101 protein-coding genes and 4 pseudogenes (2 of these 105 cut by a window edge) are annotated in these 113,655 nt (G+C 67.7%); 60 read left to right on the forward strand and 45 right to left on the reverse strand.

Annotated features, from left to right (window positions below):
* The 6 genes from AC3A84_RS08195 to AC3A84_RS08220 all read left to right on the forward strand — a co-directional run.
* Positions 1–1,005: the 3' portion of an FtsX-like permease family protein gene (locus AC3A84_RS08195; RefSeq protein WP_487969106.1), read on the forward strand. Its footprint begins 234 nt before the window's first position; the window shows 1,005 of its 1,239 coding nt (coding positions 235–1,239); its start codon lies off the left edge, out of view; the stop codon is at positions 1,003–1,005.
* 65 nt (positions 1,006–1,070) lie between these two features.
* Complete coding sequence (locus AC3A84_RS08200) at positions 1,071–1,322, forward strand: hypothetical protein (RefSeq protein WP_487969107.1); 252 nt, start codon at positions 1,071–1,073, stop codon at positions 1,320–1,322.
* A 56-nt stretch (positions 1,323–1,378) separates the two neighbouring features.
* Positions 1,379–1,954: a DUF3299 domain-containing protein gene (locus AC3A84_RS08205; RefSeq protein WP_487969108.1), complete on the forward strand. Its 576-nt coding sequence runs from the start codon at positions 1,379–1,381 to the stop codon at positions 1,952–1,954.
* 39 nt (positions 1,955–1,993) lie between these two features.
* Positions 1,994–2,410 (forward strand): hypothetical protein, encoded by a 417-nt coding sequence (locus AC3A84_RS08210; protein WP_487969109.1) that lies wholly within the window; start codon positions 1,994–1,996, stop codon positions 2,408–2,410.
* A gap of 200 nt (positions 2,411–2,610) precedes the next feature.
* Complete coding sequence (locus AC3A84_RS08215) at positions 2,611–4,746, forward strand: TonB-dependent receptor (protein WP_487969110.1); 2,136 nt, start codon at positions 2,611–2,613, stop codon at positions 4,744–4,746.
* Between the two features lie 224 nt (positions 4,747–4,970).
* Entirely contained in the window at positions 4,971–5,924 is a 954-nt protein-coding gene (locus AC3A84_RS08220) for an AEC family transporter (protein ID WP_487969111.1), read from the forward strand.
* Between the two features lie 24 nt (positions 5,925–5,948).
* On the opposite strand, the gene pdxH is transcribed toward AC3A84_RS08220, so the two are convergent.
* The 3 genes from pdxH to AC3A84_RS08235 all read right to left on the reverse strand — a co-directional run bounded on the left by pdxH (position 5,949) and on the right by AC3A84_RS08235 (position 7,913).
* Positions 5,949–6,632, reverse strand: a complete 684-nt coding sequence (gene pdxH, locus AC3A84_RS08225; protein WP_487969112.1) for a pyridoxamine 5'-phosphate oxidase — start codon at positions 6,630–6,632, stop codon at positions 5,949–5,951.
* Between the two features lie 58 nt (positions 6,633–6,690).
* Positions 6,691–7,218 carry a superoxide dismutase family protein gene (locus AC3A84_RS08230; protein WP_487969113.1) on the reverse strand — a complete coding sequence of 176 codons (528 nt, stop codon included), beginning with the start codon at positions 7,216–7,218 and terminating at the stop codon, positions 6,691–6,693.
* A gap of 83 nt (positions 7,219–7,301) precedes the next feature.
* Positions 7,302–7,913, reverse strand: coding sequence for a gamma-glutamylcyclotransferase (locus AC3A84_RS08235; RefSeq protein WP_487969114.1), 612 nt, complete (start codon positions 7,911–7,913; stop codon positions 7,302–7,304).
* A gap of 60 nt (positions 7,914–7,973) precedes the next feature.
* On the opposite strand from AC3A84_RS08235, the gene AC3A84_RS08240 reads away from it, so the two are divergent.
* Positions 7,974–8,498, forward strand: a complete 525-nt coding sequence (locus tag AC3A84_RS08240) for an OmpA family protein (RefSeq protein ID WP_487969115.1) — start codon at positions 7,974–7,976, stop codon at positions 8,496–8,498.
* A 235-nt stretch (positions 8,499–8,733) separates the two neighbouring features.
* On the opposite strand, the gene gntR is transcribed toward AC3A84_RS08240, so the two are convergent.
* Positions 8,734–9,765, reverse strand: a complete 1,032-nt coding sequence (gene gntR / locus AC3A84_RS08245; RefSeq protein ID WP_487969116.1) for an HTH-type transcriptional regulator GntR — start codon at positions 9,763–9,765, stop codon at positions 8,734–8,736.
* 174 nt (positions 9,766–9,939) lie between these two features.
* On the opposite strand from gntR, the gene AC3A84_RS08250 reads away from it, so the two are divergent.
* The 6 genes from AC3A84_RS08250 to AC3A84_RS08275 all read left to right on the forward strand — a co-directional run bounded on the left by AC3A84_RS08250 (position 9,940) and on the right by AC3A84_RS08275 (position 15,266).
* Positions 9,940–10,488: a gluconokinase gene (locus AC3A84_RS08250; protein WP_487969117.1), complete on the forward strand. Its 549-nt coding sequence runs from the start codon at positions 9,940–9,942 to the stop codon at positions 10,486–10,488.
* Positions 10,489–10,547: 59 nt separating this feature from the next.
* Positions 10,548–11,870 (forward strand): MFS transporter, encoded by a 1,323-nt coding sequence (locus AC3A84_RS08255; protein WP_487969118.1) that lies wholly within the window; start codon positions 10,548–10,550, stop codon positions 11,868–11,870.
* Positions 11,871–11,972: 102 nt separating this feature from the next.
* Positions 11,973–13,796 (forward strand): phosphogluconate dehydratase, encoded by a 1,824-nt coding sequence (gene edd, locus AC3A84_RS08260; RefSeq protein WP_487969119.1) that lies wholly within the window; start codon positions 11,973–11,975, stop codon positions 13,794–13,796.
* Positions 13,793–14,446, forward strand: a complete 654-nt coding sequence (eda, locus tag AC3A84_RS08265; protein WP_487969320.1) for a bifunctional 4-hydroxy-2-oxoglutarate aldolase/2-dehydro-3-deoxy-phosphogluconate aldolase — start codon at positions 13,793–13,795, stop codon at positions 14,444–14,446. Before edd ends, eda begins: the two co-directional genes overlap by 4 nt.
* Positions 14,447–14,531: 85 nt before the next feature.
* Entirely contained in the window at positions 14,532–14,744 is a 213-nt protein-coding gene (locus tag AC3A84_RS08270; protein WP_092939414.1) for a hypothetical protein, read from the forward strand.
* 12 nt (positions 14,745–14,756) lie between these two features.
* Positions 14,757–15,266 (forward strand): N-acetyltransferase family protein, encoded by a 510-nt coding sequence (locus AC3A84_RS08275; protein ID WP_487969120.1) that lies wholly within the window; start codon positions 14,757–14,759, stop codon positions 15,264–15,266.
* Positions 15,267–15,357: 91 nt separating this feature from the next.
* Here the strand turns inward: AC3A84_RS08275 and gloA are convergent, their stop codons facing one another.
* On the reverse strand, positions 15,358–15,774 hold the full coding sequence (gloA, locus tag AC3A84_RS08280; RefSeq protein WP_343590355.1) for a lactoylglutathione lyase: 417 nt from the start codon (positions 15,772–15,774) through the stop codon (positions 15,358–15,360).
* A gap of 277 nt (positions 15,775–16,051) precedes the next feature.
* On the opposite strand from gloA, the gene AC3A84_RS08285 reads away from it, so the two are divergent.
* Both AC3A84_RS08285 and AC3A84_RS08290 read left to right on the forward strand, forming a co-directional pair.
* Complete coding sequence (locus tag AC3A84_RS08285) at positions 16,052–16,261, forward strand: hypothetical protein (RefSeq protein ID WP_487969121.1); 210 nt, start codon at positions 16,052–16,054, stop codon at positions 16,259–16,261.
* Between the two features lie 250 nt (positions 16,262–16,511).
* Positions 16,512–17,519 (forward strand): Bug family tripartite tricarboxylate transporter substrate binding protein, encoded by a 1,008-nt coding sequence (locus tag AC3A84_RS08290; protein ID WP_487969322.1) that lies wholly within the window; start codon positions 16,512–16,514, stop codon positions 17,517–17,519.
* A 51-nt stretch (positions 17,520–17,570) separates the two neighbouring features.
* Here the strand turns inward: AC3A84_RS08290 and AC3A84_RS08295 are convergent, their stop codons facing one another.
* From AC3A84_RS08295 to scpA, 9 genes are all read right to left on the reverse strand, one after another.
* Positions 17,571–17,831, reverse strand: a complete 261-nt coding sequence (locus AC3A84_RS08295) for a hypothetical protein (protein WP_487969122.1) — start codon at positions 17,829–17,831, stop codon at positions 17,571–17,573.
* Between the two features lie 132 nt (positions 17,832–17,963).
* On the reverse strand, positions 17,964–19,028 hold the full coding sequence (bioB, locus tag AC3A84_RS08300) for a biotin synthase BioB (RefSeq protein WP_487969123.1): 1,065 nt from the start codon (positions 19,026–19,028) through the stop codon (positions 17,964–17,966).
* A gap of 323 nt (positions 19,029–19,351) precedes the next feature.
* The gene (locus tag AC3A84_RS08305) at positions 19,352–19,840 is read right to left on the reverse strand and encodes a VOC family protein (protein ID WP_487969124.1); all 489 of its coding nucleotides are present in this window, start codon (positions 19,838–19,840) and stop codon (positions 19,352–19,354) included.
* A gap of 71 nt (positions 19,841–19,911) precedes the next feature.
* Complete coding sequence (locus AC3A84_RS08310) at positions 19,912–20,715, reverse strand: YdcF family protein (protein ID WP_487969324.1); 804 nt, start codon at positions 20,713–20,715, stop codon at positions 19,912–19,914.
* 14 nt (positions 20,716–20,729) lie between these two features.
* Positions 20,730–22,778 (reverse strand): acetyl-CoA carboxylase biotin carboxylase subunit, encoded by a 2,049-nt coding sequence (locus AC3A84_RS08315; protein ID WP_487969125.1) that lies wholly within the window; start codon positions 22,776–22,778, stop codon positions 20,730–20,732.
* 35 nt (positions 22,779–22,813) lie between these two features.
* Complete coding sequence (locus tag AC3A84_RS08320; protein WP_487969126.1) at positions 22,814–23,410, reverse strand: DUF6630 family protein; 597 nt, start codon at positions 23,408–23,410, stop codon at positions 22,814–22,816.
* Positions 23,411–23,424: 14 nt separating this feature from the next.
* Positions 23,425–24,957, reverse strand: a complete 1,533-nt coding sequence (locus tag AC3A84_RS08325; protein ID WP_092939423.1) for an acyl-CoA carboxylase subunit beta — start codon at positions 24,955–24,957, stop codon at positions 23,425–23,427.
* 25 nt (positions 24,958–24,982) lie between these two features.
* Entirely contained in the window at positions 24,983–26,041 is a 1,059-nt protein-coding gene (meaB, locus tag AC3A84_RS08330; RefSeq protein WP_487969127.1) for a methylmalonyl Co-A mutase-associated GTPase MeaB, read from the reverse strand.
* A complete protein-coding gene (gene scpA / locus AC3A84_RS08335) occupies positions 26,038–28,200 on the reverse strand; it encodes a methylmalonyl-CoA mutase (RefSeq protein ID WP_487969128.1) in 2,163 nt (720 codons plus the stop codon). Before scpA ends, meaB begins: the two co-directional genes overlap by 4 nt.
* A gap of 183 nt (positions 28,201–28,383) precedes the next feature.
* Between scpA and AC3A84_RS08340 the strand changes: the two genes are divergently transcribed.
* From AC3A84_RS08340 to rsxB, 5 genes are all read left to right on the forward strand, one after another.
* Entirely contained in the window at positions 28,384–29,019 is a 636-nt protein-coding gene (locus tag AC3A84_RS08340) for a GntR family transcriptional regulator (protein WP_487969130.1), read from the forward strand.
* Between the two features lie 192 nt (positions 29,020–29,211).
* Entirely contained in the window at positions 29,212–30,252 is a 1,041-nt protein-coding gene (gene dusA / locus AC3A84_RS08345) for a tRNA dihydrouridine(20/20a) synthase DusA (protein WP_487969132.1), read from the forward strand.
* Between the two features lie 142 nt (positions 30,253–30,394).
* Positions 30,395–31,498 carry a GTP pyrophosphokinase gene (locus AC3A84_RS08350; protein ID WP_487969133.1) on the forward strand — a complete coding sequence of 368 codons (1,104 nt, stop codon included), beginning with the start codon at positions 30,395–30,397 and terminating at the stop codon, positions 31,496–31,498.
* Between the two features lie 144 nt (positions 31,499–31,642).
* A complete protein-coding gene (locus tag AC3A84_RS08355; protein WP_487969134.1) occupies positions 31,643–33,019 on the forward strand; it encodes a polyhydroxyalkanoate depolymerase in 1,377 nt (458 codons plus the stop codon).
* Positions 33,016–33,711: an electron transport complex subunit RsxB gene (gene rsxB / locus AC3A84_RS08360; RefSeq protein WP_487969135.1), complete on the forward strand. Its 696-nt coding sequence runs from the start codon at positions 33,016–33,018 to the stop codon at positions 33,709–33,711. The genes AC3A84_RS08355 and rsxB overlap by 4 nt, the downstream gene beginning before the upstream one ends.
* A gap of 38 nt (positions 33,712–33,749) precedes the next feature.
* On the opposite strand, the gene AC3A84_RS08365 is transcribed toward rsxB, so the two are convergent.
* Positions 33,750–35,255, reverse strand: coding sequence for a methyl-accepting chemotaxis protein (locus AC3A84_RS08365; protein WP_487969136.1), 1,506 nt, complete (start codon positions 35,253–35,255; stop codon positions 33,750–33,752).
* Positions 35,256–35,510: 255 nt separating this feature from the next.
* On the opposite strand from AC3A84_RS08365, the gene dapC reads away from it, so the two are divergent.
* From dapC to abc-f, 6 genes are all read left to right on the forward strand, one after another.
* Positions 35,511–36,713, forward strand: a complete 1,203-nt coding sequence (gene dapC / locus AC3A84_RS08370; RefSeq protein WP_487969137.1) for a succinyldiaminopimelate transaminase — start codon at positions 35,511–35,513, stop codon at positions 36,711–36,713.
* Between the two features lie 85 nt (positions 36,714–36,798).
* A complete protein-coding gene (gene dapD / locus AC3A84_RS08375; protein WP_487969138.1) occupies positions 36,799–37,623 on the forward strand; it encodes a 2,3,4,5-tetrahydropyridine-2,6-dicarboxylate N-succinyltransferase in 825 nt (274 codons plus the stop codon).
* A gap of 67 nt (positions 37,624–37,690) precedes the next feature.
* Positions 37,691–38,848 carry a PilT/PilU family type 4a pilus ATPase gene (locus tag AC3A84_RS08380; protein WP_487969139.1) on the forward strand — a complete coding sequence of 386 codons (1,158 nt, stop codon included), beginning with the start codon at positions 37,691–37,693 and terminating at the stop codon, positions 38,846–38,848.
* A 105-nt stretch (positions 38,849–38,953) separates the two neighbouring features.
* Entirely contained in the window at positions 38,954–40,129 is a 1,176-nt protein-coding gene (dapE, locus tag AC3A84_RS08385; RefSeq protein ID WP_487969140.1) for a succinyl-diaminopimelate desuccinylase, read from the forward strand.
* Positions 40,126–41,058, forward strand: a complete 933-nt coding sequence (gene prmB / locus AC3A84_RS08390) for a 50S ribosomal protein L3 N(5)-glutamine methyltransferase (RefSeq protein ID WP_487969141.1) — start codon at positions 40,126–40,128, stop codon at positions 41,056–41,058. The genes dapE and prmB overlap by 4 nt, the downstream gene beginning before the upstream one ends.
* Before the next feature lie 237 nt (positions 41,059–41,295).
* Positions 41,296–43,350, forward strand: coding sequence for a ribosomal protection-like ABC-F family protein (abc-f, locus tag AC3A84_RS08395; protein WP_487969142.1), 2,055 nt, complete (start codon positions 41,296–41,298; stop codon positions 43,348–43,350).
* 523 nt (positions 43,351–43,873) lie between these two features.
* Here abc-f and phbB read toward each other — a convergent pair.
* The 3 genes from phbB to phaC all read right to left on the reverse strand — a co-directional run bounded on the left by phbB (position 43,874) and on the right by phaC (position 47,908).
* Positions 43,874–44,611: an acetoacetyl-CoA reductase gene (phbB, locus tag AC3A84_RS08400; protein ID WP_487969143.1), complete on the reverse strand. Its 738-nt coding sequence runs from the start codon at positions 44,609–44,611 to the stop codon at positions 43,874–43,876.
* A gap of 236 nt (positions 44,612–44,847) precedes the next feature.
* The gene (locus AC3A84_RS08405) at positions 44,848–46,026 is read right to left on the reverse strand and encodes an acetyl-CoA C-acetyltransferase (protein WP_487969144.1); all 1,179 of its coding nucleotides are present in this window, start codon (positions 46,024–46,026) and stop codon (positions 44,848–44,850) included.
* A 172-nt stretch (positions 46,027–46,198) separates the two neighbouring features.
* Positions 46,199–47,908, reverse strand: coding sequence for a class I poly(R)-hydroxyalkanoic acid synthase (gene phaC, locus AC3A84_RS08410; RefSeq protein ID WP_487969145.1), 1,710 nt, complete (start codon positions 47,906–47,908; stop codon positions 46,199–46,201).
* Positions 47,909–48,085: 177 nt separating this feature from the next.
* Between phaC and AC3A84_RS08415 the strand changes: the two genes are divergently transcribed.
* Positions 48,086–48,451, forward strand: a complete 366-nt coding sequence (locus AC3A84_RS08415) for a hypothetical protein (RefSeq protein WP_487969146.1) — start codon at positions 48,086–48,088, stop codon at positions 48,449–48,451.
* Here the strand turns inward: AC3A84_RS08415 and pgeF are convergent.
* Together pgeF and maiA are read right to left on the reverse strand one after the other, a co-directional pair.
* A pseudogene (pgeF, locus tag AC3A84_RS08420) lies at positions 48,347–49,168 on the reverse strand (peptidoglycan editing factor PgeF); the annotation flags it as partial. The gene AC3A84_RS08415 and the pseudogene pgeF sit on opposite strands and share 105 nt — an antisense overlap.
* Positions 49,165–49,833, reverse strand: a complete 669-nt coding sequence (gene maiA / locus AC3A84_RS08425; protein WP_487969147.1) for a maleylacetoacetate isomerase — start codon at positions 49,831–49,833, stop codon at positions 49,165–49,167. The gene maiA and the pseudogene pgeF, both read right to left, overlap by 4 nt.
* Before the next feature lie 176 nt (positions 49,834–50,009).
* On the opposite strand from maiA, the gene AC3A84_RS08430 reads away from it, so the two are divergent.
* The 3 genes from AC3A84_RS08430 to AC3A84_RS08440 all read left to right on the forward strand — a co-directional run bounded on the left by AC3A84_RS08430 (position 50,010) and on the right by AC3A84_RS08440 (position 52,767).
* Complete coding sequence (locus AC3A84_RS08430; RefSeq protein WP_487969148.1) at positions 50,010–50,708, forward strand: fumarylacetoacetate hydrolase family protein; 699 nt, start codon at positions 50,010–50,012, stop codon at positions 50,706–50,708.
* A gap of 89 nt (positions 50,709–50,797) precedes the next feature.
* Positions 50,798–51,346, forward strand: a complete 549-nt coding sequence (locus AC3A84_RS08435; protein ID WP_487969149.1) for an NUDIX hydrolase — start codon at positions 50,798–50,800, stop codon at positions 51,344–51,346.
* 89 nt (positions 51,347–51,435) lie between these two features.
* On the forward strand, positions 51,436–52,767 hold the full coding sequence (locus AC3A84_RS08440) for a leucine-rich repeat-containing protein kinase family protein (RefSeq protein WP_487969150.1): 1,332 nt from the start codon (positions 51,436–51,438) through the stop codon (positions 52,765–52,767).
* 123 nt (positions 52,768–52,890) lie between these two features.
* On the opposite strand, the gene AC3A84_RS08445 is transcribed toward AC3A84_RS08440, so the two are convergent.
* The 7 genes and pseudogenes from AC3A84_RS08445 to AC3A84_RS08475 form a co-directional block, all read right to left on the reverse strand.
* Positions 52,891–53,691: a transporter substrate-binding domain-containing protein gene (locus AC3A84_RS08445; protein ID WP_487969151.1), complete on the reverse strand. Its 801-nt coding sequence runs from the start codon at positions 53,689–53,691 to the stop codon at positions 52,891–52,893.
* Between the two features lie 59 nt (positions 53,692–53,750).
* Positions 53,751–56,426, reverse strand: coding sequence for a penicillin-binding protein 1A (locus tag AC3A84_RS08450; RefSeq protein ID WP_487969152.1), 2,676 nt, complete (start codon positions 56,424–56,426; stop codon positions 53,751–53,753).
* Positions 56,427–56,686: 260 nt separating this feature from the next.
* Positions 56,687–57,406 (reverse strand): SDR family NAD(P)-dependent oxidoreductase, encoded by a 720-nt coding sequence (locus AC3A84_RS08455; RefSeq protein ID WP_487969153.1) that lies wholly within the window; start codon positions 57,404–57,406, stop codon positions 56,687–56,689.
* Positions 57,407–57,422: 16 nt separating this feature from the next.
* Positions 57,423–58,979: a cryptochrome/photolyase family protein gene (locus tag AC3A84_RS08460; protein ID WP_487969154.1), complete on the reverse strand. Its 1,557-nt coding sequence runs from the start codon at positions 58,977–58,979 to the stop codon at positions 57,423–57,425.
* Positions 58,976–60,280 (reverse strand): DASH family cryptochrome, encoded by a 1,305-nt coding sequence (locus tag AC3A84_RS08465; RefSeq protein ID WP_487969155.1) that lies wholly within the window; start codon positions 60,278–60,280, stop codon positions 58,976–58,978. Before AC3A84_RS08465 ends, AC3A84_RS08460 begins: the two co-directional genes overlap by 4 nt.
* Positions 60,281–60,678: 398 nt before the next feature.
* Complete coding sequence (locus tag AC3A84_RS08470) at positions 60,679–61,530, reverse strand: AraC family transcriptional regulator (RefSeq protein WP_487969156.1); 852 nt, start codon at positions 61,528–61,530, stop codon at positions 60,679–60,681.
* Between the two features lie 166 nt (positions 61,531–61,696).
* A pseudogene (locus AC3A84_RS08475) lies at positions 61,697–62,320 on the reverse strand (transposase).
* Positions 62,321–62,486: 166 nt separating this feature from the next.
* On the opposite strand from AC3A84_RS08475, the gene AC3A84_RS08480 reads away from it, so the two are divergent.
* The 3 genes from AC3A84_RS08480 to AC3A84_RS08490 all read left to right on the forward strand — a co-directional run bounded on the left by AC3A84_RS08480 (position 62,487) and on the right by AC3A84_RS08490 (position 65,716).
* Positions 62,487–64,799, forward strand: coding sequence for a TonB-dependent siderophore receptor (locus AC3A84_RS08480; RefSeq protein ID WP_487969157.1), 2,313 nt, complete (start codon positions 62,487–62,489; stop codon positions 64,797–64,799).
* A 124-nt stretch (positions 64,800–64,923) separates the two neighbouring features.
* Entirely contained in the window at positions 64,924–65,328 is a 405-nt protein-coding gene (locus AC3A84_RS08485; protein WP_487969158.1) for a hypothetical protein, read from the forward strand.
* Positions 65,315–65,716 (forward strand): hypothetical protein, encoded by a 402-nt coding sequence (locus AC3A84_RS08490; RefSeq protein ID WP_487969159.1) that lies wholly within the window; start codon positions 65,315–65,317, stop codon positions 65,714–65,716. The genes AC3A84_RS08485 and AC3A84_RS08490 overlap by 14 nt, the downstream gene beginning before the upstream one ends.
* Positions 65,717–65,862: 146 nt before the next feature.
* On the opposite strand, the pseudogene AC3A84_RS08495 reads toward AC3A84_RS08490, so the two are convergent.
* The 9 genes and pseudogenes from AC3A84_RS08495 to AC3A84_RS08535 form a co-directional block, all read right to left on the reverse strand.
* Positions 65,863–66,039: pseudogene (locus AC3A84_RS08495) on the reverse strand (transposase); the annotation flags it as partial.
* Between the two features lie 147 nt (positions 66,040–66,186).
* Positions 66,187–68,382, reverse strand: a complete 2,196-nt coding sequence (ligA, locus tag AC3A84_RS08500; protein WP_487969160.1) for an NAD-dependent DNA ligase LigA — start codon at positions 68,380–68,382, stop codon at positions 66,187–66,189.
* Positions 68,383–68,538: 156 nt separating this feature from the next.
* A complete protein-coding gene (locus tag AC3A84_RS08505; RefSeq protein ID WP_487969161.1) occupies positions 68,539–69,654 on the reverse strand; it encodes a cell division protein FtsZ in 1,116 nt (371 codons plus the stop codon).
* Positions 69,655–69,686: 32 nt separating this feature from the next.
* Positions 69,687–73,229, reverse strand: a complete 3,543-nt coding sequence (gene smc, locus AC3A84_RS08510) for a chromosome segregation protein SMC (RefSeq protein WP_487969162.1) — start codon at positions 73,227–73,229, stop codon at positions 69,687–69,689.
* 196 nt (positions 73,230–73,425) lie between these two features.
* The gene (locus tag AC3A84_RS08515; protein WP_487969163.1) at positions 73,426–73,749 is read right to left on the reverse strand and encodes a YnfA family protein; all 324 of its coding nucleotides are present in this window, start codon (positions 73,747–73,749) and stop codon (positions 73,426–73,428) included.
* A 22-nt stretch (positions 73,750–73,771) separates the two neighbouring features.
* Positions 73,772–76,930, reverse strand: a complete 3,159-nt coding sequence (locus AC3A84_RS08520) for a bifunctional diguanylate cyclase/phosphodiesterase (RefSeq protein ID WP_487969164.1) — start codon at positions 76,928–76,930, stop codon at positions 73,772–73,774.
* A gap of 166 nt (positions 76,931–77,096) precedes the next feature.
* Positions 77,097–77,435: a DUF3325 domain-containing protein gene (locus tag AC3A84_RS08525; RefSeq protein WP_487969165.1), complete on the reverse strand. Its 339-nt coding sequence runs from the start codon at positions 77,433–77,435 to the stop codon at positions 77,097–77,099.
* The gene (locus AC3A84_RS08530; protein ID WP_487969166.1) at positions 77,428–79,110 is read right to left on the reverse strand and encodes a PepSY-associated TM helix domain-containing protein; all 1,683 of its coding nucleotides are present in this window, start codon (positions 79,108–79,110) and stop codon (positions 77,428–77,430) included. The genes AC3A84_RS08525 and AC3A84_RS08530 overlap by 8 nt, the downstream gene beginning before the upstream one ends.
* A gap of 22 nt (positions 79,111–79,132) precedes the next feature.
* On the reverse strand, positions 79,133–79,429 hold the full coding sequence (locus AC3A84_RS08535; RefSeq protein WP_487969167.1) for an iron uptake protein: 297 nt from the start codon (positions 79,427–79,429) through the stop codon (positions 79,133–79,135).
* Positions 79,430–79,582: 153 nt separating this feature from the next.
* On the opposite strand from AC3A84_RS08535, the gene AC3A84_RS08540 reads away from it, so the two are divergent.
* The 10 genes from AC3A84_RS08540 (at position 79,583) to AC3A84_RS08585 (ending at position 88,995) form a co-directional block, all read left to right on the forward strand.
* Positions 79,583–80,053, forward strand: a complete 471-nt coding sequence (locus AC3A84_RS08540; RefSeq protein WP_487969326.1) for a CopD family protein — start codon at positions 79,583–79,585, stop codon at positions 80,051–80,053.
* Positions 80,054–80,132: 79 nt separating this feature from the next.
* Positions 80,133–80,807: a hypothetical protein gene (locus AC3A84_RS08545; RefSeq protein ID WP_487969168.1), complete on the forward strand. Its 675-nt coding sequence runs from the start codon at positions 80,133–80,135 to the stop codon at positions 80,805–80,807.
* A gap of 138 nt (positions 80,808–80,945) precedes the next feature.
* Positions 80,946–82,793 (forward strand): ABC transporter ATP-binding protein, encoded by a 1,848-nt coding sequence (locus AC3A84_RS08550; RefSeq protein WP_487969328.1) that lies wholly within the window; start codon positions 80,946–80,948, stop codon positions 82,791–82,793.
* Between the two features lie 150 nt (positions 82,794–82,943).
* On the forward strand, positions 82,944–83,102 hold the full coding sequence (locus AC3A84_RS08555) for a DUF3309 family protein (RefSeq protein WP_092939462.1): 159 nt from the start codon (positions 82,944–82,946) through the stop codon (positions 83,100–83,102).
* Positions 83,103–83,369: 267 nt separating this feature from the next.
* Complete coding sequence (locus tag AC3A84_RS08560; RefSeq protein WP_487969169.1) at positions 83,370–84,236, forward strand: STAS domain-containing protein; 867 nt, start codon at positions 83,370–83,372, stop codon at positions 84,234–84,236.
* 12 nt (positions 84,237–84,248) lie between these two features.
* A complete protein-coding gene (locus tag AC3A84_RS08565; protein WP_486157936.1) occupies positions 84,249–84,623 on the forward strand; it encodes an STAS domain-containing protein in 375 nt (124 codons plus the stop codon).
* On the forward strand, positions 84,610–85,017 hold the full coding sequence (locus tag AC3A84_RS08570; protein WP_487969170.1) for an anti-sigma regulatory factor: 408 nt from the start codon (positions 84,610–84,612) through the stop codon (positions 85,015–85,017). The genes AC3A84_RS08565 and AC3A84_RS08570 overlap by 14 nt, the downstream gene beginning before the upstream one ends.
* Positions 85,008–86,021, forward strand: coding sequence for an ATP-binding protein (locus AC3A84_RS08575; protein ID WP_487969171.1), 1,014 nt, complete (start codon positions 85,008–85,010; stop codon positions 86,019–86,021). Before AC3A84_RS08570 ends, AC3A84_RS08575 begins: the two co-directional genes overlap by 10 nt.
* Positions 86,018–87,019 carry a sensor histidine kinase gene (locus tag AC3A84_RS08580; RefSeq protein WP_487969172.1) on the forward strand — a complete coding sequence of 334 codons (1,002 nt, stop codon included), beginning with the start codon at positions 86,018–86,020 and terminating at the stop codon, positions 87,017–87,019. The genes AC3A84_RS08575 and AC3A84_RS08580 overlap by 4 nt, the downstream gene beginning before the upstream one ends.
* Positions 87,020–87,030: 11 nt before the next feature.
* Positions 87,031–88,995, forward strand: a complete 1,965-nt coding sequence (locus AC3A84_RS08585) for a hybrid sensor histidine kinase/response regulator (RefSeq protein ID WP_487969173.1) — start codon at positions 87,031–87,033, stop codon at positions 88,993–88,995.
* Positions 88,996–89,112: 117 nt separating this feature from the next.
* On the opposite strand, the gene cycA is transcribed toward AC3A84_RS08585, so the two are convergent.
* Both cycA and AC3A84_RS08595 read right to left on the reverse strand, forming a co-directional pair.
* Positions 89,113–90,516, reverse strand: a complete 1,404-nt coding sequence (gene cycA, locus AC3A84_RS08590) for a D-serine/D-alanine/glycine transporter (RefSeq protein ID WP_487969174.1) — start codon at positions 90,514–90,516, stop codon at positions 89,113–89,115.
* A gap of 249 nt (positions 90,517–90,765) precedes the next feature.
* Positions 90,766–91,665: a LysR family transcriptional regulator gene (locus tag AC3A84_RS08595; protein WP_487969175.1), complete on the reverse strand. Its 900-nt coding sequence runs from the start codon at positions 91,663–91,665 to the stop codon at positions 90,766–90,768.
* 162 nt (positions 91,666–91,827) lie between these two features.
* On the opposite strand from AC3A84_RS08595, the gene AC3A84_RS08600 reads away from it, so the two are divergent.
* From AC3A84_RS08600 to AC3A84_RS08630, 7 genes are all read left to right on the forward strand, one after another.
* The gene (locus AC3A84_RS08600) at positions 91,828–93,351 is read left to right on the forward strand and encodes a CoA-acylating methylmalonate-semialdehyde dehydrogenase (RefSeq protein ID WP_487969176.1); all 1,524 of its coding nucleotides are present in this window, start codon (positions 91,828–91,830) and stop codon (positions 93,349–93,351) included.
* 163 nt (positions 93,352–93,514) lie between these two features.
* Positions 93,515–93,940: a lysozyme inhibitor LprI family protein gene (locus tag AC3A84_RS08605; protein ID WP_487969177.1), complete on the forward strand. Its 426-nt coding sequence runs from the start codon at positions 93,515–93,517 to the stop codon at positions 93,938–93,940.
* 52 nt (positions 93,941–93,992) lie between these two features.
* Positions 93,993–95,159, forward strand: coding sequence for an acyl-CoA dehydrogenase family protein (locus AC3A84_RS08610; protein WP_487969178.1), 1,167 nt, complete (start codon positions 93,993–93,995; stop codon positions 95,157–95,159).
* Positions 95,160–95,234: 75 nt separating this feature from the next.
* Complete coding sequence (locus AC3A84_RS08615) at positions 95,235–95,693, forward strand: TfoX/Sxy family protein (protein ID WP_487969179.1); 459 nt, start codon at positions 95,235–95,237, stop codon at positions 95,691–95,693.
* 111 nt (positions 95,694–95,804) lie between these two features.
* Positions 95,805–96,710: a 3-hydroxyisobutyrate dehydrogenase gene (gene mmsB / locus AC3A84_RS08620; RefSeq protein ID WP_487969180.1), complete on the forward strand. Its 906-nt coding sequence runs from the start codon at positions 95,805–95,807 to the stop codon at positions 96,708–96,710.
* Between the two features lie 182 nt (positions 96,711–96,892).
* Positions 96,893–97,549, forward strand: a complete 657-nt coding sequence (locus AC3A84_RS08625) for a chromate transporter (protein ID WP_487969181.1) — start codon at positions 96,893–96,895, stop codon at positions 97,547–97,549.
* The gene (locus tag AC3A84_RS08630) at positions 97,546–98,142 is read left to right on the forward strand and encodes a chromate transporter (RefSeq protein ID WP_487969182.1); all 597 of its coding nucleotides are present in this window, start codon (positions 97,546–97,548) and stop codon (positions 98,140–98,142) included. The genes AC3A84_RS08625 and AC3A84_RS08630 overlap by 4 nt, the downstream gene beginning before the upstream one ends.
* Before the next feature lie 169 nt (positions 98,143–98,311).
* Here AC3A84_RS08630 and rlmB read toward each other — a convergent pair whose 3' ends face one another.
* Positions 98,312–99,061, reverse strand: coding sequence for a 23S rRNA (guanosine(2251)-2'-O)-methyltransferase RlmB (gene rlmB / locus AC3A84_RS08635; RefSeq protein ID WP_092939478.1), 750 nt, complete (start codon positions 99,059–99,061; stop codon positions 98,312–98,314).
* Positions 99,062–99,176: 115 nt separating this feature from the next.
* On the reverse strand, positions 99,177–99,890 hold the full coding sequence (locus tag AC3A84_RS08640; RefSeq protein WP_487969183.1) for an ABC transporter ATP-binding protein: 714 nt from the start codon (positions 99,888–99,890) through the stop codon (positions 99,177–99,179).
* Between the two features lie 18 nt (positions 99,891–99,908).
* On the opposite strand from AC3A84_RS08640, the gene AC3A84_RS08645 reads away from it, so the two are divergent.
* On the forward strand, positions 99,909–100,586 hold the full coding sequence (locus AC3A84_RS08645) for an arylesterase (protein WP_487969184.1): 678 nt from the start codon (positions 99,909–99,911) through the stop codon (positions 100,584–100,586).
* Between the two features lie 144 nt (positions 100,587–100,730).
* On the opposite strand, the gene AC3A84_RS08650 is transcribed toward AC3A84_RS08645, so the two are convergent.
* The 3 genes from AC3A84_RS08650 to AC3A84_RS08660 all read right to left on the reverse strand — a co-directional run bounded on the left by AC3A84_RS08650 (position 100,731) and on the right by AC3A84_RS08660 (position 102,791).
* On the reverse strand, positions 100,731–100,925 hold the full coding sequence (locus AC3A84_RS08650) for a hypothetical protein (RefSeq protein WP_487969185.1): 195 nt from the start codon (positions 100,923–100,925) through the stop codon (positions 100,731–100,733).
* A gap of 71 nt (positions 100,926–100,996) precedes the next feature.
* Positions 100,997–102,259: a PLP-dependent transferase gene (locus AC3A84_RS08655; RefSeq protein WP_487969186.1), complete on the reverse strand. Its 1,263-nt coding sequence runs from the start codon at positions 102,257–102,259 to the stop codon at positions 100,997–100,999.
* A gap of 64 nt (positions 102,260–102,323) precedes the next feature.
* Positions 102,324–102,791: a BON domain-containing protein gene (locus AC3A84_RS08660; protein WP_487969187.1), complete on the reverse strand. Its 468-nt coding sequence runs from the start codon at positions 102,789–102,791 to the stop codon at positions 102,324–102,326.
* Positions 102,792–102,947: 156 nt separating this feature from the next.
* Between AC3A84_RS08660 and AC3A84_RS08665 the strand changes: the two genes are divergently transcribed.
* From AC3A84_RS08665 to AC3A84_RS08680, 4 genes are all read left to right on the forward strand, one after another.
* Positions 102,948–104,645 carry a SulP family inorganic anion transporter gene (locus AC3A84_RS08665; protein ID WP_487969188.1) on the forward strand — a complete coding sequence of 566 codons (1,698 nt, stop codon included), beginning with the start codon at positions 102,948–102,950 and terminating at the stop codon, positions 104,643–104,645.
* A 133-nt stretch (positions 104,646–104,778) separates the two neighbouring features.
* A complete protein-coding gene (locus AC3A84_RS08670; RefSeq protein WP_487969330.1) occupies positions 104,779–105,480 on the forward strand; it encodes a GGDEF domain-containing protein in 702 nt (233 codons plus the stop codon).
* A 10-nt stretch (positions 105,481–105,490) separates the two neighbouring features.
* Positions 105,491–106,339: a MinD/ParA family protein gene (locus AC3A84_RS08675; RefSeq protein WP_487969189.1), complete on the forward strand. Its 849-nt coding sequence runs from the start codon at positions 105,491–105,493 to the stop codon at positions 106,337–106,339.
* Between the two features lie 148 nt (positions 106,340–106,487).
* Positions 106,488–107,246 carry a sulfurtransferase gene (locus tag AC3A84_RS08680; protein ID WP_487969190.1) on the forward strand — a complete coding sequence of 253 codons (759 nt, stop codon included), beginning with the start codon at positions 106,488–106,490 and terminating at the stop codon, positions 107,244–107,246.
* 51 nt (positions 107,247–107,297) lie between these two features.
* Here AC3A84_RS08680 and AC3A84_RS08685 read toward each other — a convergent pair whose 3' ends face one another.
* Entirely contained in the window at positions 107,298–108,209 is a 912-nt protein-coding gene (locus AC3A84_RS08685; RefSeq protein ID WP_487969191.1) for a pirin family protein, read from the reverse strand.
* A gap of 13 nt (positions 108,210–108,222) precedes the next feature.
* Positions 108,223–108,777 (reverse strand): flavodoxin family protein, encoded by a 555-nt coding sequence (locus AC3A84_RS08690; protein ID WP_487969192.1) that lies wholly within the window; start codon positions 108,775–108,777, stop codon positions 108,223–108,225.
* 206 nt (positions 108,778–108,983) lie between these two features.
* Here AC3A84_RS08690 and AC3A84_RS08695 point away from each other — a divergent pair.
* The 5 genes and pseudogenes from AC3A84_RS08695 to AC3A84_RS08715 form a co-directional block, all read left to right on the forward strand.
* Positions 108,984–109,921: pseudogene (locus AC3A84_RS08695) on the forward strand (LysR family transcriptional regulator).
* Positions 109,922–110,089: 168 nt separating this feature from the next.
* Positions 110,090–111,214 (forward strand): NAD(P)/FAD-dependent oxidoreductase, encoded by a 1,125-nt coding sequence (locus tag AC3A84_RS08700; RefSeq protein WP_487969193.1) that lies wholly within the window; start codon positions 110,090–110,092, stop codon positions 111,212–111,214.
* A 106-nt stretch (positions 111,215–111,320) separates the two neighbouring features.
* The gene (gene gluQRS, locus AC3A84_RS08705; RefSeq protein WP_487969194.1) at positions 111,321–112,340 is read left to right on the forward strand and encodes a tRNA glutamyl-Q(34) synthetase GluQRS; all 1,020 of its coding nucleotides are present in this window, start codon (positions 111,321–111,323) and stop codon (positions 112,338–112,340) included.
* A 17-nt stretch (positions 112,341–112,357) separates the two neighbouring features.
* Positions 112,358–113,113, forward strand: a complete 756-nt coding sequence (trmB, locus tag AC3A84_RS08710) for a tRNA (guanosine(46)-N7)-methyltransferase TrmB (RefSeq protein ID WP_487969332.1) — start codon at positions 112,358–112,360, stop codon at positions 113,111–113,113.
* A 28-nt stretch (positions 113,114–113,141) separates the two neighbouring features.
* On the forward strand, positions 113,142–113,655 hold the start of the coding sequence (locus AC3A84_RS08715) for a GGDEF domain-containing protein (RefSeq protein ID WP_487969195.1). 515 nt of this gene lie beyond the right edge of the window; 514 of the gene's 1,029 nt are visible here — the first part of the coding sequence; the start codon lies at positions 113,142–113,144; its stop codon lies beyond the right edge, outside the window.

A 113,655-nucleotide genomic window follows, 5' to 3' on the forward strand; every position in this document is an offset into this window, starting at 1 on the left:
GACGTGCCGCCGGGCAACATCGCCCTGGTCGATTTCCAGAAACTGCGGAGCAATCCGCTGGTGGCGCAGGCCATCCCCTTGAGCCTGGGCGACAGCTTCCGCGGTTACCGCATCGTAGGCACCACACCCGAATACCCTGCGCACTACGGTGCCACGCTGGCCCAGGGCACGCTGTGGCAGGGGCCCCTGCAAGCCGTGCTGGGCGCGGGCGTGGCCCAGGCGATGGTGGAGGAGGGCGACGCGCAGCAGGGGGCGCTCATCGGCCTGCGTTTCGTGGGCACGCACGGGCTGGGCAGTGGCGGACACGAGCATGGTGACCATCCTTACACGGTGGCCGGCGTGATGGCGCCGTGCAACTGCGTGCTGGATCGGCTGGTGCTCACCTCCCTCGAATCCGTCTGGCAGGTGCATGAGCACGCCCAGGCCGATGACCCCGAGGATCTGGCCGAACTGCGCGAAGAACGCGAAGTCACGCTGGCCCTGGTGCGCTACCGCAGCCCGCTGGCCGCCGTAACCCTGCCGCGCGCGATCAATTCCGGCACGCCCATGCAGGCCGCAGCGCCTGCCGTGGAAATCACCCGGCTGGTGCGCCTGCTGGGCGTGGGCGCCGACGTGCTGCGCGCCCTGGGCGCAGTTCTGCTCGGCGTGGCGGCGCTCAGCGTGTTCATGGCGCTCTGGAATGCGGTGCGCGAACGCCGTGCCGACATGGCCCTGCTGCGCCTGCTGGGCGCACCGCCCCGGCGCTTGGCAGGCCTGCTGCTGGCCGAAGCCCTGTGGCTGGCGCTGCTGGCCTCGGCCATCGGGTTGGCTCTGGGCCACGGGCTGGCGGCGCTCGCTGGACAGATGCTGCGCGCGCAGGGCTCTCTGCCCGTCAGTGGCGCGCTGTGGCTACCCCAGGAGTGGGCCGTGCCCGCGCTGGCCTGCGCCGTGGCCTGCCTGGCGGCACTACTGCCCGTGGTGCGCGCCTACCAGACCGACGTGGCCGACTTGCTGGCCCAGCCTTGATGCATCACCTGGTCGATCACCCGCTGTCCCAACCGTTTTCCGGCAACTTCACAGAAAGGCATTCCATGAAGCGTTTTTTCTCCACCCTGGCCCTCGTTCCCTTGCTGAGCCTCGTCGTGATCTCCGGCGTGCAAGCCCACAGCGCCGATGAAGACAAGGCCGACGCCGAGCGCCATCGCGCCATGGCCGCAGCCCATGAAGCCGCAGCCAAGTGCCTGGAGTCCGGCAAGGGGCATGAGCAATGTATGAAAGAGCTGCAGACAGCCTGCAAAGGCCTGGCCATCGGCAAGTTCTGCGGCATGAAGCACCAGCACTGACCCCCTTGTTTTTTTACGAAGACCGTCATCAAGACGGACTAGCATCGCGCCCCTTCATGCGTTCCACCCGCTTCTTCGACATTACCCGCACGGCCTGCCTGCCCGCTGCGGCGCTGGCCTGCGCGCTCTGGGCGACACCGTGGGCGGCCGTGGCACAGCCAGCGGCGGCCGGAACGGCCGTGCTGTCCTCGCCGCTCGGGGGGGGCGCGGTGCCGGGCGGGCAGGGGGCGGGCTTTCACAGCCCGCAAAGCCCGATCAAGCCGCTACCGCAGCGCAGCGACGTGGTCCCCTGGTCCAGCCTGACCGACCTGACCAAGAAAACCCTGCGCACCCGCATCGAGCCCGTGTTCACCGATGCGCAGAAGGCCATGAACGGCACGGTGCGCCGCGTGCAGGGCTTCATGGTGCCCATGGACACCAAGCCTGGGCAGAAGCACTTCCTGCTGACCTCGGTACCGCTGACCTGTCCCTTCTGCATTCCCGGCGGCCCCGAAAGCATGATCGAGGTGAAGGCGCGCACGCCGGTGCGCTATTCGCTCGAGCCCGTCGTCGTCGAGGGCCGCTTCCAGACACTGCAGGACGACCAGTACGGTCTTTTCTATCGCATGGTCGATGCGAAGCAGGTGGACTGAGTCAGTCCTGCGCCTGCCGTCACCCATCGAGCCGCCCGCATGTCCAAGCGCCTTCCCCTTCACGCCCACGCCGCCCTCTGGTGGCTGGCGATGTGCCTGGTGCTGGTGCCCGCTTTGGGCCATATGCACCAAATGCTGCATGGGCCGGCATTCCGCGCAGCGGTGGGCGCCACGGCCCTGCCAGGCCCTGATGACGCGGGCCTTGCCAGTCTCCCCAGCGAGGGGAGCCTGGACCACGCCCACGGCACGGTGGCGCGCCTCTTCGGCGGCCACTCCGGCAAGTCGTGCGATCTGCTGGACCCGCTGCTCTTCGGCGCATTCCTGTTGCCGGCGCCGCTGCTCTTGCCTGCGCAGGGCTTCGCCCCCCAGCCGGAGGCCCGATCCTTCCAGTCAGCCGGCATCAAGACACAACGCGCCTTCCTGGCGCGCGCACCGCCCGTGAGCGAACTCGCCTGAAAGCGCAGCGGCCCGCCTGGCGGGCTGCGCATTGCGCTCGCGGCAGCTCTTCCTTTCCTTCCGTTTTCGTTCTCCCGCTGGCCGCGCGCAGGCTGGGCGCCCCCTGTTGCTTACGCCGCGGGGGCGACTGCCTCGCGGCGGCTCATCGGGATTGCGTTGAACGTGCGCGTGCGTCGGTCTTCTTTCTTTTTGCTTTTCCCATGAACTCCTCCCAATCCACCCCCTCGGGCTCCTCGCGCCACTTCCAGGCCCTGCATCCGCTCACCTGCGCCGTGCTGCTGCTGGTGGCCTGCCAGGCCCGTGCACAGACGGCACCCGCCGGCGCCCCGGCGGCCCGGCTATCCGAAGTGACGGTCACCGGCAACCCGCTGGGCTCCGACACGGTGGTGACGCCCGCCGCCCAGCTGTCGGGCGATGACCTCACGCTGCGCACCCAATCCACCCTGGGCCAGACGCTGGACGGCCTGCCCGGCGTGAGCAGCACCTATTTCGGCCCCAACGCCAGCCGGCCCATCATCCGCGGCCTGGACGGCGACCGCATCCGCGTGCTGCAGAACAGCGGCGCCACGCTGGATGCCTCGGCCCTGAGCTTCGACCACGCCGTGCCCGCCGAGGCGCTGAGCACCGAGTGCATCGAAGTGCTGCGCGGCCCGGCTGCGCTGCTCTATGGCGGCAGCGCGGTGGGCGGCGTGGTGAACGTGATCGACAACCGCATCCCGCGTGAGCCGCTCAACGGCGTCAACGGCAAGGTCGAGGCCTCGGGCGCTACCGGCAACGGCGAGCGCGCCGGCGCCGCGATGTTGGAAGGGGGCAATGACCGTTTCGCCGTGCATGCCGACGTGTTCGACCGCAACACCGACGACGTGCGCGTGCCCAAGGACCTGGACTGCACCAAGCCCGGCTCGCCCGCCCAGGCGCGCCGCATCTGCAACTCCGCCAGCCACACGCGCGGCGGTGCCGTGGGCGGCACGGCCTTCTTCGACCGCGGCTACCTGGGCCTGTCGGCCAGCACCTACCGCAGCGACTACGGCACGGTGGCCGAGGACGACGTGACCATCGGCATGCGCTCCAACCGCTACGCGCTGGACGGCCTCTGGCGCTTCGACGGGGGGCCGCTGCAGAGCGTGCGCGTACAGGCCAGCCACACCAACTACCGCCACACCGAATTCGAAGGCGGCGCACCGGGCACCACCTTCCGCAACGCGGGCAACGACCTGCGCATCGAGGCGCGGCATGCCCCCATCGGCCCGCTGCAAGGCGTGGTCGGCCTGCAGACCGAAGCCTCGCGCTTCTCCGCCGTGGGCGAGGAAGCCTTCGCGCCGCGCAGCCGCAGCCGCAGTACCGCGCTCTTCGTGCACGAAGAGCTGGGCACGAACTGGGGCAAGATGACCTTCGGCGCCCGCACCGAGCGCGACACGGTCGAATCCTTCGGCATCGACGGCATGGACCGCTTCGCCACCGGCAAGCACGACTTCAACCCCTACAGCGCCGCCGTGGGCGCCCTGGTGAACCTCACGCCGGCCTGGCAACTGACCTCCAACCTCTCCTATACGCAGCGCGCGCCCAAGGACTACGAGCTGTTCGCCAACGGCCCGCACGTGGCCACGGCGGCGTGGGAGACTGGCAACCCCAACCTGGGCCTGGAGAAATCCACCAGCCTGGATCTGGGCGCAGCCTGGAAGAGCGGCCCGCACCGCTTCGCCGTGACTGGCTTCGTAAGCCAGTTCTCCAACTACATCGGCCTCGCGCCCACGGGGGTGTCGCGCGACGAGGATGGCAATGCCGTGCCGGTCGGCACCGCCGACTCACTGCCCGAGTACCTCTACCAGGGCATGCGCGCCCGCTTCTACGGCCTGGAAGCCAGCGGCAACGTGCGCCTGGTGGGCGACAGCGGCCTGATCGCGCCGGCATCCCGCCTGTTGGGGGGCGGCTCCACGCTGGACCTGCAGATGCGCGGCGACCTCGTGCGCGCCAGCAATCGCGACACGGGCCAGCCGCTGCCGCGCATTTCGCCGCTGCGCCTGGGCAGCACGCTGCTGTGGGCGAGCGGCCCGTGGCGTGCTGGCCTGGGCTTTGACTTCTTGGCCGCCCAGAACCGCGTGCCCGACGACGGCACACGCGCCACCAGCGCCTACACGCTGTGGAACGCCTCGCTGGGCTATCGCACGCAATGGCAGTTCGGCGCGACCCGCAGCAGCGTGCTCTGGTATGCACGCCTGGACAACATCACCGACAAGCTGGCCTACACCCCCACCTCCATCCTGACGACCACGGCCTACCCGAAGGCGCCCCTGCCGGGCCGCAGCCTGAAGGTGGGCGTGAAGGTGGACTTCTGATGTGAAACACGGGCGGGCTCGCCATGCCCGCCCGGCCGCACCGGCCGTTCCTAGCGGGCCGCCAAAGCCCCCGTTGAGTCGACACAGAGGTGCTCTGCATGCGCCTGCAAGGGCAGGGCGTGCTACGGGCCTCCGGCTCCCGCCGGTGGCCCGGGGCGGCGGATAATCGCCCACCTGTCCGCCACGCCTGTGCTGCGGGTTTCGCCTTCCGCCCGCTTCCGCCTTTGAACTCCCCCGTCTTCTCCTCCCTCATCCCGGTGCTGCTGGGCATCGGCGTCGGCTTCGGCGCAGCCCGCATCGGCTGGGTGCGCGCCGCAGCCATCAAGGACCTGTCGAACATCGTGTTCCTGGTGCTCACGCCGGCGCTGCTGTTTCGCACCATGGCCGGCGTGCGTGTGCAGGACCTGGACTTCCAGCCGGTGGGCCTGTATTTCCTCGCCAGCGGCCTGCTGTTTGTGGGCACCATGGCCTTCTGCGGCTTTTCCACGCGGGCGGCGGCGCGGGGCCTGGCCCACATGTTCAGCAACACGCTGATGATCGGCGTGCCGCTGATCGGGCTGCTCTACGGCCAGGCCGGACTGGTCACGCTGCTGACGCTGATCTCGCTGCATTCGCTGATCCTGCTGACCGGCGCCACCATCGTCTTCGAACTGGCCGAGGCGCGCGAGCAGCAACGTGCCGGCTTGGCGGCGCCGCGCCCCATGGCGTGGACGGTACTGCTGGCGGTGAAGAACGGCATCATCCACCCGGTGCCGCTGCCCATCCTGGCGGGCCTGTTGCTGGCGCAGACCGGCCTGCACTTGCCCGAGGTGGTGGACAGGCCCCTGCAGGTGTTGGGCTCCGCGCTCGGTCCCATCGCGCTGCTGCTGGTCGGCATCACGCTGGCCTACAGCCGCATCGGGGCGCACTGGCGCGCAGCACTGGGCATTGCGCTGGTCAAGAACCTGGTGCACCCGATGCTGGTCTTCGCGCTGGCCTGGGCGCTGGGCTTGAGCGGCACATCGGTGGCCGTGATGTTCGCGGTGGCGACCCTGCCGGTGGGGGCCAACGTGTTCCTCTTCACCCAGCGCTACGGCGTGATGCAGGACGAGGTCTCCTCCAGCATCGCCATATCCACCGGGCTTGCGCTGCTTACGCTGCCGCTGGTACTGGCGGCCACGCGCTGGCTGCCGCACTGAGCAGCAGCAGGCAAATCGGCAAGGTCAGGGCGCCAGGCGTTCGCGCACCCATGCGCCGGCTTCGAGGCGATAGTGCAGCCGGTCGTGCAGCCGGCTCTTGCGACCCTGCCAGAACTCCCATTGCTCGGGCTTGAGGCGGTAGCCGCCCCAGTGCGGCGGCCGCGGCGGATTGAGCAAAAACTGGGCGCCGTAGCGCGCCGCATTAGCGACCAGCACGCCGCGGCCGGAAATCACCTGGCTCTGCGGGCTGGCCCAGGCGCCGATGCGCGAATCCAGCGGCCGGCTGGCGAAATAGGCATCGCTTTCCTCGTCGCTCACCTTTTCCACCGTGCCTTCGATGCGGACCACGCGTTCAAGCTCCACCCAGTGGAACTGCAGCGCGGCGAAGGGGTTGCCCGCCAGCTGGCGGCCCTTGCGGCTGTCGTAATTGGTGTACCAGACGATGCCGCGCTCATCGTAGCCCTTGATGAGCACCACGCGGGTACTGGGGCGCAGGTCCGCGCCCACAGTGGCCAAGGTCATGGCATTGGGCTCGGGAATCTGGGAGGCCACCGCCTCGTTCAGCCACTGGTCGAACTGGTGCAGCGGATCGGTGTGGGAGGCGTCTTCGCTGAGCTCGGCGCGCTCGTAGCTCTTGCGCAGGTCGGCGACGGCGGACGACAGCGGAGCAGGGGAGGGGGAAGAAGAGGAGGGAGGGCTGGCAGTCATGCGGGGATTGTGCCCGCATGACCCCTGCCCGGGCGCGCCCCGATGGCGCGCGGCAGGCTTACTTGGCAGCCTGGATCACGGCGCAAGCGAGGCGCGCGCCGGAATTGCCCGTGGGCTGGGTCACGTAGTCGTCGGCATTGGCATGCACGATGAGGCCTCGGCCGACGATGTCGGTCACGCCGCTGCCCACGGTGAAGCTGCGCGTCTCGAACGAGAAACGTGCCACACCGTTCGCGTCGGCCACCAGGCTGGGCAGGTCGCCCGTGTGGTGGTCGCCATGGCCGAAGTGGCCGTGCGGCTTACCCGTGGGGTTGAAGTGGCCGCCGGCGCTGTTGCCGTCGCCGCTGGAGCAGTCGCCCTTTTCATGGACGTGGAAGCCATGCTCCGTACCGGGCTTGAGGCCGCGCACCTCGCCCGTCACGCGGACCAGGTCGCCCTGCTGCACGAAGCGCACGTCGCCCGTGGTCTGATTGCCACGCGTCGGCTGAAGCTGCGCAGTGGCTGCGGGGCTCGCGGCCATGCTGGCGCAGCCGGCGAGGGCTGCGGCGCCGAGGCCGAGCAGGAAGAGGCGGGAAGTCGATCGCATGGAATGGCTCCTGGGTGTGATGTGCGACGCGCATCATCCACCATCAATGAGGCCGCGCCACGTCGGACGGAGCCGATGGGTGCTCAGTCGGGACGTTGGTCGCCCCCCGGACGCGGCGCCAGCGCCAGCAGGCGGCCCAGCGCCTGGTCGTCGATGCCCAGGCGCTGCAGCTCGTCGTAAGTGGCCCGGGCGTAGTCGAGCGTCGTGCCGTAGATGCCGGCCGCCTCGCTGAAGATGCGCCGGTATTCGGCATCGGGCAGCACGCCCGCATGGCTGGGGCTGCGGCGCGAGAGGGTGAAGGCCAGCGCACGCACGGGACCCTGCGGCGTCTGGCAGGTGACCCAGCGCGGGTCATAGACGCCCAGCACCATCTCGCGCTGCCAGAGCGGCGGCATGATTTGCGGCACGAGCTTGCGTTCGATGCGGTAGGCCATGCCCTGGCAGCTGCCGCCCGAGAGCATGCCGAAGACCAGGCCCGGGCATTCCGGCGTACCCCGGTTCACGCGGCTCCACATCTTCAGTGCCCGGTGCCAGCCATGCACCTTGGCCGCGCGCCGTTCGGCGTACTCGAAGTCGGGGCGCCAGATCAGGGAGCCGTAGCCGAAAATCCAGAGGTCCGTGGCGCCCCCCCACTCGGCCAGCGTCGCATCGAGCATCGGAGCGGGATCGCGCACGGGGGCGGCTGTCGAAGGCATGGGGAGACTCTACAATTTGCGGGTTTTGTCCAACCCATCATTATTTACGGAGTTTTCAGCATGTCCTTCAGCAGTTCCGACGACGATAGCCAGCAACGTTTCGCCCTTGGGCTCGTGTTCGTGCTGATCGCCCTGGTGGTGAGCTCCGTGGTCGGCGTCACCGTGTACAAGCAGCGCAGCCAGGCCCGTGCGGAACCCGCCGCCGTGGTGGAAGAGCCTGCTGGCACCCCGGTCGTGGCGGTGAACGACGAAGTCGCCCGCGTGGTGGTCGATGGCGCCGTGGTGCGCTTTTACTTCGCCACGGGCAGCGCCGCCGTGGCGCCCGAAGCCCAGGCCGCCTTGGCCGACATCGCGCGCGCCGTATCCAACGGGCGCTCGGTCATCGTGTCCGGCTTCCATGACGCAACCGGCGACGCCGCCACCAACGAAGAACTGGCCAAGCAACGCGCCCTGGCCGTGCGCGACGCAATGGTGGCCGCCGGCGTGCCCCAAGAGAAGATCGAGCTGCGCAAGCCCCAAGTCACCCAGGCCGATGGCAACAACGCTGAAGCCCGCCGTGTTGAAGTGACGCTGGCGCCGGTCTGATCCGCTCTGGCGGCCAAAGCCACTGCGCCGCCTTGGCAGGCCCGAATGAAAGCCCGGTTCGCCGGGCTTTTTTTGTGGGCGGCCGCAACCCGAGGTTCGACATAGAAAACCGCAAGTTGCGCTGCGCGCTTAGCGGATGGCACAGCGGGGGCAGCCATTGCCCCAGAAGTTCGATGTCAGAGCGACGGCGGTGGAGCCTGCAGCACAAGACCCCAAGGGCGCAAGACGACGGAACTCAGGTGCTTTCGCGCACCACCAGCTCATAGCTCAGCTCGACACAGTCCGGCCCCGGGGCCCCGCCGCGCATGCGGCGCAGCAGCATGGCGGCGCCTTCACGGCCGACTTCGGCGCGGGGCGTGCGCACGGTCGTCAGCGGCGGCACCATTTGGTCGCTGCCCGCCAGGTCGTTGAAGCCGGCCACCGCGATCTGTCCCGGCACCGCCACGCCCAGCCGGCTGGCGGCCAGCAGGCCGCCCTGGGCGATGTCATCGTTGCAAAAGAAGATGGCGTCCACGTCGGGCAGGCGGTGCAGCACGTCCTCGAACAGCCGCGCGCCCAGGGCGATGGACGAGCTCTCGGGGCTCAGCACCTCCAGCGCCGGGTCATGCAGGCCCGCTTCGCGCAAGGTGCGGCGATAGCCTTCGGCGCGCTGCAGCGTGCGCGGGTCCAGCTGCGCCGCGCAGAAGGCGATGCGGCGCCGACCGCGCTCCAGCAGGTGGCGGGTGATGGCCGCGCCCGCATCGGTCTGGGAAAAACCCACGCAGGCCACGCCGGGCTCGCCGCTGGTTTCCATCAGATGCACGCAGGGCACGCCGCTGCGCGCGATGAGCTGGCGGGCCGCCTCGCTGCGGTCGAAGCCGGTGACGAGCAGGCCCGCCGGGCGATGTGGCAGGTAGGTGCGCAGCAGGAGCTCCTCTTCGGCTGCGTCGTAATGGGTCACGCCGATCAGCGGCTGAAAACCTTGGGGGAACAGCGTGCGGTGCACGGCTTCGAGCAGATCGACGAACAGGGTGTTCGACAGCATGGGCACCAGCACCAGCACCTGACTGCTGCGCTGAGAGGCAAGGGCGCGTGCCGCGGGGTCAGGCACGTAGCCCAGCTGCTCGGCGGCGGCGCGCGCGCGTTCTGCCAGTTCAGGCGCGACGGCGCGTTCTCCGCGCAGCGCTCGGGACACGGTGATGGGGCTCACGCCCGCTGCACGGGCCACGTCCTGCAAGGTGACTCGGCCGGTGGCGCGGCGGCGTTCGCGGGGAGGCTGATCGTTCATCGGGGAGGGGAAATCCGGGTGTAAACCCTAGCAGCTAGGCCCTGCAGTATGAAATAGGATAGCGCTATCCAAGCCGACTCGGGTGTTTTTGGCACCCCTAGGCCGGTGGCATCGGGGCTCTGGCAGCCCTTTTTTGCATGCGATGAAGATAGCGCTATCCCAAGGAGAAGAATGATGGAGACACGAACCGAGCCCGCCTGGCTGGTGGTCATGGGCGTATCCGGCTGCGGCAAATCCAGCCTGGGGCAGGCGTTGGCGGCCGACCTGGGCCTGCCGCTGATCGAAGGCGACGACTTCCACCCCGAAGCCAACATCCGCAAGATGCAGAGCGGCACGCCGCTCAACGACCAGGACCGCGCGGGCTGGCTGATCCGGCTGGGCGAGGAACTGGCTTCGCGCTCCGGCGGCGCCGTGCTCACCTGTTCAGCGCTGAAGCGCGCCTACCGCGACCGCCTTCGCGCTGCGGTGCCGGGCCTGCGCTTCGTCTTCATGCAGATTGACAAATCAGAGGCCCTGGCCCGCGTGCAGGCCCGCTCGGCGGTCCACATCTTTCCCGCCAGCTTGGTGGACAGCCAGTTCCAGACTCTGGAGTCGCCCGTGGGCGAACCCGGCGTGCTGTCCGTGCCCGCCACCTCGCCGCTGGCGCAGTCAGCCGCCTCGGTACGTGCCTGGCTACAGACCGAACCGGCGGCAAGCGCGGCGGCGCCCCCCGTGCAGCCCTGAGCGCTCCCTGGCCCAGCGGCGGTGCGGGCGAGCCCATCCATTCCAACGACGGAGACACCATGACGACAACATCCTCCTCATCACCCTCTTGCACAGCGGCTGCATCGGGCCGCGTGCCCGGCCGGCGCTGGCGCATCGGCGGCCTGCTGGGCGTGGGCGTGCTGGTCAACTACTTCGACCGGCTCAGCCTGTCGGTGGCGGCACCCCAGATCCAGGCCGAATTCCACCTTTCACCGGAGCAGATCGGTTTCTTTCTCTCGGCCTTCTTCTGGACCTATGCGCTGCTGCAGGTGCCCGCCGGCATGCTGCTGGACCGCTACGGACCCACGCGCATCGGCCGTTGGGGCGCCCTGGCCTGGGGCGTCGCCTCCACGCTGACGGCACTGGCCGGCGGCTGGGGCGGCATCTTCATCGCGCGCATGCTGCTGGGCATCGCCGAGGCGCCGGGCTTCATGGTGAGCTCCAAGGCCACCGGCTACTGGTTCCCGCGCGGCGAGCGGGCACTGGCCACCGCCATCTTCGATGCGGCGGCCAAGTTCTCGAACGTGATCGGCGTGCCGCTAGTGGCCTTCGTGGTCGTGGGCTTCGGCTGGCGCTGGGGCTTCGGGATCTGCGCGGCGCTGAGCTTCGCGTATTTCTTCGCCTTCTTGGCTATCTACCGCGACCCGAGCAAGGATGACAAGCTCACCGACGCCGAGCACCGCTACATCGTCGAAGGCGGCGCCACGCCCGAAGGCGCGCCCGCGGGCGGCACCAGCGGCATGCTGGGCTACCTGCTGCGCCAGCCCAAGGTCTGGGGCCTGATGCTGGGCTTCGCGGCCTACGGCTATTCGTTCTACCTGTTCCTGACGTGGTTGCCGGGCTATCTGGTGCAGACCATGCACATGAGCATCATCAAGTCGGCGGGCTTTGCGGCCATTCCGTGGATGGTGGCGACGCTCACCGACCTGTTCGTGGGCGGCTGGCTCATCGACCACCTGATCGCCAAGGGCCATTCCGAATCCAAGGTGCGCAAGACCGTGCTGGTCTGCGGCATGGTGATGGGCCTGGCCGTCTTCGGCGCCACGCAGACCACCGACCCGGTCTGGGCCATCGTGTGGATCTCCATCGCGCTGGGCGGGCTGGCGGCTGCGGCGCCGGTGGGCTGGTCGCTGCCCTCGCTGATCGCTCCCAAGGGCGGGGTGGGCACCGTGGGCGGACTGATGAACTTCGGCAACAACCTGATGGGCGCTGCCGCTCCCATCGCCACCGGTCTGATCGTGGGCGCCACTGGCTCGTTCGTGAACGCCTTCCTGCTCGCAGGCGCGATCCTGCTAGTCGGCATCGTCGCGTTCGTGTTCCTGATGGGGCGCATCGAACCGATCGCCGAACCCGGAGTCTGAGAGTCTGACGGCCACTCATCCCACGCCCGCGTGTCCTCCCGGTTGGTAGGATACGGAACAGCCGCCCCTCGCGAGGCGGCTCTTTTCTTGAAGCCCCACGCCATGACCACCCTGCACCCCACCGTTCACGCCGTCACCGAGCGCATCCGTGAGAAGAGCCGCAGCACGCGCTCGGCCTACCTGCAACAGATCGACAAGCTGGGTTCCCGCGACCGGGGCGCCGACCGCATGGGATGCGCCAACGTGGCCCATGCCTTCGCCGGCATGCCCCAGAACGACAAGCTGCGCGTGGTGGCGGCCAAGGCGCCCAACATCGGCATCGTCAACGCCTACAACGACATGCTCTCGGCCCATGCGCCGCTGCAGCATTACCCCGACCTCATCAAAGACGAGGCACGCAAGCACGGCGCCACGGCCCAGGTAGCCGGCGGCGTGCCCGCGATGTGCGATGGCGTGACCCAGGGCACGCCCGGCATGGAGCTCAGCCTCTTCAGCCGCGACGTGATCGCCATGGCCACGGCGGTGTCGCTGAGCCACGATGTGTACGACGCCGCGCTGATGCTGGGCGTGTGCGACAAGATCGTGCCGGGCCTGCTGATCGGCGCGCTGCAGTTCGGCTACCTGCCCACCGTCTTCGTGCCAGCCGGCCCGATGACCTCGGGCCTGTCGAACAACGCCAAGGCCAAGGTGCGCGAGCAGGCCGCCCAGGGCCTGGTAGGCCGGGCCGAGCTGCTCGAGGCCGAATCCGCGGCCTATCACAGCGAAGGCACCTGCACTTTCTACGGCACGGCCAACAGCAACCAGATGCTGCTGGAAGCCATGGGCCTGCACGTGCCCGGAACCGCCTTCATCAACCCCGGCCAGGAGCTGCGCCAGGAACTGACCCGCGAGGCCGCCCGCACCGTGCTGGCCCAGAGTTGCACGCCCATCGGCAAGCTGGTCGATGAACGCACCATCGTCAACGCCATGGTGGCCCTGCTGGCCACCGGCGGCTCCACCAACCATCTGATCCACTGGGTGGCGGTGGCGCGCGCGGCAGGTATCGTGATCGACTGGGACGACTTCGCCCAGCTCTCGCACGCCGTGCCGCTGCTGGCCCGCGTCTATCCCAACGGCAGCGCCGACGTGAACCAGTTCCAGGCAGCGGGCGGCCCCGGCTACGTGCTGCGCGAGCTGCTCGATGCCGGCCTGATGCACGAGGACGTGCTCACCGTGCGCGCCGGCGGCATCCGCGAATACACCCGCCTGCCCGGCCAAGCTGAAGGGCAGGGCGGGGCAGGGCGCCTGGCCTGGACCGATATCGACGCCAGCGGCGACGACAGCGTGCTGCGCCCGGCCACCGACCCGTTCAGCGCCACGGGCGGCCTCAAGCTGCTGCAGGGCAACCTGGGGCGCAGCGTCATCAAGGTCTCGGCCGTGCCAGAAGACCGCCACATCATCGAGGCGCCGGCGGCCGTGTTTGGCTCTCAGGCCGAGCTGCAGGCCGCCTTCCAGGCCGGCGAGCTGGACCGCGACGTGATCTGCGTTGTGCGCTGGCAGGGCCCGCAGGCCAACGGCATGCCCGAACTGCACAAGCTCACCCCTCCGCTGGCCGTGCTGCAGGGCAAGGGTTACCGCGTGGCCCTGGTCACCGACGGCCGCATGAGCGGCGCCTCGGGCAAGGTGCCCGCCGCCATCCACGTCTCGCCCGAAGCCCATGCCGGCGGCCCGCTGGCGCGGGTGCAGAGCGGCGACGTCATCCGACTGGACGCCGTCGCCGGCACGCTTGAAGTCCTGATTGATGCGGATGTCTGGAACGGCCGCACGCCCGCGGTGATGCCCACAGTCCAGGGCTTGGACAATGCCCATGGAATGGGCCGTGAACTGTTTGCCGGATTCCGGCGCAACGCGCTCAGCGCAGAAGAAGGAGCCTGCTCGTGGCTGTGAACGTGAATGGACAGAATGCCGTATTGACCGCGCACGACGTCATGCGCGATGCGCCGGTCATCCCGGTCATCGTGCTCAATGACGTGGCCCACGCCGTGCCCATGGCCCGCGCGCTGGTGGCCGGTGGCATCCGCATGCTCGAAGTGACGCTGCGCACGCCCCAGGCCCTGGCTTGCATGGAAGCCATTGCCCGCGAGGTGCCCGAGGCCGTCGTCGGCGCCGGCACCGTGCGCAGCGCGGCCGATGCACAAGCCGCCGCCCGCGCTGGCGCCCGCTTTGCCGTGAGCCCCGGCTTCACGCCCGCCGTGGGACGCGCCTGCCGCGATCTGAACCTACCCCTGCTGCCTGGAGTGGCGACGGGCAGCGAAATCATGATGGCGCAGGAGGAGGGCTTCAGCGCGCTCAAGTTCTTCCCCGCCGTGCAGGCCGGCGGCCTCGCCATGCTCAAGGCCTGGCAGGGTCCCTTCGGCGACGTGGTGTTCTGCCCCACGGGCGGCATCCAGCCCAGCAATGCGGCTGACTTCCTGGCACTCGGCAACGTGGCTTGCGTGGGGGGCTCCTGGCTGGTGCCAGCAGATGCGCTGGCCGCCGGTGACTGGGCCCGGATCACCGAACTGGCCCGCGACGCAGCAGCCCTGCGCAAAGCTTAGTGATGGCCCAGGCATCGCCTCCAAAATCTGGAAGGCGATGCCTCATCGCGGCATTTCTCCGGTCGATTGATTGACTGCACACCCCATGAAAACCATCGACGAGATGCTGAACCTGGAACTGCTCACCCCCGAGCAGCACGGCCAGATCGACGCCTGGATCGCCCAGGCCGGCTCCCCCGAAGAGATCCTGCAGATGCCCGCGCCGCTCTGGCAGGCCGTCGAACGTGCAAGCCAGGCGATGGGCGTCAACGAAGACCTGCTGCGTCCACCCTCGCTGGATGCCGGCATGCCCCTGTAATCGCTCTCACCAATGACCTCCCTGACGATCCGTCCCGCGACCCGCGAAGACATCCCCACCATCCTGCACTTCGTGCGCGAACTGGCCATCTACGAAAAGGCCGAACACGAAATGCAGTCCACGAGCGCCCATCTGGAGCGCACGATGTTCTGCGAGAACCCCGCCGTCTTTGGCCTCATCTGCCTGGACGGCGACACGCCCGTGGGCTTCGCGGTCTATTTCTTCAACTACTCCACCTGGCAAGGCCGCCACGGCCTCTACCTGGAAGACCTCTATGTCTCGCCCGAATGCCGGGGCAGGGGAGCGGGCAAGGCCTTGCTGCAGCACCTGGCGGCCATCGCCGTGGAGAAGGACTGCGGTCGCTTTGAGTGGAGCGTGCTCGACTGGAATGCGCCTTCCATCGCCTTCTACGACAGCCTGGGTGCCAAGCCGCAGTCGGAATGGATCCGGTATCGAATGACGGGGCAGGCGCTCGAAGACCTGGCGGCCTCGGCACCGCAAGACCGGCCGGCAGCCGTCTGAAAGAACGCAAAAAAAGGGCTGAATCGCTACCCAGCCCTTGTAGTATCAGCGCATTACGCTATTCAAACGATAGCAGGCGCGGCGAATCCGGTCAGCGCAGGCCGGTGCCCGAGGACACGTCATCCTTGCGCTCGATCAGCTCGATCTTGTAGCCGTCCGGGTCCGTCACGAAGGCGATCACCGTCGTGCCGCCCTTGACCGGGCCGGCCTCGCGCGTCACGTTGCCGCCGGCGGCCTTGATCTTCTCGCAGGCTGCATAGGCATCAGGCACACCCAGGGCGATGTGGCCGTAGGCCGTGCCCATGTCGTAGCTTTCGGTGCCCCAGTTGTAGGTGAGTTCGATCTCGGCCTGGCCCGGGTTTCCGCCGTCGAATCCCAGGAACGCCAACGAGTACTTGTACTCGGGGTTCTCGGACGTGCGCAGCAGCTGCATGCCCAGGACCTTGGTATAGAAATCAATCGAGCGTTGAAGGTTGCCAACGCGCAGCATCGTGTGGAGGAATCTCATGCACTCATTGTGCCGCGATCGCAAAGACCGTTGCCGAGGACGGTCAGGCCGGGCACTGGAAAGAGGTCACTCGCAATGAGCGCCTTGACGACATCTGGAACCCCTCCTCAGCCTACACCTCAACTAGATACGATGTATATTATGTCAAATTATAAAATCCAGCGACATGGGCAAGCCAATGGATGACATGGGGATGCGCTGTTTCCAGCGGCACGACGAGAGCCACAAAGCGACCATTGCATGACCTCCTGGCTCAACCATTCTCCCGACCCCCACCATGTCCACCACCAAACCCGCCGCAGTGGCCCAGGCCGAGAAGAAGGTCGCCGCCGTTCTGGATGATCTCGAACAGACTACGGGCTCCGAAGTCCAGAAGCTGCAGCTCGAGGATGTCGTTGCATCCGATGCAGTGACCGGAAGGCCGCTGGTGCAAAAGGCTGTCGAGATCACGGTGCAACCTCGCCCGAGCCGTAAGTGGGCTCGCTGATCCGGGGGGTGACCCGGCCGATGAACGTCCGGAACGCGCTGCCCTGATTTGCCGCCACACCCGGTTTCTGGCGCAACGCCTCGCGCCTTCCCGGCGGCGCCGGACATCAAAATATTCCCTGCCAATCTGGCAGGCTGGCCTCTGGCTAGTGGCAACATGGCTCGCTGGCGCAGGTGCGGCGTTATGCCATGCCGCCCCCTTCATTCAACAAGAACCAGGAGACAACAACGCCATGCGTGCCCTTTCGTCCATGCCTCTCGCTCCACAACAACCGCAGCGTCGAGCGGTGCTCGGCGCCAGCCTCGCCGCCGCCTCCGGGCTGTTGCTACCCGCCTGGGCGTGCGCCCAGACCGCGTGGCCCAGCAAGCCCTTGCGGCTCGTCGTGCCGTTCGCGCCTGGGGGCAGCTCGGAAATCGTCGCCCGCGCGGCGGCTGCGGAAATCTCCAAGACGCTAGGTCAGAACGTCTTCGTGGACAACAAGCCCGGCGCGGCCGGCAACATTGCCATGCAGGAAGTGGCTGCGAGTACCGACGAGCACACCCTGATCCTGGGCCACATCGGCACGTTAGCCGTCAATCCATTCATCTTCCCGAAGCTGCCCTACGACGTGAACCGCGATTTCACGGCCATCACGCTGTTGTCGAAGGTGCCCAGCCTGTACGTCGTGCATCCCGATCTGCCGATCCGCAATCTGGCCGAGTTCATCACCTATGCGCGCAGCAAGCCAGGCCAGCTCAACTACGGCTCGGCTGGCAATGGGAGCGCGGGTCATCTGGCGTTCGAGTACCTGAAGATGGTGACCAACACCTTCATGCTGCACGTGCCTTATCGTGGCACCGGTCCCATGCTCACCGATCTGATGGCCGGGCGCCTGCAGGCGGCGGCCGTGGGCGCTCCCGCCCTGCTGCCCTTCATCAAGGCCGGCAAGCTGCGCTGTATCGCGACCGGAACGGCGCAACGCCTGCCGCAGATGCCCGATGTGCCCACGGTGGCAGAGCAAGGCTTCAAGGGTTTCGAGATGACGCAGTGGTACGGCCTGATGGTGCCGTCCAAGTGGGCCAAGCCGCATACCGCGAAGTTCGAGGCCGAAGCCGTGAAGGCCGCCCGCAGCACGGCGGTCAAGGACAAGCTGGCGCAGGAGACGGCGCTGGCCGTGGGCAATACCGGAGCAGAGTTCGACGCCTTCATCAAGGCAGAGCAGGCGCGTTGGAAGCCGGTCATCGATCGCGCGCAGATCAAGCCTGAAGGCATGGGCTGACGCGGAAATCCGTTCGCGGGCGAGGGCGGCCAGCACCCTCCCCCGCTGAAGTCAGCCCTTGGCCACGGATGGAGGGGATTGCGTGGGCAATGCGCCGGACGCCATGCCCGCCAATGCCTTGACGGCTTCGTCGCGCGATGCCCAGTGCTGGTCCGGCATGGGCAGGTTGTGGCCGTCCACCTGGGCCTGGGCAAAATAGTAGCGGCCATCGTCCTGCAGGCGAAGCAGTCCGGTGTAGGTCGCGCCGTCGGCCACGCCGAATACGGTTTCCTGCTGGCCTGCATAAGGGGACGGTGGAGGGGCGGAAGTCATGGCGAGGGCTCCTGAGTCGTCTGGGGATGAAGCCCGAGTGTGGAGGGACTTCGTGCCGCGGGGCGTAGTCCAAGGGCCCGCCCTCCCCCGCGGCCGCCCGTGCCTGCCCCGGACCGGCCACCCGCCAGCGACTCAGTGCCCGTGTCCGTCGTGATGATCGTGGGCCGAGGCGGTGGTTCGGTGCCCGGGCAGGCCCAGCTTGGTCAGCAGCTGCACGTCGGCCTCGACGTCGGGGTTGCCGGTCACCAGCAGCTTGTCGCCGTAGAAGATCGAATTGGCGCCGGCCATGAAGCACAACGCCTGCACGGCCTCGCCCATCTGCTGGCGGCCGGCTGACAGGCGTACGCGGGCGCGGGGCATGGTGATGCGGGCCACCGCGATGACGCGCACGAAATCGAACGGGTCCACCGGCTCGCTATCGGCCAGCGGCGTGCCGGGCACGCGCACCAGGCTGTTGATGGGCACCGATTCCGGGTACGGCTGCAGGTTGGCCAGCTGCGCGATCAGGCCGGCGCGGTGGACCGGCGCCTCGCCCATGCCGATGATGCCGCCGCAGCACACGCTGATGCCGGCGGAGCGCACGTGCGAGAGCGTGTCCAGCCGGTCCTGGTACTGGCGCGTGCTGACCACATCGGTGTAGTACTCGGGCGCCGTGTCCAGGTTGTGGTTGTAGTAGTCCAGGCCCGCCTCCTTGAGCGCCACGGCCTGGTGCGATTCGAGCATGCCCAGCGTGGCGCAGGTCTGCATGCCCAGTCCCTTCACGGCGCCGATCAGCTCGCTCATCTTCTCGATGTCGCGGTCCTTCGGGGCGCGCCAGGCGGCGCCCATGCAAAAGCGGGTGGCGCCGGCATCCTTGGCGGCCTGGGCGGCGGCAGTGACTTCCTGCACGCTCATCAGCTTCTCGGCCTTCACGCCAGTGTCGAACTCAGCCGACTGCGGGCAGTAGCCGCAGTTCTCGGGGCAGCCGCCTGTCTTGACCGACAGCAGGGTGGCCAGTTCCACGTCGCCTGCGGGCCAGTGCTGGCGATGCACCGTCTGGGCCTCATACAGCAGATCCATGAAAGGCTTGTCCAGCAGGGCCTGGATGGCTTCGATGCTCCAGGGGCCGCTGTGGGCGGGTGCGCCCGTGGGGCGGCGGTGCAGTTGCACGGCCTGGGCCGGCACCTCGGCGGCGGCGGGAGTGGCGATGGTGGTCATGGGGTGGTCCTTCCTGGCTTTTGGGGTGCGCTGGAGCCCGATGGGGCGCTATCCAGCCGATGGTGGCGGATTCTGCGGGAGAAAAATCGGAGGTGCCAGTGTCCAGCTGCAGAAAGTCGGGCCTGGCGAAACGCATAGAACATCGAGCAATTCTGCGAATTTTTGACCGATGATTGCCGAAGAAGAGATCAAGATGTCTGCGCGATGGCGCCAATGATCGGGCGCCCATCACAACCTCCTTCAACTTGCCCGCTTCGGTCGTCAATTGCTGTCTCGGGTCCGGCGCACAGGCCGAAGTTGAGCGCAGTTGGCGTGTGCAACCTTCAACTGAGCGCGTCAATCACTTCGGGCGGGGCCTGCACCAGCTCGATCAGCACGCCTTCGCCCGCGATCGGAAACTCGTCGTTGCTCTTGGGGTGCAAAAAGGTGATGTCATAGCCTGCGGCGCCTTTGCGGATGCCGCCCGGGGCGAAGCGCACGCCCCGCGCGGTGAGCCATTCCACGGCACGCGGCAGGTCGTCGATCCACAGGCCCACATGGTTGAGCGGCGTGGTGTGGACGGCGGGCTTCTTGTCGATGTCGAGCGGCTGCATCAGGTCCACCTCCACCGCGTGGGCGCCCTGCCCCATCGCCAGGATGTCTTCATCGACGTTTTCGCGTTCGCTGCGGAAGCTGCCGGTTTGCGCCAGGCCCAGCATGTCCACCCAGAGAGTTTTCAGGCGCTGCTTGTCGGTGCCGCCAATGGCGACCTGCTGAATGCCCAGCACCTTGAACGGACGGTTGGCGGATGTTGCGCCGGCTGCGTTGGTCATGTCTCGATTACTCCTGTTTTGATAGCTGCATGCGCTGATAAATCAAAGGCTACAGGCCAATTTCCTTGGAATCACACCTCGCGCAGCGCCCAACTGCTGAGCGTGGCGAAGTATTCGCGCAGCCAGGCGTTGTAGCGGCTGGTGATGGGCGTGGGCGCGCTCACGGGCACCACGTCGGCCCAGCCCAGGCGGCGGGCGATGCGCGAGGCGCGGATCAGGTGGAAGTCGCTGGTCACCAGGGCCACGGGTGCGCTGGCGGGCACGCCGCGCGCCTCCAGCAAGGGGCGGCTCCAGGCCAGGTTCAGCTCGGTGCTGGTGCTCTTGTCTTCCAGCACCAGACGGGCGGGCGCGATGCCGTGGCGCTCTTCCAGGTAGCGGGCCATGATGGCGGCCTCGCTCTCGGTCGCGCCCAGGTCGATGCCGCCGCAGACGGCCACCAGCGCGGCCGGCTGCTGCGCAGCCAGTTCTGCGGCGGTATCGAGCCGCGCAGCCAGCGCGGGCCGGGGTTGCCCATCCAACGTGCCGGCACCCAGCACCACGATGGCCTGCACCGGCGGCACCTGGGCCACGGGCACGCCGAAGCCCGTCAAGCGACTCCAGAACCACAGCAGGGAAACCAGCCACAGCGCCAGGGCCCACCAGCCCAGGCGCCAGAGGCGTTGCCGGCCCGGGTGGCGCCGGCGCCAGCGTTCCAGCCGGGGCCAGCGCAGCGCGATGGCGAGCAGCGCCGCGCCGAGCATGGCCGGCAGCAGCACGCCCAGGTTGAACTGCCGCAGCGCCAGCAGATAGAGGCCGTCAGCCAGCAGCACGGCCCCGGCCACGCCCAGCAGCCCGCGCCGCACGGGCGCGCGGGCGGCCGACGCGCCGGGCGGCAGCAACTCCACGGGCCTCACTGGAATTCGATGATCACGTCATCCACCGCCAGCGAGGCGCCCTTGCTGGCCAGCACCTTGCCGACCACGCCGTCCTGCGCGGCGAAGAGGATGTTCTCCATCTTCATGGCCTCGATCACCGCCAGCTTTTCGCCGGCCTGCACCTTCTTGCCGGGCTGCACGGCCACATCGACGAGCAGGCCGGGCATGGGCGAGAGCAGGAACTTGGACAGATCCGGCGGCGCCTTGTAGGGCATGAGCTGGTGCAGCTCGGCGCCCAGCGGCGAGAGCACCAGGGCGTCGATCTGCGTGCCGTTGTGGGCGATGCGCAGCGCCAGCGGGTTCTTGGCCACGCCGCGCTCGACCTGGGCGGTGAAGCCCGCGCCGTTGCACTGGCCCTGCACGCGTATCTGGCCCAGCGTCGCTGCGCTACTGATCTGATAGCTGCGACCGTCCACAGCGACTGCGCTGGAGCCCGATGGGGCCTGGAAGTCGGTGACCGACACCGCATGGTGCTCGTGCTGGCCATTCGCGCCCAGCACCACGACCACGAACTGCTCGCCCACCTTCACCTCGTGCCCCGCCAGCTGCCCGCTGATGCCGGACGCCCGGGCGCGGTAGCGGCGGTGCATGTAGGCGGCCAGCGCCACGAGGAAAAGAGGATCGTCGTGCGGCACGTCTTCGGCGTGGAAGCCCTGGGCGTAGTGCTCGGCGATGAAACCGGTGTTGAACTGGCCCGAGACGAACTGCGGATGCGCCAGCAGCGCCGCCTGGAACGGGATGTTGCTGCTGATGCCCCGGATGACGAAGCCGTTGAGCGCTGCGCGCATCTTCTGGATCGCGTCCAGCCGGTCCGTGCCATGCACGATCAGCTTGGCGATCATCGAGTCGTAGAACATCGGGATCTCGCCGCCCTCATAGACGCCCGTGTCCACCCGCACGCCCAGACGGCGGGCCGTGTCGGACTGGAACATGGTCTCCTCGGGCGGCTGGAAGCGCACCAGCCGGCCGGTGGACGGCAGGAAGTTGCGGAACGGATCTTCGGCGTTGATCCGGCATTCGATGGCCCAGCCCTCGCGCCTGACCTCGTCCTGCGTCAGGGGCAGCTTCTCGCCGGCCGCCACGCGGATCATCAGCTCCACCAGGTCCAGCCCGGTGATGCACTCCGTCACCGGATGCTCCACCTGCAGGCGGGTGTTCATTTCGAGGAAGTAGAAATCCTGATCCTTGCCGACCACGAATTCCACCGTGCCGGCCGACTGGTACTTCACCGCCTTGGCCAGCGCCACGGCCTGCTCGCCCATGGCGCGGCGCGTGGCATCGCTGATGAAGGGCGACGGCGCCTCTTCGATCACCTTCTGGTGGCGGCGCTGAATGGAGCATTCGCGCTCGTTCAGGTAGATCACGTTGCCGTGGCTGTCGCCCAGGATCTGGATCTCGATATGGCGCGGCTGCTGCACGAACTTCTCGATGAAGATGCGGTCGTCGCCGAAGGAATTGCGCGCCTCGTTCTGGCAGGCGGTGAAGCCCTCCAGCGCCTCCTTGTCGTCATAGGCCACGCGCAGGCCCTTGCCGCCGCCGCCGGCCGAGGCCTTGATCATCACCGGGTAGCCGATGTCCCGTGCGATCTCCACCGCCCGCTCGGCCGATGCGATGGCGTCGTTCCAGCCCGGAATGGTGTTGACCTTGGCTTCATTGGCCAGCTTCTTGGACGCGATCTTGTCGCCCATGGCCGCGATCGAATGCGCCCGCGGGCCGATGAAGGCGATGCCCTCGTCTTCACAGCGTTGGGCGAAAGCCTCGTTCTCCGACAAGAAGCCGTAGCCCGGGTGGATGGCCTGCGCGCCGGTCTGCTTGGCCGCGGCGATGATGCGGTCGGCCAGCAGGTAGGACTCCCGCGAGGGCGCCGCGCCGATGTGGACGGCCTCGTCGGCCAGCTTGACGTGGCGGGCCTCCTTGTCGGCGTCGGAATAGACGGCGACGGTGGCGATGCCCATCTTTTTGGCGGTGGCGATGACGCGGCAGGCGATTTCGCCGCGGTTGGCGATGAGGATTTTGGTGAACATGGCTTGGCTCTAGCGTAAGGGGTTGCAGCGCTCAGTCAGAAAGTTGGGTTGCCATGCCGGGCCAGGCTGACTCCGGCTTCTTGTGCCCGGGCGCACAGGGCATCTGCATGGACTTCGGGGTAAAACAGGCCGACGTATTCGTCGCCGCCCGTATCCAGCAAAAGAACGGCGTGAGCCCGCTCGGCGGCCCAGGACTGCAGCCGGCCGAGGACACGAACCGGATCCGCAGACTCCGTGGCCGTGTCGTATTCGAACTGGCCGACCTGCCCGCAGGCCTTCCAGACAGCGGAGATCACCTGGCCGGCATCCTCGGCATGGCGGGCGTCGAAAACGAAGGCGAAGGGTTGCGGACGCCCGGTGAACGGGTTGCCTTGCAGGCCGTCTCGCAGCACCTGCGCGAGATCGGGCTCGCCCTCCTCCGCTGCGTCCCGGTAAGACTGCCCGATGCGCCGCGCCAGCTGCTTCGCCACGTCTTCGCCCAGGAAGCCGAATGCCTGCTGGACGAACACACAAAGCGCTTTCCGGCCGGTCTCCAGATCGGACTCGTCCGAGAACGCGCCGCCCTGCGGAGCATCGGCCGAATCCGGGGGCGGCTCGGTGGATTTCCACCAGGCTTGAAGACGTTTCAGCATGCCGTGCCTCTGGTTCAGAGAGGAATGTTCCCGTGCTTGCGCCACGGGTTCTCCAGCTTCTTGTTCTGCAGCATCACCAACGAGCGGCAGATGCGCTTGCGGGTTTCGTGCGGCAGGATCACGTCGTCGATGAAGCCGCGCGCGCCGGCCACGAAGGGGTTGGCGAAGCGCTTCTTGTATTCGGCCTCGCGGGCGGCGAGCTTCTCCGGGTCCTTCTTCTCTTCGCGGAAGATGATTTCCACCGCGCCTTTAGCGCCCATCACGGCGATCTCGGCATGGGGCCAGGCCAGGTTGACGTCGCCGCGCAGGTGCTTGGAGGCCATCACGTCGTAGGCGCCGCCGTAGGCCTTGCGGGTGATGACGGTGATCTTGGGCACGGTGGCCTCGGCGTAGGCGTAGAGCAGCTTGGCGCCGTGCTTGATGATGCCGCCGTATTCCTGGCTGGTGCCGGGCATGAAGCCGGGCACATCGACGAAGGTGACGACGGGGATGTTGAACGCATCGCAGAAACGCACGAAGCGCGCGGCCTTGATGGAGCTCTTGATGTCCAGGCAGCCGGCGAGCACCAGCGGCTGGTTGGCGACGATGCCCACGGTCTGCCCTTCCATGCGGGCGAAGCCGATGACGATGTTCCTGGCGTAGTCGGGCTGCAGTTCGAAGAAGTCGCCGTCGTCCACCGTCTTCAGGATCAGCTCCTTCATGTCGTAGGGCTTGTTGGGGTTGTCCGGCACCAGCGTGTCCAGGCTCAGGTCCATGCGGTCGGCCGGGTCGTTGCTGGGCCGCACGGGCGGCTTTTCGCGGTTGTTAAGCGGCAGGTAGTTGTAGAGGCGGCGCAGCATCATCAGCGCCTCCACATCGTTCTCGAAGGCCATGTCGGCGACGCCGCTGCGCGTGCTGTGGGTGATGGCGCCGCCCAGTTCCTCGGCCGTGACGTCTTCGTGCGTGACGGTCTTCACCACCTCGGGGCCGGTGACGAACATGTAGCTGGAGTCCTTCACCATGAAGATGAAGTCGGTCATGGCGGGCGAATACACCGCGCCGCCGGCGCAGGGGCCCATGATCATGCTGATCTGCGGCACCACGCCGCTGGCCAGCACGTTCTTCTGGAACACGTCGGCATAGCCGCCCAGCGACGCCACGCCTTCCTGGATGCGGGCGCCGCCCGAATCGTTGAGGCCGATGACGGGCGCGCCCACCTTCATCGCCTGGTCCATCACCTTGCAGATCTTCTCGGCATGCGTCTCGCTCAGGGCGCCGCCGAAGACCGTGAAGTCCTGGCTGAAGACGAACACCAGCCGACCGTTGATCATGCCGTAGCCCGTCACCACGCCGTCCCCCGGCGGGCGGTTGCCTTCCATGCCGAAGTCGGTGCAGCGGTGCTCGACGAACATGTCCCACTCTTCGAAGGTGCCGTCGTCCAGCAGCAGCTCGATGCGTTCGCGCGCGGTGAGCTTGCCTTTGGCATGCTGCGCGTCGATGCGCTTTTGCCCGCCGCCCAGCCGGGCGAGTGCGCGCTTTTGCTCCAGTTGGTCCAGGATGTCCTGCATGCTCGGTCGCTCCTTTGTGTTCGCTTCAGAGTGAAGATGACGATGTCGTGTTTGCTTGTGTTTCGATAGCACCATGCGCAGGCTGCGCCTGGGCTGCGAGCAGATTCCGTGCGGCTGTCGAAGCCGCGATGCGCCCAGCCGACACGTCGGCCTGCAGCGTGGGCAGCAGCGCGCGCACGCCGGGGTGCTGGCGGAAGGCGGCTTTCAGGCCCGCGTCGATGCGCTCCCACATCCAGGCCAGGGCCTGCTTCTCGCGCCGCAGGGCCAGGCGGCCGTTGCCGGTCTGCATGCTGCGGTAGAGGGTGACGGCCTCCCAGAAACCTTCCACGCCCTGCCCCAGCAGCGCGCTGATCTGCAGCACGCGCGGCTGCCACAGCGCGCCGTGCGTCGCATGGTCGGGGTTGCCGTGCATTCCCAGCAGCCGCAGCGACGAGGTGATCTGCGCCTGCGCCCGCGTGGCGGCGTGCGGGTCGATGTCGGCCTTGTTGATGACCACCAGGTCGGCGATCTCCATCACGCCTTTCTTGATGGCCTGCAGGTCGTCGCCCGCATTGGGCAGCTGCAGCAGCACGAACATGTCGGTCATGCCGGCCACGGCGATCTCGCTCTGGCCCACGCCCACGGTCTCGACGATCACCACGTCGTAGCCCGCGGCCTCGCAGACCAGCATGGCCTCGCGTGTCTTCTCGGCTACGCCGCCCAGGGTGCCGCTGGACGGGCTGGGGCGGATGTAGGCGCGCTCGTTCACGGAGAGCTGCTCCATGCGCGTCTTGTCGCCCAGGATGGAGCCGCCCGAGACGGTGGAGGACGGGTCGATGGTGAGCACCGCCACGCGGTGCCCCTGCCGGATGAGAAAGAGCCCCAGCGCCTCGATGAAGGTGGACTTGCCCACGCCCGGCACGCCGCTGATGCCCAGGCGGAACGACCGCCCGGTATGCGGCAGCAGCGCCGTCAGCAGCTCGTCGCCCTGCGCGCGGTGGTCGGCGCGGGTGGATTCGAGCAGGGTGATTGCCTTGGCGATGGCGCGGCGCTGCGCGGCCGACCCGCCGTGGAGCACCCCGTTCAGGAGCACCTCAGGGCTCACGCGACGGCCTTGCGGATCTGCTCCAGCACGTCCTTGGCGCTGGCCGGAATCGGCGTGCCCGGGCCGTAGATACCCTTGACGCCGGCGTCGTACAGGAAGTCGTAGTCCTGCGCCGGGATGACGCCACCCACGAAGACGATGATGTCGTCCGCGCCCTGGTCCTTGAGCGACTGGATGATGGCCGGCACCAGGGTCTTGTGGCCGGCGGCCAGGGTGGAGACGCCGACGGCATGCACGTCGTTCTCGATGGCCTGGCGGGCGCATTCCTCGGGGGTCTGGAAGAGCGGGCCCATGTCCACGTCGAAGCCCAGATCGGCGAAGGCGGTGGCGACGACCTTGGCGCCGCGGTCGTGGCCGTCCTGGCCCAGCTTGGCGATCATCACGCGGGGGCGGCGGCCCTGGGCTTCGGCGAAGGCGTCGATCTCGCCCTTCAATTTTTCCCAGCCTTCGGCCGAGTCGTAGGCGGCGGCATAGACGCCGGTGACCTTCTGCGTATCGGCGCGGTGGCGGCCGAAGACCTTTTCGAGCGCGTCGCTCACCTCGCCCACCGTGGCGCGCAGGCGCATCGCGTTGATAGCCAGCTCCAGGAGGTTGCCTTCGCCGCTTTCCGCTGCAAAAGTGAGAGCATCCAGCGCTTGCTGCACCTGGGCTGCATCGCGTTTCGCCTTAATTTCCTTGAGGCGGGCGATCTGGCTGTCGCGCACCTTGACGTTGTCGATCTGCAGGATGTCGACCGGGTCTTCCTTGGCCAGCTTGTATTTGTTGACGCCCACGATCACGTCCTTGCCCGAATCGATGCGCGCCTGCTTCTCTGCGGCGGCGGCCTCGATCTTGAGCTTGGCCCAGCCGGAATCGACGGCCGCGGTCATGCCGCCCATGGCCTCGACCTCTTCGATGATCTTCCACGCGGCATCGGCCATGTCCTGCGTGAGCTTTTCCATCATGTAGCTGCCCGCCCAGGGGTCCACCACGTTGGTGATGTGGGTCTCTTCCTGGATGATGAGCTGGGTGTTGCGGGCGATGCGGGCGCTGAATTCCGTGGGCAGCGCGATGGCTTCGTCGAGCGCGTTGGTGTGCAGGCTCTGCGTGCCGCCGAAGACGGCCGCCATGGCCTCGATGGTGGTGCGCACCACGTTGTTGTATGGGTCCTGCTCGGTCAGGCTCCAGCCGCTGGTCTGGCTGTGGGTGCGCAGCATCAGGCTCTTGGGGTTCTTGGCGCCCGTCTCTTTCATGATGCGGCACCAGAGCAGCCGCGCCGCGCGCATCTTGGCGATCTCCAGGTAGAAGTTCATGCCCACGGCCCAGAAGAACGACAGGCGCCCGGCGAAGGCATCCACGTCCAGGCCCGAGGCGATGGCGGTCTTCACGTATTCCTTGCCGTCGGCCAGCGTGAAGGCCAGCTCCAGCGCCTGGTTGGCTCCGGCTTCCTGCATGTGGTAGCCGCTGATGGAGATGGAGTTGAACTTCGGCATGTTCCTGGCCGTGTAGCCAATGATGTCGCCGATGATCCGCATGCTGGGCTTGGGCGGGTAGATGTAGGTGTTGCGGACCATGAACTCCTTGAGGATGTCGTTCTGGATGGTCCCCGAGAGTTGGTCCTGCCGCACGCCCTGCTCTTCCGCCGCCACCACGTAGCCCGCCAGCACTGGCAGCACCGCGCCGTTCATGGTCATGGAGACGCTCACCTTGTCGAGCGGAATCTGGTCGAAGAGGATCTTCATGTCCTCCACCGAATCGATGGCCACGCCCGCCTTGCCCACGTCGCCCGTCACGCGGGGATGGTCGCTGTCGTAGCCCCGGTGCGTGGCCAGATCGAACGCCACGCTGACGCCCTGCCCGCCCGCGGCCAGCGCCTTGCGGTAGAAGGCATTGGACTCCTCGGCCGTGGAAAAGCCCGCGTACTGGCGGATGGTCCAGGGCCGCACCGCATACATAGTGGCCTGCGGGCCGCGCAGGTAGGGCTCGAAGCCGGGGAGCGTGTCGGTATGGGGCAGATCGGCCGTGTCGGCGGCGGTGTAGAGCGGCTTGACGACGATGCCGTCGGGCGTGACCCAATTCAGCGCGGAGACGTCGCCCCCGGGAGCGGACTTGGCGGCGGCCTGGGTCCAGGCGGCCAGATCGGCCGGTTGCGGGCGGGGGGCGGATGTGCTTTGGCTCATGTCTCTGCGGTGCTCTGAAAAGGAGGTTTCCAAAAAGCCGGTCTGTGCGGTGCCGTGCTGCTCCATGGTGCCACCTCTCAGGCCCGCAGGGCGGGCGCCGAAGTGACGCCAACGTCAATCTTTCGGGGCATTCTACGCTTCTGTAATTATTAATTTATAGTTTTTTTGCAGTACATTCCGCCCATGTCCGCCTTCCCCATCTCGCCCCGCGCCCTCTATGAAGAGGTGGCCGAGCAGCTGCGCCAGCGCATCTTCCGGCGCGAGCTGGAGCCCGGCAGCTGGATCGACGAGCTCAAGATCGCCGAGGAATTCGGCATCAGCCGCACGCCGCTGCGCGAGGCGCTGAAGGTGCTGGCCGCCGAAGGCCTGGTCACGATGAAGCTGCGCCGTGGCGCCTATGTGACGGAGGTCTCTGACAAGGACCTGCACGACGTCTATCACCTGCTCTCATTGCTCGAAAGCGATGCAGCCGGCGTGGTCGCCGCCCGCGCCACCGAAGCGCAGTTGCAAGAGCTGCAGGCTTTGCACCGCGACCTGGCCGCCGCCGTGGCAGACCGCGACCGCTTCTTCGCGCTCAACGAGCGCTTCCACATGCGCCTGTTGGAGCTGGCCGACAACCGCTGGCGCAACCAGATGGTGGCCGACCTGCGCAAGGTGATGAAGCTCAACCGCCACAACTCGCTGCTCAAGCAGGGGCGCATCGCCGAATCGCTGCAGGAGCACGCGCAGATCCTGGCTGCGCTGCAGGCCCGCGATGCCGAGGCGGCCGTGCAGGCCACGCGGGCGCATTTCGAGCAAGGGCTGGCGGCGGCGACCTGATCGGGCGCGGGCGGAGCGCACACCGTTCGCTACTGATTCGATAGCTGGAAGCCCAGGCAGATCCATCGCTGCAGACATAAAACACCCACAAACACCGCACCGCCACCCAGGCGGCGCCACCCCGCGGCGCACTCATTGCCAGCGGACCTGGGACAATGGGTGCCCTTTTTCCGGCCCACTCGAAGAATTCCCGTGCCCACTGCAGCCGTCTCCCCCGCCCTCGCCCATTCCCCCTGGCGCATGTCCGTCGCGCCGATGATGGATTGGACCGACCGGCATTGCCGCTACCTGCACCGGCTGCTCACGCGCCACACCCTGCTCTATACCGAGATGGTGACCACCGGCGCGCTGATCCACGGCGACGTGGAGCGCCACCTGCGCTTCAACGCCGAAGAGCATCCTGTGGCCTTGCAGCTGGGCGGCAGCGAGCCGGCCGATCTGGCGCAGGCTGCCCGGCTCGGCGAGCAGTGGGGGTATGACGAGATCAACCTGAACTGCGGCTGCCCCAGCGAGCGCGTGCAGCGCGGCGCGTTCGGCGCCTGCCTGATGAACGAGCCGCAGCTGGTGGCCGACGGCGTCAAGGCCATGCGTGACGTGGTCGGCGTGCCCGTGACGGTCAAGCACCGCATCGGCATCGACAAGGGCGAGGACTACGGCTTCGTGCGCGACTTCATCGGCACGGTGGCCGAGGCGGGTTGCGAAGTCTTCATCGTCCACGCCCGCAATGCCTGGCTCAAGGGCCTGAGCCCCAAGGAAAACCGCGAGATTCCGCCGCTGCGCTATGGCGTGGTGGCGCAGCTCAAAGCCGACTTCCCCCACCTGACGCTGGCGATCAACGGCGGCTTCACCGCCGACGAGGCCGTGCATGCGCAGCTGGCCGTGCTGGACGGCGTGATGGTGGGCCGAGAGGCGTACCACAACCCCTGGTGGCTGGCCGGCTGGGATGCCGCCTTCTACGGCGATGCGAACGCGCCCGCGCTCACGCGCGAGGACGTGGAAGCCCGCATGGTGGACTACATGGAACGCGAGGCCGCCCAGCACGGTACGCACTGGTATGCGATTGCCCGCCACATGCTGGGCCTCCGCCATGGCCTGCCCGGCGCGAGGCGCTGGCGCCAGGTCTGGAGCGATCACCGCCTGAAGGAGCTCCCAGCCCGCGAGGTGGCGGCCCTGGCTGCCGCCACCTTGCGCCCGGCGCGCGACGCATTCGCAGGGGCCGAAGCCGAACTTTGACACGTATCAGACACGAGGCTTCGTCCTACAAGCGACCAGACCCCCGGGGCAGCGCTTGCACTACCATTTGGCGATAGTTCCGAGGCGGCCCTGCCGTCTCGGCGCCACTGCCTCCAACCGCTGAATCGACCGCCGCCGCCCCATGTCCCGGCCCCCCCATCTGACCCGCGAAGAATCCCTGTTCCACCAGTACTACGCCAAGGAGCGACCGGTGCTGGAACACGCCTGCGCGTTCTACGTGGCGCTGCTGCAGTCCATTCTCTCCAAGACCGAGGGTATCGACATCTCCAAGGTGGAGGGGCGCGTGAAGGACCGCGACGAGTGCATCCGCAAGTTCTCGCGCAAGTACCGCGCCGCGCTGGAAGAAGCCAACAGCTCTTATGAAATCCAGCACTACCTGACCGATCTGGTGGGTGTGCGTGTGGTCTGCCTCTACGAAGATGAGTTGGAAAAGGTGGCTGAGGCAGTGCGCTCGCATTTCGACGTCATCGACGTCACGGACAAGGTGAGCGCCGTGGAGAGCACGGAGGCCTCGTTCGGCTACAAAGGCCTGCACCTGGACCTGCGCCTGAATGCGGCCCAGGCCGCCCTGCCCGAGCACGCGGCCTACGCGCACCAGACTTTCGAGCTTCAGGTGCGCACGATTATCCAGGACTCCTGGAGCGTGCTGGACCACCAGATCAAATACAAGAAGTCCATCCCCGGGGACCTCAAGCGTCGCATCAACGTGCTCTCGGCCCTCTTCGAGCTGGCCGACCGGGAGTTCCGCCAGATCCGCGACGCCACCGACGCCGAACTGCGCCGCACCAACGATGAGCCCGAGGAGTTGGAAGGCCCCGCCGAGTCCGAGCCGATGCGCAGCCACCGCCCCGCATCGGCCGGCAGCGAGCTGAACGCGTTCACGTTCCTGAAGATCGCCAACCACTTCTTCAAGGACACGGAGTTCGAGGCGCAGAAGGTGGACGTGTTCGTGGAAGACATCCACGCCTGGTCGCCCGAGATGAACCGCTCGCGCCTGAATGCCCTGCTGCGCGCCACGATCGGCATCGTCAAGCGATATAAGCAGCACTACGAAGACCTGCACCCCGAAGGCAGCTTCAACCCCTACACCGTCATCCGCCACTGCCTGTACCTAGGCGACAAGCAGACGTTTCGCCGCGCGCTGCGCAACAGCTCGCGCGAGGCCTTCGAAGCGTGGCTGCAGGACAACACCCCCGAAGACGCCAAACCCACGCCCGCACGCTGACCGAAAGCCCGGCACTGCACAGTGCGGGCCGGGCGGCCTTGCAAGTGTGTCGCCAAGGTGACGCGCCCTCCGTAGTTGCACGCCATACGAAAGCCCGGCTCTGCTGCTATATTGCACTGCAACATAGACCCGAGGGTGCCCCACATGCTGTACAACCTGTACGAAACCCAGCGCTCCCTGATGGAGCCCTTCGCTGAAATGGCGCAGACCGCGTCCAAGTTCTACAGCAATCCGCTGTCGCCCTTCAGCCAGACGGTGTACGCGCAACGACTTTCGGCGGGCTACGACCTCCTCTACCGCCTGGGCAAGGATTACGAGAAGCCCGAATTCAACATCCGCTCGGTGGAAGTGGACGGCAAGTCCGTCGCCATCGACGAGCGCGTGGTGCTCAGCAAGCCGTTTTGCGAACTGCGCCGGTTCAAGCGCTTTTCCGACGACGTGGACACGCTCACCAAGATCAAGGCGCAGCCCGTCGTGCTGGTGGTGGCGCCGCTGTCCGGCCACTACGCGACGCTCTTGCGCGACACCGTCCGCACCCTGCTGCAGGGCCACAAGGTCTATGTGACCGACTGGAAGAACGCCCGCCTGGTGCCCCTGGCGGACGGCTCCTTCCACCTGGACGACTACATCAACTACGTGCAGGACTTCATCCGCCACCTGCAGGAGCTGCACGGCAACTGCCACGTGATGAGCGTCTGCCAGCCTACCGTGCCGGTGCTGGCGGCCGTCTCGCTCATGGCGAGCCGGGGCGAGACCACGCCGCTGTCCATGGTGATGATGGGCGGCCCGATCGATGCGCGCAAATCGCCCACCGCGGTGAACAACCTCGCCACGCAGCGCAGCTTCGAGTGGTTCGAGAACAACGTGATCTACCGCGTGCCCGACAACTTCCCCGGCGCCGGCCGCCGCGTGTATCCGGGCTTCCTGCAGCACACCGGCTTCGTTGCCATGAACCCCGACCGGCATGCCAAGAGCCATTGGGACTACTTCAAGGACCTGCTCCGGGGCGACGACGCCAGCGCCGAAGTCCACCGCAAGTTCTATGACGAGTACAACGCCGTGCTCGACATGGACGCGGACTACTACCTCGAAACCATCAAGACGGTGTTCCAGGACTACAGCCTGGTTCATGGCACCTGGGACGTCCATGCCCCCGACGGCACGCTGGAACGCGTGCAGCCGCAGGACATCACCAGCACGGCCCTGCTCACCATCGAAGGTGAGCTGGACGACATCTCCGGCTCGGGCCAGACCCGCGCCGCGCACGACCTCTGCACCGGCATCAGCAACGACGACCGCCAGCATTACGAGGTCAAGGGCGCAGGCCATTACGGCATCTTCAGTGGCCGCCGCTGGCGAGATCTGGTCTATCCGCAGGTGCGCAGCTTCATCCTCGCGCACGAGCCCGATCACGAGCCGGCACCTCACGCGGCCGACGAAGACGCCGCACCCGCCGTCAAGCCCGCTGCGGCTGCACCGGCCAAACGTGCCCCTCGGCGCACCGCGCCGCGCAAGGCTTGACGGCCCCGGCTGCGGCCGCCGGCACCGCAGTGGCGCGGCTGGCCGCCCTGATCGACGCCGCACTGCCCCAGACCCAGTGCACGCGCTGCGGCGAACCTGACTGCGCCGCCTACGCGCTGGCCGTGGCCGAAGGGCGCGCCGGCATCGACCAGTGCCCGCCTGGAGGCACCGAAGGCGTGAGACGGCTCGCGCAGCTGACCGGCCGTCCGCTGCTGCCGCTGAACCCTGCGCATGGCCTGGAAGGCCCCCGGAACCTCGCCGTCATCGACGAGGCCTGGTGCATCGGCTGCACGCTGTGCCTGGACGCCTGCCCGACCGACGCGATCATCGGCGCCAACAAGCGCATGCACACCGTGATGGCCCCGCACTGCACGGGCTGCGAGCTGTGCATCCCCGTCTGCCCGGTGGACTGCATCCAGCTGGTGAACGCGAGCGGCTCGCGCACCGGGTGGAGCGGCTGGTCCGCCGGGCAGGCCACGCATGCGAGAGAACGCTATAAGGCGCGCAAGTCACGGCTGCAACGCGACGATGTCGTCAGCAGCACGGCAACGGCTTCTGCCCAGGGCACAGCGCCGACGACCAACGAAGAGGCGCAAGCTGGCCCAGCGGACGCCGCCCAGTCGCGCCAGGCCGCCATCGCCGCTGCACTCGCCCGGGCCCGCGAGCGGCGCTCGCCACCGACCGGGCGCTGAGGCTACAGGCAAGCCCGTCTCGGTCGCACAATGCGTCGTCAACGCGCCGCCAGCGATTTGTAGATGCCGCAGCCCAAATAGGCGTCATCCATCAGCTGCACGAACGACATCTTGGTCTGCACCCGGCCGGTGGCCGGGTTGGTGATGCCGTATTCCACCCAGCCAGGTCCACGCGCGCACTGCTGGCCTATGGCGTGGATCAGGCCCTCACCGTCAATGCCCGCAATGTCCTGCACCCTCGTGCCCACCTTGGAAGGGTTGCCGGCGAAAGCGCGATAGGCCCCACTGGCGTCGAGCATGAAAACATACATATCCCGGTCGTGGAATGGCTGGGCCGGGTCGGTCAGGGTGCGCAGGAAGCCTTCGGCCGTGGTGCCGCGCCGCGCAGCAACGGCCCGTGCAACCAGCGCCATGGCTTCTTCGGCCGTGCCCTGCTGCAGGCGAAAAGCCTGTACCGCCTGAGTCAGCGTGGCAGCCCGCTCCTGCAGCGACTCGGCCTGCTGCACGGCGACGCCCACCATCTGGGCGTTGCGCTGCGTGATCTGGTCGAGCTGCTGCACCGCTGCGCTGATCTCCCGCAGGCCGTTGCTCTGCTGGGCGCCGGACTGGGAAATCTCCGTCACGCTCGACGCCACCGCACGGATGCCGCCGGCCACGCCCGCAATGCCCTCACCAGCACCGCGGATCAGGCCCGCGCTGGACTCCACCTGACGAACGGAGTCGCCGATCAGCACGCGAATCTCGCGCGCTGCCGCGGCAGAGCGGCCCGCCAGGCTGCGCACTTCGGACGCCACCACAGCGAAGCCCCGCCCCTGCTCGCCAGCGCGGGCGGCCTCCACGGCGGCGTTCAGCGCGAGGATGTTGGTCTGGAACGCGATACCGTCGATCACGCCGATGATCTCGTTCATGCGGCGCGCGCCCTGCTGGATGGCCTGCACGGAGGCCACCGCCTCCTCCATCGCCGCGACCCCCGCGTCGGCCGCTTGCCGCACGCTGGCCGCACGGCCATCGGCACTGACGGCCGTCTGGGCGTTGGTGTTCACGGCCGACGACAGCTGCTCCACGCTGGCGGCCGTCTGCTCCAGGTTCGCAGCCTGCTGCTCGGTGCGGTCGGCCAGTTCGCGGCTGTCGGCCGCGAGACTTTCGCCGGCATGAGAGACCAGCGCCGCGTTGCTGCGGATGTCGGCCACCATGGCAGAAAGTGTCAAAACCATACGGTCGAGCTGCACGCCCAGCTGGGCCAGTTCGTCCCGCCCCTGCATGCCTGAACGCGCACACAGGTCACCTTGCGCCGTGCGCTCGGCCAGCCGCAACAGGTGGTCCAGATCGGTGGACAGGCTGGCATGAAGCGCCCAGGCCGCATAGGCCACGGCGATGGCGCCCACCGCCGCCGTCAGGCCAACGGCGCCAGCGCCGCGGCCTTGCAATGCGGCGACCGCCGCCAGCGCCAGCACCGCCAGCAAGGGCAGCAATGTCACCTTCGCGGACAGACTGCAGCGCCGCAGCAGCCCCGTGGCCGGGCGGATCAAGAAAAACTCGGACATCTGCTACTCCCTTGGATTTCCATGGCTCTCAGCTCCTGCACCAGCGTGCGGGTCATTATTTTCGTGTCCATCTTGTTGGGCTTCCCTCCGGGCACCGCCGGATGCCAGCCAATCTAACGGTTGCCGCTGCGGCAGAACATCGGGAAAGTCAGGCTTTTCGCAATTTCGTCAAATGGGAAGGTGACTGCCGCGCCCACAGCGGCTGCTGCGTCACTGCCGCTGACCGCGGCAGGCCCTGGACCATAATCGCGCTCCATGAATCCACTGCTTTCCGAATTGCAGCCGTATCCGTTCGAGCGGCTGCGTCAGCTGTTCTCAGGCGTTAGCCTGCCCAGCACCCATAGCCCGATCAGCCTTGGCATGGGCGAGCCCCGCCACCCGACCCCGGAATTCATCAAGGAGGCACTGACGGCCAGCCTGGACGGCCTGGCGAGCTACCCTGCCACCGCCGGGGAGCCTCGCCTGCGCAACGCCTGCGCCGCGTGGTTGCAGCGCCGGTACGGCGTCACGGTGGATGCCTCCGCGCACGTGCTGCCGGTGAACGGCTCGCGCGAGGCGCTGTTTGCCTTCGCGCAGACCGTGATCGACCCGACGCGCGCCGGCGCCACCGTGGTCTGCCCCAACCCGTTCTATCAGATCTACGAAGGCGCGGCCCTGCTGTCGGGCGCCCAGCCCTACTATGCGCCCAGCGACCCCGCCCGCAATTTCGCGGTGGACTGGGACGCCGTGCCCGAAGAGATCTGGAACAAGACACAGCTGCTCTTCGTCTGCTCGCCGGGCAACCCCACGGGCGCGGTGATGCCGCTGGACGAATGGCGCAAGCTCTTCGAGTTGAGCGACCGCTACGGCTTCGTCATCGCCTCGGACGAGTGTTACAGCGAGATCTACTTCCAGGGCGAACCGCCGCTGGGTGGCCTCGAAGCCGCCGCCAAGCTGGGACGGACCGACTTCCGCCGACTGGTGTCGTTCACCAGCTTGTCCAAGCGCAGCAACGTGCCTGGCCTGCGCAGCGGCTTCGTCGCGGGCGACGCGGCGCTCATCCAGGCCTTCCTGCTCTACCGCACCTACCACGGCAGCGCCATGGGTCCGGCCGTGCAGGGGGCGAGCGTGGCGGCCTGGAACGACGAGGAGCACGTGGTGGAAAACCGGGCGCTCTACCGCAAGAAGTTCGCGCAGGTCACCCCGCTGCTGGCGGGCGTCATGGACGTCAAGCTGCCCGACGCAGGCTTCTACCTGTGGGCCAAGGTGCCCGACGCGCTGGGCATGACCGATGCCGACTTCGCCCGCGAGCTGCTGGCTCAATACAATGTCACCGTGCTGCCGGGCAGCTATCTGGCCCGCGAGGCGGGCGGCAGCAACCCTGGCGCGCAGCGGCTGCGCATGGCCCTGGTGGCCAACGCCGAAGAATGCGTCGAGGCCGCGCTGCGCATCGTGCAATTCATCCGCTCACGGACGTGAGGGGCGCCTGAGGCGCCGACCCTCGCCCCTACGCACCATCCCGCTGTCTTTCCTCTCCCTTCCTTTTCCTTCTTTCCTTCCTGCCATGACACAACAACTGCAGACCCTGATCGACAACGCCTGGGACAACCGCGCCAGCCTCTCCCCGTCCTCGGCGCCCAAGGAAGTGGTCGATGCCGTCGAGCACGTCATCGCCGAGCTGAACAACGGCAAGCTGCGCGTGGCCACCCGCGAAGGCGTGGGCCAGTGGACGGTGCATCAGTGGATCAAGAAGGCCGTGCTGCTGTCTTTCCGCCTGAAGGACAACGAACTCATGAAGGCCGGCGATCTCGGCTTCTTCGACAAGGTGCCCACCAAGTTCGCCCACCTCTCGGCTGACGAAATGGCCGCCACCGGCGTGCGCGTGGTGCCCCCGGCAGTGGCCCGCCGCGGCAGCTACATCGCGCGCGGCGCGATCCTGATGCCCAGCTACGTGAACATCGGCGCCTACGTGGACGAAGGCACCATGGTCGACACCTGGGCCACCGTCGGCTCCTGCGCGCAAGTGGGCAAGAACGTCCACCTCTCGGGCGGCGTGGGCCTGGGCGGCGTGCTGGAACCCCTGCAGGCCAACCCGACCATCATCGAAGACAACTGCTTCATCGGTGCGCGCTCCGAGATCGTCGAAGGCGTGATCGTCGAGGAGAACTCCGTGATCTCGATGGGCGTCTACATCGGCCAGAGCACCCCCATCTACGACCGCGCCACGGGCGAGACCACTTTCGGCCGAGTGCCCGCCGGCTCCGTGGTGGTGAGCGGCAACCTGCCCAAGGACGGTGGCCGCTACAGCATGTATGCCGCCATCATCGTCAAGAAGGTGGACGCCAAGACCCGTTCCACCACCAGCCTGAACGACCTGCTCCGCGATTGATCCACAGGGGTCACGGCGCGCCTCTTTCGGCCGGACCCCGCCTCTTGCGACGTAAAGAAGCAGCACCATGAGCACGATGGAACGGATTCTGCGGCTGATGGCCGAGAAGAAGGCGTCAGACGTCTATCTGTCGGCCAATGCACCGGCGTTGATCCGACTCAACGGCGAATGCATGCCGATCAACAGCCAGATCCTGTCGCCCGATGCGCCACTGCAGCTGTTGTCCGAGATCGTTCCACCCAAGCGCATCGAGGAGCTGCAGGAGACCGGCGAGCTGAACATGGGCGTGCCGCTGACCGGCGTGGGACGCTTCCGCGTGAGCGCCATGCGCCAGCGCGGCAGCTATGCGGTGGTGATCCGTTTCATCGCGCAGTTCATTCCCGAGCTCTCCACGCTGAACCTGCCGCCCGTGCTGGGTGAGCTGATCCTGCAAAAGCGCGGCCTCATTCTCGTGGTGGGCGCGACGGGCTCGGGCAAGAGCACCACGCTGGCGGCCATGCTCGACAGCCGCAATGCCCAGAGCACGGGCCACATCCTGACTGTCGAAGACCCGGTCGAATACCAGTTCAGGAACAAGAAATCCATCGTCAACCAGCGCGAGATCGGCAGCGACACCGATTCGCTGCAGACCGCCCTGAAGAACGCGCTGCGTCAGGCCCCCGACGTGATCCTGATCGGCGAGATACGTGACAGGGAAACCATGTCCGCCGCCATCGCCTATGCACAGTCCGGTCACCTGTGCCTGGCCACGCTGCACGGCAACAACAGCTACCACGCACTCAACCGCATCCTGTCGTTCTACCCGGTCGAGGTGCGCGACACCATGCTGGGCGACCTCGCCTCGGCGCTCAACGCCATCGTTTCGCAGCGCCTGGTGCGCACGCCTGATGGCAACCGCCTGCCCGCAGCCGAGGTGATGATGAACACCAAGCTGATCTCCGAGATGATCGAGAGCGGCGATTTTTCCGGCATCCGCGAAGCGATGGAAAAGTCCATGGCCGAAGGCTCCCAGACCTTCGAGGAATCGCTCGCGCACCTGATCCTCACGAAGCGCATCGACCGCAAGGAAGGCATGCTCAACGCCGATTCGCCGACCAACCTGATGTGGCGCCTGCAGAACGATCTCAGCTTGGGCAGCAAGGCCCGGGCCCATCCCGAGGTGCCTGCGCCCGAAGACGACCAGCCTTCCTTCACCGAGATCGTGCTCGACGTCAAACCCCGCTGAGCTGCTCCGCCCCCCGGCCTCCCACCCCGACACAGCCTCCAATACTGCACGCCAGCCCGGCCCCGCGCCGGGCACCTGCCGACGCTTTCCCCTTCCCCCGATTCCATGACCCGAACCCTGCACCTGGCCGAACAGCTCATCGCCCGCCCCTCCGTCACGCCCGAAGATGCCGGCTGCCTCGATCTGCTGGCCGAGCGCCTGGCGCGGCTGGGGTTCGCTCTGGAGCGCCTGGACAGCGGCCCCGACGAATTCCACGTCAGCAACCTGTGGGCAAAACGACCTGCAGCCCAGGATTTTCAAGGGCAGGATGCTATCAAAACCATAGTATTCGCCGGCCATACCGACGTGGTGCCCACCGGCCCGCTGGAGCAGTGGAGCAGCGCACCCTTCACTCCCACGCACCGCAACGGCCGGCTCTACGGCCGAGGCGCCAGCGACATGAAGACCTCCATCGCCGCCTTCGTGGTCGCGGTGGAAGAGTTCCTGGCCGCCACGCCCGATCCGCGCATCGCCATCGCCTTCTTGTTGACCAGCGACGAGGAGGGGCCCTCCGTGGACGGCACCAAGGTCGTGGTCGAGCAGCTCAAGGCCCGCGGCGAGGTGCTGGACTGGTGCATCGTGGGCGAACCCACCTCCGTTCACCAGACTGGCGACATGGTCAAGAACGGCCGCCGCGGCACGCTCAGCGGCCGGCTGACGGTGCGCGGCATCCAGGGCCACATCGCCTACCCGCAGCTGGCACGCAACCCCATCCACCAGGCCGTGCCCGCTTTGGCGGAACTGGCCGCTACGGTGTGGGACCAGGGGAATGCCTACTTTCCGCCCACCAGCTGGCAGATGAGCAACATCCACGGCGGCACGGGTGCGACGAATGTCATTCCCGGTACCGTGGTCATCGACTTCAACTTCCGCTTCAGTACCGAATCGACGGCTGCCAGCCTCAAGCAGCGCGTGCATGCCCTGCTGGACCGCCACGGCTTGGAATACGACCTGGTCTGGACGCTGGGCGGCGAGCCCTTCCTGACCCAGCCCGGCGAGCTGCTGGACGCCGTGCAGGCCGCCATCGCCGACGAGACCGGCCTCACAACCGAGCTCTCCACCACCGGCGGCACCAGCGACGGCCGCTTCATCGCCCAGATCTGCCCGCAGGTGATCGAGGTGGGGCCGCCCAACGCCACCATCCACAAGATCGACGAGCACATCGTGGTGGCCGACATCGAGCCGCTCAAGAACATCTACCGCCGCACGCTGGAGCAGCTGAACGCAAAGGCCGCGGCATGAGCGCGCAGGTACAGGGCGCAACCCTCGGCGAACTGGTCGCCTCGGGCAGCCAGCGGCTGACGGAAGCCGGCGTCGCCTTCGGCCACGGCACGACCAATGCCCACGACGAGGCCGCCTGGCTGGTGCTCTGGCGCCTGGGCCTGCCGCTGGACACCCCGCTGGACGACGGCCCGGATTCGCAGGCCGCCCTGCCGGTCGCCGCAGACGACCAGGCCCGGGTCGCCGCGCTCTTCGATGAGCGCATCGCCACCCGCAAGCCCGCCGCCTACCTGACGCGCGAAGCCTGGCTGCAGGGCGTGCCCTTCTACGTGGATGAGCGCGCCATCGTGCCGCGCAGCTTCATCGCCGAGCTGCTGGCCGACGGCAGCATCGACGACTTCCTGAGCGAGAACACCCGCCGGGTGCTCGATCTCTGCACCGGCAACGGCAGCCTGGCCGTGCTCGCCGCCATGGCCTACCCCGACGTGGTGGTGACCGGCGCCGACATCTCGCCTGACGCCCTGGCCGTGGCCCGCATCAACGTGGACCGGCACGGCCTGCAGGAGCGCATCGCGCTGCAGACGTCGGACGGCCTCGCCGCCCTGCCCGGCCCGTGGGACCTGATCCTCTGCAACCCGCCCTACGTCAATGCCGCCAGCATGGCCGCACTGCCGGCCGAATACCGTGCCGAGCCCGAACTGGCCCTGGCCGGCGGCACCGACGGCATGGACTTCGTGCGCCGCCTGCTGGCCGACGCCCCGGCGCGCATGAGCGAGCACGGCGTGATGGTGCTGGAGATCGGCAATGAGCGCGCCTATTTCGAGGCAGCCTTCCCCCAGCTGCCGGTCTTCTGGCTCGACACCAGCGCCGGCGACGACCAGGTACTGCTCATCACCCGCGATGCACTGCTGGCGCAGCTGCCGTCGCAAGGTCACGGCACGCGGCCATGATGGCCACCGCAGCAGCCACCACTCGCCCCACCCGCAGCGCGCCCCAGGCCCGCGACGAGTGGTGCCGGCTGCTGGCCATCGCCTGAGCGGGCGCGGCCCCAGCACCGGGCCACCCACTTCCTGCATGCCCGCACCCCGACCGGGGCCGGCGTGCCCGCCTGCTCTTTTTTTGAATCCAGCCGCCCGGCCCTGCCCGGGCGACTTCGGCATCGATGGATGCCCTGCAAAGCTTTTTCCATGATCACACTCAAGAACGTCACCCTGCGCCGCAGCGCCAAGGTCCTGCTCGACAACGTCTCGGCCACCATCAACCCCGGCGAGAAGGTCGGCCTGGTCGGCCGCAACGGCGCGGGCAAGTCCACGCTATTCGCGCTCTTCAACCGCACGCTCCACGAAGATGGCGGCGACTTCTTCATTCCCCCGCAATGGCGCATGGCCCAGGTCGCGCAGAACATGCCCGAGACCTCGGAGAGCGCCACGGACTTCGTGCTGGCCGGCGACACCCGCCTGACCGAGCTGCGCGCCCAGCTGGCCGCCGCCGAAGCCGCCGACGACGGCATGGCCATCGCCCACGCCTACACCGACCTGGCCGACGCAGGCGACTACGACGCCACGGCGCGTGCGCAGGCGCTGATCCTGGGCTTGGGCTTCAAGTCCAGCGAGCTCGACAGCCCCGTGGACAGCTTCTCCGGCGGCTGGCGCATGCGCCTGCAGCTGGCGCGCGCGCTGATGTGCCCCAGTGACCTGCTGCTGCTCGACGAACCCACCAACCACTTGGACCTGGACGCACTGGTCTGGCTGGAATCCTGGCTCAAGGGCTACGCGGGCACGATGATCGTCATCAGCCACGACCGCGAATTCCTCGACGCCGTGACCGACGTCACGCTGCACATCGAACACGCCAAGCTCAACCGCTACGGCGCCAACTACAGCAAGTTCGAGGAAATGCGCGCACTGCAGATGGAACAGCAGCAGGCCGCCTTCTCCAAGCAGCAGGACAAGATCGCCCACCTGCAAAAGTTCATCGACCGCTTCAAGGCCAAGGCCAGCAAGGCCAAGCAGGCGCAGAGCCGCGTCAAAGCGCTGGAGCGCATGGAAAAGGTGGCGCCGCTGCTGGCCGAGGCCGAATTCACCTTCGAGTTCAAGGAACCGGGCCACATCCCCAACCCGATGATGTCCATCGACAACGCCTCGTTCGGCTATACCTCCGAAGACGAGACCGCGCCGCCGAAGATCATCCTCACCGGCGTGAGCAAGTCGGTGATGGCCGGCCAGCGCATCGGCATCCTGGGCGCCAACGGCCAGGGCAAGTCCACCTTCGTGAAGACCGTGGCGCACGACATGAAGCCGCTGGCCGGCCAGGTCATCGAAGGCAAGGGCCTGCGCATCGGCTACTTCGCCCAGCAGGAGCTGGACGTGCTGCGCCCGCAGGACACGCCGCTGGAGCACATGATCCGCCTGGCCAAGGAAATGGGCGCCGACGCCAAGCAGCCCTCGCGCGAGCAGGACCTGCGCAGCTACCTGGGCACCTTCAACTTCTCCGGCGACATGGTCAAGCAGGCCGTGGGCACCATGAGCGGCGGCGAAAAGGCCCGGCTGGTGCTGGCCATGATGGTCTGGCAGCGCCCCAACCTGCTGCTGCTGGACGAGCCCACCAACCACCTGGACCTCGCCACCCGCGAGGCGCTGGCCATGGCGCTCAACGAATTCGAGGGCACGCTGATGCTGGTCAGCCACGACCGGGCGCTGCTGCGTTCGGTGTGCGACGAGTTCTGGCTGGTCGGCCGCGGCGTGGTCGGCCCCTTCGACGGCGACCTGGACGACTACCAGCGCTACCTGCTCGACGAGGCCAAGCGCCTGCGCGAAGTGGCCAAGTCGGCCGAAGCCGAGGCCGCGCGCGGCGCTGCCCAGGCCGCAGCCACATCGGCCGCTGCGCCTGCTGCGGTGGCAGCTCCCGCCGCCGCCCCGGCCCCGGCCTTACCCATCCCCAAAATGGTGCAAGGCGACTCGCGCGAGCAGCGCAAGCTGGGGGCCCAGGCCCGCCAGCAGCTGGCGGAAAAAACCCGGCCCCTCAAGCGCGAGCTCGAACGCATCGACCTGCGCCTGGCGGAGCTCTCCCAGGAGAAGGCGGCCCTCGAAGAACGCCTAAGTCAGCCCCTGCCACCGTCTGACATCGCCGAAGGCGGCCGACGCCTGAAGGCCTGCACGGACGAAACCGAAACGCTCGAAGAAAAGTGGCTGGATGTTTCAGGCCAGATCGAAGCGCTGCAATCCACCGCCGGCGAAAGCTGATCTGAATGGATGGTTTTTCAGGGCCAATCCGTGGATCCACCATGGTGTGAAGCTACTCAATTGATAGCAAAACAGCCCTGCACCAACTTGAAGGACACGTGCTGCAAATTCTTGCATGAACCTGTCAACGCCACCCCAAGCCGGTGCGTTGAAGGTCCATCAAGGAGTTTTTCAGCATGAACACCACCATCCTGTCCGCCTGGCCCGAAGACGAACGCGACCGCAAGCGCGCACCGGCCCGCCTGTGAGCGGCGGCGCCCGCCGCCCCCGGAACCGGCTTGAATCCGTCAAGCCCCATACAGTTCCCCGGCACGCGCATGGCGCCCCCTCTTCAGCCTCTCCCCCCTTCACCGAAACCTCGCTTCCGCAGGCGGGGTTTTTTCTTGCCCCATGCCGGTCCGCCTGAGACTCCTCAGCCCACGGCCCGCCAAAAAAAAGCCCCGCCAAGCGGGGCTTTTTGCTTTCCACCGACACCCCGCTCCCGCCCTGCTGCGAGAGTTCGGAGCCGGAGCAGTTCACGCTATCAGCCCATGTGCAGGCCGCCGTTGACCGAAAAGTCGGCGCCGGTGGCGTAGCCGCCCTCTTCCGAGGCCAGCCAGGCGATGATCGACGCGATCTCGCTGGGCTCGCCCAGACGCTTGACGGGCACGGTGGCCACGATCTTTTCCAGCACGTCGGGGCGAATGGCGCGGACCATGTCCGTGCCAATGTAGCCGGGGCTCACGGTGTTCACCGTCACGCCCTTGGTCGCCAACTCCTGCGCCAGGGCCATCGAAAAGCCATGCATGCCGGCCTTGGCGGCTGAATAGTTGGTCTGGCCGGCCTGGCCCTTGGCGCCGTTCACGCTGCTGATGTTGATGATCCGGCCCCAGCCCTTTTCGACCATGTCGCCCACGACCTGCTTGGTCACGTTGAACATGCTGTTGAGGTTGGTATCGATCACGGCGTCCCAGTCTTCGCGGGACATTTTCACGAACATGCGGTCGCGCGTGATGCCGGCGTTGTTCACCAACACGTCGATGCTGCCGTGTTCGGCCTTGGTGGCAGAGAACGCGGCGACCGTGGAATCCCAGTCACCCACGTTGCCCACCGAGGCGTAGAAGGTGTAGCCCAGTTCCTTCTGTTCGGCCAGCCACTTGGCGTGGTCACGCGTGGGGCCGCAGCCTGCGATGACCTTGAAGCCTTCCCTGTGCAGGCGCTGGCAGATGGCCGTCCCGATGCCACCCATGCCGCCGGTCACGTATGCGATTTTCTGACTCATTCGATATCCCCTTCGATCTATTGAAATTCATTCTCACTCTAACCCGGGAAAAAGCGCCGTTCCGCCTAGGAAAACACCAAGCGATGCATCCAACGCAACGCGTGCGATGTCGGCGGACCATCTCCGTGCAGCCTGAAATCGCACCTTTGCGCCCCCCGGAAAGACCCGGTGGTTCGGGCACCGGCGGCATGCAGGGAGGCCAGTCGGCAGCACTTGCCCCGGCCCCCGTGGGCCCTTCAGCGTTCGACGGCCAACGACACGCCCATGCCGCCGCCGATGCACAGTGCGGCCAGGCCCTTCTTGGCGTCGCGGCGCTGCATTTCGTGCAGCAGCGTGACGAGCACGCGGCAGCCGGAGGCGCCGATGGGATGTCCGATGGCGATGGCACCGCCGTTGACGTTCACCTTGGCCGGGTCAATGCCCAGTTCCTTGTTGACCGCGCAGGCCTGGGCCGCGAAGGCCTCGTTCAGCTCGAACAGGTCCACGTCCTTGGCGTCCCAGCCGGCGCGCTTGAGCGCCTTGCGCGAGGCCGGCACCGGGCCCATGCCCATGGTGGCCGGGTCCAGGCCGCTGGTGCCGAAACCGGCGATGCGCGCCAGGGGCTTGAGGCCCAGCTCGGCAGCCTTCTTGGCGCTCATCAGCACCACGGCGGCGGCGCCGTCGTTCAGACCAGACGCGTTGCCCGCCGTGACCGAGCCGGCCTTGTCGAAGGCCGGACGCAGGCCAGCCAGGGCTTCGGCGCTGGTCTTGCGGTTCAGGTATTCGTCGGCGGCGAAGACGATGGGGTCGCCCTTCTTCTGCGGCAGCGTGACGGGGACGATCTCGTCCTTGAAGCGGCCGGCGTCCTGCGCTGCGGCGGCCTTCTGCTGGCTGGCAAGGGCCAGGGCATCCTGCTGCTCACGGGTGATGCCGTGTTCCTTGGCCACGTTCTCGGCGGTGATGCCCATGTGGTACTGGTTGTAGACGTCCCAGAGGCCGTCCACGATCATGGTGTCCACCATCTTCCAGTCGCCCATGCGCTGGCCTTCGCGAGAACCGTTGAGCACATGAGGCGAAAGGCTCATGCTTTCCTGGCCGCCGGCCACCACGATCTCGGCATCGCCCGTGGCGATGGCCTGGGCCCCCAGCATCACCGCCTTCAGGCCTGAGCCACACACGGCGTTGATGGTGAGCGCTGGCGTTTCCTTGGCTACGCAGGCCTTCATCATGGCCTGGCGGGCAGGGTTCTGGCCGACGCCGGCCGTCAGCACCTGGCCCATGATGACTTCGCTGACCTGGTCCAGCGGTACCTTGGCGCGGGCGAGCGCCTCCTTGATGACGATGGCACCCAGTTCGGTGGCCGGGGTCTTGGCGAGCGTGCCGCCGAACTTGCCGACAGGCGTGCGAACAGCGGAAACGATGACGATGTCTTCCATGGCGATCCTCTATGGGTGGGTCTGTGGTTGGCGGAAATGCAAGGCGGGGAATGCGCTGTGAACCGCGACGGCCGCCTTCGGTGCGCTGGATGCCGCACGGTGGCGGCAGCCTTCCGTGCGATCGGCCCGCGGGTGGAATGCCAAAGGGCCCTGCACGCGCATACGCGGACGATCAGGCCTTTTGCTGGACATAACGGCCAGGCGCGGGCTCGATGGCCTTGAAGCGAGCGCCCCGGCCATAGGCCTTGGGTGCGGCGATCTGGCGGCCGGCATGGCCCCGCAGCCAGGCGGACCAGTCGCTCCACCAGCTGCCCGGGTGCTCGTTGGCGCCGGCCAGCCAGTCGTCCAGGCTGGCTGGCAGCTTGCCGTCATCGCGGGTCCAGTGGCTGCGCTTCTTCTTGGCGGGCGGGTTGATCACCCCGGCGATGTGGCCGGAGGCGCCCATCACGAAACGCTTGGGGCCGGGCAGCACCTGGGTGGAGGCGTAGGCCGCGCCGATGGGCACGATGTGGTCCTCGCGCGAGCCGTAGATATAAACGGGCAGATCGACGAGGTTCATGTCGATCTGCTCGCCGCACACGGTGAGCTTGCCCGGCTTCACCAGATTGTTTTCAAGGTAGAAGTTGCGCAGGTACCAGGCGTAGTAAGGGCCGGGCAGGTTGGTGGCGTCGCTGTTCCAGTAGAGCAGGTCGAACGGCGGCGGGGTCTCGCCCTTGAGGTAGTTGCCCACCACGTAGTTCCACACCAGGTCGTTCGGCCGCAGGAAGCTGAAGGTGGAGGCGAGGTCCTGCCCCTTCATGAGCCCGCCCTGGCCCATCTGCATCTCGCGGAAATGCACGAAGGCCTCGTCGATGAAGACGTCGAGGATGCCGGTGTCGTTGAAGTCGATCAGCGTGGTGAGGAAGGTGGCGCTGGCCACCGCATCCTCGCCCCGCGCGGCCAGCACCGCCAGCGCGTTCGAGAGCATGGTGCCGCCCACGCAGAAGCCCAGGGCGTTGATCTGGTCGGCGCCACTGATGTCCTGCACCTTGTGGATGGCGGTGATGACGGCCTGCTCGATGTAGTCGTCCCAGGTGGCCTGGGCCATGGATTCATCGGGGTTGCGCCAGCTGACCACGAAGGTGCGATGCCCTTCGGCCACGGCATGGCGGATCAGCGAATTCTCGGGCTGCAGGTCGAGGATGTAGTACTTGTTGATGCAGGGCGGCACCATCAAAAACGGCCGTTCGTACACCTTGGCCGTGAGCGGCTTGTATTCGATGAGCTGGAAGAACGCGTTCTCGAACACCACGGCGCCTTCGGTGGTGGCCACGTTGCGACCGACCTCGAAGAGGCTCTCGTCGGTCATCGAGACATGGCCCTGGCGCAGGTCGTGCAGCATGTTGGCGATGCCCTTGGCGATGCTCTCGCCCTGCGTGTCGATGGCCTTCTTCTGCGCCTCGGCATTGAATGCCAGAAAGTTGCTGGGCGCCATGGCGGCCATCCACTGCTCCACACCGAAGCGGATGCGCGCACGGGCCTTCTCGTCGCCCTCCACCGCGTCGGCCAGGCCCATCAGGGTGCGGGCATTGAGCAGGTAGGCGGCAGCGGAGAAGCTGGAGAGCGGGTTCTGTACCCAGGCCTCGCTGGCGAAGCGCCGGTCGGCTACCGGGGCGGGCTTGTGCAGGCCGGCACTCCAGAGGGCGCGGGCCTCCTCAATGTACTGCTGCTGCAGCGCCGCCAGCTTCTCGGGCACGAAGCGCACCGGAGCGTGGGGCTGGGTGGCGGTGGAGAGAGCGCCCAGGTCCACGGGCTGCATAGACTTCAGCGCCTGCGCCCAGCTGTCTCCGAAAAGACGCTGAAACTGGCGCGCGCCCTCAGCCCACTGTGCGTCGGAATCCATAGTGCTTGTCTCCTATGCGATTGCATTTCAGCTATCGAAACCATGCCTCGTATTCTGAGGGCCATTGTTGTCTTTGGTCAGCATCCCGCACAACGGCCGTGCTTTTTTCACGCGATGTCTCCAGTCTCGCACGACTGCACCGATGATTGTCCACATCGACTAGGAGCTTTGCATTCCATGTATCTCGTGCTGATCGGTTGGCTCTACGTAACCCTGATGATGGCAGTCGGCGAAGCCAGTGCTTCCAACGGCACCCTGTTGGGTGCGGCCATCACCTTCGTGCTGTATGGCGTGCTACCCATGGGCATCGTGGGCTACATCCTGGGCACGCCGGCCCGCAAAAGAGCATTGCGGGCCCGGCAGATGGCGCAGGAGGCAGAGGCTGCCGCGCAACGAGCCCGCGCAGACGTGGCGTCAGCTCCGTTCAGCGGCCCCCTCCAGCCAGACGCAGGCGGCGAAGCGCCCGCTGCCGCCCAGGCGGGCGGTGTCGCGCCGGTGCGAGAAGAACCGCGCCGGGTCGGAAACGGTACACCAGGCGGCTGAGCCGTCGTTGCCGCTGACATGCATCACGCCCAGGGCCTGGAGCCGCCGCCTCGCCAGACCCGGCAGGTCGGCCAGGTATTTGCCGGCCGATCCCTGCGGCTTGAAGTGCGCGGCAGCGCCGCCATCGGTCGCGCAGAAAGCCTCGCGCACCTCCGCCCCCACTTCGAAAACCTGCGGACCGATGCAGGGCCCCAGCCACGCCAGCAGCTCGTTCGCTTCACTTTTGATAGCAGTCTGCCCTGATTCGTGGCGCGCAGAGGCCTGAAAGGACTTCAAAACCGCTTCCAGTACCCCCTGGCCTCCTTCGCCGGCCAGCCCACGCCAGCCCGCATGGGCGGCGGCCACCCAGGAACCGCTGCGGTCGGTGAACAACACCGGCAGGCAGTCCGCCACCATGATGGTGCAGGCGATGCCCGGGGCCTGGGTCTCGCAGGCGTCGGCCACGCTGCCGTCACGGGTGCCGGGCGAAAGGCTCAGCACGTCGCAGCCATGCACCTGCTGCAGGAAAACGGGCCGGGCGCCGATCGCCGAGCGCAGCGCGGCCCGGTTGGCCTGCACGTCGGCAGCGCGGTCGCCCACATGGTCACCCAGGTTGAGTGAGGCGTAGGGCGCCGCGCTCACGCCGCCCTCGCGGGTGGTGCAGACGGCGCGGACATTCGCCGGAGCGGGCCAGTCGGGGCTCAACCAGCCGGGCGGGATCGCAGACTTGCCGCTCATGCTTCGCCATCCGGGCAGGCCGAGGGATGGGCGCGCTGGAATGCAGGGAGTTCGCTGGCGGCCTCGAAGGCCGCGAGAGTCAGCGGCAGGCCGTCGAGCGATACCTTGAAGCGCTGGGCGTTGAAGATCTGCGGCACCAGACAGCAATCGGCCAGCGTGGGCGCATCGCCCCAGCACAGGCGCGAAGGCGGCAGGCCGGCCGTGGCGCGGTCCTGGGCCAGCAGGGCCAGCTGGCGTTCGAAGGCCTCCAGGCCGCTGCGCGTCCAGTGGTGGTACCAGGCGTTCTTGCCGGCTTCGCTCTGCTGCAACTCCTGCGTGAGGTGGCGCAGCACGCGCAGATTGTTCAGCGGGTGGATCTCGCAGGCGATCATCTGCGCCAGCGCGCGCACCCGGGCGCGTCCCAGGGCATCAGCGGGCAGCAGCGGAGGCTCGGGGTGCGTCTCGTCCAGGTATTCGATGATGGCCAGCGACTGGGTGAGCATGTCGCCCGCGTCCGTCTCCAGCGCCGGCACCAGGGCGTCGCCCACCCGGGCGGCATAGGCCGGCGCCTGGTGTTCCGCCCGCACGAGGTGGACCGGCACATAGTCGAAGGGCAGGCCCTTGCACTGCAGCGCGATGCGCACGCGGTACGACGCCGAGGAGCGGAAGTAGGTAAAGAGCTTCATGGTTCGGCAAGCATAGCGGGCGGCAGTGGCCGCCGAGCCTGCGAAGCGCTGCGGGCCATGGCACACTGCAACGCGCAAACAAAGCACCAAGAGCGGCTGGCAGCCCTCCCTGCGAGGGCGCTTCGGGCCAGGCTCGGCCGATGGCCGCTCGCACAACAGAAAAGGCAGACATCTCCATGAGCAGCTACGTGATTCCCGCGCCAGCCCAGGCCAGCGTTCCCGTCCTGGGTTCCGAGAGCCGGTTCCCCGTCCACCGCATCTATTGCGTGGGCCGCAACTACGAAGAACACGCCAAGGAGATGGGCTTTACGGGCCGTGAGCCCCCCTTCTTCTTCCTCAAGCCTGCCGACGCCGTTCTGCCGGTGGACGCGGGCGAGACGGGCACCCTGCCCTACCCCAGCCTCACGGCCAACCTGCACCACGAGATCGAACTGGTGGTCGCCCTCGGCAAAGGCGGCAAGAACATCAAGGCGGTCGACGCGCTCGGCCATATCTGGGGCTACGCCGTTGGGCTGGACATGACCCGCCGCGACCTGCAAAACGAGATGAAGAAGCAGGGCCGCCCCTGGAGCATCGGCAAGGGCTTCGACGCGAGCGCGCCCATCGGCCCCATCACCCCGGCCGCGCAGGCGGGTGACGTGGCCAACGCCGCCATCTGGCTGCAGGTCAACGGCACCGACCGGCAGCGCAGCACCGTCACGCAGCTGATCTGGAACATCGCCGAGACCATCGAGCATTTGTCGGCCGCCTGGGAGCTGCAGCCCGGCGACCTGATCTTCACCGGTACGCCCGAAGGCGTGGGCCCCGTGGTGCGGGGCGACACGCTCGAAGGCGGCATCGACGGCCTGGGCACGCTGCGCCTCACCGTGGCCTGAAGCGCGCCCGGATACTATAAAAACCATAGCTGCATGCCCTTGATCGGCAAGGGCTAAAGCCATTTTCTGGACTTCCACCTCCCTCACGCATGACCCTCCGCCGCCCCATCAAGCATTGCCGCGAGTGCGGAACCGCCGTGGTCTATCGCGTGCCCGACGACGGCGACACCAAGGTGCGCGCCGTCTGCCCGGCCTGCGGCACGGTGCACTACGAGAACCCGCTCAACGTAGTGGGCACCGTGCCGGTGCTGGGCAACCGCGTGCTGCTGTGCCTGCGCAACATCGAGCCGCGCAAGGGCAAGTGGACCCTCCCGGCCGGCTTCATGGAGCTGGACGAAACCACGGCCGAAGGCGCCGCACGCGAGACCGACGAGGAAGCCGGCGCGCAGATCCAGATGGGGCCGCTCTTTTCGGTGCTGAACGTGCCGCGCGTGGGGCAGGTGCATTTCTTCTACCTCGCCACCCTGCAGAGCGACGTCTTCGACCCCGGCTTCGAGACCATCGAGGCGCGGCTCTTCACCGAAGACGAGATCCCCTGGGACGAGATCGCCTTCCGCACCGTGCGGGTGACGCTGGAGAAGTACTTCGCCGACCGCCACGCCGGCGCCTTCGGCATGCACTGCGTCGATATCGACTGACGCGCCCCCGCGGTCCGGCCTGGCCCGGACCGCCGCTTTCCACGCCGGCGACGGCGCCGCCCCCCTTCCCCACCGCTTTCCCTTTCCCCATGACCGACGATCTGCAACGCCTGCGCCGTGGCGAGCTGGCCGGTGCGCGCACGCTGCGCATCGCCGCCGACCTGGAGCACTTCCCGCGCGAGGTGTTCGACCTGGCCGACACGCTGGAGGTGCTCGACCTCTCCGGCAACCGCCTCTCGTCCTTGCCGGACGACCTGCACCGGCTGCATCGCCTGAAGGTGTTCTTCGCCTCGTCCAACCGTTTCACCGAACTGCCCTCCGCCCTGGGCGCCTGCCCGCAGCTGGAGATGGTCGGCTTCAAGGCCAACCGCATCGCCCACGTGCCGGCCCGGGCGCTGCCCGAGCGGCTGCGCTGGCTGATCCTGACCGATAACGCCGTCACCGAGCTGCCCGACGCGCTGGGCGAACGCCCCCGCCTGCAGAAGCTGATGCTGGCCGGCAACCAGCTCACGGCCCTGCCCGACACGCTGCGCCAGTGCCACGCGCTGGAACTGCTGCGCATCGCCGCCAACCGGCTGAACGCACTGCCCGGCTGGCTGGCCGAGTTGCCGCACCTCTCGTGGCTGGCCATCGGCGGCAACGCCTTCAACGAAGCCGTCGAGGCACGCGCACGCGGCGGCCAGAGCCAGGGCGCTGTGGACTGGGCCGGCCTGCAGCTGGGCGCGCTGCTCGGCGAAGGCGCGTCGGGCCGCATCCTGGCCGGCACGCTGGGCACCGGCCCCGGCGCGCAGGACGTGGCCGTCAAGCTCTTCAAGGGCGAAGTGACCAGCGACGGCTGGCCGCTCACCGAGATGGCCGCCAGCCTCGCCGCCGGGCGCCACCCCCGGCTGATTCCCGTGCTGGGCCGGCTCGAAGGCCACCCGGAGGGCGCCCAGGGCCTGGTCATGGAACGCATCGCCCCGGCCTACCGCACGCTGGCCGGCCCGCCCAGCTTCGAGAGCTGTACCCGCGACGTCTATCCCGCAGGGCTGCGCCTGCCGGCCAGCGTGGCCCTGTCCATCGCGGCGGATGTGGCATCGGCGCTCGCGCACCTGCACGCCAGCGGCCTGGTGCATGGCGACCTCTACGCCCACAACCTGCTGTGGCGCCCGGATGCCGCACCCGGCCAGGCCTTCGGCCTGCTGGGCGACTTCGGCGCCGCAGCCTTCGCACCGCCCGGCCCGCTGGGCGATGCGCTGCGCCGCATGGACGTGCGTGCCTTCGGCGTGCTGCTGGCCGAACTGTGCGAACACGCCGATGGCCCGCTGCCAGGCGGCGATGCGCCCGCGCTGGCCCAGGCCTGCCTGAGCAACCAGCCCGGCACGCGCCCGGATGCCGCTGCGCTGGCGGCCCAGATGGCGCAGTGGATCGCAGCTGGCTGACGCGACGGCCACCACAGATCGTTGGGCACCGCGCGGGAGGGGTGCTCGTGCTGCGCGCCGAGCGGCCGCCTCGTGGCGAAAAACCGCCTCAGCTTCGCGGCGTCGAGCCCGCGCGTGCTGCTGCTACTTGAGCCACTTGTCCGCCGCCTGCTTCACGGCGCCGCGGCTGTCCATCAGACCCCAGACGAACTGCATCACCCGGGTGTAGTCCGCATCGTCCTTGGGCATCAGGAAGCCCAGCGTGTTGGTGGGCGTGAGCGGCGCGTCGATGAAGATCGCGGCCAGGCGCGGGTCGGCCTTGGCGTAGTGCAGCGCCTCGTAGGTCTCCGTGATCATCACGTCGCCCTGGCCTTCTGCGATCAATGCGGGAATCTCGGCGTTCTTTTCGTGCGTGGCGACCTGCGCGGCCTTGAGGTTCTGCAGCACGAAAGCCTCGTTGGTGCCGCCCGGGTTCTTGATGACGCGCACGCCGGGCTGGTTCAGGTCGGCCACGCTGCGGAACTTGCCCTGGTCGGCCGCGCGCACCAGCGCCACCTTGCCGAAGGGCGCATAGCCCGGGAGCATCTCGGCCTGGCGGATGCGGGCCACGTTGCGCGTGATGCCGCCCACGGCCACGTCGAACTGGTCGGCCTGGAGGTCCTGCATCAGGCGCGGCCAGCTGGTGGGCACGTACTGCACCTTCACGCCCAGCTCGCGGGCCATCTGCTCGATCAGGTCGATGTCATGGCCGGCATAGCCCGCATCGGTCTTGATGGCGAAGGGCCGGTAGTCGCCGGGCGTACCCACGCGCAGCACCTTGGTCTCCATGACCCGGTCCAGGCGGGGGCCGGCGGTGGCGGTGGCGGGCAGCAGCGCGGCGCAGGCGAGCGCGGCGGCGGCGAGGAACGAGCCCATCCAGACGGAACGGCGAGTCGGCAGCGACATGAGAAATCCTCTCTTTTTGGCAGTGGGTGAGCAAGAGAGGGAATATAGGCGCGAACCGGTCAGCGGCTGCCGGCCGCGCCCTGCGGCTGGCCGGAAGTCGGCTGGGTTTCCACAAAAAACGGTGCACTTCCGGTGCCCCCTGGCGAGGGAACCACCACGCCGCGCTGTATGGGCGTCGCAACGACCGCGCCCGCACCGGGCTGCGAAGGCGTCTGCTGGGATTGCGGCGGCTGCGCTGGCTGGCGCGCAGGCTGCGCTGGCTGGCGCGCAGGCTGCGTGGGCTGACCCGTGGCGGGGTCACGCGCCGGCGTGGTCGCCCAGGAAGGGACGACCTCGCCTTGCTGCGCCGGCTGTTGCGGCTGCGTTGGCGGCGGCTGCACCGCAGGCGCAGCGGGCGATGGGTCAGCACTCTCGGTCGTCCACGGCGTGGCGTTCTGCAGCGGGGTGAGCGGGGCCTCGATGATCTCGGGCGCCTCATCGGGCTGCGGTGACGATGCGGCCGGGCTGGGCGCCACGGCAGGCGGCGGGGCATTGCCGCCCGGCACGGCCGGTGCGGAGCCGATCTGGCGGCCGAAGAGGTCATAGACCCAGTCGCGCACGCTGCTGATGGCGTCGCGCGCCCAGTGGGTTTCCTGTTCGTCCACGAAGCGTTCGCGCCCGTCGATGATCTTGCTGCGCAGCGCCTGCTGGAACACTTCGCCCACCATGGGCAGCGCGCTGTGGGCGCCCTGGCCCCAGTAGTCGCTGCGCAGGGTGATGCGCCCGTCGTTGAAGCCCACCCAGGCGCCGGCCACCAGCTGCGGCTGCATCAGGATGAACCAGCCGTCGGTGTTGTCCTGCGTGGTGCCGGTCTTGCCCGCCACGTCGGCGGTGATGCCGTAGCGGCTGCGGATGGCCACGCCCGTGCCCTTGTCCACCACGCCGCGCATGGCGTTACGCAGCTGCTGCATGGGGCCGAGGTCGGCCACCTTCTCGGGCGTGGCGGGTGCGAAGTCTTCCAGCACCTTGCCGTTCTTGTCCTCGATGCGGGTGACGACGATGGGCGCGCGGTAGAGGCCCGCGCTGGCGATGGTGCCGTAGGAAGCCACCATTTCCTTGAGCGTGACGGGGCTGGTGCCCAGCGCCAGCGAAGGCACCACGTCCAGCTTGGATTCGCGCACGCCCATGTCGCGCGCCAGTTGCGCCACCCGGGCGGGTCCCACTTTCTGCATCACCTGGGCGGTGATGATGTTCTTGGAATAGGCCAGGCCGTCGGCCAGGGTCATGGGCTCGCCGGTAGGGGCTCCTTCGTCCGTGGGACTCCAGAACTTGCCGCCGCCCAGCGGGATCTGCACCGGCGCATCCATGAAAGCGTCGGTGGGCTGCATGCCGCTGGCGAAAGCCGCCCCATAGACGAAGGGCTTGAAGGTAGAGCCGGGCTGGCGGCGTGCCGCCTGCACATGGTCGAAGGGGTCGGTGGCGAAGTCGCGGCTGCCCACCCAGGCGCGCACTTCACCGCTGCGCGGGTCCATGGCCAGGAAGCCGGCCTGCACGCGCGTCTTCTGCTGGCGCAGGGCGCGCAGGAAGTCGGCATCGGCCAGCAGCGCCTTTTCGGCATCCGCCGGTGTGGAGCCCTTGGCGACGGCGGCGGCGTACTGCGGCGATTCGGCCACCAGCTGCTGCACCAGCGGGTTCTTCGCGTTCCACACGCGGGGCGACCAGGCGCTGTCGGCCACACCCTGCAAGGCCTTGCCCTGGCGGGCCACGGCCTGGTTGGCCAGGGTCTGCAGGCGGCTGTCGATGGTGGTGCGGATCACCAAGCCGTCGGCATAGAGGCTGTAGCCACTCTGGTCGGCCCAGTCGATAAGCTGCTTGCGCAACTGCTGCGCCAGGTGGGGCGCGAGGCCGCCCACCTCGGGCTGGCGCTCGAAGCGGATGCGCAGCGGACGGCGCGAGAGGTTGTCGAACTCCGCCTGGGTGAGCTTGCCGTGCTTGAGCATCTGGCCCAGCACGGTGTTGCGGCGGGCCTGGGCGCGCTCGGGGTTGAGCACGGGGTTGTAGTAGGTCGTGCCCTTGAGCATGCCGATCAGCGTGGCACTTTCCAGCACCGTGAGCTTGTCGGCCGATTTATCGAAATACGTGCGCGCCGCCATCTCGATGCCGTAGGCGTTGTAGAGGAAGGGCACGGTGTTCAGGTAGGTTTCCAGGATCTCGTCCTTGGAATACACGGCCTCGATCTTCAGCGCGGTGATGGCTTCCTTGATCTTGCGGGTCAGCGTGGGGGCACGGCCGATGTCCTCGGGGAACAGGTTGCGCGCCAGCTGCTGCGTGATGGTGGAGCCGCCCTGCTTGTCGCCGCCCAGCGTCTGCACCAGGGCCGACGCGGTGCGCCGCCAGTCCAGCCCGAAGTGGCTGTAGAAGCGGTGGTCTTCGGTGGCGATCAGCGCATCGACCACCGGCTGGGCGATGTCCGAAAGCGGCACCCACTCGCGGTTGACCCATTTGTATTCGGCCAGCAGCTTGCCGTCGGCCGACATGAGCTGAGCCGGCTGGTCGGCCTTGGCCTTGCGCAGGTCGCTGATGCCGGGGGTGAAGGGCACCAGGGCCAGCGCGTAGAGGAAGAGCGCCAGGAAGAGGCCCACCACCAGCCACACCAGGCTGCGCCAGGACAAGAGGCGCTGGGGCCACAGCGGAAGACGCGCCAGGGCCGGCCGCAGCGCGACCCAGCGCCCGCGGAGAACATCAGGAATCGACATGAAGATACAAGGAAAAAGTGCCGCAGGCGCCCAGGGGACGCGCGCTGGAAGCTATCAATTCAGAAGCAATCTGCGGTGGTGGCCCGCAACGGCCATTCCGGAAGACACACGGCGCGGCAACGGAGCCGGCAGCATGGACGACAGCGGCCTGGCAGCGGCGCCATGCGGCACCGCCCGAAGCCAAAGTGCGCATTTATAACGCCAATCCCTTAAGCCGGCGTTAGCCGACCACAGAGCCACACCCCGGCCCCTGCGGCAGATCACCAGGGCAGCCGCTCGCCCCGGTACGAATGGAAGCTGCCCGAGTCCTCTGCCGGCAGGCCGTCGAGCACGCTCAGCAGGTCGGCCGCCGCATCGGGGGCCGGGCGGCCGATGCGCTCGCCGCCGAAGGGCCGGGACAGGGCCGAATCCACCGTGCCCGGGTGCAGCGCGGCCAGCACCGCCTGCGGGTGGGTGCGGGCCACCTCGATGGCAGCCGTCTTCAGCAGCATGTTCAGCGCCGCCTTGGATGCCCGGTAGCTGTACCAGCCACCCAGCCGGTTGTCGCCGATGCTGCCGACCTTGGCCGACAGCACGGCCATGAGGCCGCGCTCCTTGCGCGGCAGCAGCGGCGCGAAATGCGCCAGCACCAGGGCCGGGCCGAAGGTATTGGCGCGGAAGGTGGCCTCCAGCTGAGCGTAGTGGAGCTGGTCCAGGCGCTTTTCGGGCATGCCGTGCGGGCCGTGCAGCACCCCGGCCGCGTGGAGGATGCAGTGCCAGGGCCCCTGCCCCGCCAGCTGCTGCGCTGCCCGCGCGATGGAGCCTTCGTCGTCCAGGTCCAGGGCGGGATCGGTGCGGCGGCCCAGGCCCACGGCCAGGGCGCAGCGCGGGTCGGCCTGCAGATGGGCCAGCATCGCGCCGCCGATGGCGCCCGTGGCGCCGATGACCAGGGCGCGGTAGCCCTGGGGGAGTGACTGCAGGCGGGGTGGTGATGCGGCCATGTGAGGTTCCGTTCGTTCAGAGTTCGTCCAGCCGGGCGCGCACGTCGGCTGCCCGCTCGCGTAGCGCCTCCCGCTGGGGCGCCGGCATCTTCTGCAGCTGGCGATAGACCATGCCCAGCCGGTGGTTGCGGCCCAGGGTGTCTTCATGACGGGCGAAGAAGTCCCAATAGAGCGCGTTGTAGGGGCAGGCGCGCTCGCCCACCTTGAGCTTCCTGTCGTAGTGGCAGCCGGCGCAGTAGTCGCTCATGCGGTCGATGTAGGCGGCGCTGCCCACATAGGGCTTGGTGGCCAGCACGCCGCCGTCGGCGAACTGGCTCATGCCCACGGTGTTGGGCAGCTCCACCCACTCGAAGGCGTCGATATAGACGCCCAGGTACCAGCGGTGCACGGCGGCCGGGTCCAGCCCGGCCAACAGCGCGAAATTGCCGATGACCATCAGCCGCTGGATGTGGTGGGCATGGGCCTGCTCCAGCGACTGGCCCACGGCATGCCGCAGGCAGCGCATGCGGGTTTCGCCGGTCCAGAACCATGCGGGCAGCGGTGCGCTGTGGCCCAGGGCATTGCGCTCGTCGTAGCCGGGCATGTGGGCCCAGTAGATGCCGCGCACGTATTCGCGCCAGCCCAGGATCTGGCGGATGAAGCCTTCCACCGCCGGCAGCGGCGCCCGGCCGGCATGCCAGGCCGCCTGGGCGTGCAGCACCACCTCCTGCGGGCGCAGCATCTTGGTATTGAGCGCGAACGACAGCAGCGAATGGAAGAGCCGTTCGCTGCGGCTGCTCATGGCGTCTTCGTAGGCACCGAAGTGCGGCAGCGTGGTAGCGATGAAATGGTTGAGCCAGGCCAGCGCCTCGGCCCGGTTCAGGGGCCAGCGCAGCTGGCCGGTCTGAGGGTTGCCGAAGCTCTTGACACCCGCCGCCTCGATCGTGGCCCATAGCGCGCTGTGGTCGTGGGTGAGCCGGGCATCGGGCGGCAGTGCCGGCGTGCCGGGCCAGGGCTTGCGGTCGTCGTGGTCGTAGTTCCACTGGCCGCCTTCGGGCTCGCCGGCCGCGTCGATCAGCACTCCATGGCGCTGGCGTATGCGGCGGTAGAAATGCTCCATCAGCCACTGCTTGCGGCCCTGAAACACCTCGGCCACCTCGGTGCGGGTGGTGTAGAAGTGTTCGCTGTCCACCATCTGGACGGCAAAGGGCTGCTGCGCGCCCCAGGTGCGCAGCTGTTCGTCCAGCCGCCATTCGTCCGGCTGCTGATATTGCAGCGTGGCCGCGCCGTAGTGGCCCATGAGAGCCGCTAGGTTGGCGGTGAGGGACTGGCGGTTGCTCGCGTCATCGATGGCGATGTAGCGCACGCGGTGGCCGGCGGCCTTGAGCTGCCGCGCCAGGTCGCGCATGGCGGCGAAGATCGCGAGGATCTTCTGCGCGTGGTGCAGCACGTAGTCGGTTTCCTGCCGCACCTCCATCAGCACATGGACCACGCCGCCATCCTGCGCGTCGAACCACGAGTGCGCGGGGTTGAGCTGGTCCCCCAGCAGCAGGCGCAGGGTGTGAGCCGCGCGCGGCTTGGCTGCGCCGCTCATGCCGTTCCCCACAGGCGGCGGTAGCGGCCGTCAGGGTCATGCACGCGCGCCTGCTGGGCGGGGTCGAAGCGCCGGCCGCCGCGCGGGTCGGTGCCGCGCCCGGCGATGTAGAGCCAGTTGCCCTGGTTGCGGTACACGTCGTGGTCCACCAGTTGCGATTCGAACCATGCCGCGCCCGCGCGCCAGTCGCCCTCCAGGTCATGGATGAGGTAGCTGGCCGCCACCTGGCGCAGCCGGTTGCTCAGGTAGCCGGTGGCGGCCAACTCGCGCATCGAGGCATCGACCTGCCGCTCGCCCGTGCAGCCATGGCGCCAGCGCTCGAAGCCTTGGGCATCGTGCGGGGCCAGCGGTGCCGTCGACAGGCCCCGGGCCCGGTGGAGCTGCTCGCCGTGCTGCAGGTGCATCAGCCGGAAGTAATCGCGCCCCTGCAGCTCGAACCAGAGCCAGTAGCGACCGTTGTTGGCGCGGTGCTCCCGCTCGAAGGCCTTCAGGTCCGCCATCGCCCGCCGGGGGGAGATCGCGCCCGCCGCCAGCCAGGGCGAGAGCTTGGACGAACGATCCACCCAGGCAAGGCCATTGCGCGTGGCCTTGTAGCTGTGCGGCAGCCGGCGCTCCAGGTATTGCGCCCAATGGGACAGGGCTGCCGTCTCGCCGCCCCGGCAGGCCGCATTGCCGTAGCGAAAGGACGAGCGAGGGTCCTGCCCGCCCCGTCCCGCCGCCTCGTTCAGCCAGCCGCCCAGCCCCGCCGCGGCCCCCGCAGCCTGCAGCGCCACCGGAGGCACGTCGGGCGCGGGCAGCGGATAGGCCGGGGCGATGCTCGCACGCTCCACCGCCTGCCCGAAGGTGATGAACACCTGGGACAGCCCGGCCGTGGGCCAGGGCAGATCGGCGGGATGCAGCAGGCGGCCTTGCCAGACGGCCTGCACGCCCAGGCCGGCGGAGCGCAATGCGGCCACCTGCACTTCCTGTTGCGGCGCCGCGATCTCTTCGCAGACCACGGTATCGGCCCCCGCCGCACGCGTCAGGGCCGGCAAGGCCTGGGCCGCAGGCGCCCGGCAGACGCGCAGAGGATTGCCCAGCCCGGCCAGCCGGCCGCCCAAATCGCGCAGCGTATCGGCCAGGAAAGCGCGGCGGTGCGGCCCCACCCGCTCGAGGCCCCCGGGCGTGGCCTCGGCAACTTCGGGCATGCAGAACACGGGCAGCAGGCGCCGGCAGCCCATGCCCAGCGCCGCCTGTAGCGCGGGCTGATCGTGCAGGCGCAGGTCGCTGCGGAACCGGAACAGCACGGCGGCGCTGCTCATGCGGCGGCCTGCAGGTGGGATGTGGCGGGAAGAGGAGGCATGCGGGCAGAGGTCGGAATCGGTCGCAGCGCGGACGGCAAGCGCCGCGCCATGGCTTCTTCCTACGCGCCGGAACAGGCCCTGGTTCACCCCGTGGGGACGGATGGCGCCGCCCGGGCCTGTCAGCCGGTGGCGCTGCTAACGCCGCCGCGTTCGCCAGTTCGGCGCGTCCCTGCATGAATTGGGCTGTTGCCGGTTGCGTTGACTGCATCGCTGGCCTGCAAGAAGGGCTTCGCGCTGGAAGCGGAGCCCGTCTTCAGCATCACGACGAAATGCGCGAACTGTCGGCACCTCCGCAAAGACGGAGCGGAGGTGCTGGACGAAATCCGGCGAGCCGCTGCCGATGCACGCGGCCCCGATCATGGCGAGGCTTCATTAGGGAGCATGATCGCGGGTACGGGAGTCGACTCCGCCCCGGTCATGCGGTCCGACAGGTACCGCGCCGGAGGCTTGCCCACCGCCTTGCGGAACATGGTCACGAAGCCGCTGGCATTCTCGTATCCAAGTTCAAGTGCCACCGTCTGCACACTGTCGCCCTTCGTCAAACGTTGAAGGGCGAGGATCACATGCAGTTGACGGCGCCAGCGTCCAAAGCTCATTCCGATTTCGTGCAGCAGAAGACGGCTCATGCTGCGCTCACTCATGCCAATGCGAATAGCCCAATCGGCCTTCGAAGTCTTGTCTGTCGGATCGGCCAGCATCATTTCCGCGAGGCGACGCAGTCGGGCGTCGCGTGGCATGGGCAGGTGTAGGTCTTCTACAGGTGCTACCACCAACTCATCGATTAGAGCGGCAATCAGTCGGTCTTCCCGTCCGCCGAGTGGGTATAACTCGGGAAAACCGGCCGCCCTCAGTAGCAACTCGCGAAGCAATGGTGATACCGAAATTGTGCAGCAGGTTTTAGGAAGATCGGGGGCGGCGTCTGGCTCCACGAACAGGCAATAGCACTCAGTTTCACCAGCCCCTCGTGCTGCATGCGGCAAGTCACCCGGTATCCATATCGCGCACTGCGGCGGCACGATCCAGACGCCGTCTTCAATTTCGCAGTTGAGGATGCCGCGTACGGAAAAGATCAACTGAGCCTTTCGGTGCTGGTGTTTCGCATTTTCCCAGTCCTTTGTTACCGAGGTCGCCCCCAAGGCCACCACGGGCCGCGAGACGCTATCGACGTCCCTTGGCACTGTCAGACCAGTAATTTCAACGCTCGCCATAGTGTGTCGTGAGCTTAGAGTGGACGATTAGGGATGCTCTGCACGAATCGTTGGCCCCATGCTTGAGTCCACCTGAAGCCGCTGGAGGAAATGCCGTCAGCTTGCAACGCCCGGCGCATGTTTGATCGTGCGAGTTTGGGGCACTGCAGCGCCCCATTGGCAGGCCTCATGCCCTCTGCGGGCGCGTCTGTGCCATCGCCAGCAGCTTGTGCCGGGCCATCCACAGGTTGCCCAGCACGAACAACGGACGATCTGCAGCGTGTTCTTCTTCAGGCCCCGGTAGCGCACCTTCACATGCCCGAACTCTTGCCCGTGCAGCAAACCGTGGGCCTCCACGATATCCGAGACGTTGCCTGCCGTGCCCCGCACCGTATGCACCAGTCCGGAGTCTGCGTCCACGCCTATGTGGGCCTTCATTCCAAAGTACCACTGGTTGCCCTTCTTGCTCTGGTGCATCTCCGGATCGCGCTCGTCGCTTCGGCTCTTGGTCGAGTTGGGCGCTGATCAGCGTGTCATCCACGACGGTGCCTACCTTGAGCTGCAGCCCCTGAGCTAGCAGCGCTTCTTCCATCGCTGGGTCGCTGACCTTGAACCATTGCTGCATGAAGTGACTGCGCAGCAGGGTTTGCGCTGCAAAGGGCTGCTGGCCTCGGCAGCCGCTCTCGGGCGCATAGAGCTCGCTCAGCGAGACCAGTTCAGCCCAGGGCACCACCCGTTCCATTGCATCGAGGAGTTCGCGCTTGCGCGTGCGCTTGACGGTGTTGCTCAGGCCCAGGCTGCTTTGCTTCATGGCCGTATTGTCTGGGCTTCAGGCGTAAGCCAAGCACATCACGATGGGATTCGTGCAGACCGTCCCGAGCTTGGCCTAACTGAATAACAGTCTGGCCGGGTTTCACGATGACTCCCATTTATCTTCATTGTTAAATACAGCATCCAAATGCAAATGAGTATTGTTAATGCCTGTCTTCACATCTACTGAGAAGCCCAGTTTGTCACCATACATGCGCAGCAAGGTTTCGGCGCATCCTGGTCGAGACGGGCAGTGCAAGGGCAATGTCAAGAGCGCTCCCCGTACCGTGCTTGGCTCTGCAGTCGCGGCAGTGGCTTTTATTAGCGCGCAGGGCGCCTTCGCGGCGGAGCCAGCGCCGATCAAAGCGAAGTCAGTTGGGGCATCTCAAGAGAAGATGGCTCTGCCGGAGATTACCGTAACCGGCCACATGGATACGTCTACCACCGAAGGTACTGGCTCCTACACCACGGGTGAGACGGCAGCAGCTACTCGCCTGCCCCTGTCGCTGCGGGAAACACCGAAGTCGGTCACAGTGATTACGCGCCAGCGCATGAATGATCAGCAGCTGAATTCCGTTCAGGATGTGCTGGACAACACCGCGGGTGTGGCGTCGTACCAATCCGATAGCGAGCGAACGAGTTTCTATTCGCGTGGATTCCTGATCAACAACATTCAATACGACGGCATCCCCACGGTGGTCGGCGACATCGTGAATGGAAGCGGAATCGGATCCCTCGACACCGCGTTCTACGATCGTGTCGAGGTCGTGCGCGGCGCTTCTGGATTGCTGACGGGGACCGGTAATCCTTCGGCTGCCATCAACCTGGTGCGCAAGCGACCCACCCGTGACTTCTCTGCGGCCGCCTCGCTTGGCGCTGGGAGTTGGGACACCTATCGGGGCATGGGCGATATCTCGACCCCGCTGACTGAGGACGGTCGCATCCGCGCGCGCCTCGTAGGGACGTACCAAGATGGGCACTCGTACCTCGACGGCTACAAACCGGAGAGAAAGTCGTTCTACGGCATCATTGAGGCGGATCTGACACCAGACACGACGGTGAGCCTTGGCTATGAGTATCAAGACATCACCCCCAAAGGCTCCACGTGGGGAGGATTGCCACTTTGGTTCAGCGACGGCACTCAAGCGGAGTATTCACGTTCCAAGAACTACGCGCAGGACTGGAGCCGTTGGAATAACACCCTTAAAACGGCGTTTGCCGAGATCGAACATCGCTTTGGCAATCGGTGGAAAATCCGGGCCGTCGCTCACCAGTACCGCACCGATTTCGATGCCGAGTTGCTCGGCCTAATGGGCCGCCCCGACCGCGCCACAGGCGTGGGCGTCTTTCCCTCTGGGGCTTATCCGGTAGCGCTCGCTTCTGAAGGCCACAGCCGTCAAAACACCTTCGACGTGATGGCGAGCGGCCCCTTTGAACTGCTCGGCCGCCAGCATGATCTAGTGGTGGGAGCGACGAGTTCGCGTCGTACGGCTAACCAGAATGACATCGCGCCGTTCTATGCAGGCTTGATGCCAGTCAATGTCTATGAGCTGAGCCCTGCCTTTCCCCGCCCTGGCTTCGATGCCATGGCGCATATTCCGACGCGCACACGAATCAAGCAGGCCGGAGTGTACGGCGCAGCCCGGTTCTCGCTGGCCGACCCTCTGAAGCTCATCGTCGGCGGCCGCTTCAGCAGTTACGAAATCGACGACGCCGCCGGGGGCTCGTCGTTGCATTACAAGAAGAGCAATGAGTTCACCCCATATGCTGGCTTGATTTACGAAATAAATAGCACCTATTCAGCCTACGCGAGCTACACGGAAATATTCAATCCGCAAACCGACTATCGCGACAGCAGCGGTAACGCGCTCACGCCATCGAAGGGGAAAACCACGGAAATGGGCCTCAAAGGCGCTTATATGGACGGGCGTCTTAATGCATCCGTTGCCTTGTTCGATACCAAGCTGGATAACGCGGCACAGATGATTGCGGGGAGTTATACGCCAAGCGGCGCCCAAGCGTACCAGGGCACGGATGGAACGAAATCGCGCGGGGTTGAGCTGGACTTGCAGGGCGAACTCGCGCGTGGCTGGAACATTTACGCGGGCATGGCACATTTCACGGCGCAAGATGGCAATGGAGTCCGGTTGAATTCGCAGCTGCCACGTACTACCGCCCAGATTTTCACCACTTACCAGTTGCCCGGGGATTGGGGCAAATTGACGCTAGGCGGAGGCGTCAAATGGCAAAGCCGCTTCTACAAAGCGCCTAACACTGGCACGAGCTTATTGGGCGGGGAACAGAGTTCTTATGCGTTGGTATCGCTGATGGGGCGTTACTCCGTCACGAAGCAGACCGACGTAGCCGTCAATATCAACAACGTTTTCGACAAGAAGTACGCATTACAGAAGGGCGACTTCGACACCGTAGGCTATGGCGCGCCGCGCAATGTGATGGTGACGCTGAACTACAAGTATTGATTTCCACCCAGGGTAGCGCTTCAACAGTTATAAATCCCAGGTCGTATGACCATTGATTATTTGGAAAGATATTATGCCTCTTCAGCCCTCGCTGCACACGGTGCAAGACCTACCCACGAACGCATTGAACAAGGTCGCCCTGTCCTGGTTGACTACAGCCGTTGGCGCAGTATTTTTCGTCACCTTCCAGTTGTTCTTTTACGTCAACGACGTTGTGAGAGCAAAAGGAGAAACACCTGCGATCACGTTTGAGCCTGGACTGCTATGGATGTTCTCCGCATTCTATGGTTGTTGGATCGTCACCGCACTTCTAGCTCTGACCGGAACCCGTAGGAGTCAGTGGATTGTGCTGGTCTTCGGTAGCCTACTTGTGGTCCTGAATACCCTTGGCGGAGTCGCCGATGGGCTGCGCGATGGTTGGCACATTGCCTTCTCGGCTGCTTTCTTCATCACATTGCCCGGCGCTTTCGCTATTGCGATCACTTGGCGTCGCATCAAAATAAAAGGAAACCACCATGTCGATGGATAGTTCTGACTTCCCCTTGGTCTGGATGAATATTACGCAAGACCCTGGACATGATCACCAAAAGGACTTCGACGAGTTTGAGGCTAATTTGCAGCGCGGGGAGCCCTTTGTCATCCTGAGCGATACCCCACCTGCAGAAGACCACGAGCATTCGCCGGAAGAGAAGAAACGCGTCTCGCTCTGGATGAAAAGGCACAAAGCTGAACTGCGGACGCTGGTCCTGGCAATGATCCAGATCGAATCCAACCAAACCAAACGCATAGCTTACAAGACATTCGCAGTCCTTTTTGCCAAGTTTTGGGGCTACCCTCTACTCCTTGCTGCCTCACGCGAGGAGGCCACGAAGATGGCTAGAGAACTGCTCCTGAAGGAAGGAACGTCATCCCACTGATGGCCCGCGCCGGCGGCCAACTGACCTGCCCCCATAACCCTTGCAACACAATTTGAGGAATCCGCTGGATTGACGGTAATTACTCCTGGGGGTGTTGCGGCGTCGGAACGGTGCCGCGGGTTGTCTGTGGATGCAGGGCTGCAAACCAGTTCGCGCAGCCGCTTGGCATCACTGGCTTCCATGCCGCCGAACTTGGCTCGCCACTTGTAGAACGTGGCCGAACTGAAGCCTTCTCGGCGGCACAGGTCCGCTACGTTCATGCCGGCGTCTGCCTGCTTGATGAACCCGATGATCTGTTCGTCCGTGTACCTGCTCTTGCATATCGCGCTTCCTTTGTGTTGCGCGGATTGCTCTCTATTGCCTTGGTACGGATCGCAGATAGCAGGTCACAGAGGATAAACAAGTAAGCCAGATGGCTGATGAGGGGAAGTCCATGGATAGCCATAACGCCCCAGCCCCATCTAGTCGCCTCAATCGCCTGCCGGCCCGTCCCGCAGCAAGGCCCGCAGGCCGTCTTCGTCGAGCACCGGCACGCCCAGGTCCTGCGCCTTGGTGAGCTTGCTGCCGGCCTCGGCGCCGGCCACCACGTAGTGGGTCTTCTTGCTGACCGAGCCCGCCACTTTGGCGCCGGCCGCCTCCAGCAGGTCCTTGGCCTCATCGCGGCTCAGGGTCGGCAGCGTGCCGGTGATGACCACCGTCAGCCCCGCCAGCGGCAGCGTGGCGCGCTCGGCGGGCGGCCCTTCCTGCCAGGTCACGCCGCAGGCGCGCAGCTGCTCGACGACTTCGCGGTTGTGCGGCTGGGCGAAGAAGGTGTGGATGGCCTCGGCCACGATGGGGCCGACGTCGTTCACCTCCAGCAGTTGCTCCACGCTCGCGGCCATGATGGCATCCAGGCCGCCGAAGTGGCGCGCCAGATCCTTGGCCGTGGCCTCGCCCACATGGCGGATGCCCAGCCCGAAGAGAAAGCGCGGCAGGGTGGTCTGCTTGGACTTTTCCAGCGCGGCGATCACGTTCTGCGCCGACTTCTCGGCCATGCGGTCCAGCGCCGCCAGGGCGGTCAGGCCCAGGCGGTACAGGTCGGGCAGCGTGCGGATGACGTTGCCGTCCACCAGCTGGTCCACCAGCTTCTCGCCCAGGCCCTCGACGTCCATGGCGCGCCGCGCCGCGAAGTGCAGGATGGCTTCCTTGCGCTGCGCGGGGCAGAAGAGCCCTCCGGTGCAGCGGTGGTTGGCCTCGCCCTTTTCGCGCACCACGGCGCTGCCGCAGATGGGGCAGTGTCGCGGCATGCGGAAGTTGGGAACATACGGGCTACGCGGCACATGGCGGGCCGCATCGGCGGCATCGGCTGCTGCGGCATCCGCCAGCGCATCCGAGCCCTGCAGCGCGCCGGCCACCGGCGCCAGGGCGGCGGGCACGGTGCCCACCACTTCGGGAATCACATCGCCCGCGCGGCGCACGATGACCTGATCACCCACCCGCACGCCCTTCTTGCGGATCTCGAACAAGTTGTGCAGCGTGGCGTTGGTGACGGTGACGCCGCCCACGAAGACCGGCGCCAGCCGCGCCACGGGCGTGAGCTTGCCGGTGCGGCCGACCTGCACGTCGATGCCTTCCACGCGCGTGACCATTTCCTGCGCCGGGTACTTGTGCGCCACGGCCCAGCGCGGCTCGCGGGTGACGAAGCCCAGCTGCCGCTGCAGCGCCAGGCTGTTGACCTTGTACACCACGCCGTCGATGTCGTAGGGCAGCTGGTCGCGGCTCGCGCCTACCTCCTGGTGGAACGCTACCAATTCCGTAGCGCCCTGCGCAGTCCGTACCTGGGCTGCAACGGGAAAACCCCAGGCTTTGAGCTGCTGGAGCATGGCGTAGTGGGTGGCGAAGTCCGGCCCGCCCTCGGCCACCGGGGTGATCTCGCCCAGGCCGTAGGCGAAGAAGCTCAGCGGCCGCTGCGCGGCGATGCCCGAATCGAGCTGGCGCACCGCACCGGCCGCCGCGTTGCGCGGGTTGACGAAGGTCTTGCCGCCCGCCTCGCGCTGGCGTTCGTTGAGCCGGTCGAAATCGGCACGGCGCATATAGACCTCGCCGCGCACTTCCAGCACCGGCGGCACGCCGCTCTCGCCGCCCGTGGGCAGCGTCAGCGGAATCTGGCGGATGGTGCGGATGTTGTGGGTCACGTCCTCGCCCACCTCGCCGTCGCCGCGCGTGGCGGCCTGCACCAGCCGGCCGTTCTCGTAGCGCAGGCTCATGGCGAGGCCGTCGAACTTGGGCTCGGCCACGTATTCGACGGGCGGCGCATCGGGCGCCAGCTTCAGCTCGCGGCGCACGCGGGCGTCGAAGGTCTCGGCGCCGCTGGCCTCGGTGTCGGTCTCGGTGCGAATGCTGAGCATGGGCACCTGGTGGCGCACGGGCGCAAGGCCCTCCATCACCGCACCGATCACGCGCTGCGTGGGCGAATCGGGTGTGACCAGATCCGGGTGGGCCGCCTCCAGCGCCTGCAGGGCCTGGAAGGCGCGGTCGTATTCCGCATCGGGCACGCTGGGCGCGTCCATCACGTAGTACTGGTGCGCCCAGAGGTTCAGCCGGGCGCGCAGCGCTTCGATTTCAATAGCAGCCTGCCGCGATGGGGCGGGCGCTGGATCGGAAAAAAGGTCTTGGGTTTCGGCCATGGCCGTCGCAATCTGTCGTGGGTGGGCCACCCGGGCCGGTGGGCCATGGGCTCGGCGCCGAGGCATGGGCGCCGGGCAGACTCTAGCGCGAGCCCGGCTTCCAGGGGGTCAGTGAGGGCGCCGTCGGCCGCGTTGTTGGGGCGGCGCCCATGGGTATCAGCTGAACAGGCGCCGCGCCAGCGCGGAGCCGGCTGACAGCTCGCGGCTGTCGAGCTTGTCGTAGAGCAGTTCGAGGTCGGCCGCAATCGGGTCCATGGTCATGGCCGGCAGCAGCGTGCCGTTCTGATCGCAGAGCACACCGTCCATGGCCTGGCAGAGCGCCGCGGCCACGTCGCGCAGGCGCTGGAAGGGCTGCTCGGCGCGGTGGACCTGCGCCACGTCCAGGCTCAGGATGATCTCGCGGATGGCGGACTGCTCGGGATCGTCAGACAGGGCGGCCTGGGTGTCGTAAGTCAGGGTCAGCGCGGGCGGCAGGCCCGGACCCGTGGTGGCGGGCAGCACCAGCCGGCCGGGAATGGCGCCGGGCACGAAACCCTCGCGCGTGGCGTTCTGCTGCACATAGCCGGGGCTCCAGGCGGCCAGGCGCGCGCGCAGCGAGAAGGTCAGCTGCGCGTCGTGGTCGCTGGCGAACTGGTCCAGCTCGCGAGCGCGGGCCACCTCATGCAGCATGTCGGGGAAATCCGCCGCCGCGTTCACCGCGTCGGCGAAGCCCTGGGCCTTGACCACGAATTCGGAGAACTCGATCTCGTTGAGCGCGCCCAGCCGGTTGGCCAGCTGCACGCCGGCCTGGAAGTGCGTGTAGCGCTGGCCGGCCGTGGGCATTTCCCACTGCTGGGAGACATCGTTGAAGCCTTCGATGGCAAAGGCCTTGCTGCCCGCGCGGCGGGTGGGCGGCAGCGCGGCGAGCGCCGCATCGCCCGAGACGACCTGCTCGGCCACCATGGGGGCGATGGCGTCGATCAGCGGGTCCAGCCCGCCGCGGCGCTCGGGCGGCGGCACGGGCATGCGCAACGCGTCGTCCAGCGTCACGGTGTGGCCGTCCAGCGAGGGGTCGGTGCCGGCGGCCAGCGGCTGGCCGCCGGGCACGGCAGCGCCCAGGCCGTCGAAGGCGGGGTCCTGGCGCAGCGCGGGTTCGGCGGCGCCGTCGGCTTCGGAGGGCGCGCGGGCCGGACGCTTGGGTGCGTTGCGCTGGGCCATCCAGGCGTTGTAGGCCACGATGGCTGCCAGCACGACGCCGCCCGCGATGATGAGACCGAGTTGGAAGTTGCTCATGGTGAAAGGACGGTCTTCGGAATACGGAAAAATCAGGAGTCGGCCATGGACAGGGCGGACTCCATGTCCACCGCCACGATGCGCGAGACGCCCTGCTCCTGCATGGTCACGCCGATGAGTTGCTCGGCCATTTCCATGGCGATCTTGTTATGGCTGATGAAGAGAAACTGCGTGCCCGTGGCCATGCTGGCCACCAGCTTGGCATAGCGCTCGGTGTTGGCGTCGTCCAGCGGCGCATCGACTTCGTCCAGCAGACAGAACGGCGCCGGGTTGAGCTGGAAGATGGCGAAAACCAGCGCGATGGCGGTCAGCGCCTTCTCGCCGCCCGAGAGCAGGTGGATGGTCTGGTTCTTCTTGCCCGGCGGCTGGGCCATGACCTGCACGCCGGAATCGAGAATTTCGTCGCCCGTGATGATGAGCCGCGCCTGCCCGCCACCGAAGAGTTCGGGGAACATGCGGCCGAAGTGCCCGTTCACGGTGTCGAAGGTGCCCGAGAGCAGCTGGCGCGTCTCGCCGTCGATCTTGCGGATCGCATCTTCCAGCGTCTGCATGGCCTCGGTCAGGTCGGCCATCTGTGCGTCGAGGAAGGTCTTGCGCTCGCGGGCCAGATTCAGCTCGTCGAGCGCAGCGAGGTTCACCGCGCCCAGCGCCGCGATCTCGCGGTGCAGCCGGTCGATCTCGCCCTGCAGACCGGTGGCGCGCACGTTGCCTTCGGCGATGGACTGGGCCACGGCGGCCAGATCGGCCTGCGCGTCGGCCAGCAGCGTGGTGTATTGCTCCAGGCCCAGGCGCGCAGCCTGCTCCTTGAGCTGGAAGTCGGTGATGCGCTGGCGCAGCGGATCGAGCGCGCGTTCGAGCTGCAGCCGGCGTTCGTCGCTGGCGCGCAGGCGCGCGGTGAGTTCGTCGTATTCGCTGCGCTGCGTGGCCAGGGCCTTTTCGCGCTCCATCTTCAGTTCCAGCGCCTGCTGCAGCCCGCCTTGCGCGGCGGCGGCCGACAGGCGCCCCATCTCGTCGCGGGCGCGCTGGTCTTCATCGGCCAGGGCGGCGGCCTGTTGGCGGGCGGTGTCGATGGTGCGGGCCAGCTCGGCGCGGCGCGCCTCCAGGCTGCGCTGCGAGAAGGTGGCCTCCTGCGCCTGGCGCTCCAGCGTGCGCTGCTGTTCGCGGCATTCGGCCAGCTTGCGTTCGGCCTCGATCACGCGCTCGTCCAGCTGGGCGTGGCGCTCCTGGCTGTCGGCGAGCTGCATGTCCAGCTCCTCGAAGCGGGCCTCTGCCGTGACGCGGCGCTCCTGCAGGTCGGCCAGCTGCGCCTCGACCTCGGCCAGGTCGGCGCCGATCTGCTCGCTGCGCGCCCGGGTCTGCTCGGCCAGCTGCGAGAGGCGCAGGGTCTCGACCTGCAGCGTGTGGGCGCGGGTCTGGGTATCGGCGGCTTCCCGCCGAGCGGCGACCAAGCGCTGCGCGGCGTCGGCATAGGCGGCCTCGGCGCGCACCAGGGCGGCGCGGGATTCTCCGGCGATCAGCTGCTGGGCGCGCACTTCCTTTTCGAGGTATTCGATCTCCTGCGCCCGGGCCAGCAGGCCGGACTGTTCGGAATCGGGCGCATAGAAGCTGACGCCGTGCGCGCTCACGGCATGGCCGCTGGGCACGTAGATCACCTCGCCGGGCGCCAGGGGCGACTGGGCACGGCGGGCGAGCGCGTCTTCGAGCGTGGGCGCGGTGCCGCAGCCGTGCAGCCAGTCCACCAGCACGGCACGCAGGGCGGCGTCTTGCACGCGCAGCAGGTCCGACAGGCGCGGCGCGGCGCCGGGTGCGGCGGGAGCCGGCGCTGCGGCATCGGCACCGGCGGGGCTGTAGAAGGCCAGCCGGGCGGGCGGCGCGTCCTGCGCGCCCGAGCCGAGGAAGCCGCGCACCATCTCCAGGCGCCCGACTTCGAGCGCACCCAGGCGCTCGCGCAGCGCGGCTTCGAGCGCGTTCTCCCAGCCGGGTTCGATGTGGATGCGGCTCCAGAGGCCCTGCAGGCCGTCGAGCCCGTGGCGGGCCAGCCAGGGCTGGAGCTTGCCATCGGTCTTGACCTTCTCCTGCAGCGCCTTGAGCGCCTCCAGCCGGGCCGAGAGTTCGGCCTGCCGGGCGCTTTCCTGGTTCACGGCCTGCTGGCGCGCGCGGCGGTCGTCGTCCAGCTGGGGCACGGCGTCCTGCAGCTCGGCGTGGCGGGCCTCGGCGGTTTCGGCGGCCTCCTGCGCGGCGGCGAATTCTTCCTGCAACTGGGCCAGCCGCGCTTCGTCGGGCGCGGCCAGGGCGTTGCGGTCGGTGCGCAGGCGCTCTTCGCGCACGTCCAGCTGGCGGCTCTGTTCGTCGATGCTGCGCTGCTCGGCGGCCAGCACGCCGATCTGCTGCTGCACCTGCACCACGGCGCCGCGCTGGTCGGCAGCGGCCTGCTGGGCGCGGCGCAGCGCGTCTTCGAGGTCGGGCAGCTGCATGGCCTGCTCCTCGACCTGGGCAGCCAGCAGCTCGGCGCGCTCTTCGGCATCGACGCCACCGGCAGCAAGCGTTTCCATTTCGGCCTCGGCGTCGTCCTTGCGCGCGGACCACTGGGCGATCTGCTCGGCCAGCTGCGCCAGCCGGGTCTCCACGCGCTGGCGGCCCTCGACCACGTAGCGGATCTCGGCTTCGAGCTTGCCGACCTCGGCGGTGGCTTCGTAGAGGCGCCCTTGCGCCTGGTTCACCAGGTCGCCCGCCGTGTAATGCGCCTGGCGAATGGTTTCCAGGTCGGCCTCGACCGCCCGCAGGTCGGCCATGCGCGATTCGAGATCGTTCACGGCCTGCAGGCCTTCGGTACGCACACGGTTCTGCTCGGCCTCGGCGTCGGCGCGCTTCAGAAACCAGAGCTGGTGCTGCTTGAGCGTGACGTCGGCCTGCAGCGCGTTGTATTTGGCGGCCACTTCGGCCTGCTTTTCCAGGCGCTCGAGGTTGGCGTTGAGTTCGCGCAGGATGTCTTCGACCCGCGTGAGGTTCTCGGCCGTGCCGGCCAGGCGGTTCTCGGTTTCGCGCCTGCGTTCCTTGTATTTGGAGACGCCAGCGGCCTCTTCCAGGAAAAGCCGCAGCTCTTCGGGGCGCGACTCGATGATGCGGCTGATCGTGCCCTGGCCGATGATGGCGTAGGCGCGAGGGCCCAGGCCGGTGCCCAGGAACACATCCTGCACGTCGCGGCGGCGCACGGCCTGGTTGTTGATGTAGTAGCTGCTGTTGCCGTCGCGCGTGAGCACGCGCTTGACGGCGATCTCTTCGTACTGGTTCCACTGTCCGCCGGCACGGTGGTCGGCGTTGTCGAAGACCAGCTCCACGCTCGCGCGGCTGGCCTGCTTGCGGGTGGTGGTGCCGCTGAAGATCACGTCCTGCATCGACTCGCCGCGCAGCTCGCTGGCCTTGCTCTCGCCCAGCACCCAGCGCACCGCATCCATGATGTTGGACTTGCCGCAGCCGTTCGGGCCGACCACGCCCACCAGCTGCCCCGGCAGCATGAAGTTGGTGGGCTCGGCGAACGACTTGAAGCCGGCGAGTTTGATCGAGTTGAGACGCACGGTGCGGTGGACGGCGGATGGCGGGTGGAAAGTTGCGGGGCGTGCGGCGGCCACGGGGCCGGCCAACTTCCGATGATACCGTGGCGCTGTGACGCACCCTGCATTCCCCCTGGCCTGCCGGAACGGGCCGCAGCGCTTATCCGCCAAGCGCAGGCCGCTATGAAAACAATAGTTATGCGGACCGGCCGCCGCGGCGTCAGCCCGCCCGGGGCGCGAAAGCGATGATGGCCATCCCCGCCAGCGTGACGGCGGCGCCCAGCCAGTCCCAGGGGCCGGGACGCACGCCGTCGACGACCCAGAGCCAGGCCAGCGCAACGGCCACATAGACGCCGCCGTAGGCCGCATAGACACGGCCCGCAGCCGCCGGGTGCAGGGTGAGCAGCCAGGCGAAAAGGGCCAGGCTGGCCGCCGCCGGCACCAGCAGCCAGGCGCTGCGGCCCTGGCGCAGCCACAGCCAGGGCAGGTAGCAGCCGATGATCTCGGCCAGGGCGGTGACGAGGTAGAGAGCGAAGGTCAACATGTGGATGGAGCCGGTCGGCGGATCAGATCGGAACGTCGCCGCGGGCGAGGACCAGGTCCTCGAACGCCACGGCCACCATGGGCGCGCTCAGCAGATAGCCCTGCCAGGCGTGGCAGTGCGCCCGCTCCAGAAAGGCGCGCTGCTCCTTGGTCTCGACCCCCTCGGCCGTCACCCGCAGGCCCAGGCTGGTGCCCAGTGCGACGATTGTGCGGGCGATAGCGGCATCGTTGGGGTCGGTGAGCACATCGCGCACGAAGCTCTGGTCGATCTTGAGTTCGTCCAGAGGCAAGCGCTTGAGGTAGGCCAGCGACGAGTAGCCTGTGCCGAAATCATCGAGCGAAAAGCCCACGCCATAGGCACGCAGCTGCCCCATCTTGTCGATGGTGTCCTCCACATCCTGCAGCAGCAAGCTCTCGGTCAGCTCCAGCTTCAGGTGCCGCGCGTCGGCGCCGGTGCTGGCCAGCGCCTGCAGCACCTGGGCGACAAAGCCGCTCTGGTGGAACTCGCGCGGGCTCACGTTCACCGACAGGCTCAGATGACTCAGGCCCGGCCGCTGCGCCCACTGCGCCAGGCGCGCGCAGGCGTCTTGCAGCACCCATTCACCCAGCGGCAAGATCAGGCCGCAATCCTCCGCCAGGGGAATGAATTCGCCCGGCGATACGAAGCCGCGCTGTGGATGGCGCCAGCGCAGCAGAGCCTCGGCGCCCGTGATGCGGCCCTGCACCACCTGCGGCTGGTAGAACAGCTCGAACTGGCCCTGTCGCAGGCCGGCGCGCATATCCACTTCCAGGGCAGCACGGGCCGCCACCTGGGCCTGCATGTGCGGGTCGTAGAACCGCATCCGGTCGCGCCCGGCGGCCTTGGCCTGGTACATGGCCAGATCGCCGCGCTTGATGAGCTCGTCCGCCGACTCGCTCTGCCCCTTGAATACGGTCAAGCCAATACTGAGCGTGCTGTGGTGGAGTTGCCCGTCCAGCACAAAGGGCTCGCGCAGCTCCAACAGGATGCGCTTGGCGATCTCTTCTGCGCGGGCCGCAGCCTGCGGGGGGTTCTCGTCCAGATTTTCGAGCACCACGACGAACTCATCACCGCCATGACGTGCCACGGTGTCTTCCGTGCCGACACAACTGCGCAGGCGCTGGGCGACCTCACGCAGGAGCATGTCGCCCCGGTCATGCCCACGGGTTTCGTTGAGCGTCTTGAAGTTGTCCAGGTCCAGCATCAGCAGGGCGCCGCACCGTTGGCGGCGGGCGCTGGCATCCAGCGCCTGCTGCAGACGGTCCACCAGCAGGCGTCGGTTCGGCAGCCGGGTGAGCGGGTCATAGTAGGCGAGGTAGCGGATTTCCTCCTCGTCGGCCTTGTGCTGGCTCAGGTCCACCAGCGTCAGCATGTGCGCGTCGCCCAGCAACGCACCAGCTCCCTCGACCGTACGGCGTTGGCCGTCCTTGCAGGTGATGGTGTATTCGCTGGCGGGAATGTCACCGCCGGCCCGCAGGCCCGCCTGGCGCTGCGACCGCCACCGCTGCCGCGCGACCGCGCGGTGCTCCGCATCGGGAAAGAGCTTTGCCCACCAGGTCCGCACATCGGGCGTTTCGTCCTCGACGTAGCCGCAGATCTGCGTGAACCGCTCGTTGCGGAAAACGATGGCACCGTCGCCTTGCACCAGGCACACACCGACCGGAATACGGTTGAGGATCTCGCGCAGGCGCTGCTCGCTATCGCGTAGCGCAGCCTCCATTCTCTTGCGGGCAGAAATGTCCTGAACCGCTGCGATGTGGAAGTCCGATATCGCTCCGCGCGAGCGCATGGGAGAAACATTCAGATCCACGGTGACGATTTCGCCGTTCTTGCGCACGTAGCGCTTTTCCAGGCGGAACTCCGCCAACTCGCCCCTCACCATCCGCCGCGTAAGTTCGAGATCCACCTCGAGATCGTCGGGGTGGGTGTAGTCATGGAAGCGCATGGACTGCAACTCGTCGGCGGAGTAGCCCAGGATGTCGCAGAACTTCTGGTTGACTCGCACCAACTCACCTGTGGAGGAGCGCGTCTGCGCCACCCCCACCGCAGCCTGATTGAAGACGGTGCGAAAGCGCTCTTCGCTGTCGGTACGTGCGCTCTGCGCCGCCACGGCCTGACTCTGCGCCTGTGCGCGGCGCCGGACCAGCAGCACCACCAGCCCTGCCAGCAGGCAGGTGGCCAGCACCCCGCCCAGCCCCACCAGCCCCGGCAGCCGGCGTTCGGAGCTCGAAAGAAAGTCATGCTGGGGGTAGAAAGTGAGTTGCCAATGACGCCCGCCCACCTGGACCATCCGCTCGTAGGGCTGGGCCGCCTCGGGCTTGCCTTCTTCGAGCGGCAGCACGACGCTGGTCCGCGCGGGCGACGCGCCTGCATTCAGTCCGACGTCCTGGATTCCCAGGAGCATGCCGCTCAGGTAGCCCTCGCTGCGCAAAGCATCCACCAAAGCCGGCACCTGGATGACCGCGCCCACGGCGCCAATGAGGCTCCGGGCATCACCCGGCAGATCCCCTGCGGGCGAGACCGCGCCGGGGTCGCGGCCGAAAACCGGCGCACACATTTCGACGGCGATCACGCGCCGATCCACCGGCCCGACTTCGATCGGAGCGGACGCAGCCACGGCGCCCGTGGCACGGCTGCGCAAGAAGGTATCCCGATCCGCATGCCTCGAAACCATGTTTTGCCCCACCCCGCTGGCGGCTGCTGAAGGCCATGCATATTCGAACACGTCGTCGGCGGCGCGCTGGCCATTCGGGCGCACATTGAAAACGCCGCCCGCAACGGCGGCGGCAGGCGCGCCAGCCTCAAGTCCACCAGACCCGTTCTTCGGCGCGTAGCGAACGAACCTCAGAGCGCTGACACCGGAGTGCCTGTCCTGCAGATTCAGCTCCTGCACAGCGCGCGCAAAGTCGCGTTGCCCGATCTGGGGGTTCATGGCGAACCACATACGCATGCCATTGAGCAGATCGATGTTGGAGCGAAGACGCAGCTGGAGAGCCTCCGAAAAAGAGTGGATCTCCTGCTCTATGCGGGCCTCGGATATGGCGTGCACCGACGCTTGCTGCTGCCTCCAGAGCGCGACACTGGTCAGCAGGCCCGATAAAGCGACGAGCAAGCCCGGCAGCCAAAGCCGTGACTGAATACGCTGCCGGGCGAAGAAGGTCATGACAGGGGGTCTGGTGCACCTGAAGGGGTGCCGGGAACAGCCCGCGCGCAAGCCGCAGGCCAGGGAAAGCACAGAGCGGAGGGGTGCGGTCAGCACACCAGCCAGCGCTGCAAGAGGGCCTCAAGGATAGCTGCAATCCGATACGATTTAGCCCACTTGGCGGCGCTCATTTCCCCATCGCGCGCCCCTGCCTGACCCAGACCACCAGGGGCCTGAGCCAGCGGGCCCGCCAGGCGAGCGCAAAAGCCACGGCCAGCGCTGCGCCGGCCAGCGTCATGACCCACACCAGCGAGGCCATCGATGCGTGGTCCACGGCCAGGCACAGGCCCAGCGATGCGGCCAGCGCGCCCGCGCCCAGCCAGCGCAGCATCACCACCACGCGGCGCGGGGGTACCGCGCCGGGGCCGCGTACCTGCTCCCAATGCGTCTCCTGCGAGAGGGCCAGCCAGCCCATGCCGAGGCTGCTCGAGCCCAGCGCCAGGGTCAGCAACAGCACGTCACGCATGGACAGCCCCCGCAGCAGGGCCGGGCGCGGCGCCCTGCCCCGCCGCCTCGCGCCTGCACAGCCGCAAGGCCACCAGCGCGGCGATGGTGGCGACGGCCAGCAAGGCCAGGTCCAGCCCGGCTACCGGCCAGTAGCCCGCAGCGATGGTGCGCAGCAGGTGGTCCCCGGTGCTCAGCCAGTTCAGCAGCACGGCGGCCACGGCCAGCACGGCGATGGCCCAGCACTGCTCGCGCCAGGCGGGCGCGAGCCGCGCCTGCGCGACCGGGGCGGTACGCCACGCGCCGTGTGCCCAAGCCACCATCCACGCACCCCAGAAGACGTACTGCTCGCAGGCCCCCTGGCCCGGCCACCCCGAAGGCATCTCGGTCGGCAGCAGCCGGTTGGCGACCAGCATGGCCAGCGCGGCGATCACCATGCCCGTGACGCTCGTCACGGCGAAGGCATCCACCCAGCGCGCGCCGCTGCGGCCCTGCTGGGCGTGCTGGCGCTTGCGCTTCTCTACGAAGAAGAGAAAGCCCGTGGCGATGCAGGCGCAGCCCGAGAGGCCGCCCAGCACGTAGAACCAGCGCAGCAGCCAGTGGCGGAAATGCTGCAGGTGCAGGCCGGTGAGAAACGTATTCGCGCTCGCCACCGCCGTGAGCGGCGGGTCTTCGCGCAGCACCTCGCCAGTCGCCGCCTTGAAATGAATGCCGTCACCCACCAGCGCGATGCGGTCGGTGCCGGCACGATAGACGCTCACGTAGCCGTTGGCGTCACCCACATGCCGCAGCGCCAGAAAGCCCACGTCCCCCGCCTTGCCGGCCGCAGCCCAGCGCCGCTGCGCCTCGGCCACCATCGCATCGACCGAAGCCAGCGGCCCCGCCACGCCCGCCCGGTCGTGCGGCAGGCCCGTTTCAGCGGCTTCCTGCTGTTCGTGCAGTTCATGCAAGGGCTCCAGTTGCGTATGCGTGACCGGGAAATAGGTACCGGCGAAGATCACCAGCCCCGAGAACGCGAAGATGAAGTGGAACGGCAGCGCGACGACCCCGGTGAGGTTGTGCAGGTCCAACGCGCTACGCTGGGTGCTCTTGCGGGGCCGGAAGGTAAACAGTTCGCGGAAGATCTTGCGGTGCATGACCACACCGCTCACCAGCGCCGCCAGCATCACCAGCGCGGCAAAGCCGACGATCCAGGTGCCTAGGCTCATCCAGTTCAGGTGCAGGCTGTAGTGCAGCGGGTAGAAGAACTGGCTGCCGATCTTGAGCTGGTCGTCCGGCAAGGCCTGGCCGGTGCGCGGGTCGATGGTGCGAGTGCCCCACACCTCGTCTTTCGGGTTCTTCGCCCCAGGCAGCTCATAGCTGGCAAACAGACTGAGCACAGGATCGCGGTGGGTCGTGTAGGCACCCCAGCTTTTGACGATCGGAAACTCTCGCGCCATGGGCCCGTCGATGCGGCTCCTGGCCTGTTCGATCTGCGCGGCATCGGGCCGCATGGCCTGGAACGCGGGCAGCAGCACGCGGTCGAACGACGGCATGGGCTGCGGGGCAAATCGGGTGGCTGGAATCGCCCACCGGTCGATCTCGCGGTCGAACACCGAGAGCGAGCCGAAGAAGAACACCGCCATGAGCACGAAGCCCAACACCAGGCCGAACCAGGTGTGCAGCCAGGCCATGGATACCCGGAAGTTGTTGAACATCGCAAGGTTTCCTTTTGCCGCTTCAGAGAAGGGCTCGCTGCACCAGCCAGGCCGCACCGGTCATGACCGCCCCGCCGCCTGCGAGCACCAGCCAGACCCGCGCCACGCTGGGCGCAGCGAATGCCCACAGGAACACGACGAGAAAGAGCAGCAGGCCCAGGATGCCGCCCACGGCCTCTGCGTCATGGAAGTCCAGCCGCGCGGCAAACAAGAGGGCGATCGACAGCGCGATGAAGCCCCAGGTGAAGACATAGCCGCCCAGCACGCCGGCGGCGATGCGCGAGACGATCTGGCGACGTGGAACAGCGTTCGTGGCCATGGCGATGAATCTTGTAAATGCGAGTGATTTGCATTATTGCATTGCAGGTGCAATGCCCCGTTCCGCCCGGGGCTTTGATCGCCGCCCGGCTGCGAAGGGCTGCTGGTATCGTGCGGCGACGCCCCCCTTCCCATGCCCCCGACCACTCCCACGATGCTCTACGCCCTGCTCAAGCTCTTCCACCTCTTGGCCGCCATCGTATGGATCGGCGGCATGGTCTTCGCGCACTTCTTCCTGAGGCCCGCCGCGCTGGCGCTGGAGCCGCCCGTCCGCCTGCCACTGATGGAGGCGGTGCTGCAGCGCTTCTTCCGCGCCGTGGCCGTGGCGGCGGCGGTGATGCTGGCCACGGGCCTCTGGGTGATCGGCCGCACCGCCAAGGCCGTGGTGCAGGCCGGCGGCAGTTTCGCCATGCCGCTGTCCTGGACGCTGATGGCCACGCTGGGGCTGGTGATGATCGCCATCTTCGGCCATATCCGCTGGGCTCTCTACCCAAGGCTGCATGCAGCCACGCAAGCGGCCGACTGGCCTGCGGGCGGCCGGGCGCTGGCCTCTATTCGCACCTGGGTCGGCGTGAATCTGGTACTGGGTACAGCCACCGTGGCAGTGGCGGTTGTGCCGCTTTAGTCGTCGGCGCGCAGCGGCATATTTGCGGGCGTTTGCGCCCTCCGATACTGGACCTCACGCTTCTCTTTCGATAGCAAACATGATCCCCAGACGTTCCGCGTCCTTCGGCTTCGCCGTGCTCGCGCTGGCCTTTCTGGCGGCGCTAGCGGGTGGCTGGTGGGCGCAAGCGCAGTGGCGCGCCGCCCAGGGCGAGGTCGCGGCGCTGCAGCGCGAAGTGGTCTCCACGCAGGAGCAGTTGCTGGGCTATACGCGCTACACCACCTACCTCACCGCCGGCCAGAACACGCTGGCCGAGCAGATGAAGCTGCTGACGGCGACCGTGGTGCGCGAGGAAGGCGCCACGCAGATCGTGGAGAAGTCGGTGCTCGGCCTGCAGTCCACGGGCGTGGTCGCCATCTGGTACACGGCCGAATACGCCTTCGGCTACGACCTGCGCCCCGGCAGCTACACGCTCCAGGCCACGCCCCAGGGGCTGCAGGTGCATCTGGCGCGCCCCACCCTGGTGGCCACGCCGGCCGTGAGCCATCTACGCCACCGCGTGCTCTCGGGCGGGCTCTTCACCGACGAGCAGGCTGCCATCGTGGCGCTGCAGCAGGAAGCCGCCCGCCGCGCCCTGGCCCAGGGCGAGGCGATGGCGGCCGAGCCCGCCGTGCTGGCGCTCTGCGAAAAGAGCCTCACCACCTTTCTGGCCGACTTCCTCGCGCGCCAGCCGGGCGTGAAGGCGGTACCGCGCATCACCGTGGTCTATCGCTGATCCCCACCCCAGGGCCGGACTCCCCGCGGCCAGGCACGCGTGGGGACATGGCGGCAGCCCTGGGCACACCGGGCCGCCGCCCCGTAACATGCAGGCCCGTCCATCGCCAGGACGATCCCCTGGAGTCATCGACCCGTGCTGTTCCGCTTCTTCGAAAAATGCGTCCCCCCCTACCCCGCCGGCGAGCCCGCTGTGCCGCCCCAGGACTTCATGGCCTTCGTCTGGGCCGGAACGCGCGGGCTGCGGGGCTACGTCATCGCGATGACGGGCCTCTCGGCCGCGATCGCGGTGTACGAGGCACTGCTCTTCGCCGTATTGGGCCGGCTGGTGGACTGGATCAGCGACGTGCCAGCCGCGCGCTTCTGGGAAGAACGCGGCACGCTGCTGATGTGGGTGGTCGGCATGCTCGTGGCCAGCATTGCCCTGGTTGCGTTGCAGACCAGCGTCAAGCACCAGGCCCTGGCCATCAACTTCCCGCTGCGGCTGCGCTGGAACTTCCACCGGCTGATGCTCGGCCAGAGCATGGCCTTCTATGCCGACGAGTTCGCCGGCCGCATCACCACCAAGATCATGCAGACGGCGCTCGCCGTGCGCGACATGATCTTCACGACCACCGACGTGGTCGTGGGCATGGGTGTCTATCTCTTCACCATCCTCGCGCTGGCTGCGGGCTTCGAGGTGCGGCTGCTGCTGCCTTTCCTCGCCTGGATCGTTTGCTACGGCCTGGCCTGCTGGTACTTCGTGCCGCGGCTGGGCCGCATCGGCAAGGCGCAGGCGGATGCGCGCTCGGTGATGACCGGGCGCATCACCGACGCGTACACCAACATCGCCACCGTCAAGCTGTTCTCGCACACCCGGCGCGAGGCTGAATTCGCCCGCTCTGCCATGGATGCCTTCAAGCAGACGGGTTATGCGCAGATGCGGCTCGTGAGCCAGTTCGAGATCGTCAACCACATCCTCGTGGTGGCGATGATCCTGGGTGCCTGCGGCACGGCTCTCTGGCTCTGGTCGCAGGGCCAGGTGGGCGCGGGCGCGGTGGCCGCCGTCACCGCCATGGCGCTGCGCGTCTCGGGCCACGCCCACTGGGTGATGTGGGAGATGACCACTCTCTTCGAAAGCGTGGGCACCATCCAGGACGGCATCAACACCCTGACGCGCCCGCGCACCGTGCTGGACGCCCCCGATGCCCGCCCGCTGGCCGTGGCCCGCGGCGAGGTGCGCTTCGAGAACGTGCGCTTCGGCTACCAGAACGGACGACCGGTCATCGACGATCTGAACCTGACCATCCGCCCGGGCGAGAAGATCGGACTGATCGGCCGCTCCGGCGCGGGCAAGTCCACGCTGGTCAACCTGCTGCTGCGCTTTCACGACCTGCAAGGCGGGCGCATCCTGATCGACGGGCAGGACATCGCCCATGTCACGCAGGACAGCCTGCGCCAACACATCGGCATGGTCACGCAGGACACATCCCTGCTGCACCGCTCCATGCGCGACAACATTCTCTACGGGCGGCCGGACGCCACAGACGCGCAGATGCATGCGGCCGCACGCCGCGCTGAGGCGGAGGACTTCATCCAGACCCTGACCGACCTGCACGGCCGCAGCGGCTACGACGCTCACGTGGGCGAGCGCGGCGTGAAGCTCTCCGGGGGCCAGCGCCAGCGGGTGGCGATCGCCCGCGTGATGCTCAAGGACGCGCCCATCCTGCTGCTCGACGAAGCCACCAGCGCGCTCGACTCCGAAGTGGAAGCCGCCATCCAGCAAAGCCTCGACGGGCTGATGCAGGGCAAGACCGTGATCGCCATTGCCCACCGCCTGTCCACCATCGCGGCGATGGACCGGCTCATCGTGCTGGATGCGGGCCGCATCATCGAAGAAGGCACGCACGCGCAGCTGCTGGCGCGCGGGGGCGTCTATGCACGGCTCTGGGGCCACCAGAGCGGGGGCTTCCTCGGGGAGACGGAGGACGACGGCGCCCAGGGCTGAGCCGCGTGACCTGTCGGCATCGGATGACACGCAGGCCCGCGCCCCGCCTGCGAACCAGCCCCGGGGTGGCCGCAAAGAATGCACGCAGGCATCTCGCCACCCCCGGCCGACACTGCGCCGGGGCACACCCCAACAAACAAGGACGCCACCATGTCGATCTCCCTGCTGCTGCTCATCATCCTGATCCTGATCCTGGTCGGCGTGCTCCCCACCTGGGGCCACAGCCGCTCGTGGGGCTACGGTCCCAGCGGCGGCATCGGCCTGGTCGTGGTGATCCTGCTGGTGCTGCTGCTCATGGGCAGGATCTGACCGCGCGCCGCCCTGCGGCGCGCCCTCCACTTGCGGCGCCTTCGGGCGCCGTTTTCATTGGTGATGCACCCCACGGCGCATGTCGGCCGATCCAGGATCTGTGCTCGCCGCAGTTCCACCCCGAAGAATGCGGCTTTGCCCTACGCGTTTGGGGCTGTCACGCGTTAGAAACGGGTGGTTACGAAGCCTACAATGAAATCAGCAGTGCCACAGGCCGACAGGCCCCGAAGCACCGTCCCTGGCAAGACGGCGCGAACGCCGCAGCCCATGTTGATCTCTCACATCTATATGAACCAGCACATCCAAGACATCCTGCGCAACGAGGACCCTGCAGCCCTGCTTCAGCGCTGGCTTGAGGAAGCCCGCAAGGGGGATTCCAACGTAGGTCGCAGCGCCCAGTCGGAGGCGTCGGAGATCCTGCAGGCGCTGAACGGGGCGTTGCAGAACGGGGCAGACCCCGAGCGCTTCGGCAGCTCCCCCGCCTGGAGCCCGGTGCAGCAGGCCCTGGCCGACTTCTCCCGTTCGCGCGCCGCGCAAGGCCAGAGCGCCGGCGCGACCAGCGTGTTCGTGCTGGCGCTCAAGCGCCCCTTCTTCTCTTCGCTGCAAAAGCAGCTTGCGGCCAGCCCGGATGCCCTGGTGGATGCTCTCTGGGCGGTCACCCTGCTGGTGGACCAGATGGCCCAGCACACGGTCACCACCTTCCAGCAGGCACGCGAAGACATCATCGCGCGCCAGCAAGAGGAACTGCTTGAACTCTCCACGCCCGTGGTGAAGCTGTGGGAAGGCGTGCTCGCCGTGCCCATGATCGGCACGCTGGATAGCAACCGCACGCAGGTGGTCATGGAAACGCTGTTGCAGCGCATCGTGGAAACCGAGGCCGAGCTCGCCATCATCGACATCACCGGAGTGCCGACCGTGGACACGCTGGTCGCGCAGCATCTGCTCAAGACCGTCACCGCCATCCGGCTGATGGGCGCCGACTGCATCATCAGCGGCATCCGCCCCCAGATCGCGCAAACCATCGTGCATCTGGGCATCGACCTGGATGGCATCGGCACCAAGGCCACACTGGCCGATGCCCTGCGCCTGGCGCTGCACCGCACCGGCTGGCAAGTTGCCCGCCGCGCGGACTGATACGAGCCGCCGATGGACCGCGTTCCAATCCTTCGCATGGGCAAGACCCTGCTGGTCACCATCCAGGTGGACATGCAGGACCAGACCGCCCTGGCTCTGCAGGACGACCTGGCAGAGCGCATCGCCAAGACGGGCGCGACCGGCGTGATGATCGACATCTCCGCTCTTGAGATCGTCGATTCCTTCGTCGGCCGCATGCTCGCCAGTATCTCGGGAATTGCCCGCATCCTCTCGGCGCACACGGTGGTGGTCGGCATGCAGCCGGCCGTGGCCATCACGCTGGTGGAGCTGGGCCTTTCGCTCGACGGCGTGAAGACCGCGCTCAACGTGGAGCGCGGCATGGCCGTGCTGCGCCGCGCCGAGGAGGCCGATCTTGGCACCCGCTGACCGCAGCGGAACGCTCCCGCTCGAATCCGAACAGCACATCGTCGCGAGCCGGCAGATGGTGCGCAGCCTCTGCCAGGCGCTCAAGCTCTCGCTGGTGGACCAGACCAAGATGGTCACTGCCGCCAGCGAGCTCTCGCGTAACACGCTGATCCACGGAGGCGGGGGCAGCATGCGCTGGGAATGGGTCGAATCGGGTGCGCGCCAGGGCCTGCGCCTGCACTTCGAGGACGAAGGCCCCGGCATCGTGGATGTCGGCATGGCCATGACCGACGGCTATACCACCAAGAAGGGCATGGGCCTGGGGCTGCCTGGCAGCAAGCGGCTGGTCAATGAGTTCCATATCGACACGGCCCCCGGCCAGGGCACCCGCGTGAGCATCACCAAGTGGAAGTGATCACCGGCTGGACGCACCGCAGCTTTCCCGTCACCGATGCAAGTTGCGTCGGGGAGGCGCGCCGCCATTGCACGAGAACCATCGCGGACTGGGGCTGGAGCGAAGTCGAGGCGGGCCAGCTCTCGCTGATCGTGACCGAGCTGGGCTCCAACCTCATGCGCCACGCGGTGGGCGGCCAGCTATGGATCGCCTTCAACCCTGCATGGCAGGAAGTCGAAGTCATCGCACTCGACCGCGGCCCCGGCATGCCCGACGTGCAGCACTCGCTGACGGATGGCGTGTCCACCGGCTCCGGCTCACCCGGCACCGGCCTGGGCGCCGTGCGCCGCATGGCGAGCGACTTCGACGTGCAGTCGACCCCGGCCGGCACGCTGGTGCTGGCGCGCATGCGGCCGGAAGGCGTGCCCCGTCCCACGATAGGCAACCGCCTCGGAGCGGTGTGCCTGCCCGCCCCGGGCGAAACGCAGTGCGGCGACGGCTGGGCCCTGGCCGAACAGGAGGGCGAAGTCGCCGTGCTGATCAGCGACGGCCTGGGCCACGGCCCGGAGGCTGCGGCCGCATCCCGAGCGGCGCTGGCGGCTTTCGCCCGCACGCCATTCACGCCCCTGCCCGCGCTGATGGCACAAGTCCATCAGGCCATGCAGGGCACCCGAGGCGGCGCCGTGTTCGCCGCGCACATGCCGGCGCGTGCCGCCCTGAGTTACAGCGGAGCCGGCAATATTCTGGGGCGCGTGCTCTCCGGCGTGTTTGACCAGGGCCTCATCACCGCGCATGGCACGGCTGGCGTACAGATGCGCCGCACGGAAGCCAGCACCCACGCACTCGCGCCACATGCCCTGGTACTGCTGCACACCGACGGCGTGGCATCGCGCTGGCCTTCCGCCCCGCTCGTGGCATTGCTGCCGCGCAATCCCACGCTGCTGGCCGCGGCGCTGGCCTGGACGCACACGCGGGGCCGCGACGACACCACCGTGGTGGTACTGAAACAAGAGGAACCCGCGTGACCGACAACCATCCTCCCGGCGGCGCGGCCTATGCGCAGCTGCGCGAGCAGCTGGAGCACAGCCGTGCGGAAGCCGATGCCCTGCGTGCCGAGCTGGAAGAGACCAACCGCGGCGTGGTCGCCCTCTATGCCGACCTGGACCAGCAGGCCGAGCAGTTGCGGCAAGCGACGGAACTCAAAAGCCGCTTTCTCTCCTACATGAGCCATGAGTTCCGCACGCCCATCGGTGCCATCCGCAGCATCACCCGGCTGCTGCTCGACCGGGTGGATGGGCCCCTCACGCCCGAGCAGGAACTGCAGGTGCGCTTCGTACAGACCACTGCGGAAGAGTTCGCCGACATGGTGGACGACCTGCTGGACCTGGCCCGCATCGAGGCCGGGCGGCTTGACATCTCCGCCGAATGGTTCGAGATGGTGGACCTTTTCTCCGCCTTGCGTGGCATGTTCAAGCCCGTTCTGGGCAATGCCCGGCTGAACCTGGTGTTCGAGGAGGCCGAAGGGCTGCCGCGCCTCTACACCGACGACCGCAAGCTCTCGCAGATCCTGCGCAACTTCATCTCCAACGCGCTCAAGTTCACGGCGCAAGGCGAAGTGCGCGTGTCGGTGCGCCTGCTGGAAGGCGGCGAACGCGTGCGCTTTGCCGTATCGGATACCGGCATCGGCATCGCACAGGAGCACATCGCTTCGCTGTTCGACGACTTCTCCCAGGTGGATTCGCCCGTGCAGCGCCACTTGCGCGGCTCCGGCCTCGGGCTGGCGCTGTCGCGCCAACTCGCCACCCTGCTGGGCGGTTCGGTGGACGTGCGCAGTACGCTGGGCGAAGGCTCCGAGTTCTCTGTCACCTTGCCCGTGCGCCTGCCCCAGACCGCAACGGCCGAGGGCGAAGCGCCCGGATCGGCCCATGAGGCGGGCGCCGTACACATCGATGCGACCGACTCCACCAGTGCCATGGAACCCAGCGCTCCTGCCTCTGGCCCTGCCGCATCCGCGCCCCGTTGACGCTGAAAGCCATGCCGCACTCCGGAATCATCGCCCCCACCATCGACCGCAGCCGCCACACCGTGCTGGTGGTCGATGACAACCCCGCAACGCGCTACTCGACCGCACGGGTCATCCGCGCGGCCGGATTCCTGACCGAAGAGGCCGATAGCGGTGGCGCGGCGCTGGCCCTCGCCGGCACCGGCATCGCCGCGGTGGTGCTCGACGTCCATCTGCCCGACATGAGTGGCTTCGACGTCTGCCGCGCGCTGCGCGGCGACCCGCGCACCACCTTCATGCCCATCGTCCATCTGTCAGCCGCTTATGTGCAGAGCGAGCATCGGGTGGCGGGCCTGAATGCCGGCGCCGACGCTTACATGGTGCATCCCGTCGAGCCGCCCCTGCTGATCGCCACGCTGCAGGCGCTGATCCGCGCGCGGCTGGCCGAAGACAAGCTGCGCAGCAGCCAGAACCGCTTCCGCGCGATCTACGACCATGCGCCTGTCGCCATGATGTTGATCGACGACCGCGGCGTGTTCACCGACGTGAACCCCGCCGCCGCCGCCCTGCTCCAGCGCCCGGCCGAGAGTCTCATCGGCACTCCCGTCGCTGCCTTGGCAGCCCCCGTCTGGCGGGAATTCGTGCAGGAACTCACCTGCGCCCTCACGGCCACCGCCTGGCATGGCGAGCTGCCCCTGCTGCGCGGGGACGGGCATCAGTTGCCTTTGGACTGGAGCATGTCCGAACCCGTGGAGCCGGGCGTGCGCGTCGGCATCGCCAAGGACCTGACCGAACGCATCGAGCTGGAACGCCGTCGCGAAGAGGTGCTTGAACGCGAACAGGCCGCACGCGTGCTGGCCGAGCGCCACAGCCGCACCAAGGACGACTTCGTCGCCGTGCTCTCGCACGAGCTGCGCACGCCGCTCACCCTCATCACCGGCTGGGCGCACATGCTCAAGCGCCCCGGGGTCACGCCCGACACTCTGGCACGGGGCATCAGCGCCATCGAACGCGGTGTGCAGGCGCAAAGCCGCATCATTTCGGACATCCTCGACGTCTCCCGCCTTGCCTCGGGCAAGCTGCGGCTGCACCGTGAATGGGCCGACCCGGTCGAACTCGCGCTGATCTCGCTCGATGCGGTGCGCGAGACCGCCGATGCGAAGAAGATCGCCATCGTGCTCGAACGCCACAACGCCGGCACTCCCGCCTGGCTGGACGCCACTCGCTTCCAGCAGATCATCTGGAACCTGGTCACCAACTCCATCAAATTCTCGGAAGCCGGTAGCACCGTGCGCATCGCACTGGCCCGCGACGGGGACGAACTCTCGGTGGTGGTGCAGGATGAAGGCATGGGAATCTCCCCCGAATTCCTGCCTCACCTGTTCGGCCGCTTCACGCAGAGCGGGCCGCCCAACAACCGCACCCATGGCGGGCTCGGGCTGGGCCTTTCCATCGTCAAGCACCTGGTCGAACTGCACGGCGGCCAGATCCAGGCCGAAAGTGCCGGGCCGGGCCAGGGCAGCACCATGCGTGCCCGCCTGCTGGTGGAGCCCGACGAGCACAGCCACGCGGCGGACACGGGTGCCGCGAGCGACAGCGCGCTGAACGGCGAAGGCAACCAGCGCCGGCTGGAGGACAAGGACATCCTGGTGGTCGAAGACAACGCGGACACCAGCGAGATGTTGGGCATCGTGCTCAGCGACCAGGGCGCACGCGTGCGCTCGGTCGAAACCTACGACGCCGCGCTGCAGGAACTGGACCGCCAATGGCCCGACTTGCTGGTGAGCGACATCGGCCTGCCGGGCAAGGACGGCTACCAGCTGATCGCCGCCATACGCGAACGTGAAACCGCCACAGGCCGCACGGACCGATTACGCGCCGTCGCCCTCACCGCCTTCGCGCGCCCGCAGGACCGGGAACGGGCCCTGGCCGCCGGCTTCGATGCCCACCTGGGCAAGCCGCTGCAGCCGCATCTGCTGCTGCAGCTGCTGGCGTGATGCCTGCCGGGGGGGCCCGGCAGGCACGACGGCCCAGCGCGGCGGGGCACCAATGAAATAAGCCGCCAGCGCTCTGAAATCAAGCGCTGGAAGCTATGAACTTCATAGCAACTTGAATCAACCGGCCCGCTCCGCCCGCCGGCGCACGAACTGGTAGGCCACGGCCAGCAGCACGAACCAGGCGGGCGTGGCCACCAGCGCCTGACGGGTATCGGCCTCGAACGAGAGCAGCACCATCACCCCGGCGAAGAAGGCCAGGCACACGCAGCACAAGGCGACGCCGCCGGGCATCTTGTACTGGGACGCCTCATGCAGCGCTGCACGACCGCGGCGGTAGGCGATATAGGACAGCAGGATCAGCGACCACACGAACATGTAGAGGATGGCCGACACGGTCGTCACCAGCGTGAACGCCTCCACCAGATCGGGCACCACCCACATCAGGAACGCGCCCAGCAGCAGGCAGGCGCACGAGAACAGCAGCCCGCGCGAAGGCACGCTGCTGCTCGAAAGACGCGCGAAGGACCGGGGTGCATCGCCCTTGAGCGCCAGGCCGAAGAGCATGCGGCTGGTGGAGAACACGCCGCTGTTGGCCGAAGAGGCCGCCGAGGTCAGCACCACGAAGTTGATGACGCCCGCCGCCGCCGGCAGGCCGGCCAGCACGAACAGCTCCACGAACGGGCTCTTGCCCGGCACCACCTCGCGCCAGGGCGTCACGGACATGATGGCGACCAGCGCCAGCACGTAGAACACGATGATGCGCAGCGGAATGGAGTTGATCGCGCGCGGCAGCGTGCGCTCCGGGTCCTTGGCCTCGGCGGCCGTCGTGCCCACCAGCTCGATGCCCGCGAACGCGAAGATCGCGATCTGGAAGCCCGCGAAGAAGCCCATGACGCCGTGCGGGAACATGCCGCCGTCGTTCCACAGATGGGCCAGCGTGGCCGTATGGCCGCCGGGCGACTGGAAGGACGTGCCCACCATGTACATGCCCGTGCCCACCAGCGCCACGATGGCGACGATCTTGACCATGGCGAACCAGAACTCGACTTCGCCGAAGAGCTTCACCGTCAGCAGGTTGAGCGAAAGCAGCAGGCCCACGCAGCCCAGCGCAGGCGCCCACTGCGGCAGATGGGGGAACCAGAACTGCGTGTAGGCGGAGATGGCGATCACATCAGCGATGCCGGTCACGATCCAGCAGAACCAGTAGGTCCAGCCCGTGAAGAAGCCCGCCCAGGGGCCGAGCAGATCGGCCGAGAAGTCGATGAACGACCTGTACTCCAGATTGGACAGCAGCAGCTCGCCCATGGCCCGCATGACAAAGAACAGCACCATGCCGATGATGGCGTACACGAACACGATGGAAGGGCCGGCCAGGCTGATCGTCTTGCCCGAACCCATGAAGAGGCCGGTGCCGATGGCACCGCCGATGGCGATGAGCTGGATGTGGCGGTTGGTGAGGTTGCGCTGCAGGTCGTCGTGACCGTGCGAGCCCGGGCCGGCTGGCGGGGCTGGGTGTGTCATGGAAAAAACTCCGGGGGAAAACAGGCTAGAAAGAGAAGGCCGCGCGCAGATCGCTCAATCAATCATTCGGCGGCTCGGATCGCGAACAGGCCAGGGCCTGGAAACAGAGGGCGCGATCATAGGCGCTCAGAAGGCCCTTCACGGCGTTTATGGCGCCCGCGAGCGCACCCCAAGGGCTCCGAGCGCTCGATTGACGGATCGGGCCTCGTGGCCCGATCCAGCGACATGGAGGCATTGCAGCAGGGACTATCAGCGGCCGTGCAGCAGCTGCAGAACCTCCCCGTTCCTCTGCCCCACCTCTTTCAGAAACGCCCACACCGCCTGCATCCGCGCCTGGTGCTTGGACTCCCCCGGCATGCTCATCCAGAACGTGCGCGTGAAGCGGGCTTCCTCCGGCAGCACCCGCGCCAGCACCGGGTCCCGGTCCGCCATGAAGGCCGGCAGCACGGCCAGGCCGGCGCCGGCGCGCACGGCCTCGTACTGCGCGGTGATGCTGGTGCTGCGCAGGGCGAAGCGCTCGGGCGGATGCAGCGCGTCGAGGAACTGCAGTTCCTTGGTGAACAGCAGGTCGTCCACATAGCTCACGAAGGCGTGGTGGCGCAGATCGTCGCGCGTGCGGATCAGCGGGCGGCGGGCCAGGTATTCGCGCTGGCCGTAAAGGCGCAGCGTGTAGTCGGCCAGCCGGGTGACGATGACCGAGCCGCGCGTGGGCCGCTCCAGCGAGATGACGATGTCGGCCTCGCGCCGGCTCAGGTGGAGCATTCGAGGCAGGGCCAGCAGGTCGATGGTCAGGCCGGGGTGCTTTTGCGTGAGCTGGGCCAGGTGGGGGGCGAGGATGAGCGTGCCGAAGCCTTCCGTGGCGCCCACCCGCACCACGCCCGTGGGGCCGCCGCCCGCAGCGGGCACGGCGCGCTCCACGCCCAGCACGGCGGTTTCCATGGCCTCGGCCGCCGGCAGCAGCTGGCGGCCGGCTTCGGTCAGGCGATGGCCGCCGGCCTCGCGGGCGAACAGCGCAGTGCCCAGCTGCTTTTCCAGCGCCTGGATGCGGCGCGCGACCGTGGTGTGCTCCACGCCGGTGCGGCGCGCCGCGGCGGCCAGGGTGCCGCTGCGGGAGAGTTCGAGGAAGTAGCGGAGGTTGTCCCAGTCCATGCCGTTGTGTGTCCCGATTTGGTTTGGAGGTGGGCCGTGCAATTTTGCAAGGCCGACGTGCGCAATTGTCTATTGCTTCCGCAATTTCGCACAGATAGGATGGCCCGCATGCTGGCGCTGCACGCAGCCGGCGCAACGAGAACCACCAGGAGACAACGACCCATGAACGCACCCCAGTCCACCGCCGTGCTGGCGCCCACCGTCAAGCTGCTGATCGGCGGCCAGTTCGTCGAATCCAAGACCACGCAGTGGCGCAATGTGGTCAACCCCGCCACGCAGGAGGTGCTGGCGCGGGTGCCCTTCGCGACGCCCGATGAGATCGACGCGGCGGTGGCCTCCGCCCAGGAGGCTTTCAAGACCTGGAAGAAGACGCCCATCGGCGCCCGGGCGCGCATCTTTCTCAAGCTGCAGCAGCTGATCCGCGAGAACATGGCCGAGCTGGCCGCACTGCTGACGGCCGAACAGGGCAAGACCCTGCCCGATGCCGAGGGCGACGTGTTCCGCGGCCTGGAGGTGGTGGAGCACGCCAGTGCCATCGGCAACCTGCAGCTGGGCGAACTGGCCAACAACGTGGCCGGCGGGGTCGATACCTACACGCTGATGCAGCCGCTGGGTGTGTGCGCGGGCATCACGCCGTTCAACTTCCCGGCCATGATCCCGCTCTGGATGTTTCCCATGGCCATCGCCACGGGCAACACCTTCGTGCTCAAGCCCTCCGAGCAGGACCCGATGGTGACCATGCGCCTGTGCGAGCTGGCGCTCGAAGCCGGCATTCCGCCCGGCGTGCTGAACGTGGTGCACGGCGGCGAGGATGCGGTGAATGCCATCTGCGACCACCCCGACATCAAGGCCATCAGCTTCGTGGGCTCGACCAAGGTCGGCACGCACGTCTACAACCGCGCCAGCCTCAACGGCAAGCGCGTGCAGTGCATGATGGGCGCGAAGAACCACGCCATCGTGCTGCCCGACGCGAACAAGGAGCAGACGCTCAACGCCCTGGCGGGCGCCGCCTTCGGCGCGGCCGGCCAGCGCTGCATGGCGCTGTCGGTGGTGGTGCTGGTGGGCGAGGCCCAGCAGTGGATTCCCGATCTGGTCGCCAAGGCCAAGACGCTCAAGGTCAACGCCGGCACCGAGAAAGGCACGGACGTGGGCCCGCTCGTTTCCTGCGCCGCCCGCGAGCGCGTGGAGGGCCTGATCGAACGCGGCATCGCCGATGGCGCCACACTCGAGCTGGACGGCCGCAAGCCCCAGGTGGCGGGCTTCGAGAAGGGCAACTTCGTCGGCCCGACCGTCTTCAGCGGCGTGAAACCGGGCATGAGCATCTACGACCAGGAAATCTTCGGCCCGGTGCTGTGCCTGGCGGCAGCGGCCGACATCGACGAAGCGATCGAATTCATCAACGCCAACCCGAACGGCAACGGCACGGCCATCTTCACGCAGTCGGGCGCGGCGGCGCGCAAGTTCCAGGAAGAGATCGACGTGGGCCAGGTCGGCATCAACGTGCCGATCCCCGTGCCCGTACCGCTTTTCTCGTTCTCGGGCTCGCGCGCCTCCAAGCTGGGCGACCTGGGCCCTTACGGCAAACAGGTGGTGCTGTTCTACACGCAGACCAAGACGGTGACGGCGCGGTGGTTCGACGACAGCACGATCGGCCAGGGCGTGAACACCACGATCAGCTTGAAGTGACATCCTGAATGGAGTGACATCCCCCTGAGGCGCTGCGCGCCTTCCCCCTTCTCTCGCGCTGGCGCGCGGGAAGGGGGACGCAGCCAGCGCGGCGGGGCGGCCCTTGCGCGGCTGCCGCTGGCCTGGGCCGCGCCGGTATCTGGCGCAGTGGTACAAGCGAAGGATGGAACCTTTCAAGATCACGCGACGACTTGCACGGAGTGCCCGGACTGCAAGCACCCTCGCATTCCTGCTGGGCAGCACCGGTGCGCAAGCCCAGGCCGGTGCGGCGTGCGATCCGAAGGGCACCGTGGCGGAGACGAATGCCTGTGCATTGCAGGCCTGGCAGCAGGCGGACACGGCCATCGCGATCCTGTATGGCGACGTGATGCGGGCGCTGGCGGCGCACGAGCGGCCGCAGCTGCGGCAGGAGCAGTCGGCTTGGCAGCGCGAGCGCATCACGCGGTGCAAGCAGGCTACGCGGGGCTCGGAAGCCCAGCCCGAGGGGCCGCGCCTCTACCACGAGTGCCTCACGGCGGAGACCGTGGCGCGGCGCCAGGGCCTGATGCGCTGGCTGACGCTGGAGCACCCCGCGGCCCGGCCGCAGTGAGCCCCGACCGGATGAGCGGACAGAACAACGAAGAGCCAGAGAGACAAGCACCATGGATTTCGAGCTGACCGAAGAGCAACGCGCCTTTGCCGACACCGCCCGCGAATTCGCCCGGGCCGAACTCGCGCCGCATGCCGCGCACTGGGACGAGGAAGGCATCTTCCCGCGCGAGGCCATCGCCAAGGCCGGCGCGCTGGGCTTTTGCGCCCTCTACGCGCCCGAGAACGCGGGCGGCCTCGCCCTGCCCCGGCTGGACGCCACGCTGGTGTTCGAGGAAATGGCGGCGGTCGATCCATCGACTACCGCCTTCATCACCATCCACAACATGGCGACGTGGATGCTGGGCACCTGGGCCACGCCCGCGGTGCGCGCGCACTGGGGCCCGCAGCTCACCACGGGCGAGAAGCTCGCCAGCTACTGCCTGACGGAGCCCGGCGCGGGGTCCGACGCGGCCTCGCTCAAGACCCGGGCCGAGCGGGTGGGCAACGAATACGTCATCAACGGCGCCAAGGCCTTCATCAGCGGCGCGGGCGCCACCGACGTGCTGGTGCTCATGGCCCGCACCGGCGCACCCGATTCCGGCTCCAGCGGCATCAGCGCCTTCGCCGTGCCGGCCGACACGCCCGGCATTCACTACGGCAAGAAGGAACAGAAGATGGGCTGGAACAGCCAGCCCACACGCACCATCAGCTTCGACAACGTGCGCATCCCGGCCGACCACCTGCTGGGCGCCGAGGGCGAAGGCTTCAAGATCGCCATGAAGGGCCTGGACGGCGGCCGCATCAACATCGCCACCTGCTCGGTGGGCGCGGCCCAGGGGGCGCTGGGGCATGCCCAGCAGTACATGCAGGACCGCAAGCAGTTCGGCAAGGCGCTGGCGAGCTTCCAGGCGCTGCAGTTCAAGCTGGCCGACATGGCGACCGAGCTGGTCGCGGCGCGGCAGATGGTGCGGCTGGCGGCCGCCAAGCTGGATGCCGGCGCGCGCGACGCCTCCACCTACTGCGCCATGGCCAAGCGCTTCGCCACCGACGCGGGCTTCAACGTGGTGAACGAAGCACTGCAGCTGCACGGCGGCTACGGCTATATCCGCGAATACCCGCTGGAGCGGCTGCTGCGCGACGCGCGGGTGCACCAGATCCTGGAAGGCACGAACGAGATCATGCGGGTCATCATCGCCCGGCGCATGCTCGACGGCGACGCACCGCAGGTCATCCGCTAGGTCATTGCTATTCTTATGATAGCTGCATGCCATTGATGTACCTGGGCCACCAGCCTATAAGGCACTCAGACCACCATGCCCGCACGCCCCCTGGCCGACGACACCCTGCACCTCATCGACGCCGTACGCAACGCACTGGCGGCGCAGCCCCTGCCCGGCGGCGTCGAGGCCGAAGAACGCCGCATGTTCGGCTGCTGGTGCTTCTTCGTCGATGGCAAGCTCTGCCTGGGCGTGAAGGGCACCGACCTGCTGGTGCGCTTGCCGCCCGAGCGGCATGCCGAATTCCAGGAAATGCAGGGCACGCGCGAGCTCTCGCCCGGCGGCGGCATGCAGGGCTATTTCTGGGTGGAACCTGCGGGCTACGTGACCCGGGCGCAGTGGCACTTCTGGCTGGAAGAGGCGCTGGCCTTCAACCCACGCGCCAAGGCATCGCCTCGGCGCCGAAAGCCGGCAGCAGCACCCGAACCCGCGGCCAGCGCAGCGCCGGCCTGCCCCGGCAAGCGGCACAGCATCTTCGAGGCGGACGACGACTGACAGCGGACGGCTGACGATCCCGGCCATTTCGGGCGCCAGCACCCGTAACGCCTCAGCCAGCAGCTATCAATACAAGAGCAAATCCATCCACATACCAAAGGAGACGACACCATGAAAATCGGATTCATCGGCCTGGGCAACATGGGCGGCCCCATGGCACTGAACCTGCACAAGGCGGGCCACGACGTGGGCGCGTTCGATCTGTCCAAGCCCGCCTGCGACAAGCTCGCGGCCGACGGCGTGCGCATCAGCGCCGACGCCGGGGACTGCGTGGCCGGCGTGGACGTGGTCATCAGCATGCTGCCTGCCAGCGCCCACGTGGAAGCGCTCTACCTGGGCCAGGGCGGGCAACCCGGCCTGCTGCCCCAGCTGCCGGCTGGCACGCTGGTGATCGACTGCTCGACGATCGCCGCGGCCACCTCCCGCAAGGTGGCCGACGCGGCCCGGGCCCGGGGCGTGGGCTTCATCGACGCGCCGGTCTCGGGCGGAACGGGCGGCGCCATCGCCGGTACGCTGACCTTCATGGTGGGCGGCGAAGCGGCCGACCTGGAGCGTGCCCGCCCGGTGCTGGAGAAGATGGGCGCCAACATCTTCCACGCCGGCGCCGTGGGCGCGGGCCAGACGGCCAAGATCTGCAACAACATGCTGCTGGGCATCCTGATGGCCGGCACCAGCGAAGCCATCGCCCTGGGCGTGGCCAATGGGCTGGATGCCAAGGTGCTCAGCGAGATCATGCGCCGCAGCTCCGGCGGCAACTGGGCGCTGGAGAAGTACAACCCCTGGCCGGGCGTGATGGAGGCCGCCCCCGCCAGCCGGCAATACGCGGGCGGCTTCGGCACCGACCTGATGCTCAAGGACCTGGGCCTGGCGCAAGAGAACGCCATGGCCGTCAAGGCGGCCACGCCGCTGGGCGGGCTGGCGCGGAACCTGTACGCATCGCACAGCCTGGCCGGGCATGGCGCGCTGGATTTTTCCAGCATCGTCTTCTCCGTGCAGAAGCCCAAGAAACCGGCCTGACCGCCGACTGGGCTTCGCCAGAGCCGATCCCTGCGATCGCGCACGGCGATGGCCTGCCTGACAGCCGGGGGCCGGCGCGGGCGGGAATGTAGGCTTAACATGGCCGGCGCCCGCCGCTGCCACGACGCTCGCTGCCTTGTGGCTGCACAGCCCAGCCGCCCGAATCGCCCTGCTTTGCGCCCATGCATCCCTCCACGCCCTCTTCTCCGCCCTCACCCGCTGCACCGCCGGGCTCCGCCGGTGCCAACTCCGCCGCGCTGCTGCCTTCCTCCGAAGAGCGCCCCGTGCCCCGTTCGCTCGGCGAGCTCTTCTGGTCCTTCACCTGGCTGGCGCTGCAAGGTTTCGGCGGCGTACTGGCCGTGGTGCAGCGCGAGGTGGTCGAGAAAAAACGCTGGATGACGAACGAGGAGTTCGTCGAGGACTGGGCCGTAGCCCAGATCCTGCCCGGGCCCAACGTGGTCAACCTCTCGATCATGATCGGCGACCGGCATTTCGGGCTGCGCGGCGCGCTGGTGGCCGTCGCCGGCATGCTCACGCTGCCCCTCTTGGTGGTGCTGGCGCTCGCCATGGTCTATGCCAGCTTTTCCTCAATGCCCGCCGTGGCCGGCGCGCTGCGCGGCATGGGTGCGGTGGCGGCGGGTCTGGTGGCTGGCGTGGGCTGCAAGCTGGCCGCGCCGCTGGTGCGCCACCCGCTCGGGCCGTGGGCCTGCGGCGCCATCGCGCTCGCGGCTTTTGCCGCCATGGCGCTGCTGCGCGTGCCGCTGGCGTGGATTCTTCTCGTCATCGGCGGTGCAGCCTGCGTGCTGACCTGGCGCCGGCTGCAAGCGCCCCGCCCATGACGCCGCTCGCGCTCCATCTGCAGCCGGCCGACTGGCTGCAACTGTTCGTCTATTACCTCTCGCTCTCGCTCCTGGCCGTGGGCGGGGCGATCTCCACCGCGCCCGACATGCACCGCCACCTCGTCGGCCAGCAGGGGTGGCTCACCGATCCGCAATTCAGCGCCTCCATCGCCATCGCCCAGGCCGCGCCGGGGCCGAACGTGCTCTTCATCGCCCTGCTGGGCTGGAATGTGGGCCTGAACGCGGGCGGCCCGGGCGCCGCGGGCTGGGCCTGGGGCACGCTGGGCGTGCTGCTGTGCATGGCCGGCATCATGCTGCCCAGCAGCCTGCTGACCTGGGCCGCCACCCGCTGGGCGCACCGCAACCGCGAACGGCGGGCCGTGCGCGCCTTCAAGCAGGGCATGGCGCCGCTGGTGGTCGGCCTGATGCTGGCGACGGCCTGGGTGCTGGCCAGCGCCCACGGCAGCCTGGAGCACGACTGGCGCCTCTGGTGCCTGACGGCCATCTCCATGCTGCTGGTCTGGCGCACACGGCTGCACCTGTTGTGGCTGCTGGGCGCAGGCGCGGTGTTGGGAGCGCTGGGTTGGGTCTGACCCTGCCGCGCATTACCGCAGCGCACCCCGGGTCCATGGGTGCGGGGCAACGAAGGGCCCATCCCTTTGCTGGAGGCGGATGCGCTGGAAGCCTTGACCCAGGCCAGCGCCGAAGAGCCCGAGCCACCGGCCTGATGGCTCAAGGCCCGGGCGCGTGCGTGGCCGTGCCTCAGCCGCCGCGCTGGCGCAGCGCCTCGTAGAGGCACACGCCGCTGGCCACCGACACGTTCAGGCTCTCCACCCCGCCCTTCATGGGAATGGACACCAGCTCGTCGCAGGTCTTGCGGGTGAGCTGGCGCATGCCGTCGCCTTCGGCGCCCAGCACCAGGGCCACGGGGCCCTTCAGGTCCACCTGGTAGATGCTCTTGGTGGCGTCACCGCTGGTGCCGATGCACCAGATGTTGCGTTCCTTGAGCTCGCCCAGCGTGCGCGCCAGGTTGGTCACCATGAAATACGGCACCGTGTCGGCTGCGCCGCTCGCCACCTTGGCCACGGTGGCGTTCAGGCCCACGGCATGGTCCTTGGGGGCGATGACGGCATGCGCGCCCGCACCGTCGGCCACACGCAGGCAGGCGCCCAGGTTGTGGGGGTCGGTCACGCCGTCGAGCACCAGCAGCAGCGGCTGCTCGATGCCGGCGGCTTCCAGATCTTCGAGCAGCTCGTCGAGCGAAGTCGCTTGCTTGAGCGCCTCCACCCGCGCCGCCACGCCCTGGTGGCCGTGGCTGCCGGCCAGCTTGGCGATGCGCTCGCTGTCGGCCTCGATCAGGCGCGCACCGGACTCGCGGGCACGGTCGAGGAACTGGCGCATGCGGGCATCGCGGCGCGTGGCCTCGTAGTAGATCTCGATGATGGATTGGGGCGCGGTCTTCAGGCGCACGCCGACGGCGTGAAAGCCGAAGAGGACTTTGGGGCTGGACATGGGGCGATTATCCCCGGCGCCTGAGCCTCGGCCGGGAAACTATCAAATCCATAGCGCACCGCGCAGGATTTGCGGGCGCTCGCCGCGCGAAAGGGCTCAGAACGTCTTCACGATCTCAGCCTTCGGAGAGCCGCCCGGCGTCAATGGTGATGCGCCGCTCACACTGTGCCGCGATGCCCCGGTCGTGCGTGACCAGCACCAGGGTCGTGCCCAGCTCGCGGTTGAGGTCGAACATCAGCCGCATGATGGTCTCGCCGGTGGCGAAGTCCAGGCTGCCGGTGGGCTCGTCGGCCAGCAGCACCGCCGGCTGCACCACGAAGGCCCGCGCCAGCGCCACGCGCTGCTGTTCGCCGCCCGAGAGCACGCGCGGATAGTGCGAGAGCCGCTGGCCCAGGCCCACCCGGCCCAGCATCTCGGCCGCCAGCGCGCGGGCGTCGCGGCGCTCGGTCAGCTCCAGCGGCAGCATCACGTTCTCCAGCGCCGTCAGGTTGGCCATCAGCTGGAAGCTCTGGAAGACAAAGCCCAGCTTGCGGGCGCGCAGCGCGGCGCGGGCGTCTTCGTCAATAGCGAAGAGGTCCTGCCCGTCGAGCCGCACGGTGCCGCTGGTGGGCGTGTCCAGGCCCGCGATGATCGACAGCAGCGTGCTCTTGCCCGAGCCCGAGGCCCCCACGATGGCGGCCGTTTCCCTCGGCGCCAGGCGGAAATCGATATCCCGCAGAATGTCGAGCGTGCCCGTCGAATCCGTCACCGACTTGACCACATGCTCCACCGCGATGATGGGCGTGCCGGGCGGCGACGAGGAAGCGGGCAATGGCGATGAGTCGGACATGAAAGGGCTTTGGCTGTGATGCAAGTGGAACGTCGGCGTGACTTTATCGCGGCAGCGGCACTGGCCGCCGCCGCAGGGCTTTGTGCCGCCCCCGCGCTCGCCCAGGCGCCAGCGCCAGCGGCCCCTGCTGCGGCCGGCCCGGTGATCCTGGTGGTGGGCGATTCGCTTAGCGCCGAATACGGCCTGGCCCGCGGAACGGGCTGGGTGGCGCTGCTGGAAAAGAAACTGGCGGCCGAAAAAATCGCGGCGCGCGTGGTGAACGCCAGCGTGAGCGGCGACACCACCTCCGGCGGCCGTTCGCGCCTGCCCGCGCTGCTGGCGCAGCACAAGCCGGCCGTGGTGGTGATCGAGCTGGGCGGCAACGACGCGCTGCGTGGCCTGCCTTTGAAGAACACCGAAGACAATCTGGCCTGGATGGCACGGGAATCGACCCAAGCGGGCGCCCGGGTGCTGCTGGTGGGCATGCAGGTGCCGCCCAATTACGGCGGCGACTACGCGCGCAAGTTCGGCGCGGTGTTTCCTGCCGTGGCCAAGGCCGAGAAGACGGGGCTGGTGCCCTTCCTGCTGAGCGGCGTGGCCGATGCGCGGGACCCGACCCGGCTGTTTCAGGCCGACCGGATCCATCCGCTTGCGGAGGCCCATCCGATCATGCTGGCCAATGTGTGGCCCGGCTTGAAGAAGCTGCTGCCGCGCTGAGCGGTGTGCGCGGCGGAAGAAGAACGCAAAAGAAGAAAAGAAAACCGTGGGCCGGCGCGCCTGCGCTCGGGTGGAACCGGGCCGCAGGCCGGGCCCCGCAGCTCAGGCCCGCAGCGCGGCGCCTGACGCGGAACCTGTCAGGTATCAGCCGCCCACAGGCGTGCCGGTGCCGTCTTGCGCGGGGTTGTTGAGCGCGCCGTCATCAGCGCCGCTGCCCGACCCGCCGTGGGGGTGGTCATCGGTCTTGCGCTGGGACTTGGCCTGGAGTTTTTCCTCTTTCTTCTTTTTCTTGGCCAGCTCGCGCTGGCGTTTTTCGTATCCGTAGTTGGGTGTAGCCAAGGGGGCTCCTCTTTCTCATGAAGTGATCTAGTTGACGGACCAATGTACCAGCTTGGCCCGTCGGGCCCGTCTCAAGACCCGCTGAACGCAGCGCGCAGGGCCTGTTCCAGGTCGGCCCGCAGATCCTCCACATCCTCCAGTCCGATGGAAAACCGCACGACGGTGCCGGGCTTGAGGTGGCGGGCCGCGCGATCGCGCATGCCAGGCAGGTCGTAAGGCACCACCAGGCTCATCGGGCCGCCCCAGCTGTAGCCCAGCTTGAAATAGCGCAGCCCGTCGCAGAACGCATCCACCGCGGCCTGGGCATGGCGTTCGTCAATCACCACGCTGAAAAGCCCCGCCGCCGCGCCCTCTCCCCCGTGAGCCGCGCCGCAGAGCGCGCGCCACTGGGCATGGCCGGGCGAGTCTTCCAGGGCCGGGTGCAGTACCTGGGCCACCGCCGGCTGTGTGGCCAGCCAGCGGGCCAGCTCGCGCGCGGCCACGTCGTGCGCGCGGTAGCGGATCGCCATGCTGGGCAGCGAACGCAAAACCGCCTCCACGTCGTTCGCGCCCACGCCCAGGCCCAGGCGCATGTGCGCGAGCTTGATGCGCAGGTGCAGGCCCTGGTCGCGGGTGGTGATGCTGCCCATGAGCACGTCACCACCGCCACTGGGGTACTTGGTAAGGGCATGCACGGAGACATCCACGCCCAGCGTACCGTCGCCCAGCAGGTCGAAGGGCGCAAAAGCCAGGCCTGCGCCCCAGGTGTTGTCCAGCGCACAGATCACGCCGCTTGCTCGGCAGATGCGGACCTGCTCAGCCAGATCGGGGAACTCCATGCTGACCGAGCCTGGCGCTTCGAGCCAGACCAGACGGGTCGCGGGCGTGATGCGGGCGGCCAGATCGGCGGGGTCGAGCGGGTCGTAGATGACGTGGCGGATGCCGTAGTGCCGCAGTTCGGCCTCGGCCAGCGCCTTGCTGGGTCCGTAGGCGTTGTCGGGAATCAACACCTCGTCGCCCGTGCGCAGCAAGGCCAGCGCGACGTTGGCGATGGCTGCGAGGCCGCTGGGGACGAGAAGGCACTGTGCCCCGCCTTCGAGCGTGGCCAGGCGCTCTTCCAGCAGATAGGTGGTGGGCGTGCCGTGCAGGCCGTAGGTGTAGCTGGTCTTGTCCTTCCACTCGCGCGCGCGCATGGCCGCCACGTTGGGGAAGATAACGGTGGAGGCTTTGTGGACCGGCGGCTGCGGAGCGGCGAAGCCGGCCGGGGCCTCATAGGAATGATGGACGAGGCGGGTGGTCAGGTGGCGCGGCTCGGCGTCCGCCGGGCCTGGGGTATCGGGCAGTGAGGCAGTCATGGGCCGATGGTAGCGCCGCGGCGCTGCCGGCCCATGCTGCATACCGCCACAGCGGGGGCCAGGGTCAGGTGGCGCTGACGGTGAGCTTGTTGACCACCGAGTTCACGCCCTGTACGCCGCGAGCGATGGTTTCTGCCCGCTCGCTGGCTGCGGCACTCTTGACCGGTCCGGTGAGCGTGACGATACCGTTGCGGGTGTCCACGTCGATCTTGATGGCGCTGAGTTCCGAGTCCTTCGCGAGCCCCGCAGACACCTTGGCGGTGATGCCCGCGTCGTCCATTACCGCGGCTGCGTCGGCCGCAGCACTACGGGTGGAGGCGGTGGCCTCGCGGGCGGCACTTTCGACCTTGCGCTGCGCATCGTTCGCCGCCTGCTCGGTTTTGGCAACGGCGGCGTCGAGCTTTTGGCCTGCCGTCTGATCGCCGCTGTTGCGGTCGCAGGCCGCGAGGCCCAGGCTGAGCGCGACAGCGCCGGCCAGGCCCAGCAGGCGCCAGGCGGGACGTTGGGAAAGAGTGTGGGATGGGTGCGTCATGGCAGTCTCCTTAAGGCGCTGAAAGGGATGGAAGGAACTGTAGGCCCCGGCCTCTCGGCCTTCCGTTGGGCAGCAGCCGAAGCCGCCGTAGGACAAAGTTGCCACCTGCTGAATGAATCCACGCCATAGCCAGCCCGAGCACACGACAATAGCGGGATGACCTCTTCGCGCATGCTGGCCCTGTCGCGCTGGCTTCCCTTCCTCGCATGGCCCCGGCCTGACCGCGCGCTCCTGGCGGGCGACTTCTGGGCCGGGATGACGGTCGGCCTGATGCTGGTGCCTCAGGGTGTGGCCTACGCCGCCCTGGCCGGCATGCCCTTGGTGACGGGGATCTACGCCTCGCTGGTGCCGGCACTGATTGCGGTGCTCTGGAGCTCGTCGACGCGTCTGGGCGTGGGCCCCACCGCACTCACAAGCCTGCTCATCGGCGCGTCGCTCACCGGCATGGCCGAACCCGGCAGCACGCACTGGGTGGCGCTCGCGGCATGGATGGCCCTGCTGTCGGGACTGGTGCAGGTGACGCTCGGGGCCGTGCGCTTCGGCTGGCTGCTGAACCTGGTCACCTCCCCGGTGCTCAACGGCTTTACCCAGGCCGCGGCTCTGCTCATCCTGGCGTCGCAGCTACCGGCGTTGCTCGGGTTGCGCACCAGCTGGCACGCGCTCTGGGTCAGCCCTTCCCTTCACCATTTCGACCCCATCGCATTGGCCTTCGGGCTGGGTGGCCTGGTGCTGCTTGTGCTGGCACGCAGGTGGCGATCCACCTTTCCGGCCGCCATCGTGGTGGTGGCCGCGGCGGCCGCACTGAGCTGGGCGCTCGGCTATGCCGACGCGCAAGGTGCTGTGGTCGGCCATCTGCCAGCAGGCCTGCCCTCGCTCTCCTGGCCCGAATGGCTGTCTTGGGAGGAGTACGGCGATCTGCTGCTGCCCGTGCTCGTCGTGACTCTGGTGAGCTTCCTCGAAACCGCCTCCAGCGCCAAGGTGGAGCACAGCCAATCAGGCACGCGCTGGAACGAGAACCAGGACCTCATCGCTCACGGCATGGCCAAGATCAGCTCGGGTCTGTGCGGCAGCTTCGCCACCAGCGCCTCTTTCTCGCGCTCGGCCATCAACCTGTACGCCGGCGCCAAGAGCGGCTGGGCGACGCTGTTCGCGCTGCTGCTGGTGCTGTCCGTGCTCCTATGGCTCACGCCCGCGCTCTACCACGTGCCGCAGTCGGTGCTGGCCGCAGTGGTCGTGACTGCGGTGACCAGCCTCATCAAGCCCGCCAGCATGTGGAAGCTGGCACGCGTCTCTCGGGTGGAGGCCGCCATCGGCGGCGTCACCTTCGCGCTGACACTGGCCACCGCGCCACGCATGTACTGGGGTGTGCTGGCCGGCATTTTCATGAGCCTCGCGCACTTCTTGTTCCAGCGCCTGCATCCGCGCATCATCGAAGTAGGCATCCACCCGGATGGCAGCTTGCGCGACCGGCACCTGTGGCAACTGCCTCCCATCGCACCGCGCCTGCTCGCACTGCGTATGGATGCGGAGCTCGACTTCGCCTCCGCTGCCGCGCTCGAGCGACGCGTGGCCGAGCACCTCGCAGCCAACCCCGACATACAGCACGTCTGCCTCTTCGCACTACCCATCAACCGTGTGGACGTGACTGGCACCGAGACCTTCGCCCGCCTGATCGGACTGGTGCGCGGGCGGGGCGGCCAACTGCACGTGAGCGGGCTGAAGCTGCCCGCCGAGCAGGTATTGCGCCGTGCAGGACTGCTGGAGCCCAGCCCGCTGGTAGCGATGTACCGCACCGACGCAGAAGCCCTGGCGGCCCTGCAACGCAGCAGATGTACCGCAGGAGAGGGGCCGTGAAAAACACTGGACTGTTACACTCCTGGATAAGTATCGCCGTCGCCTCCGTTGACGCCAATTTGTGACCGAAACAGTGCCTCATAACACAGTCCATTTGAACGAGCTGCGATTGTCGACAGCGCATGCGCTCGTGATGCAGTCGATGGGCTCCGATGCTGCACTGCGCACGGAAACTCCCGTCGACTATTTGCAAAGCCTGATCGACGGCCTGTGCGAGCTTTCGCTGAAGGACCCGCTCACCGGGCTGGCCAATCGTCGGCATTTCCGCACCGTGCTGGAGCGGGAGATCGACCGGGTCACCCGGTCGGGTGAATCCGCCCTGTTGCTGATGCTGGACGTCGACAACTTCAAACGCGTGAACGACACCTACGGTCACATGGCGGGCGACCTGGTGCTGCAGTCGGTGGCGCGCACGCTCGATGCGTGCGTGCGCCCCATGGATACGCTGGCACGCTATGGCGGCGAGGAGTTCGCCGTCGTGCTGCCAGCCTGCCATGCCGGATTCGGGCTGGCGGTGGCCGAACGCATCCGCCAGGCCGTCGAGAGCACGCCCATTGCCATCTCCCCCACCGTGGAGCTACAGATCACGATCAGCATCGGCGGCGCCTTTGCGCTGCAATGGATCCGCAGCACAACGCTGCTCTGGACCGAGCGGGCCGATGGCCAGCTCTACAAGGCCAAGATGGCCGGGCGCAATCGTGTGAGCATCGAAGACCAACCCGACAGCACCGTGACCGCAGAAGAAAAGAGCCTGTTGTTCGGGCCCCTATACACTCCTGCTGGCTGGGGTGACATCCCCCCGCCTCAGGATCCCTCCACAGGCAGCGCCTATTGAAAGCACAGAGATGACCGACGCGCTGTCCCCCCAAAACGCCGCCTCTGCAGGCCTTTCACCCTACGCTGCGGGCAAGTCGCCTGCAGGTGCCCGCATCATCGCCATCACCAGTGGCAAGGGTGGTGTAGGCAAGACCTTCGTCTCCGCCAATCTGGCGGCCGCCCTGACCCGCCGAGGCCAGCGCGTGCTGGTGCTCGACGCCGACCTGGGCCTGGCCAACCTCGACGTGGTGCTGAACCTGCACCCCAAGATCACGCTGCATGACGTGTTCACCGGCAAAGCTTCGCTGGAAGACGCCGTGATCGAGGCGCCCGGTGGGTTTTCTGCCGTGCTGGCTGGCTCGGGCATGGTCGAGTATTCGCGCCTCACCCCCGAGGTGCGCAACCAGTTCATGCAGGTGCTGCAGACGCTGGCGCCGCGCTACGACGTCGTGCTGCTGGATACCGGCGCAGGCATTTCCGACGTGGTGCTGTTCTCGATCTCGCTGGCCTCCGAAGTGCTGATCGTCGCCACGCCAGAACCCACATCGCTCACCGATGCCTATGCAGCCATCAAGGTGATGGCCACGCAGCAAAAACGCCAGCATGTGCGCATGGTGGTGAACCAGGCCGCCCGCCCAGGCGATGGCCGTGCCATCACCAGCCAGCTGCAACAGGTTCTGGACCGTTTCGTCAGCACCGAGTCGGGCCGCCCGATGCGGCTGCTGCATATGGGTGACATTCCCGCCGATGCTTCGGTGCGCAATGCCGTCATGCGCCGCCAGCTGCTGCTGCTGCAGATGCCGGGCTGCCCGGCGGCACTGGCGATCGCCCAGCTCGCCAACAAGATCGAATCGACGCTGCTGGCGCCAGCGCCCTGACGCAGCGCCCGGAGCGGCCACGCGGGTGGCCGGCGCCTGCAGTGCCGCCGCGTGCGTGCTTGCCTGCGTGCGGCACACCTCACTCACTCTCTGCGGCGACGCAGGCACGCCGCATCGCCCCGTCCCTGTCTTTCGCCATTGCACCGCCGTGAACAACGTCCTCAACATTTCCAGCTATCTCTTCGTTCCTTTGCCGGACGCGCACGCGCTCCAACCCCGGCTGCAGGAGCGGGCCCTGGCGATGGGTCTGAAAGGCACCATCCTGCTGGCCGAAGAAGGCATCAACCTTTTCCTCGCCGGCCCGGCCGAGGCGGTGCGCGGCTTTATCGCTGGGCTGAAGGCAGAAGACGAGCGCTTCGCGCCACTGGAGCCGAAGGAGAGCTGGTCCGATAGCCAGCCCTTCCGCAAGATGCTGGTCAAGGTGAAGCGGGAAATCATCCGCATGGACCATCCGGCCATTCGCCCCGCCGGCGGGCGCGCGCCTGCCGTGGACCCGCAGACCCTGCGCCGCTGGCTGGAGGCGGGTCACGACGACGAAGGCCGTCCGGTGGTGACGCTGGACACGCGCAACGCCTTCGAGGTGGACCACGGCACCTTCGAGGGCGCCATCGACTGGCGCATCGACAAGTTCACGCAGTTCCCGCCCGCCCTGCGCGAGCACAAGGCGGAGCTGGCCGGCAAGACGGTGGTGAGCTTCTGCACCGGGGGCATCCGCTGCGAGAAGGCGGCGATCCTGATGCGCGAAGAGGGGCTGGAGCATGTCTATCAGCTCGAGGGCGGCATTCTCAAATACTTCGAACTGACCGACGGAGCGCACTACCAGGGCGGCTGCTTCGTGTTCGACGAGCGGCGGGTGCTGGAAGCCGACTTGTCGCCCAACCCGGCCAAGGATGCTATGAATTCGTGAGCTGCAGGCGCTTATCCATCAAGCGCAGCAGCTCATTTCAGCCTCAACCCCTCAGGGCTTGAAGCGCCGCTCCGGCAGCGGGATCCACTCCGTCTCGCCCGGCACGCGGCCCATGGCCTGCGCCTCCCAGGCCTTGGCCGCCTGCACGATGCGCTCCTTGCTGCTGGAAACGAAGTTCCACCACAGATGGCGGGGCCCGTCCAGCGGCTCACCGCCGATCACCATGCAGCGCACCGGTTCACCAGCGGTGGCTCGCAGTACCGTAGCCTGGCCCGGGGCCAGCGTCGCCAGGGTCTGGCGGGGCAGCAGCTCGTCGCCCAGCCATACGTCGGCATCGACCGGGTAGAGCGCCATCTGCTGCGCCAGGGGCGGCAGTTCGAGCAAGGCGCCGGGCTGCAGCTGCACGTCCAGATAAAGCGCGGGTGCCAACGTCTCGACCGGCGAGCGGCAGCCGAAGCCGTCGCCCACCAGCACGCGCACCCGGGCACCGTCACCCGCCCATTCCGGGATCTCGGCCGCAGGCGTGTGGACGAACGAGGGAGCACAGTCCTCCGCCACCGCCGGCAAGGCGGCCCAGAGCTGAATGCCGTGGTTCACGTAACGGCGCTGCGCGAGTGCCTCCGGGCGGCGCTCGGAATGCACGATCCCGCGCCCCGCCGTCATCCAGTTGATGGCGCCGGGCTCGATCTGCTGCTCGGAGCCCAGGCTGTCGCGGTGCATGATCGCACCCTCGAACAGATAGGTCACCGTCGCCAGACCGATGTGCGGATGGGGGCGCACGTCATATTCGTCCTGGGGCTCCACCGCCACCGGACCGAAATGGTCAAAGAAGAGGAAGGGCCCCACCGAACGCAGCTGCAGCGCGGGCAGCAGCCGGCGCACGGTGAAACCGCCGCCCAAGTCTTTTTCGTGGCCTTTCAGCCGCAGCAGGCCCATTTCGGAGGCTGGCGATGGGGCGCTCATAGCAGCGCTCCGCTCAACCGCCGAAACGCGTAGCGATGGCCGCCACGCGCTCGCCGAACAGCTTGGCCGTGTCCAGGTCGCCCTGGGGGATCTCGGTGACGCTGGCGTCCGAAGGGGACTGCACCAGCAGGCCGACCGAGCCGCCCAGGTTGTTGGGGTGGTTGCGCGTGGCCGCCTTGTTGTTGGCCGGCATCTGGCCCAGGCTGATCCAGAGGCCGCCGTGCTGGGAGGCCAACGTCTGCAGGTAGGCCAGCGTGGTGCCCTTGTCGCCATTCAGGCTGGCGCTATTGGTGAAGCCGGCAAAGAACTTGTCCTGCCAACCGCGGCTGAACCAGACCTTGGACGAGGCATCAGCGAACTTCTTGAACTGCCAGCTGGGGCCGCCCATGTAGGTGGGCGTGCCCATGACGATCGCATCGGCAGCGGCCAGCTGTTCCCAGCCGCCTTCGGGCAGTTCGCCATCCGCATCAATGGCGAGCAGGCTCGCGCCCGCACCTTCAGCCACGAGCTGCGCGACGCGCTGGGTGTGGCCATAACCGGAGTGGAAGACGACGACGATGTTTGCCATGGTGTGTGCTCTTTGCGTGAAATGAATGAATGGATGAATGGGGCGAAAGCGGTCGTGAAAGACCTGGCCGGCAGCGGGCCGGCGATGGCCGAATGGAGACACTGTATCCCGCTGCGGTCGTCCGCAGCGTAGCCTGAGCGGAAAGCGGCCACGCGCAGCGGTCTTGAAGTGTTCATTCAAATCGGTTGAATTAGCATTGGCGCACCATGCAAAAAGCACGTGACGTCCTGACTCCCGACCACTTGTCCATGCTGCAGGTCATCGCCGATTCCGGCAGCTTCGCCGCTGCAGCCCGGCAGCTGGGCTTGGTGCCCAGCGCCCTCACCTACCGCGTGCGGCAGATCGAGGATGCGCTGGATGTACTGCTCTTCGATCGCAGCGCCCGCCAGGCGCGCCCCACCGAAGCGGGCGTAGAGCTGCTGCGCGAAGGCGCCCGCCTGCTGAGCGACGTGGAAGCCATCGCCCATCGGGTGCGCCGTGTGGGCACAGGCTGGGAGCCGCAGCTCACGCTCTCGATCGACGGCGTGATCTCGCCCACCACCGTGCTGGAGCTGGTCGAGGCTTTCTACGCCCTCTCGCCGCCCACGCGGCTCAAGCTGCGCGACGGCATCCTCTCGGGCACGCTCGAGTCGCTGATCGCCGGCCATGCCGATCTGGCGCTGGGCGTGGCCGTCAGCCCGGGCACGGTGGCAGGGTGCAGCAGGAATCGCTGGGCGGCATGCTGTTCGAGTTTGTGGTGGCCCCACACCACCCGCTGGCGCGCGGCGACCAGCCGCTGAGCGATGCCGAAATGCGCGAGCACCGGGTGATCGCCGTGGCCGACTCCGCCCAAAAAGGCGGCGTGACCATGGGCATCCTGGGCGGGCAGGACGTGCTGACCGTGGACACCATGCAGGCCAAGGTGCAGGCGCTGCTGCGCGGGCTGGGCGGCGGCTTTCTGCCCGAGCCCATGGCCCGCGCCCATGTGGCGGCGGGCCGGCTGGTGGTGCGTGCCGTCGCGCGCCCTGCGCGCACCGTGCAGCTGCACTACGCCTGGGGTGGGCCCGGCCACTCGGCCCCGGGCCGGGCGCTGCAGTGGTGGCTGGAGCAGCTGCGCAAGCCCGCCACGCGCCGCGCGCTGCTGGAAAACCACCAGCCAACCTGATCGCACCTGCCGGCATCCGCTCTGCGCGTCACCTGCGGGTTGCGCCCCGCCCACCACGGCCCGCAGCGCGTGTAGAGTGACAGCCAAGCACCGTGCGCGCTACAGCGCTCCTCGCCGATACGGGGGCGCCGTTGCCCCACCCATCGATTGCCACTGAAAGGGCCTGCCATGCGTTCTTCCGTTCCCCGATCACAGCGCCGACTGCGAAACACCGAGCCCGCCCAACAGGCTGCCGCTTCTGCACCCTCCGCATCGGCGCGCCGCTTTGCCGTCATCGGCGCCGGCATGGCCGGCGTAGCCTGCGCGCGCACGCTGGTGCAGGCCGGCCACGAAGTGGTGGTGTTCGAGAAATCCGCCCGGCCTGGCGGACGCACCGGCACGCTCGAATCGCCCTTTGGCGGCTTCGACACCGGCGCGCAGTACTTCACCGTGCGCGATCCGCGTTTCCAGAAGGCGCTCGATACCGTGCCGGGTCTGTGCCGCCCCTGGAGCGCCAACACCGTGCGCGTGCTGGATGCCGCCGGCCGCGTGGCCGCCGCTGCGCCGCCCCCGGGCGAGGCGCACTGGGTCGCGGCCCCCGGCATGGATGCGCTGGTCGCCGCCTGGGCCCAGCCCCTGCTGCAGGCCGGCCGGCTGCTGACAGGCACGCACGTCACCCGCATCGAGGCAGACCCGCTGCGCCCCGGCGGCTGGCAGGTGCGCACCGGCGCGCTCGACGGCGCGGTCCACGTGCATGCGGGTTTCGACGCCGTGCTGCTGAGCCAGCCCGCGCCCGCAGCCACGGCGCTGCTGCAGGCTTCTGGCATCGAGCTGCCCGAGGGGCCGACGCTGGAGGCCGTCACCATTGCCCCATGCTGGACGCTGATGCTCGCCTTCGCCCAGGCCGTGCGCCCAGGCCTGACCACGCTGGGGCCGCAGTGGAACGCGGCGCGCAGCACGCACCACCGCATCGCCTGGCTGGCGCGCGAATCGTCCAAGCCCGGGCGCTCGCAGATCGAGCGCTGGACAGTGCAGGCCAGCCCGGAATGGTCCACCGAGCACCTGGAAGACGACGCCGCACGCGTGCTCGCCAAGCTGCTCAAGGGCTTCGCCGAGGTGACCGGCATCCGCGCTGAGCCGACCTACGCCGAGGTACGCCGCTGGCGCCACGCGCAGACGCGCCAGCCGCTGGGTCGGAGCCACCTGTGGAGTGCCGCTGCCGGCATCGGCCTGTGCGGCGACTGGTGCCTGGGCCACCGGCTGGAAGATGCCTTCGTCTCCGGGCTGGAGCTCGCGCTGGACGCGATCGCCTGATCCCCGCCCGCAACAGGTCTGAAACGCTTCGTTCCTTTCTTGCGCCAGCCCGAGAGCTCGGCGCCTTTTTCTTGCTTTCGCCTTGCTCCCGCTTGCCACCTCCCCCATGGCCGGCACCCGTCTGGGTGCGCCCTCCCCTGCAGGCCGCTACGTAGGCCGGTTCGCGCCCTCGCCAACGGGCCCGCTGCATGCCGGTTCGCTGGTGGCAGCCCTGGCCAGCTGGCTCGATGCGCGCGCTGTGCAGGGCGGGCGCTGGCTGGTGCGCATCGAAGACGTCGACACGCCCCGCTGCGTGCCGGGCGCGGCCGAAACCATCCTGCAGCAGCTGGCCGCCTGCGGGCTGATGCCCGACGAGCCCCCGGTGTGGCAATCGGCACGGAATGCGCGTTACCAGACCGCGCTGGACCAGCTCGTGGCGCAGCGGCGCGCCTACCCCTGCGCCTGCTCGCGCCGCGACATCGAGTCGGCCCTTGCCGCCGCAGGCCATGCGCGGGAGCGGCACAGCGAACTGCCTTACCCCGGCACTTGCCGCCACGGCCTGCACGGGCAACCTGCGCGCGCGTGGCGCTTCGCGGCTACCGAATATCAGCAAAACAGCGCTCCAGCCCAGGAAGAAAAAGGGCGTGCAGCTATGTATTCGATAGCAAACAGCGGAGTGCGCTGGACCGACCGCCGGCTGGGCCCGCAGCAGCAGGACGTGGCCCGGCAGGTGGGCGACTTCGTGCTTCGCCGCGCCGACGGGCTCTGGGCCTACCAGCTGGCCGTGGTCATCGACGATGCGGATCAGGGCGTGACCGATGTTGTGCGCGGCGCGGACCTGGCCGACAACACCCCGCGCCAGATCCTGCTGCAGTCCGCGCTGGGTCTGTCCACGCCACGCTACCTGCACGTTCCGCTGGTGCGGGCCGCCGATGGTGAAAAGCTCTCCAAACAGCACGGTGCCCCGCCCATCGACACCCACCGGCCGCTACAGGCGCTGGCCGCAGCAGCGCGCGCGCTGGGCCTGCCTGAAGCGCTTTCGGACGGCTGCGCGAACGATGAAAGCCGCGGCGCAAGTTCAGCCATCGCGCAGGCGCTCGGTGTCTGGGTCGCGGCCTGGCAGCGAATCTACAATCCATCATCGTGAACGCAATTCCATCTCCCATCGGCGACAACGCCGAATCCACCGACGTGGCCGCAGAGTCACCCTCCTCCAGCGCTTGCGGCGCGCCTGCCGGCGTGGCCTACCCCAAGACCATCAAGAGCTATGTGCGCCGCGCCGGCCGCACCACCACGGGCCAGGCCAAGGCCTTCGAGGACCTGGGCCCTCGCTTCCTTTTGAGCTATGCGGCGCAGCCTTTCGATGCCGAGTCCGCGTTCGGCCGCACGGCGCCGCTCATCCTGGAAATCGGCTTCGGCATGGGCGAGGCCACCGCCCACATCGCCCGCGTTCGGCCCCAGGACAACTTCCTGTGCTGCGAGGTCCACGAGCCCGGGGTGGGTGCACTGCTCAAGCGCATCGGCGAGCAGGACATCGGGAACATCCGCATCCTGCAGCACGATGCGGTCGAGGTGATCGACCACATGCTGGCACCGGGCTCTCTGGACGGCATCCATATCTTCTTTCCGGACCCCTGGCACAAGAAGAAGCACAACAAGCGGCGTCTCATCCAGCCGCCGCTGGTCGCCAAGCTGGCCGCGCGCCTGAAGCCCGGTGGCTACCTGCACTGCGCCACCGACTGGCAGCCCTACGCCGAACAGATGCTGGAAGTGCTGTCGGCCGAGCCGCTGCTGGCCAATAGCCAGCAGGCGGGAGGCTTCGCACCGCAGCCCGACTACCGCCCGCTCACCAAGTTCGAGAACCGCGGCCTACGGCTCGGCCACGGCGTGTGGGACGTGGTGTTCCGCCGCCAACCCTGACCCACACCAACCGAAAGCGTAGGCCGCCATGCAACCCATTCTTGCCAACCTGGTGGAAATGACGGGGCAGCGCGACCACCTCCGTCTGGAGCTGTCGGTGCTGTCCACCCTGAACCAGATGCCTTCGGTCCGGCAAGTGCGGTCGCTCGATATCTTCCACCATGCCAACGCGCTCTTCGTGCGCCCCCGCTGCTGGCTGCACGATGACCAGTGGGTGACCACGGCCGTCCACGAGCCGTCGGAGGACAAGAAGGCGCAGCCGCTGACGGAATTGCCCGCGCTGAGCCAGTGCATCGCTGCCCACGAGACGAGCGCACTGCACTCTCCGCGCAAGGGCGTTCACGTGATGTGGCTGCCCATCTGGCTACACGACCAAGTGCACAGCTGCCTGGAGATCACCCAGTCGCGGCCGTTCGCGCAGCACAAGATCCACGTCATCAAAAGCGTGTTCTTCGTCTATCAGAACTACCAGAACCTGCTGGACTACAGCGAACGCGATGCGCTCACCGGCCTGTTCAATCGCAAAACCTTCGACGAGGAGT

The sequence above is a fragment of the Paracidovorax sp. genome, assembly GCF_057642795.1.

Excerpts from the sequence above, each read along its gene's own strand:
- AC3A84_RS08200 (WP_487969107.1), top strand. The coding sequence starts at position 1,071 with ATGAAGCGTTTTTTCTCCACCCTGGCCCTCGTTCCCTTGCTGAGCCTC.
- AC3A84_RS08205 (WP_487969108.1), top strand. The coding sequence starts at position 1,379 with ATGCGTTCCACCCGCTTCTTCGACATTACCCGCACGGCCTGCCTGCCC.
- AC3A84_RS08210 (WP_487969109.1), top strand. The coding sequence starts at position 1,994 with ATGTCCAAGCGCCTTCCCCTTCACGCCCACGCCGCCCTCTGGTGGCTG.
- AC3A84_RS08215 (WP_487969110.1), top strand. The coding sequence starts at position 2,611 with ATGAACTCCTCCCAATCCACCCCCTCGGGCTCCTCGCGCCACTTCCAG.
- pdxH (WP_487969112.1), bottom strand. The coding sequence starts at position 6,632 with ATGACTGCCAGCCCTCCCTCCTCTTCTTCCCCCTCCCCTGCTCCGCTG.
- AC3A84_RS08230 (WP_487969113.1), bottom strand. The coding sequence starts at position 7,218 with ATGCGATCGACTTCCCGCCTCTTCCTGCTCGGCCTCGGCGCCGCAGCC.
- AC3A84_RS08235 (WP_487969114.1), bottom strand. The coding sequence starts at position 7,913 with ATGCCTTCGACAGCCGCCCCCGTGCGCGATCCCGCTCCGATGCTCGAT.
- AC3A84_RS08240 (WP_487969115.1), top strand. The coding sequence starts at position 7,974 with ATGTCCTTCAGCAGTTCCGACGACGATAGCCAGCAACGTTTCGCCCTT.
- gntR (WP_487969116.1), bottom strand. The coding sequence starts at position 9,765 with ATGAACGATCAGCCTCCCCGCGAACGCCGCCGCGCCACCGGCCGAGTC.
- AC3A84_RS08250 (WP_487969117.1), top strand. The coding sequence starts at position 9,940 with ATGGAGACACGAACCGAGCCCGCCTGGCTGGTGGTCATGGGCGTATCC.
- AC3A84_RS08255 (WP_487969118.1), top strand. The coding sequence starts at position 10,548 with ATGACGACAACATCCTCCTCATCACCCTCTTGCACAGCGGCTGCATCG.
- edd (WP_487969119.1), top strand. The coding sequence starts at position 11,973 with ATGACCACCCTGCACCCCACCGTTCACGCCGTCACCGAGCGCATCCGT.
- AC3A84_RS08270 (WP_092939414.1), top strand. The coding sequence starts at position 14,532 with ATGAAAACCATCGACGAGATGCTGAACCTGGAACTGCTCACCCCCGAG.
- AC3A84_RS08275 (WP_487969120.1), top strand. The coding sequence starts at position 14,757 with ATGACCTCCCTGACGATCCGTCCCGCGACCCGCGAAGACATCCCCACC.
- gloA (WP_343590355.1), bottom strand. The coding sequence starts at position 15,774 with ATGAGATTCCTCCACACGATGCTGCGCGTTGGCAACCTTCAACGCTCG.
- AC3A84_RS08285 (WP_487969121.1), top strand. The coding sequence starts at position 16,052 with ATGTCCACCACCAAACCCGCCGCAGTGGCCCAGGCCGAGAAGAAGGTC.
- AC3A84_RS08290 (WP_487969322.1), top strand. The coding sequence starts at position 16,512 with ATGCCTCTCGCTCCACAACAACCGCAGCGTCGAGCGGTGCTCGGCGCC.
- AC3A84_RS08295 (WP_487969122.1), bottom strand. The coding sequence starts at position 17,831 with ATGACTTCCGCCCCTCCACCGTCCCCTTATGCAGGCCAGCAGGAAACC.
- bioB (WP_487969123.1), bottom strand. The coding sequence starts at position 19,028 with ATGACCACCATCGCCACTCCCGCCGCCGCCGAGGTGCCGGCCCAGGCC.
- AC3A84_RS08305 (WP_487969124.1), bottom strand. The coding sequence starts at position 19,840 with ATGACCAACGCAGCCGGCGCAACATCCGCCAACCGTCCGTTCAAGGTG.
- AC3A84_RS08315 (WP_487969125.1), bottom strand. The coding sequence starts at position 22,778 with ATGTTCACCAAAATCCTCATCGCCAACCGCGGCGAAATCGCCTGCCGC.
- AC3A84_RS08320 (WP_487969126.1), bottom strand. The coding sequence starts at position 23,410 with ATGCTGAAACGTCTTCAAGCCTGGTGGAAATCCACCGAGCCGCCCCCG.
- AC3A84_RS08325 (WP_092939423.1), bottom strand. The coding sequence starts at position 24,957 with ATGCAGGACATCCTGGACCAACTGGAGCAAAAGCGCGCACTCGCCCGG.
- scpA (WP_487969128.1), bottom strand. The coding sequence starts at position 28,200 with ATGAGCCAAAGCACATCCGCCCCCCGCCCGCAACCGGCCGATCTGGCC.
- AC3A84_RS08340 (WP_487969130.1), top strand. The coding sequence starts at position 28,384 with ATGTCCGCCTTCCCCATCTCGCCCCGCGCCCTCTATGAAGAGGTGGCC.
- AC3A84_RS08350 (WP_487969133.1), top strand. The coding sequence starts at position 30,395 with ATGTCCCGGCCCCCCCATCTGACCCGCGAAGAATCCCTGTTCCACCAG.
- AC3A84_RS08355 (WP_487969134.1), top strand. The coding sequence starts at position 31,643 with ATGCTGTACAACCTGTACGAAACCCAGCGCTCCCTGATGGAGCCCTTC.
- AC3A84_RS08365 (WP_487969136.1), bottom strand. The coding sequence starts at position 35,255 with ATGTCCGAGTTTTTCTTGATCCGCCCGGCCACGGGGCTGCTGCGGCGC.
- dapC (WP_487969137.1), top strand. The coding sequence starts at position 35,511 with ATGAATCCACTGCTTTCCGAATTGCAGCCGTATCCGTTCGAGCGGCTG.
- dapD (WP_487969138.1), top strand. The coding sequence starts at position 36,799 with ATGACACAACAACTGCAGACCCTGATCGACAACGCCTGGGACAACCGC.
- AC3A84_RS08380 (WP_487969139.1), top strand. The coding sequence starts at position 37,691 with ATGAGCACGATGGAACGGATTCTGCGGCTGATGGCCGAGAAGAAGGCG.
- dapE (WP_487969140.1), top strand. The coding sequence starts at position 38,954 with ATGACCCGAACCCTGCACCTGGCCGAACAGCTCATCGCCCGCCCCTCC.
- prmB (WP_487969141.1), top strand. The coding sequence starts at position 40,126 with ATGAGCGCGCAGGTACAGGGCGCAACCCTCGGCGAACTGGTCGCCTCG.
- abc-f (WP_487969142.1), top strand. The coding sequence starts at position 41,296 with ATGATCACACTCAAGAACGTCACCCTGCGCCGCAGCGCCAAGGTCCTG.
- phbB (WP_487969143.1), bottom strand. The coding sequence starts at position 44,611 with ATGAGTCAGAAAATCGCATACGTGACCGGCGGCATGGGTGGCATCGGG.
- AC3A84_RS08405 (WP_487969144.1), bottom strand. The coding sequence starts at position 46,026 with ATGGAAGACATCGTCATCGTTTCCGCTGTTCGCACGCCTGTCGGCAAG.
- phaC (WP_487969145.1), bottom strand. The coding sequence starts at position 47,908 with ATGGATTCCGACGCACAGTGGGCTGAGGGCGCGCGCCAGTTTCAGCGT.
- AC3A84_RS08415 (WP_487969146.1), top strand. The coding sequence starts at position 48,086 with ATGTATCTCGTGCTGATCGGTTGGCTCTACGTAACCCTGATGATGGCA.
- maiA (WP_487969147.1), bottom strand. The coding sequence starts at position 49,833 with ATGAAGCTCTTTACCTACTTCCGCTCCTCGGCGTCGTACCGCGTGCGC.
- AC3A84_RS08430 (WP_487969148.1), top strand. The coding sequence starts at position 50,010 with ATGAGCAGCTACGTGATTCCCGCGCCAGCCCAGGCCAGCGTTCCCGTC.
- AC3A84_RS08435 (WP_487969149.1), top strand. The coding sequence starts at position 50,798 with ATGACCCTCCGCCGCCCCATCAAGCATTGCCGCGAGTGCGGAACCGCC.
- AC3A84_RS08440 (WP_487969150.1), top strand. The coding sequence starts at position 51,436 with ATGACCGACGATCTGCAACGCCTGCGCCGTGGCGAGCTGGCCGGTGCG.
- AC3A84_RS08445 (WP_487969151.1), bottom strand. The coding sequence starts at position 53,691 with ATGTCGCTGCCGACTCGCCGTTCCGTCTGGATGGGCTCGTTCCTCGCC.
- AC3A84_RS08450 (WP_487969152.1), bottom strand. The coding sequence starts at position 56,426 with ATGTCGATTCCTGATGTTCTCCGCGGGCGCTGGGTCGCGCTGCGGCCG.
- AC3A84_RS08455 (WP_487969153.1), bottom strand. The coding sequence starts at position 57,406 with ATGGCCGCATCACCACCCCGCCTGCAGTCACTCCCCCAGGGCTACCGC.
- AC3A84_RS08460 (WP_487969154.1), bottom strand. The coding sequence starts at position 58,979 with ATGAGCGGCGCAGCCAAGCCGCGCGCGGCTCACACCCTGCGCCTGCTG.
- AC3A84_RS08465 (WP_487969155.1), bottom strand. The coding sequence starts at position 60,280 with ATGAGCAGCGCCGCCGTGCTGTTCCGGTTCCGCAGCGACCTGCGCCTG.
- AC3A84_RS08470 (WP_487969156.1), bottom strand. The coding sequence starts at position 61,530 with ATGGCGAGCGTTGAAATTACTGGTCTGACAGTGCCAAGGGACGTCGAT.
- AC3A84_RS08480 (WP_487969157.1), top strand. The coding sequence starts at position 62,487 with ATGCCTGTCTTCACATCTACTGAGAAGCCCAGTTTGTCACCATACATG.
- AC3A84_RS08490 (WP_487969159.1), top strand. The coding sequence starts at position 65,315 with ATGTCGATGGATAGTTCTGACTTCCCCTTGGTCTGGATGAATATTACG.
- ligA (WP_487969160.1), bottom strand. The coding sequence starts at position 68,382 with ATGGCCGAAACCCAAGACCTTTTTTCCGATCCAGCGCCCGCCCCATCG.
- AC3A84_RS08505 (WP_487969161.1), bottom strand. The coding sequence starts at position 69,654 with ATGAGCAACTTCCAACTCGGTCTCATCATCGCGGGCGGCGTCGTGCTG.
- AC3A84_RS08515 (WP_487969163.1), bottom strand. The coding sequence starts at position 73,749 with ATGTTGACCTTCGCTCTCTACCTCGTCACCGCCCTGGCCGAGATCATC.
- AC3A84_RS08520 (WP_487969164.1), bottom strand. The coding sequence starts at position 76,930 with ATGACCTTCTTCGCCCGGCAGCGTATTCAGTCACGGCTTTGGCTGCCG.
- AC3A84_RS08525 (WP_487969165.1), bottom strand. The coding sequence starts at position 77,435 with ATGCGTGACGTGCTGTTGCTGACCCTGGCGCTGGGCTCGAGCAGCCTC.
- AC3A84_RS08530 (WP_487969166.1), bottom strand. The coding sequence starts at position 79,110 with ATGTTCAACAACTTCCGGGTATCCATGGCCTGGCTGCACACCTGGTTC.
- AC3A84_RS08535 (WP_487969167.1), bottom strand. The coding sequence starts at position 79,429 with ATGGCCACGAACGCTGTTCCACGTCGCCAGATCGTCTCGCGCATCGCC.
- AC3A84_RS08540 (WP_487969326.1), top strand. The coding sequence starts at position 79,583 with ATGCTCTACGCCCTGCTCAAGCTCTTCCACCTCTTGGCCGCCATCGTA.
- AC3A84_RS08545 (WP_487969168.1), top strand. The coding sequence starts at position 80,133 with ATGATCCCCAGACGTTCCGCGTCCTTCGGCTTCGCCGTGCTCGCGCTG.
- AC3A84_RS08555 (WP_092939462.1), top strand. The coding sequence starts at position 82,944 with ATGTCGATCTCCCTGCTGCTGCTCATCATCCTGATCCTGATCCTGGTC.
- AC3A84_RS08560 (WP_487969169.1), top strand. The coding sequence starts at position 83,370 with ATGTTGATCTCTCACATCTATATGAACCAGCACATCCAAGACATCCTG.
- AC3A84_RS08565 (WP_486157936.1), top strand. The coding sequence starts at position 84,249 with ATGGACCGCGTTCCAATCCTTCGCATGGGCAAGACCCTGCTGGTCACC.
- AC3A84_RS08585 (WP_487969173.1), top strand. The coding sequence starts at position 87,031 with ATGCCGCACTCCGGAATCATCGCCCCCACCATCGACCGCAGCCGCCAC.
- cycA (WP_487969174.1), bottom strand. The coding sequence starts at position 90,516 with ATGACACACCCAGCCCCGCCAGCCGGCCCGGGCTCGCACGGTCACGAC.
- AC3A84_RS08595 (WP_487969175.1), bottom strand. The coding sequence starts at position 91,665 with ATGGACTGGGACAACCTCCGCTACTTCCTCGAACTCTCCCGCAGCGGC.
- AC3A84_RS08600 (WP_487969176.1), top strand. The coding sequence starts at position 91,828 with ATGAACGCACCCCAGTCCACCGCCGTGCTGGCGCCCACCGTCAAGCTG.
- AC3A84_RS08605 (WP_487969177.1), top strand. The coding sequence starts at position 93,515 with ATGGAACCTTTCAAGATCACGCGACGACTTGCACGGAGTGCCCGGACT.
- AC3A84_RS08610 (WP_487969178.1), top strand. The coding sequence starts at position 93,993 with ATGGATTTCGAGCTGACCGAAGAGCAACGCGCCTTTGCCGACACCGCC.
- AC3A84_RS08615 (WP_487969179.1), top strand. The coding sequence starts at position 95,235 with ATGCCCGCACGCCCCCTGGCCGACGACACCCTGCACCTCATCGACGCC.
- mmsB (WP_487969180.1), top strand. The coding sequence starts at position 95,805 with ATGAAAATCGGATTCATCGGCCTGGGCAACATGGGCGGCCCCATGGCA.
- AC3A84_RS08625 (WP_487969181.1), top strand. The coding sequence starts at position 96,893 with ATGCATCCCTCCACGCCCTCTTCTCCGCCCTCACCCGCTGCACCGCCG.
- AC3A84_RS08630 (WP_487969182.1), top strand. The coding sequence starts at position 97,546 with ATGACGCCGCTCGCGCTCCATCTGCAGCCGGCCGACTGGCTGCAACTG.
- rlmB (WP_092939478.1), bottom strand. The coding sequence starts at position 99,061 with ATGTCCAGCCCCAAAGTCCTCTTCGGCTTTCACGCCGTCGGCGTGCGC.
- AC3A84_RS08640 (WP_487969183.1), bottom strand. The coding sequence starts at position 99,890 with ATGTCCGACTCATCGCCATTGCCCGCTTCCTCGTCGCCGCCCGGCACG.
- AC3A84_RS08645 (WP_487969184.1), top strand. The coding sequence starts at position 99,909 with ATGCAAGTGGAACGTCGGCGTGACTTTATCGCGGCAGCGGCACTGGCC.
- AC3A84_RS08655 (WP_487969186.1), bottom strand. The coding sequence starts at position 102,259 with ATGACTGCCTCACTGCCCGATACCCCAGGCCCGGCGGACGCCGAGCCG.
- AC3A84_RS08660 (WP_487969187.1), bottom strand. The coding sequence starts at position 102,791 with ATGACGCACCCATCCCACACTCTTTCCCAACGTCCCGCCTGGCGCCTG.
- AC3A84_RS08665 (WP_487969188.1), top strand. The coding sequence starts at position 102,948 with ATGACCTCTTCGCGCATGCTGGCCCTGTCGCGCTGGCTTCCCTTCCTC.
- AC3A84_RS08670 (WP_487969330.1), top strand. The coding sequence starts at position 104,779 with ATGCAGTCGATGGGCTCCGATGCTGCACTGCGCACGGAAACTCCCGTC.
- AC3A84_RS08675 (WP_487969189.1), top strand. The coding sequence starts at position 105,491 with ATGACCGACGCGCTGTCCCCCCAAAACGCCGCCTCTGCAGGCCTTTCA.
- AC3A84_RS08685 (WP_487969191.1), bottom strand. The coding sequence starts at position 108,209 with ATGAGCGCCCCATCGCCAGCCTCCGAAATGGGCCTGCTGCGGCTGAAA.
- AC3A84_RS08690 (WP_487969192.1), bottom strand. The coding sequence starts at position 108,777 with ATGGCAAACATCGTCGTCGTCTTCCACTCCGGTTATGGCCACACCCAG.
- AC3A84_RS08700 (WP_487969193.1), top strand. The coding sequence starts at position 110,090 with ATGCGTTCTTCCGTTCCCCGATCACAGCGCCGACTGCGAAACACCGAG.
- gluQRS (WP_487969194.1), top strand. The coding sequence starts at position 111,321 with ATGGCCGGCACCCGTCTGGGTGCGCCCTCCCCTGCAGGCCGCTACGTA.